Source organism: Streptococcus sp. 29892 (genome assembly GCF_032594935.1).
Classification (GTDB): Bacteria; Bacillota; Bacilli; order Lactobacillales; family Streptococcaceae; genus Streptococcus; species Streptococcus hyiners.
The window spans coordinates 1-87500 of the sequence record NZ_CP118734.1; the positions used below are offsets into that span (position 1 = coordinate 1).

The following is an 87500-nucleotide window of genomic DNA, read 5'->3' on the forward strand; positions in this document are numbered from 1 at the left end:
ATGAATAAAGAACAACAATTCTGGCAACGATTTATTGAACTAGTCCAAGCAAGTTTCAAAGCTTCCATTTATGATTTTTACGTTGCAGATGCAAGATTACTAAACCTAGAACAGCAAGTAGCCACCATCTTCTTAAATCGCCCATTTAAAAAAGATTTCTGGGAAACAAACTTTGAGGAGCTAATGATTGCGGCTAGTTTTGAAATTTTCGGTGAACCGCTCACTACTCGCTACCAATTTACAGAAGAAGTGACTGAAGTAGTTTCTACTACTAGAACAACATACAGCCCTTCCACCCCGTCTTCTATAACTGATATAGCAGAGGGAGTACTACAACCTGTTCATTCTGATATAAAATCCCAATATACCTTTTCAAACTTTGTTCAAGGAGATAACAATCATTGGGCAAAAGCGGCTGCACTAGCTGTTTCTGATAACTTAGGAGAGCTCTATAATCCACTATTTATCTTTGGTGGACCAGGTTTAGGGAAAACTCATATTCTAAATGCAATCGGTAATAAGGTCCTAGCTGACAATCCTCATGCAAAAATAAAGTATGTTTCATCAGAAACTTTTATCAATGAGTTATTGGAACACATGCGATTAAATAAAATGAAACAGTTCAAAGAAATCTATCGTAATCTTGACCTGCTCCTCATTGATGATATCCAATCCATTCAGAAAAAAGAAACCACGCAAGAAGAATTTTTCCATACTTTCAATGCACTCCATCAAAAAAATAAACAAATAGTCCTGACAAGTGATAGAAACCCTGACTATCTAGACAATCTTGAAGAACGATTAGTCACTCGTTTTAAGTGGGGCTTAACGAGTGAAATCACACCTCCTGACTTTGAAACACGCATTGCTATTTTACGCAATAAATGCGAGGCCTTCCCTTATGATTTCACTAATGATACCCTGTCCTACTTAGCAGGTCAATTTGATTCCAACGTCCGTGATCTTGAGGGAGCATTGAAAGACATTAACCTACTTGCTACCATGCGAAATCTGTCTGAGATAACAGTAGAAGTAGCTGCTGAAGCCATTCGTTCTAGGAAGCAAACAAACCCTCAAAACATGGTCATTCCGATTGAAAAAATCCAAACAGAAGTTGGAAATTTCTATGGAGTTAGCCTCAAAGAAATAAAGGGCTCTAAACGTGTCCAACACATTGTTCACGCGCGCCAGGTTGCTATGTTCTTAGCCCGCGAAATGACAGACAACTCTTTGCCAAAAATTGGTAGAGAATTTGGTAATCGTGACCATACAACAGTCATGCACGCCTATAATAAGATTAAAAGTTTGCTAATGGATGATGATAATTTAGAAATCGAAATAACCAGTATCAAAAATAAAATTCGATGACCTGTGTATAAGTTTTAAAAAATCCATCTACTTTTCCACAAGTTGTGAACAAGCTATTTTTCTTGAAATTTATGGCTTTGACCTACTTTTCCACAGAATACACAGGACCTACTACTACTACTAACCTTATAAATAATAAATAAAGGAGTTTCCATGATTCAATTTTCAATTAACAAAAATGTATTTCTCCAAGCACTAAATACAACTAAACGAGCAATCAGCACAAAAAATGCTATTCCCATTCTTTCAACTGTTAAAATCACGGTTACTAGTGATGGAATTACTTTAACAGGTTCTAATGGACAGATTTCTATCGAACATTTTATTTCTATCCAGGATGAAAATGCAGGTCTGTTGATAAGCTCTCCTGGCGCTATTCTTTTAGAAGCAGGCTTCTTTATCAATATTGTATCTAGCCTACCTGATGTTGTAGTTGATTTTAATGAAATTGAGCAAAAGCAAGTTGTACTAACAAGTGGTAAGTCTGAAATTACTTTGAAAGGTAAAGATGCGGAACAGTATCCTCGTCTGCAAGAAGTGCCAACTTCAAAACCTTTGGTCCTAGAAACAAAAGTACTAAAACAAACTATCAATGAAACAGCCTTTGCAGCTTCATTACAAGAAAGTCGCCCAATACTAACAGGTGTTCACTTTGTCTTGACAGATAATAAAAATCTAAAAACAGTTGCGACAGATTCACACCGTATGAGCCAACGAAAATTAGTTCTTGAAAAAGCAGGGGACGATTTTAATGTGGTGATTCCAAGTCGTTCTCTTCGCGAATTTACAGTCGTTTTTACGGATGATATCGAAACTGTAGAAGTATTCTTCTCCAACAATCAAATCCTTTTCAGAAGTGAGCATATTAGTTTCTATACACGCTTGCTTGAAGGAACCTATCCAGATACGGATCGCCTGATTCCAACGGAATTCAAAACAGTTGCTGTCTTTGACACAGCTAATCTCCGTCATTCAATGGAACGTGCCCGTCTTCTTTCAAATGCAACTCAGAATGGTACAGTGAAACTTGAGATTGCTAACAATATTGTCACAGCTCATGTAAACTCACCAGAAGTTGGACGTGTAAACGAAGAATTGGATACCTTGGAAGTGACCGGTGAAGACTTGGTAATTAGTTTTAACCCGACTTACTTGATTGAAGCCTTGAAGGCTACCAATAGTGAGCAGGTCAAAATTAGCTTTATCTCATCTGTTCGTCCATTTACAGTGGTACCAAATAGCGAAGGGGATGACCTCATTCAATTGGTGACACCAGTTCGAACCAACTAATTCCAACATAAACGGCTAGTTTAGCCGTTTTTATGTTATACTGAAAGAAATAGAACTAAAGGAGTATCTATGTACCAATTAGGAACCTTTGTCGAAATGAAAAAGCCCCATGCCTGTGTCATCAAATCGACCGGCAAGAAGGCCAATAAGTGGGAGGTTATCCGACTAGGAGCAGATATTAAAATCCGCTGCAGTAATTGTGACCATGTTGTTATGATGAGCCGGCATGATTTTGAACGAAAAATGAAACAAGTTCTGCCGAGTGAAGCTTAGTTGACAGTTTGCAACTGCTGGTTGCGATTTTTTCCTAAAAATTGCTAGTCAACTCTTCCTTTCTAAGCTATAATAGACTTAGAAAAAAGAGGAGGAAATGATCATGAAGCAGTTAGCACAGCAAATTCGAGTTTTACGCACATCCAAGAACCTATCCCAAGATGAGTTGGCAGAGAAACTCTATATTTCCCGTCAGGCTGTTTCCAAGTGGGAAAATGGCGAAGCAACGCCAGATATTGATAAACTGGTTCAGCTGGCAGAAATCTTTGGTGTTAGTCTGGATTATCTGGTTTTAGGAAAAGAGCATGAGAAGGAAATTGTGGTGGAACAACGAGGAAAAATGAATGGTTGGGAATACTTGTACGAAGAATCCAAACGACCTCTTACAAGAGGAGATGTTGTCGTTCTCATTTTTTTTGCAGTTATATTTTTAGGTGGATTATTCATTAAGTATTATTTTTAACGAAGCTTGCCAAACAGCAAGCTTTTTCTCTACTTTTCTGCTATAATAGTCATGATTGAATTTTTAATTGGAGAGTAAAAAAACATGGCTTTAACAGCAGGAATCGTCGGTTTGCCAAACGTTGGTAAATCAACCCTATTTAACGCAATTACCAAGGCAGGAGCAGAGGCAGCAAACTATCCTTTCGCGACTATTGATCCAAACGTCGGCATGGTGGAAGTGCCTGATGAGCGTCTGCAGAAGTTGACAGAACTCATCACCCCTAAAAAGACTGTACCAACCACCTTTGAATTTACCGATATTGCCGGTATCGTAAAAGGTGCTTCTAAAGGTGAGGGGCTTGGAAATAAATTCTTGGCCAATATTCGTGAGGTTGATGCCATTGTCCACGTGGTGCGTGCCTTTGATGATGAAAATGTCATGCGTGAACAAGGCCGTGAAGACGCCTTTGTGGACCCTATCGCAGATATTGATACTATTAACCTAGAATTGATTTTGGCGGACCTAGAGAGCATCAACAAGCGTTATGCGCGTGTAGAAAAAATGGCACGTACGCAAAAAGACAAGGATTCTGTCGCAGAATTTGCAGTTCTTGAAAAAATCAAACCTGTCCTAGAAGACGGGAAATCTGCTCGTACAGTTGACTTCACCGATGAAGAACAAAAAATCGTCAAGCAACTTTTCCTTTTAACGACCAAGCCAGTCCTCTATGTTGCCAACGTCGATGAAGACAAGGTAGCAGATCCTGAGTCTATCAGCTATGTTCAGCAAATCCGCGACTTTGCGGCAACAGAAAATGCAGAAGTAGTAGTGATTTCTGCGCGTGCAGAAGAGGAAATCTCAGAGTTGGACGATGAAGACAAGGTTGAATTTTTAGAAGCCCTTGGTCTGACAGAATCTGGCGTGGATAAATTGACCCGTGCAGCCTACCACTTGCTTGGACTTGGTACCTACTTTACAGCAGGGGAAAAAGAAGTGCGTGCTTGGACTTTCAAACGTGGCATCAAGGCTCCACAAGCCGCTGGTATCATCCACTCAGACTTTGAAAAAGGCTTTATTCGTGCGGTGACCATGTCTTATGATGATTTAATGACCTACGGCTCTGAGAAGGCTGTTAAGGAAGCAGGACGCCTCCGTGAAGAAGGAAAAGAGTACGTGGTTCAAGATGGGGACATCATGGAGTTCCGCTTTAACGTATAATAGAAAATCAGGTTGGAAAGTATTTTCCAGCCTTTTGGTATTAAGGAGAAAAAATGACAAGATTGATCATCGGCCTAGGAAATCCTGGGGACCGTTATTTTGAAACAAAACATAACGTTGGTTTTATGTTGCTGGATAAGATTGCCAAACGTGAAAATGTGACCTTTAGTCACGATAAGATTTTCCAAGCAGACATTGCCACAACCTTTATTGATGGTGAAAAAATTTACCTGGTCAAACCAACGACTTTCATGAATGAATCAGGTAAGGCTGTTCATGCCTTGATGGCCTATTATGGATTGGATGAGACTGATATTCTGGTGGCTTATGATGATTTGGACATGGCAGTAGGGAAAATCCGTTTCCGACAAAAAGGTTCGGCAGGTGGCCACAACGGGATTAAGTCCATTGTTAAGCATATTGGCACACAGGAATTTGACCGTATCAAGATTGGTATTGGACGACCAAAAGGAAAAATGAGTGTTGTCAACCATGTCCTATCAGGATTTGACACAGAAGACCGTATTGAAATCGACTTAGCACTAGATAAACTTGACAAGGCTGTCAACTTCTATTTGGAAGAAGATGATTTTGATACCATTATGAGAAAGTTTAATGGCTAATGAATATACTAGATATACTTCACAAGAACAAACAGATCAATCAATGGCAGTCTGGTTTGAACAAATCAACACGCCAGTTACTATTAGGATTGTCTGGAACCAGTAAGTCATTAGTCATGGCGACTGCCTACGATAGTTTAGCTGAGAAAATAATGATTGTAACGGCTAGTCAGAATGAAGCGGAGAGGTTGGTTACAGATTTATCAGCCATTATAGGCAGTGAGAATGTTTACAACTTCTTTACAGATGATAGTCCGATTGCAGAGTTTGTTTTCGCTTCTAAGGAACGAACGCAGTCAAGAATTGATAGCTTGAATTTTCTGACTGATCCAACTCAGTCAGGAGTTCTAGTTGTCAGCATGGCTGCTTGTAGGATTCTGTTACCGAATCCAGAAATATTTAGAGAGTCAAAAATTCAAATCGAAGTTGGTCAAGAAATAGAAGTTGACAATCTTGTAAAGAAACTTGTCAACACAGGCTACAAAAAGGTGTCCAGAGTTTTAACTCAGGGAGAATTTAGCCAACGAGGGGACATCCTAGATGTTTTTGATATGCAAGCCGATGCCCCTTATCGTTTAGAATTTTTTGGAGATGAGATTGATGGCATTCGTATCTTTGATGTTGACAGTCAGAAGTCTTTAGAAAATTTGGATAGCATCAGCATTGCTCCAGCATCGGATATTCTTTTGACAGCTACTGACTATGAACGGGCCTGCAGTAGCATTGAAACAGCTATTGAACAATCGCATATAGAAGAGCAGCAGTCTTATTTACGGGAAGTTTTGGCGGATCTGCAAACAGAATATCGTCATCCCGATTTACGAAAATTTCTCTCATTTTTATATGAACAATCTTGGACATTGTTGGATTATTTGCCAAAGGGCTCTCCCTTATTTTTAGATGATTTTCATAAAATCGCTGACAAGCAGGCTCAATTCGAAAAAGAAACAGCAGAGTTGTTGACAGATGATTTACAAAAGGGTAAATCAGTGTCAAGTTTAAACTATTTTGCATCTACCTATTCGGAATTAAGAAAATATAAACCTGCTACCTTCTTTTCAAGTTTTCAAAAGGGGTTAGGAAATGTAAAATTTGATGCCCTCTATCAATTTACTCAACATCCTATGCAGGAATTCTTCCATCAAATTCCCCTCTTGAAAGAAGAACTAACTCGGTATACAAAGTCGAAGAATACAGTCATTATTCAAGCAAGTTCTGAAGTAAGTTTACAGACTTTACAAAAATCTTTACAGGAGTATGGTATCCAGCTACCTACCTATCCATCGGATAAATTAGTAGAAGGTCAACAACAAGTGACCATTGGTCAGTTAGCTTCTGGATTTCATTTGATGGATGAGAAGTTCGTTCTCATTACTGAAAAAGAGATTTTTAATAAAAAGATTAAGCGTAAGGTCCGTAGAACTAATATTTCTAATGCTGAGCGCATTAAGGACTATAGTGAGCTAGCTGTTGGTGACTATGTCGTTCACCATGTTCACGGGATCGGTCAGTATTTAGGGATAGAAACCATTGAAATATCAGGCATCCACCGTGACTATGTGACAGTTCAATATCAAAATGCTGATCGTATTTCCATTCCTGTAGAGCAGATTGATCTCCTTTCCAAATACTTAGCCTCCGATGGAAAAGCTCCCAAGGTCAATAAACTGAACGATGGTCGTTTCCAACGAACCAAGCAAAAAGTTCAGAAGCAGGTAGAGGATATTGCGGATGATTTGATTAAGCTTTACGCTGAACGTAGCCAATTGAAAGGCTTTGCCTTTTCACCTGATGATGAAAATCAAGTTGAATTTGACAACTACTTTACACACGTGGAAACAGATGATCAACTCCGTTCCATTGATGAAATCAAAAAAGATATGGAAAAAGACTCTCCAATGGATCGCCTGTTAGTAGGAGATGTTGGATTTGGTAAGACAGAAGTAGCCATGCGGGCTGCCTTTAAAGCTGTTAATGATGGCAAGCAAGTAGCTATTCTTGTTCCAACGACTGTTTTAGCCCAGCAACATTATGCTAATTTCCAAGAACGATTTGCTGAATTTCCTGTCAATGTGGATGTTATGAGTCGTTTTAAAACAAAGGCAGAGCAGGAAAAAACACTAGAGAAGCTGAAAAAAGGTCAAGTTGACATCTTGATTGGTACCCATCGCCTTCTATCAAAAGATGTTATTTTTGCCGATTTAGGTTTACTGGTCATTGACGAAGAGCAACGGTTTGGTGTCAAGCATAAGGAACGCTTGAAGGAATTAAAAAAGAAGATTGATGTTTTGACATTGACTGCAACCCCAATTCCTCGTACCTTACAAATGTCTATGTTGGGAATTCGCGACTTATCAGTAATTGAGACGCCACCGACCAATCGCTATCCTGTCCAAACCTATGTTATGGAAACGAATGCGTCTGTCATTAGGGATGCAATTTTACGTGAAATTGATCGTGGAGGACAGGTTTACTATCTTTACAACAAAGTTGACACCATTGAGCAAAAAGTTTCGGAATTAAAAGAATTAGTTCCAGAAGCAACCATCGGATACGTCCATGGTCAAATGTCAGAAATTCAGCTAGAAAATACCCTTTATGCCTTTGTTGAGGGCGAATATGATATCTTAGTGACCACAACAATCATTGAAACGGGTGTTGATATTCCAAATGCGAATACCTTATTTATTGAAAATGCCGATCACATGGGACTGTCAACTCTCTATCAACTTCGAGGTCGTGTCGGTCGTTCCAATCGGATTGCCTACGCCTATCTTATGTATCGTCCTGATAAATCCTTGACAGAAGTGGCTGAAAAACGTTTGGAAGCTATTAAGGGCTTTACAGAACTAGGTTCTGGTTTCAAGATTGCCATGCAAGATTTGTCCATTCGCGGTGCGGGAAATATCCTGGGAGCTGCCCAATCTGGCTTTATTGATTCAGTTGGTTACGAACTCTATTCTCAACTCTTAGAACAAGCTATCTTAGAAAAACAAGGTAAGGCAGCTCAACGTCAGAAAAGCAATTCAGAGGTCAATCTACAGATCGATGCCTACCTACCAAGTGACTATATTGCTGACCAACGTCAAAAAATTGAAATTTACAAGCGTATAAAGAATGTTGACAGTCGTGTAAACTATCAAGAATTACAGGAAGAATTGATTGACCGTTTTGGAGAGTATCCTGATGTAGTAGCCTACTTGCTTGAAATCGGTCTATTGAAGTCATTTTTAGATCAAGTTTTCTGTCATACAGTTCTTAGACGACAACATCAAGTGACAGTGACATTCGAACCTATGGCTGGTCAAATTTTCCTAACGCAAGATTACTTTGAAGCACTATCTGCTACGAATTTGAAAGCTCAGATAACGGAAAATAAAGGAAAGCTAGCTGTTGTGTTTAACATTCAACAGAAAAAAGACTTTGAAATTATTGAAGAATTGATTTCTTTTGCGGAGAAGTTACAAGAAATCAAGACCAGAAAGACAGAATAAATTTCTCAATTAGATGAAAAAATGGTAGAATATATAGTTGAGGTAAGTTTATGAGACTAGATAAATATTTAAAAGTTTCTCGCATTATCAAGCGTCGGACAGTTGCAAAGGAAGTAGCTGATAAGGGAAGGATTAAAGTTAATGGTATTTTGGCTAAGTCTTCAACAGATTTGAAAGTGAATGATCAGGTTGAAATCCAATTTGGCAATAAGTTGCTAACTGTAAAAGTCCTTGAAATGAAAGATTCTACAAAAAAAGAAGATGCACTGAAAATGTATGAAATTGTCAGTGAAAAAAGGATAGAAGCAGATGAGAAAATCTAAAATCCTGCAGTTGAATAATGCCTTTATTCAATCGGAACGTGCAAAATCTCAGAATAAATTGGCAGAGCGTCAGCAGAAAAATCGTTTCATGGCTGCTATTTTGGTTTTGGTTATCTTTTTATTTATGTTGCCAGCCTATAATCTGGTGGTGACCTATACAACTATTCAGCAACAGGAAAAGAAGTTAGCTGAATTAGAAAAAAACTATGATGAATTGACCAAAGAGCAAAAACAAGTAGCCGAAATGGTTACGAAATTAAAGAATGAAGATTACGCTGCCAAATATGTTCGTGCCAAATACCAATACTCTAAAGAAGGGGAATTTGTCTACAATATTCCAGGGTTACCAAAATGACAGATTCTATTTTTAAAATTGTAGAGCAATTTCTACAGCATTCGGAAGAGAAGTTGGCAGAGTTGTCTCAAAAAAATCAGGAATTGAAGTTAGAGGAAAAGGATTTATAGAAGGGAGGGAGTATGCAGAAGAAACTGCTCGTATGGTTATTGCCAGTTTTATTTGGATGGCAGGTGGTTGATAGTACAGAAATACCGTTTAAACTCACAGCACAAGAAGAATATGAATTGACTCAGACAGTATATGACCAGTATTTTCAGACTATCCCTCAAAATCCAAATGTGTTTCAAGTTGAAAATCTTTATTCTGACCTAGAATTAACACAAGTAGTAGGTCAGTTGAAACCAAATCAGGCTTTTTCCATCACAGACGTGATTGTGAATTCCAAAAAAGAGTTGGTTTTTCAGATTGACAATGCTTCCTATATTGTGGCAGATACCAATAAATTATTTGATGACGTCGTTTTAACAGAAACTCTTGTTGAGCAGACCTACTGGACAAATAAAAATCTTACTGTTCTATCTTCTCCGATAGCAAATCAAGCCAAGGAAGTCAAAACAGATATACAGGCTTATCAAGCTGTTACCATTTCTAAAATTTCTACTACGCCAATAGGTGACTTTGCTTATGTCGCAGACAAGGGCTGGATTGCTATGGACGATTTGTCTACAGTTGACAATAGAATGGAAGCCGTTCAAGCCTTGCTCACACAAAAATATTCTAAAAACAACATTGGAATATATGTTAAGCAACTTTCAACTGGTCAGTCAGCGGGTCTTAATCAAGATAAGGTGTTTTATTCTGCCAGTATTGCTAAATTACCAATCCTTTACTATGTTCAGGAGCAAATCAATGCTGGTCAGATTGATTTGACAACGAAAGTCAAATATACAGCAGAATCCATGGTATTTCCTGGTGCTTATGTCGTTGGTGGTAGCGGTTCTTTATCAAAAACACCAGATAATAAAGAATATTCACTGGAAGAATTGATTAACAAGACTGCTAAAGAGTCAGATAATGTAGCCAGTAATTTACTTTCTTATTATGTGACACATAGATTTGATAAGGATTTTGAACAAATTATCACAGATGTTACAGACAGTAAGTGGGACATGGTTACACGTGAAACAACGGCAGAAGTTGCGGGAACAATGATGGAAGCCTTGTATGAACAAGAAGGCTACGTTTTAGAAAGCCTTCTGTCAACACAATTCGATAATCAGCGCATTTCAAAAGATATTGCCGTTCCAGTGGCCCATAAAATTGGTGATGCGGATGATGTCAAACATGACGTGGCCATTGTCTATGCAGAATCTCCGTTTGTTTTATCCATCTTTACAGATAAATCAAGCTATGATGAGATTACGCAAATTGCAAATGATATTTACGGGATTTTAAAGTAAATGAAAAATAGATTTTTAAAAGTGACACAGGAAGGTCACTTTTTTGATAAGCATGAGAAAGTTCTTGTAGCAGTTTCAGGTGGTTTGGATTCTATGAATTTATTTAATCTTTTATACCAATGCCGACAAGAATTGGGAATTTCTCTGGGACTTGCCCATGTTAATCATGGACAAAGAGAAGAATCTATTAGTGAAGAAAGCTACCTTAAGCAGTTAGCAGAGGATTGTACGGTTCCATTCTATCTATCACATTTTGAAGGAATGTTTTCAGAAGAAGCAGCGAGGAAATGGCGTTACGCATTCTTTGCGAAAATCATGGAGCAGGAAGGCTACACTGCACTGGTAACAGCCCACCATGCTGATGACCAAGCAGAGACAGTTTTGATGCGTTTGATTCGAGGAAGTCGCTTGCGACATCTGTCTGCTATTCAGCCTATCCAACCCTTTGCAAGCGGAGAACTCATTCGGCCACTCTTGTCTTTTAAAAAGTCTGACTTTGATACTGTGTTTCATTTTGAAGATGCTAGCAATCTTAGCTCAACCTATTTCAGAAATAGAGTTCGGCATGCTTATTTACCGCAATTTAAACAGGAAAATCCTAAAATTGAAAAAGCTCTATGTCACCTTGCAGATGATACCAGTAATTTATTACAGGCTTTGCGAGATTTAACCAACCATTTATCTGTAACAGATTTGACAAGTTTTCGACAGCAGACCCAGGCTGTACAGACTTATCTGCTAGAGGAGTATGTAGAGAAATTCCCTGATTTGCAACTATCACGTTCGCAATTTAATGAGCTCCTTCATATTTTGCAATCAAAAGCCAACTATAGACATCTACTAAAAAATAATTATATTCTAGAAAAAGAGTATGATAGTTTCAAAATTTATAAAATAGGACCTCAGACGGATGAGCAAAAAGAGCCAGTCATGGTAGAATCAGAAGGTATTTTTTCTTATGGTTCTTACATTTTTTCTCTCAATCAACCCCTTGAAAATACTGAGCAGATTTTATATTTTCCAAGTGAGGTTCCAATTCGATTGCGGGGCAGGCAGGCAGGAGATACTATCCTGATAAATGGTGTGAATAAAAAAGTTCGCCGCTGGTTTATTGACAATAAAATACCTCAACAAGTACGACAAGAGGCTGTTATTATTGAACAAGCAGGAGAAATTTATGGAATTGCCAATCTTGCTAGCAGTGATTTGAGTAAATCAATAAAAAATGATATAATCAAAGCTACCTTATATATTAAAATGAAAGAGTAGAACAACTATGTTGGACAAAGATATTAAGAAAATTCTTGTTTCAGAAGAAGAAATTGTTGCAAAATGTAAAGAACTTGGGCAAATTCTAGCAAACGATTACGCAGATAAGAACCCTATTCTTGTTGGAATTTTAAAAGGTTCTATTCCATTTATGGCAGAATTGATGAAGCATATTGATGCGCATATCGAAACGGATTATATGGTTGTTTCAAGCTATCATGGTGGTACGGAGAGTAGCGGAACTGTTAAAATCATCAAGGATTTAGATAACAGTGTTGCTGGTCGTCATATTATCTTTGTTGAGGATATTATTGATACTGGTCGTACCTTGAAGGAATTGAAAGAGCTTTTTGCATTCCGTCAAGCAGCTTCAATCAAGATTGCTACATTACTTGATAAACCAGAAGGTCGTGTAGTTGAAATTGAGCCAGACTATACTTGCTTCACTATTCCAAATGAATTTGTAGTTGGCTTTGGATTAGACTACGATGAAAACTACCGTAACCTTCCTTACGTTGGTGTACTAAAAGAGGAAGTTTATACAAAATAGAAAAAGGTTTCCTACTATATTATGAACAATCAACCAAATAAAGGATTTATAAGAAATCCTTTTCTCATTATTCTTGTCATCGCGACCATTCTTACAGCATTCCAATTTTTTAATGCAGGTCAACAGGTTGCGACTCAAGAAATCAGCTATTCACAAGTTATTACCGAGCTTAAGAATAATAACGTTTCAGAATTGACCTATCAACCAGATTCAAGTGTTATTGAAATTACTGGTAAGTACAAGACAGAACAGACTGCAACTGATGAACTAGCTTCTTCTATTAAGCTATTCCAAGTGTCAAATACTGTTACCTATAAAAACTTTAAATCGCTTATTCTACCGTCTGAAACAAATTTATCAGAATTACAAACCCTAGCAAATGAAAATGGTGTTAAGGTAACCATTAAACCAGAAAGTTCTAATGGACTATGGTTAAATATCATCTTTAATTTGTTACCGCTTGTTATCGTTGGTGTATTTTTCATGATGATGATGAACCAGGGTGGTGGCGGAGCTCGAGGAGCAATGAACTTTGGACGAAACAAAGCAAAAGCTCTTGAGCAAAGCAATATCAAAGTTCGTTTCTCAGATGTCGCAGGTGCAGAAGAAGAAAAACAAGAATTGGTAGAAGTGGTAGAGTTTTTGAAAGATCCTAAACGCTTTACCAAGCTTGGTGCCCGTATTCCAGCAGGTGTCTTATTAGAGGGACCTCCAGGAACAGGTAAAACTCTTTTGGCAAAAGCTGTAGCAGGTGAAGCAGGTGTTCCATTCTTCTCGATTTCTGGTTCTGATTTCGTTGAAATGTTTGTCGGTGTCGGTGCCAGCCGTGTTCGTTCATTATTTGAAGATGCAAAAAAAGCAGCACCAGCTATCATTTTCATCGATGAAATCGATGCTGTCGGTCGCCAACGTGGTGTCGGCATGGGTGGTGGTAATGACGAACGGGAACAAACCCTCAACCAACTCTTGATTGAAATGGATGGATTTGAAGGCAACGAAGGGATTATCGTCATTGCCGCAACCAACCGTAGTGATGTTTTAGACCCGGCCCTTCTTCGTCCAGGACGTTTTGACCGTAAGGTATTGGTTGGTCGTCCAGATGTCAAGGGTCGCGAAGCAATCCTTAAAGTTCATGCGAAGAATAAACCATTAGCAGCAGATGTAGACTTGAAATTGGTTGCTCAGCAAACTCCAGGTTTTGTTGGTGCTGATTTAGAGAACGTTCTTAACGAAGCAGCCCTTGTAGCCGCACGTCGAAACAAAACTGTCATTGATGCTTCAGATATTGATGAAGCAGAAGACCGTGTTATTGCAGGACCTTCTAAGAAAGACCGCCAAATTTCAGCTAAAGAACGTGAGATCGTTGCCTACCATGAAGCTGGTCATACGATTGTTGGACTTGTCTTATCAAATGCACGTGAAGTTCATAAAGTTACTATTGTACCACGTGGCCGTGCTGGTGGTTACATGATTGCCCTTCCAAAAGAAGACCAAATGCTCCTATCTAAAGAAGATATGAAAGAGCAATTAGCTGGTCTTATGGGTGGACGTGTCGCAGAAGAAATTATTTTCAATACCCAAACAACAGGTGCCTCAAATGATTTTGAACAAGCGACACAGATGGCGCGTGCTATGGTTGCAGAATATGGTATGAGTGAAAAAATGGGTCCAATGCAATACGAAGGTAGTCATGCTATGTTTGGTGGACAAACAACTCACAAACACATATCAGAACAAACTGCCTATGAATTAGACAACGAAGTCCGTGATTTGCTGAATGAAGCTCGCAATAAAGCGGCTGAAATTATTCATTCTAATCGCGAAACTCATAAATTAATCGCAGAAGCCTTGCTTAAATACGAAACTCTTGATAGTGTTCAAATTAAATCTCTTTATGAAACAGGCAAAATGCCAGAGAATATTGAACACGAGGACGAGGATGTTCATCCCCTTTCTTACGAAGAAGTAAAAGAGAAGATTAATACGAAGGAATAAATTTAACAGCTGATAATCATTTGAGGTTATCAGCTGTTCTTAATAAAAGGTAAAGATCAAAAAAGTTTTCAAAAAAATAGTTGACAAGTAGATAAGAAGATGATAAAATGAATGGGTTGTCAAATCTTCGTCTCTGTTAACACTAAAGAAATTAAAAAAAGTTTCAAAAAATAGTTGACAAGCCGTTGAAGAAATGATAAACTAAGATAGTTGTCGCAAGAGAGTGATGACGAACAAGACCTTTGAAAATTAAAGAAGACGAACCAAACGTGCAGGGTGATTTATCTGATGATAAATCGTCAATAACGAAAAAAACAATAAAACGGAAAGCTAGTGATAGCTTGAGTTTGAATCAAAACTTTTAATGAGAGTTTGATCCTGGCTCAGGACGAACGCTGGCGGCGTGCCTAATACATGCAAGTGGAACGCACTTATTTCACCGGAGCTTGCTCCACCGAGATAAGTGAGTCGCGAACGGGTGAGTAACGCGTAGGTAACCTGCCTCATAGCGGGGGATAACTATTGGAAACGATAGCTAATACCGCATAACAGTATTTATCGCATGGTAGATACTTGAAAGGAGCAACTGCTTCACTATGAGATGGACCTGCGTTGTATTAGCTAGTTGGTGGGGTAACGGCTCACCAAGGCCTCGATACATAGCCGACCTGAGAGGGTGATCGGCCACACTGGGACTGAGACACGGCCCAGACTCCTACGGGAGGCAGCAGTAGGGAATCTTCGGCAATGGGGGCAACCCTGACCGAGCAACGCCGCGTGAGTGAAGAAGGTTTTCGGATCGTAAAGCTCTGTTGTAAGAGAAGAACTGTGAGAAGAGTGGAAAGTTTCTCACTTGACGGTATCTTACCAGAAAGGGACGGCTAACTACGTGCCAGCAGCCGCGGTAATACGTAGGTCCCGAGCGTTGTCCGGATTTATTGGGCGTAAAGCGAGCGCAGGCGGTTTGATAAGTCTGAAGTAAAAGGCTGTGGCTTAACCATAGTACGCTTTGGAAACTGTCAAACTTGAGTGCAGAAGGGGAGAGTGGAATTCCATGTGTAGCGGTGAAATGCGTAGATATATGGAGGAACACCGGTGGCGAAAGCGGCTCTCTGGTCTGTAACTGACGCTGAGGCTCGAAAGCGTGGGGAGCGAACAGGATTAGATACCCTGGTAGTCCACGCCGTAAACGATGAGTGCTAGGTGTTGGGTCCTTTCCGGGACTCAGTGCCGCAGCTAACGCATTAAGCACTCCGCCTGGGGAGTACGACCGCAAGGTTGAAACTCAAAGGAATTGACGGGGGCCCGCACAAGCGGTGGAGCATGTGGTTTAATTCGAAGCAACGCGAAGAACCTTACCAGGTCTTGACATCCCAGTGACCGCCCTAGAGATAGGGTTTCTCTTCGGAGCACTGGTGACAGGTGGTGCATGGTTGTCGTCAGCTCGTGTCGTGAGATGTTGGGTTAAGTCCCGCAACGAGCGCAACCCCTATTGTTAGTTGCCATCATTCAGTTGGGCACTCTAGCGAGACTGCCGGTAATAAACCGGAGGAAGGTGGGGATGACGTCAAATCATCATGCCCCTTATGACCTGGGCTACACACGTGCTACAATGGCTGGTACAACGAGTCGCAAGTCGGTGACGACAAGCTAATCTCTTAAAGCCAGTCTCAGTTCGGATTGTAGGCTGCAACTCGCCTACATGAAGTCGGAATCGCTAGTAATCGCGGATCAGCACGCCGCGGTGAATACGTTCCCGGGCCTTGTACACACCGCCCGTCACACCACGAGAGTTTGTAACACCCGAAGTCGGTGAGGTAACCTTTTAGGAGCCAGCCGCCTAAGGTGGGATAGATGATTGGGGTGAAGTCGTAACAAGGTAGCCGTATCGGAAGGTGCGGCTGGATCACCTCCTTTCTAAGGAAACGGAACCTGTACGTTAATCTTCTTTAATTTTGAGAGGTCTTGTGGGGCCTTAGCTCAGCTGGGAGAGCGCCTGCTTTGCACGCAGGAGGTCAGCGGTTCGATCCCGCTAGGCTCCATTAACAACGGAAGTTGTTAAGGAATTGTCCATTGAAAATTGAATATCTATCAAACATTCCTGATGTATCTGCAAGGATACATTAAGAAATAGTAACAAGAAAATAAACCGAAAACGCTGTGAATATTTAATGAGTTTTCTAATTTTTGAAAAAATTAGGTTAATAAGGTTAAGTTAATAAGGGCGCACGGTGGATGCCTTGGCACTAGAAGCCGATGAAGGACGTGACTAACGACGAAATGCCTTGGGGAGCTGTAAGTAAGCAATGATCCAGGGGTGTCCGAATGGGGGAACCCGGCAGGTAATGCCTGTCACTCACTACTGTTAAGGTAGTGTAGAGGAAGACGCAGTGAACTGAAACATCTAAGTAGCTGCAGGAAGAGAAAGCAAAAGCGATTGCCTTAGTAGCGGCGAGCGAAACGGCAGGAGGGCAAACCGAAGAGTTTACTCTTCGGGGTTGTAGGACTGCAATGTGGACTTAAAGAGTATAGAAGAACTACCTGGGAAGGTAGGCCAAAGAGAGTAATAGCCTCGTATTTGAAATAGTCTTTATACCTAGCAGTATCCTGAGTACGGCGAGACACGCGAAATCTCGTCGGAATCCGGGAGGACCATCTCCCAACCCTAAATACTCTCTAGTGACCGATAGTGAACCAGTACCGTGAGGGAAAGGTGAAAAGTACCCCGGAAGGGGAGTGAAATAGAACCTGAAACCGTGTGCCTACAACAAGTTCGAGCCCGTTAATGGGTGAGAGCGTGCCTTTTGTAGAATGAACCGGCGAGTTACGTTATGATGCGAGGTTAAGTTGAAGAGACGGAGCCGTAGGGAAACCGAGTCTGAATAGGGCGCATTAGTATCATGACGTAGACCCGAAACCATGTGACCTACCCATGAGCAGGTTGAAGGTGCGGTAAGACGCACTGGAGGACCGAACCAGGGCACGTTGAAAAGTGCTTGGATGACTTGTGGGTAGCGGAGAAATTCCAAACGAACTTGGAGATAGCTGGTTCTCTCCGAAATAGCTTTAGGGCTAGCGTCGACATTAAGAATCTTGGAGGTAGAGCACTGTTTGGATGAGGGGGCCATCTCGGTTTACTGATTTCAGATAAACTCCGAATGCCAAAGATTTATGGTCGGCAGTCAGACTGCGAGTGCTAAGATCCGTAGTCGAAAGGGAAACAGCCCAGACCACCAGCTAAGGTCCCAAAATAATTGTTAAGTGGAAAAGGATGTGGGGTTGCACAGACAACTAGGATGTTAGCTTAGAAGCAGCTATTCATTCAAAGAGTGCGTAATAGCTCACTAGTCGAGTGACCCTGCGCCGAAAATGTACCGGGGCTAAAACAATTTACCGAAGCTGTGGATAACACTTAGGTGTTATGGTAGGAGAGCGTTCTATGTGTGAAGAAGGTATACCGTGAGGAGTGCTGGAACGCATAGAAGTGAGAATGCCGGTATGAGTAGCGAAAGATGGGTGAGAATCCCATCCACCGTAAGACTAAGGTTTCCAGGGGAAGGCTCGTCCGCCCTGGGTTAGTCGGGACCTAAGGAGAGACCGAAAGGTGTATCCGATGGACAACAGGTTGATATTCCTGTACTAGAGTATGAAGTGATGGAGGGACGCAGTAGGCTAACTAAAGCGGGCGATTGGAAGTGCCCGTCTAAGCAGTGAGGTGTGATATGAGTCAAATGCTTGTATCTGTAACATTGAGCTGTGATGGGGAGCGAAGTTTAGTAGCGAAGTTAGTGACGTCACACTGCCGAGAAAATCTTCTAGCGATGTATCATACTCTACCCGTACCGCAAACCGACACAGGTAGTCGAGGCGAGTAGCCTCAGGTGAGCGAGAGAACTCTCGTTAAGGAACTCGGCAAAATGACCCCGTAACTTCGGGAGAAGGGGTGCTGACTTTAAGTCAGCCGCAGTGAATAGGCCCAAGCAACTGTTTATCAAAAACACAGCTCTCTGCTAAATCGTAAGATGATGTATAGGGGGTGACGCCTGCCCGGTGCTGGAAGGTTAAGAGGAGGGTTTAGCGCAAGCGAAGATCTGAATTGAAGCCCCAGTAAACGGCGGCCGTAACTATAACGGTCCTAAGGTAGCGAAATTCCTTGTCGGGTAAGTTCCGACCCGCACGAAAGGCGTAATGATTTGGGCACTGTCTCAACGAGAGACTCGGTGAAATTTTAGTACCTGTGAAGATGCAGGTTACCCGCGACAGGACGGAAAGACCCCATGGAGCTTTACTGCAGTTTGATATTGAGTATCTGTACCACATGTACAGGATAGGTAGGAGCCTAAGAAGTCGGGACGCCAGTTTCGACAGAGGCGCTGTTGGGATACTACCCTTGTGTTATGGCTACTCTAACCCGGTAGGTTTATCATCTACGGAGACAGTGTCTGACGGGCAGTTTGACTGGGGCGGTCGCCTCCTAAAAGGTAACGGAGGCGCCCAAAGGTTCCCTCAGAATGGTTGGAAATCATTCGCAGAGTGTAAAGGTATAAGGGAGCTTGACTGCGAGAGCTACAACTCGAGCAGGGACGAAAGTCGGGCTTAGTGATCCGGTGGTTCCGTATGGAAGGGCCATCGCTCAACGGATAAAAGCTACCCTGGGGATAACAGGCTTATCTCCCCCAAGAGTTCACATCGACGGGGAGGTTTGGCACCTCGATGTCGGCTCGTCGCATCCTGGGGCTGTAGTCGGTCCCAAGGGTTGGGCTGTTCGCCCATTAAAGCGGCACGCGAGCTGGGTTCAGAACGTCGTGAGACAGTTCGGTCCCTATCCGTCGCGGGCGTAGGAAATTTGAGAGGATCTGCTCCTAGTACGAGAGGACCAGAGTGGACTTACCGCTGGTGTACCAGTTGTCTTGCCAAAGGCATCGCTGGGTAGCTATGTAGGGACGGGATAAACGCTGAAAGCATCTAAGTGTGAAACCCACCTCAAGATGAGATTTCCCATAACTTTATGTTAGTAAGAGCCCTGAGAGATGATCAGGTAGATAGGTTGGAAGTGGAAGTGTGGTGACACATGTAGCGGACCAATACTAATCGCTCGAGGACTTATCCTAGATAAGCAAAATTCAACGAAGTCAATATTGACAAGCGTCCGGTTTCTTGTTAGAATATAGATATTCAATTTTGAGTTGACAAGACTCAGTAGTTAAGTGACGATAGCCTAGGAGATACACCTGTTCCCATGCCGAACACAGCAGTTAAGCCCTAGAACGCCTGAAGTAGTTGGGGGTTGCCCCCTGTGAGATACGGTAGTCGCTTAGCAAATAGGGAGTTTAGCTCAGCTGGGAGAGCATCTGCCTTACAAGCAGAGGGTCAGCGGTTCGATCCCGTTAACTCCCATAGGTCCCGTAGTGTAGCGGTTATCACGTCGCCCTGTCACGGCGAAGATCGCGGGTTCGATTCCCGTCGGGACCGTTCAAATAGTCTGGGAGACTATTTGAAGTTGGAAATAGAGCAAACAGAGTTTGCGTCATATTTACGACTCGTTAGCTCAGTTGGTAGAGCAATTGACTTTTAATCAATGGGTCGCTGGTTCGAGCCCAGCACGAGTCATATGCGGGTTTGGCGGAATTGGCAGACGCACCAGATTTAGGATCTGGCGCTTTCGGGCGTGGGGGTTCAAGTCCCTTAACCCGCATAAGGAAATACTAATAAGCCGGCTTAGCTCAGTTGGTAGAGCATCTGATTTGTAATCAGAGGGTCGCGTGTTCAAGTCATGTAGCCGGCATTTGAAGAGATTGCGAACGTAGTTCAGTGGTAGAACACCACCTTGCCAAGGTGGGGGTCGCGGGTTCGAATCCCGTCGTTCGCTTTGAGAGGCCGGGGTGGCGGAACTGGCAGACGCACAGGACTTAAAATCCTGCGATGGCAACATCGTACCGGTTCGATTCCGGTCCTCGGCATGGACTTTATAGAAGCACCCTTAGCTCAACTGGATAGAGTACCTGACTACGAATCAGGCGGTTAGAGGTTCGAATCCTCTAGGGTGCATGACTCGCTTAATGATGTCATTAGGGGAGCTTTATTTTTAATAACAGCGGGAAGTAGCTCAGCTTGGTAGAGTACTTGGTTTGGGACCAAGGTGTCGCAGGTTCGAATCCTGTCTTCCCGATTTATATTTGGCGGTGTAGCTCAGCTGGCTAGAGCGTCCGGTTCATACCCGGGAGGTCGGGGGTTCGATCCCCTTCGCCGCTATTTACTCTTGTTTGCTGGACCTTTAGCTCAGCTGGTTAGAGCTCTCGGCTCATAACCGAGCGGTCGTAGGTTCAAGTCCTACAAGGTCCATAATTGGAGGATTACCCAAGTCCGGCTGAAGGGAACGGTCTTGAAAACCGTCAGGCGTGTAAAAGCGTGCGTGGGTTCGAATCCCACATCCTCCTTTCACTACCGTGGGATGGAGTTTCTTTGACTTGTGGTCGTAGGTTCCAATTCAGGTCCACAATAATCTTATGGCTCGGTAGCTCAGTTGGTAGAGCAATGGATTGAAGCTCCATGTGTCGGCGGTTCGATTCCGTCTCGCGCCATTATTTACTTGTCCAAGTATATGTTCTTGGGCGCGTAGCTCAGATGGTTAGAGCGCACGCCTGATAAGCGTGAGGTCGGTGGTTCGATTCCACTCGTGCCCATTATATTGTATAAATGGAGAATTACTCAAGAGGCTGAAGAGGACGGTTTGCTAAATCGTTAGGTCGGGTAACTGGCGCAAGGGTTCGAATCCCTTATTCTCCGTAATGAACGAGATTATCATTTGATATTCTCGTTTTATTGTATCTTATTGGAGGAGCCATGAATAAATTTTCTAAATTGTTGATTGCAATTTCAGTTTTTCTGTTGTTGTCATTTTCATTATTGTTTTTAACTTTTTCAAAGGGAGCAGAGTTACCCTTTGTCAATTCTTCTATAAATTTACTCGTTAGACCAATTCAATCTTTTTTATCAGTTCCTACTAGGTTTTTCTCTGACCAACAGTCCTCTCTTTCGCATTTGTTTGCTACCTACGAAGAAAATAAGGAATTAAAGAAGTCTTTGCTCTCAGTACAAGATTTCGCAAATGAGAATGCTAGTTTAAAAGCTGAAAATGAGACATTGCGAAAGAGTTTAGAAATGGCTTCGTCTTTCCCAGAGAAAGGGTATATTGCAGGTTCAGTTTTGGTTAGAACACCTGCTTCATGGTCGGAGCAGGTGACCATAGATGTTGGTCAGAATATGGGGATTTCTGAAAATGCTCTGGTAGTTGCAAATGGTGGTTTAGTTGGTGTAGTTAGCTCCATTGAGGAGAACTCATCAGTGGTAAAATTGTTTACTAATGCTGATGATTTTACCAAACTTCCAGTAAAAATAAGCACCAATTCCAAGGATATATACGGGATTTTAGCTGGTTTTGATTTGGATTCAAATAGTTTTATTATCAATCAGTTAAATGCTACGGATGATATTGCGGTTGGTAGTAACGTTGTGACGAGTGATTTGGCTGGTGCGACACCTGCTAACGTTCAAATTGGAAAAGTTCGTTCGGTTAAGGCTAGCAGCAATAACTTAAATCGTGAACTATATGTAGAGCCTTCAGCTAGTTTTTCATCAATATATTCAGTATTAGTAGTGGGTCAATCAGATGCGCAATAGAGTTTTAGAATTTTTCATGTTTCCTGTTCTGTTTTTAGTTTTGTTGATTGATGGGCAGGTATCGACTCTTTTATCCAATATGTCAGCTGGCTTATTTGCTATATCTTGCCATATCTTATTTATGCTTGCTATTTTTTATGCAAACTATGTTTCTCTCTCTATTTCTCTTGTTGTTTTTACTTTATTAGGATTGATTTATGATATATCTTATCTTTCCTTAGTAGGAATTGCAACGACCACTTTTCCTCTTGTTATTTTTTGTATTTATTTCTATTTTAAAGGTGTTGGAAATAAGAGTTCAATCAATCTATTGATTTTGCTAGTTTCTATTTTTCAATTTGAATTTATTAGTTATTTATTTGCTAGAGTATTTCAGATGACAAATTTGTCTGTTTTCATCTTTGTTTTTAATAAATTACTACCGAGTTTATTATTTAATCTTATTTTGTTTTTACTTATCCAACCTGTCTTAGAACGGATTTTTGGAATTACGAATAAGACATAGAAATGTAATAATTGCGTAATATACTTACGCAATTTTTTTGTTAAAATGGTATAGTCAGAAAGTATAGAGGAGTTAGTATTAGTTTATGAAGAAAAAAATCTTAGCTACATTATTGTTAAGCACAGTCGTTCTTACAAGTTTGAATGATGTGGCTGTGATTGTTGCAAATGATATTGATAGTCAGATTGCAGCTAAAAACCAACAAATCAATGAACTTGCGGCTCAACAAGTAGATGCTCAACAACAGGTCGATGTTATCCAAGGACAAGTTGATGAAATTGTTGCTGAACAAGTAAAATTGACAGAAGAAAATACCCGTTTGGAAGCTGAATCACAGGCTTTGGCAGCAGATATTGAGCGTTTATCAGCTGATATCGTATCACGTGATGGTGCTTTGAAAGAACAAGCTCGTAGTGCGCAAACTGATGCTTCTGCTTCTAGTTATATCAATACAATTTTGGATTCAAAATCAATTGTTGATGCTGTATCACGTGTTAATGCAATGCGTGAGATTGTTGCGGCCAACAATCGTATGTTAGAACAACAAAAAACGGATAAAGAAGTTATTGTAGAAAAACAGAAAGCTAACCAAGAAGCTATCAATACTTTAGCAGCTAACCGTCAGAAATTGGAAGACGATGCACAGGTATTACAGGTTCGTCAGGCAGAATTACAAGTTGCTCAATTAAATCTTGCTGCTCAAAAAGCAACTGCTGAAGATGAGAAAAACTCTTTGCTTGAACAAAAGGCAGCTGCTGAAGAGGCAGCACGTCAGGCAGCGGCACGTCAGGCAGAATATGAAGCGCAACAACGTGCCTTAGCAGCACAACAGGCTGCATCGGTTGCAGCACCAGTCGCTGCAACAGCACCAGTAGAAGCGGCAGTAGCTGAATCTACTGCAACTGTAGCAGTTAGTGAACCTGTTGTTACACAAACTGTTTCTACTCCAGCTGTGTCATCTTCAACTGGTTCTGGTAATTCAGCAGCAGCGCGTAATGCGACTTTTGATGCTTCATCTTATCCAGTTGGTGAATGTACTTGGGGTGTTAAATCACAACTTTCATGGGTTGGTCCGTACTGGGGTGATGCGAAACATTGGTTGGCTTCAGCAGCAGCAGAAGGTTTCCGTACGGGTTCAACTCCACAGGTTGGAGCAATTGCAGTATGGACTGGTGGATACTATGGTCACGTTGCGGTTGTTACTGCAGTGGAATCTTCTACAAGTATCCAAGTTGTAGAATCTAACTATATGGGTCGTCGTTATATTGGCAACCACCGTGGTGGCTACTTCAATCCAACAACAACTTCAGAGGGTGCTGTTTATTATATTTATCCTCCATATTAAGAATTTTAATAGAGCGTAGTAGAACTACGTTCTATTTTTGTTTGAAAAATGAAAGAAAAAGCGTTAGAATAGTAAAGGTAGAAATAAAGAGGAGGCTGTCATGGCGTTTACTGACTTAAAATTGTTCGCTCTTTCGTCAAATCAGAAGTTAGCTGAACAGGTGTCGAAAAAAATAGGAATTCCTTTGGGGAAATCAAGTGTTCGTCAGTTTTCAGATGGTGAAATTCAAGTGAATATTGAAGAATCAATTCGTGGGACTCATGTCTTCATTCTTCAATCAACAAGTTCACCTGTTAATGATAATTTAATGGAAATTTTGATTATGGTAGATGCCTTGAAACGTGCATCTGCTGAATCAGTAAACGTAGTAATGCCTTATTATGGCTATGCACGTCAGGATCGGAAAGCTCGTGCTCGTGAGCCAATCACATCTAAATTAGTGGCAAATATGTTGCAGACTGCTGGTGTGAATCGTTTATTAACTATTGATCTTCATGCTGCTCAAATTCAAGGATTCTTTGATATTCCAGTGGATCATTTGATGGGGGCTCCGCTGATTGCTGATTATTTTGAACGTCGTGGTATGGTTGGTGAGGGATATGTGGTTGTTTCACCAGACCACGGTGGTGTAACTCGTGCACGTAAATTGGCCCAATTTCTGAAAACACCGATTGCGATTATTGATAAGCGTCGTAGTGTTGATAAGATGAATACATCTGAGGTTATGAATATTATCGGTGATATTAAGGGTAAGACTTGTATCTTGATTGATGATATGATTGATACTGCGGGGACTATTTGCCATGCGGCAGATGCTTTGGCTGAGGCTGGTGCGACAGCTGTCTATGCGTCTTGCACCCACCCTGTTTTATCTGGGCCAGCCATGGATAACATTAGCAAGTCTGCGATTGAGAAATTGGTTGTTTTGGACACTATCGAAATTCCTCAGGAGCGTTTGATTGATAAGATTGAGCACATTTCAACTGCGGATTTGTTAGCAGATGCTATCATTCGTATCCATGAAAAACGCCCACTTTCGCCTTTATTTGAAACAAAGATTGTTAAATAGCTGTTTGGGGAACCGAAAGGTTCTCCTTTTTTGGTATAATGTTCTTATATAATGATTAGGAGGTCTGTTATGGATTTACGTCACCGTTTTAATAAGAATTTGAACCGAATTGAGGTTTCTATGATTCGTCAGTTTGATCAGTCAATTTCAGATGTACCTGGAATTTTAAAATTAACCCTGGGAGAGCCTGACTTTACAACGCCAGACCATGTCAAAGAGGCAGCTAAGGCTGCTATCGATGCTAACTATAGCTATTATACTGGTATGGCAGGTCTTTTGGAGTTACGCCAAGCAGCGGCAGAATTTGTGGCTGAAAAATACAACTTGCACTACAATCCAGAAAATGAAATTCTCTCTACGATTGGTGCGACAGAGGCTTTATCAGCAAGTCTAGTTGCTATTTTGGAGCCTGGGGATACAGTTCTTTTACCTGCCCCTGCCTATCCTGGCTATGAGCCAATTGTCAATATGGTGGGAGCGGATGTAGTAGAAATTGATACAACAGCCAATGATTTCGTATTGACACCTGAGATGTTGGAAGAGGCCATTATTGCCCAGGGTGATAAGTTAAAAGCTGTCATTCTTAACTATCCTGCCAACCCAACGGGTGTGACCTATTCACGCGAGCAAATCCAGGCTTTTGCTGATATTATTCGTAAGTACCCTATTTTTGTCCTGTCGGATGAGGTCTATGCGGAGTTGACGTACACTGGTCAACCTCATACTTCGATTGCGGAGTTTTTACCAGAGCAGACTATTTTAATTCAGGGCTTGTCTAAGTCCCATGCCATGACAGGCTGGCGGATTGGCTTGATTATGAGTCAGGCTCCTATTGTCGCTCAAATCATCAAGAGCCATCAGTATCTGGTAACAGCAGCGTCTACAGCTATGCAGTATGGTGCGGTTGAAGCCTTGAAAAACGGTAAGGATGATGCTCTTCCGATGCGGGAGGAGTACGTCAAGCGTAGGGATTACATCATCGATAAGATGACAGACTTGGGCTTTGAGATTATTAAGCCAGACGGAGCCTTTTACATTTTTGCAAAAATCCCTGCGGGCTATAATCAAGATTCCTTTAGTTTCTTGCAGGACTTTGCGAGGAAGAAAGCGGTGGCCTTTATTCCAGGTGCGGCCTTTGGTCAATACGGGGAAGGCTATGTGCGGATTTCCTATGCAGCAAGTATGGAGAAAATTCAGACAGCTATGGCTCGTTTGAAGGACTATCTAGAAGAAAATGGAACGAATTGAAACTAGAGGCTTAGTCCTTTACAATCGCAACTTTCGGGAAGATGATAAGCTGGTCAAGATTTTTACGGAGAAGGCTGGCAAGCGGATGTTTTTCGTGAAACATGCTTCTAAGTCTAAGCTGGTTGCTGCTATCCAACCCTTGACCTATGCCGATTTTATCGTTAAAATCAATGATGATGGTCTGTCTTATATCGAAGATTTTCATCAGGTCCAGCCTTTTAAAGCCATCAACGGCGATATTTTTAAGCTCAGTTATGCGACCTATATTTTGGCTTTGGCAGATGCGTCCCTGCAGGACAAGGTCTATGACCCAGCTCTCTTTGCTTTTTTGGTCAAGACCTTGGACTTGATGGAAACGGGCTTGGACTATGAAATTTTGACAAATATTTTTGAAATTCAGATCTTGGGTCGATTTGGGATCAGTCTGAATTTTCACGAGTGTGCTTTTTGTCATCGGGTAGGTCAGCCTTTTGACTATTCCTACAAGTACAGCGGGGTCTTATGTCCGCAACACTATCAACAAGATGAGCGACGGGCTTATCTGGATCCCAATGTTCCTTATCTACTTGATCAATTTCAAGCCATTTCCTTTGATGAACTAGAAACCATTTCCATCAAGCCTGAGATGAAGCGAAAATTACGGCTTTTTATTGACCAGCTGTACGAGGAATATGTGGGGATTCACTTGAAATCCAAGAAATTTATAGATGATTTGTCTTCTTGGGGGCAGATTATGAAACCAAGAACAGAAAATGAGGAAACAGAATGAAACGTATTGCAGTAGATGCTATGGGTGGGGACCACGCCCCTCAGGCAGTGGTAGAAGGTGTCAATCAGGCCTTATCTACCTTTCCAGACATTGAAATTCAGCTTTATGGTGATGAGGCTAAAATCAAGCAGTATTTGACAGCGACAGAGCGTGTCAGAATCGTCCATACGACGGAGAAAATCAATTCAGATGATGAGCCTGTCAAGGCGATTCGTCGGAAGAAAGAGGCTTCTATGGTTTTAGCGACCAAGGCTGTCAAGGATGGTCAGGCAGATGCGGTCTTATCAGCTGGAAATACAGGGGCTCTTTTGGCGGCAGGCGTCTTTGTGGTTGGACGGATCAAACACATTGACCGTCCAGGTCTTATGTCAACTCTTCCTACTATGGATGGTAAGGGATTTGATATGATGGACCTGGGGGCAAATGCTGAAAATACAGCCCATCACCTCTATCAGTATGGTATCCTTGGCTCATTTTACGCGGAGCACGTGCGTGGTGTCAAACAACCTCGTGTGGGACTTTTGAACAACGGTACGGAAGATACCAAGGGCACGCCAGTTCACCAAGAAGCCTATAAACTCTTGGCGGAAGACAAGTCGATTAACTTTATCGGAAATGTGGAGGCGCGTGAGTTGCTCAACAGTGTGGCGGATGTGGTTGTGACGGATGGTTTCACGGGAAACGCTGTGCTGAAAACCATTGAGGGAACGGCAAAATCTATCGTCGGTCAGTTGACAGGCTCTATCAAAAATGGTGGTCTGCGTGCCAAATTGGGTGGTCTTTTGGTCAAGCCAACCTTGAAAAAAGCACTTGGGGCTATGGACTACAAGAAGGCTGGCGGTGCTGTCTTGCTTGGTTTGAAAGCTCCAGTTATCAAGGCTCACGGGTCCAGCGATGCCCAGTCGATTTTCTATACCATCAAGCAGACGCGTTCGATTTTGGAGGCTGGTATTGTTGAAAAATCAGTGGCGAAATTTTCAGTAGTGGAGGATAGTAATGACTAGAGAGCAGGTCTATCAGCGGGTTGTTGCCATTATCCAAGAGGAGAAGGGTGATGATTTTCAAGTACAAGCAGAATCTTCTTTAGCAGAGAATATAGCTGCGGATTCAGTGGAAATTATGGAATTCGTATTGACCTTGGAAGACGAGTTTGGTGTCGATGTTCCTGATGCGGCCATTGAGCGCTTTGAAACATTAGCAGATATTGTGGATTTTGTTTATGAAGAATTACAGAAACGTTCGTAGTTTACGGGCGTTTTTCTTTGTTTTTAGTTGAAAGACCGTAAAATTCTTGTATAGGCGAATGTTGTGTGTTAGAATAAACGAAAAGACTAGAATATTTTATGAAAGGCGAACATTTTAATGAAAACAGACCTTCTCTATTCAGGAAAAGCCAAAGATATCTACGCTACAGTTGATAGTGACCAGATTGTTGCAGTTTACAAGGACCAGGCAACGGCTTTTAATGGTGGCAAGAAAGAACAGATTGTGGGCAAGGGCCGACTGAATAATCTAATTTCTTCGCTTATTTTTGAAAAGTTGAATGCTGCAGGTGTTAAGACACATTTTATCAAGCGTTTGTCGGATACAGAGCAGTTGAATAGGAAAGTAGAAATTATTCCGCTGGAGGTTGTTTTGCGAAATGTGACCGCTGGTTCTTTCTCAAAACGTTTTGGAGTAGAAGAAGGAATTGCATTAGTTACTCCAATCGTGGAATTTTACTATAAAAAAGATGAGTTGGACGATCCTTTTATCAACGACGAACATATTGCTTTTCTTAATCTAGCTAGTTCAGAAGAAATTGCCTATATCAAGGAAGAAACAAGACGAATCAATGGGTTCTTGAAGGACTTGTTTGCTCAGCTTGGGTTGACTTTGGTGGATTTCAAGCTAGAATTTGGGATTGACTCGTCTGGTCAGATATTATTGGCGGATGAGTTTTCTCCGGATAATTGTCGTCTATGGGATGCGGATGGCAACCATCTGGACAAGGATGTTTTCCGTCGGGGGCTCGGGGAGTTGACCGATGTTTACGAGGTCGTATTGGCAAAGTTACAAGAAGTGAAGTAAGGATTGGAAAAAATGGCGAAGCGAATTTTTGTTGAGAAGAAGGCGGATTTTCAGATTAAGGCGGAGGCTCTTCGTAAGGAGTTGACCCATAATTTGCAGTTGACAAGCCTGTCAAGTTTGCGGTTAGTGCAGGTTTACGATGTTTTCAATCTTGAGGAGGACTTGTTAGAGCAGGCCATCAAGCACATCTTTACTGAGCAGGTGACGGACAAGGTCTTGTCGGAAGCGGAACTGGGCTTGGAAGACGCGGTTTATTTTGCTATTGAGGCTTTGCCTGGTCAGTTTGACCAGCGGGCTGCAAGCAGTCAGGAGGCCCTTCTCTTGTTGGGCAGTCGCCAGGAGGTGCGTGTCAATACAGGGCAACTTTACATCTTGAACGGTGATGTGCAGGAAGAAGAGTTGGCTGCTATCAAGAATTATTTGCTCAATCCTGTGGATTCGCGTTTCAAGGATTTGAATGCTCCTTTGGTGGCTCAGGAGTTTTCGGTGTCGGATGCTACTATTCCGACCCTAGACTTTTTTGCTAGCTACGGAGCGGATGATTTTGCAGCTTACAAGCGTGAGGCTGGCTTGGCTATGGAAGTGGAAGACTTGCTCTTCATTCAGGACTATTTCAAGTCAATCGGTCGTGTGCCAACTGAGACAGAACTCAAGGTCTTGGATACTTACTGGAGTGACCACTGCCGTCATACGACATTTGAAACGGAACTCAAGTCTATTGACTTTTCAGCTTCAAAATTCCACAAGCAATTGCAGGCGACTTATGACAAGTACCTGGCTATGCGAACTGAGTTGGGTCGGACAGACAAGCCACAGACATTGATGGATATGGCAACCATTTTTGGTCGCTATGAGAGAGCAAATGGTCGTCTGGATGACATGGAAGTGTCAGATGAAATCAATGCCTGCTCGGTGGAAATTGAAGTGGATGTGGATGGCGTAAAAGAGCCATGGCTCCTTATGTTCAAGAATGAAACCCATAACCACCCAACAGAAATCGAGCCTTTTGGTGGTGCCGCAACCTGTATTGGTGGTGCCATTCGCGATCCCTTGTCAGGTCGTTCTTATGTTTATCAGGCTTTGCGGATTTCAGGTGCGGGCGATATTACCCAGCCACTGACTGCTACTCGCCCAGGGAAATTGCCACAGCAAATCATTTCAAAAACAGCGGCACATGGCTATTCTTCTTATGGAAATCAAATCGGTCTTGCGACCACCTATGTGCGTGAGTATTTCCACCCAGGCTTTATCGCTAAACGGATGGAACTTGGTGCCGTGGTCGGTGCCGCTCCAAAGGAAAATGTGGTCCGTGAAAAACCAGTCGCAGGCGATGTAGTCATTCTACTCGGTGGCAAAACAGGCCGTGACGGTATCGGTGGAGCAACAGGCTCGTCCAAGGTGCAGACGGTTAAGTCTGTGGAAACGGCTGGTGCGGAAGTCCAAAAAGGAAATGCCATTGAAGAACGTAAAATCCAACGTTTGTTCCGAAATGGTGACGTTACACGCCTTATCAAAAAATCCAATGACTTCGGTGCAGGCGGTGTCTGCGTAGCTATTGGAGAACTGGCAGACGGTTTGGAAATTGACTTGGACAAGGTACCGCTCAAGTATGCAGGTCTGAATGGAACGGAAATTGCCATTTCTGAATCACAGGAGCGGATGAGTGTCGTTGTCCGTCCAGAAGACGTAGACGCCTTTATCGCAGCCTGCCGTCAGGAAAATATCCATGCGGTTGTTGTAGCCAAAGTCACTGAAAAACCAAATCTCGTTATGACTTGGAATGGTCAAACCATAGTCGATTTGGAACGTTCCTTCCTTGATACCAACGGTGTGCGCGTGGTAGTGGATGCTAAAGTGATTGACAGCACTGTCAATTTACCAGAAATGCGTAAAACATCTGCTGAAAGCCTACAAGAAGACTTGAAAGAACTTTTGTCAGACCTCAACCATACTAGCCAAAAAGGTTTGCAGACGATTTTTGACTCATCAGTTGGTCGCTCAACTGTCAACCACCCACTCGGAGGTCGTCACCAGCTGACACCGACCGAAAGTTCGGTGCAAAAGTTGCCTGTCCAGCACGGTGTGACGACGACGGCTTCTGTTATGGCCCAGGGCTACCATCCTTACCTAGCAGACTGGTCACCTTACCACGGAGCAGCCTATGCGGTCATTGAAGCGACTGCTCGCTTGGTGGCAACAGGTGCTAACTGGTCCAAGGCTCGCTTCTCTTATCAGGAGTATTTCCAGCGCATGGACAAGCAAGCAGAGCGTTTTGGTCAGCCAGTAGCAGCCTTGCTTGGCTCTATCGAGGCTCAGATCCAGCTTGGATTGCCGTCTATTGGTGGCAAGGATTCCATGTCTGGTACCTTTGAGGACTTGACTGTTCCGCCGACCCTGGTTGCCTTTGGCGTGACAACGGCAGACAGCCGTAAGGTCCTCTCGCCTGAGTTCAAGGCAGCTGGCGAGCACATTTATTACTTACCAGGTCAGATTTTGTCAGAAGACATTGATTTTGCCTTGATGAAGTCTAATTTTGAGACTTTTGAAAAATGGCAGAGCGATTATGTGTTTACGGCTGCTAGCGCAGTCAAGTATGGTGGTGTTCTAGAAAGTCTAGCCCTCATGTCCTTTGGTAACCAAATCGGTGCAGAAGTTGAGTTAGCGGAGCTTGAAATTAGTCTAACAGGTCAGCTAGGTGGCTTTGTCTTCACATCGAAAGAAGTCATTCCAGATGCGGTGAAAATCGGTCAAACGACAACGGACTTTACACTGGTTGTCAATGGTGGCAACCTTGCTGGACAGGACTTGCAAGCTGCCTTTGAAGGCAAACTAGAAGAAGTTTACCCAACAGAATTTGAACAGGCGACAGAGTTGCAGGATGTTCCAGCAGTCACAGGTTCAGCGGTTATTCAAGCCAAGGAAAGAGTTGAAGTACCTGTAGTTTACATTCCAGTCTTCCCAGGTACCAACTCAGAATACGACTCAGCCAAGGCCTTCGAACAGGCTGGTGCCAAGGTTAATCTGGTGCCATTTGTGACCTTAGATGCAGAGAGCATTGAAAACTCGGTTGACACCATGGTTGCCAACATTGCCAAGGCTAATATTCTATTCTTTGCAGGTGGATTCTCCGCTGCGGATGAGCCAGACGGGTCTGCTAAGTTTATCGTGACTATCTTACGAAACGCCAAGGTCCGCTCTGCTATTGACAAATTTATCGAAAAAGGTGGCCTCATCATCGGTATCTGTAATGGTTTCCAGGCCCTTGTCAAATCAGGCTTGCTGCCGTATGGTAACTTTGAGGAGGCTGGTGAAAACAGTCCGACACTTTTCTACAACGATGCCAACCAGCACGTTGCAAAAATGGTGGAAACGCGGATTGCCAATGTCAACTCACCGTGGTTGGCAGGTGTTCAGGTCGGTGATATTCATGCTATCCCAGTTTCTCACGGGGAAGGAAAATTTGTAGTGACGGACGAAGAATTCGCTGTCTTGCGGGATAATGGGCAGATTTTCAGCCAATACGTTGATTTTGCAGGTCAGCCAAGCATGGATTCTAAGTACAATCCAAATGGATCCAGCCATGCTATTGAAGGAATCACTAGCCGAAATGGTCAGATTATCGGGAAAATGGGACACTCGGAGCGTTACGAGGACGGTCTTTTCCAAAACATTCCAGGTAAGAAAGACCAAGGGCTCTTTGTTTCAGCGGTTCGCTATTTTACAGGAAAATAAATATGACATACGAAGTTAAATCACTCAATGAAGAATGCGGTGTTTTCGGCATTTGGGGACATCCGCAGGCTGCTCAGGTGACCTATTTTGGTCTGCATAGCTTGCAGCACCGAGGACAAGAAGGAGCAGGGATTTTGGCCAATGATGGTGGGCATTTACGTCGCCATCGCGGAACAGGCCTGATTGCAGAAGTCTTTAAAAATCCAGCAGATTTAGAAGCCTTGACAGGAACGGCTGCCATTGGTCATGTCCGCTATGCGACTTCTGGCTCTGCTTCAATCAATAATATCCAGCCCTTCCTCTTTGACTTTGCAGATATGCAGATGGGTTTGGCTCATAATGGGAACTTAACCAACGCGGTCAGCTTGAAGGCTGAGTTGGAAAAGAACGGTTCAATCTTTTCTAGTTCCTCAGACACAGAGATTTTGATGCACTTGATTCGCCGCAGTCACAATCCAGACTTTATGGGCAAAATCAAGGAAGCCCTCAATACTGTTAAAGGTGGCTTTGCTTACCTGATTATGTTGGAAGACAAATTGGTTGCTGCCTTGGACCCTAACGGTTTCCGTCCACTTTCAATTGGAAAGATGAAAAATGGTGCCTGGGTTGTTGCTAGTGAAACCTGTGCCTTTGAAGTAGTAGGTGCTGAGTGGGTGCGAGATGTCTTACCTGGAGAGCTAGTCATTATTGATGATAATGGCGTTCACTATGACCGTTATACGACCGACACTCAGCTAGCAGTTTGTTCTATGGAGTATGTCTATTTTGCCCGACCGGACTCGGTTATTCACGGGGTCAATGTCCACACGGCTCGTAAAAATATGGGTCGTCGTTTGGCCCGGGAATTTCAACATGAAGCGGATATCGTGGTTGGTGTGCCAAACTCCTCCCTATCTGCGGCTATGGGATTTGCAGAAGAATCTGGTTTGCCAAATGAAATGGGTCTAATCAAAAACCAATATACCCAACGGACTTTTATTCAACCGACCCAGGAATTACGGGAGCAGGGTGTGCGCATGAAGTTGTCAGCTGTTTCAAGCGTTGTCAAAGGCAAGCGCGTGGTCATGATTGATGACTCCATTGTTCGTGGTACAACTAGCCGTCGCATTGTCCAGCTTCTCCGTGATGCTGGGGCAAAAGAAGTTCATGTGGCTATCGGCAGCCCAGAACTCAAGTACCCATGTTTCTATGGTATCGATATCCAGACCCGTCGGGAGCTGATTTCAGCCAACCACACCGTTGATGAAGTCTGTGAGATTATTGGGGCAGACAGTCTGACCTACCTTTCTCTTGAAGGGATGATTGAGGCCATTGGCATCAACACAGATGCACCTAAAGGTGGGCTTTGTGTGGCCTATTTTGATGGAGAATTTCCAACGCCTCTCTATGACTATGAGGAAGAATACCTCCGTAGCCTAGAAGAGAAAACGAGTTTCTACATTGAAAATGTCAAGTAAATTATGTAACATTTCACGAAGAAAGGACCCAAGATGACAAATAAAAATGCATATGCCCAATCGGGTGTTGACGTCGAAGCTGGCTACGAAGTGGTTGAGCGGATTAAGAAACACGTTGCTCGGACAGAACGTTTGGGTGTTATGGGAGCTCTCGGTGGCTTTGGTGGTATGTTTGACCTGACCAAGCTGGATGTCAAAGAGCCAGTCTTGGTATCTGGGACAGACGGTGTCGGCACCAAGCTCATGCTAGCTATCCAGTACGACAAACATGATACCATTGGTCAGGATTGTGTGGCCATGTGTGTCAACGACATCATCGCTGCAGGAGCGGAGCCACTTTACTTCCTCGACTACATAGCGACTGGAAAAAATGAGCCAGCCAAGCTGGAGCAGGTGGTTGCAGGTGTTGCGGAAGGCTGTGTCCAAGCTGGTTGCGGTCTGATTGGTGGTGAAACGGCTGAAATGCCTGGAATGTACGGCGAGGATGACTATGACCTGGCTGGCTTTGCAGTCGGTATTGCGGAGAAGTCTCAGATTATTGACGGCAGTAAGGTCCAGGAGGGCGATATTCTCCTCGGCTTGGCCTCAAGCGGCATCCACTCCAACGGCTATTCCCTAGTCCGTCGTGTTTTTGCGGATGTTTCTGGCGACGCTCTGTTGCCAGAGCTCAATGGCAGAGCTCTTAAGGAAGTCCTTCTAGAGCCTACCCGTATCTATGTCCAGCAGGTGTTGCCTTTGGTAAAAGCAGGGCTGGTCAACGGCATTGCCCATATCACAGGCGGTGGCTTTATCGAAAATATTCCCCGTATGTTTGCTGATAATCTTGCAGCTGAGATTGAAGAAGATAAGATTCCAGTCCTTCCAATCTTCACAGCCCTTGAAAAATATGGCAACATCAAACATGAAGAAATGTTTGAAATCTTCAATATGGGTATCGGTCTGGTACTAGCTGTCAGTCCAGAGCAGGTGGAGAAAGTCCGTGAATTGGTAGGCGAAGAAGTCTATGAAATCGGCCGCATTATCACTAAGGAAGACAAGAGCGTGGTCATCAAATGAAACGAATAGCTGTTTTTGCCAGTGGGTCTGGTTCTAATTTTCAAGTCATCGCAGAGCAGTTTGAAGTAGCCTTCCTCTTTTCAGACCACAGAAATGCCTATGTCCTGGAACGGGCTGAAAAACTTGGTGTGCCAGTCTTTACTTTTGAATTAAAAGAGTTCGCCGATAAGCAGGCTTACGAAGAAACCCTCATCCAACTCTTAGACCAGCACCAGATTGACTTGGTGGTCTTGGCAGGCTATATGAAGATTGTTGGTCCGACCTTGCTGGCTCAGTACGAAGGTCGTATCATCAATATTCACCCGGCTTATCTGCCTGAATTTCCAGGGGCTCACGGGATTGAAGACGCTTGGAATGCAGGTGTGGCAGAAAGTGGTGTGACAGTTCACTGGGTTGACAGCGGCATTGACACAGGACAAATTATCAAACAAGTCCGAGTACCCCGATTGGCCGATGACACATTGGAAGCCTTTGAAGCAAGAATACATGAAGCGGAGTACCAACTCTATCCAGCAGTTTTGGAGGAGTTAGGGGCAGTGAAAAAATAAGGAGAAATCATGACAAAACGCGCACTAATTAGCGTATCAGATAAAAATGGTATTGTAGAATTTGCCCAAGAATTGACCAAGCTTGGTTGGGAAATCATTTCGACAGGAGGCACAAAGGTTGCCTTGGATCAGGCAGGCGTAACGACTATCGCCATTGACGATGTGACTGGTTTTCCTGAGATGATGGACGGCCGTGTTAAGACGCTTCATCCCAAAATCCATGGTGGTTTGCTGGCTCGTCGGGATGTGGACAGCCACTTGCAAGCAGCCAAGGACCATGAGATTAGCTTGATTGATTTGGTAGTGGTTAACCTCTATCCTTTTAAGGAAACGATTCTACGACCAGACGTGACTTACGACTTGGCGGTGGAGAACATCGACATCGGCGGTCCGTCCATGCTTCGTTCGGCAGCCAAAAACCACGCCAGCGTAACGGTTGTGGTGGATCCGGCAGATTATCCGACGGTTTTAGGGGAGATAGCAGAGCAGGGGCAGACGACCTACTCAACGCGTCAGCGATTAGCAGCTAAGGTCTTTCGTCATACCGCGGCTTACGACGCTTTAATAGCTGATTATTTCACCAAGCAAGTCGGTGAAGACAAGCCTGAAAAACTCACCATTACTTACGATCTCAATCAGCCCATGCGTTACGGAGAAAATCCTCAACAACATGCGGATTTCTACCAAAATGCCCTTCCGACAGATTATTCGATTGCCTCTGCCAAACAGTTAAATGGCAAGGAACTGTCTTTCAACAACATTCGTGATGCGGATGCAGCTATCCGGATTATCCGTGATTTCAAGGACCGTCCAACTGTTGTGGCTCTCAAACACATGAACCCTTGTGGTATCGGTCAGGCTGAAACCATTGAACAGGCTTGGGATTACGCTTATGAGGCTGACCCAGTATCAATTTTCGGAGGCATCGTCGTGCTGAACAGGGAAGTGGATGCTGCGACGGCTGAAAAGATGCACCCGATTTTCTTAGAAATCATCATCGCACCGAGCTACTCGGCAGAAGCGCTAGCTATTTTGACCAATAAAAAGAAAAATCTTCGGATTTTGGAATTGGCCTTTGACGCACAGGATGCAAGCGAAGTGGAAAAAGAGTTCACAGGCGTTGTCGGCGGGCTTTTGGTGCAGGATCAGGACGTGGTGGTGGAAAGCCCAGCGGACTGGCAGGTGGTGACCGAGCGTCAACCGTCCGAGCAAGAGTGGGCAGCCATGGAGTTCGCCTGGAAGTCCTCTAAGTATGTCAAGTCCAACGGCATCATCATCACTAATGACAAGATGACCTTGGGCGTGGGGCCGGGGCAAACAAACCGTGTGGCTTCCGTCCGCATCGCTATCGAGCAAGCCAAGGAGCGTTTGGATGGAGCCGTATTGGCATCGGATGCCTTTTTCCCATTTGCTGATAATGTGGAAGAAATCGCAGCGGCAGGCATCAAGGCTATTATCCAGCCAGGTGGCTCTGTTCGCGACCAAGACTCCATTGACATGGCTAACAAGTACGGCTTGACCATGGTCTTTACAGGAGTAAGACATTTTAGACATTGAGAAATTTGATGCAAGAAAGACACCCCAGCTGGAGAAGTTGGGGTGGTTTTTGGTATAATAGTTCTATGATTTTAAAACCTTTTACGAAATGGACAGGTGGGAAGCGGAAGTTATTAACGCAGCTACATGAACACTTGCCATTAGAATACAATAGATATTTTGAACCGTTTGTTGGGGGAGGAGCACTATTCTTTGATTTAGCTCCCGAAAATGCCGTAATAAACGATTTTAATGAGGAATTGATAAATACTTATTTACAGATACGGGATAATCCAGAAGCATTGCTTGATTTATTACATATCCATCAAGAGAACAATTCCAAGGAATATTATTTGAATGTTCGTTCGGTTGACAGAGATGGTAGAATAGAAACTATGTCCGATGTAGAGCGAGCAGCACGCATACTGTATATGCTACGAGTAGATTTTAATGGTCTATATAGGGTGAACTCTAAAAATCAGTTTAATGTTCCTTACGGTAGGTACAAAAATCCAAAGATAGTAGACTCGGAACTTATTCTTAGTGTATCAAGATACTTAAATGATAACAATATTTTAATTATGCAAGGTGATTTTGTTACGGCAGTTGAAGAAGCTGTTGCAGGAGATTTTGTATATTTTGATCCTCCATATGTTCCTATAACGGCTACTAGCTCTTTTACTTCCTATACGCATGAAGGTTTTTCGGATGAGGATCAGCGTCGATTAAGAGATACTTTCATAGATTTAGACCGAAGAGGAGTTAATGTAATGCTTTCTAATTCTTCAAGCCCAGTAGTTGAAGAATTGTACGCTGGTTTTAATATTTCCCGAGTAGATGTATCGAGAACGAATGGAGCAAGTAATTCCAGTCGTGGAAAAATTCAAGAAATTATTGTAAGAAATTATGGCGAATAACGAATATAAGTATGGAGGGGTCTTAATGAACAAACCATACTATCATAAAAATAAAGCTATTTTGGTACACGCAGATACATTTGAATTTTTGAATAAAATGAAACCAGAGAGCATGGATATGATTTTTGCAGATCCTCCATATTTTTTAAGTAATGGGGGAATTTCTAACTCTGGAGGTCAAGTTGTTTCCGTAGATAAGGGGGATTGGGATAAGGTTAATTCTTTAGAAGAAAAACATGAATTTAATAGGAAATGGATTCGCTTAGCCAAAAATGTGTTGAAACCAAATGGGACCATTTGGATTTCAGGGAGCTTTCACAATATTTATTCAGTGGGGATGGCCTTAGAACAAGAAGGTTTTAAAATACTAAATAATATTACTTGGCAGAAGACAAATCCTGCACCAAATCTTTCCTGTCGTTACTTTACTCATTCAACGGAAACTATTTTATGGGCTCGAAAAGATGATAAAAAAGCTCGTCATTATTATAATTACGAACTTATGAAAGAACTCAATGATGGCAAACAAATGAAAGATGTTTGGGTTGGAGGACTAACAAAAAAATCTGAAAAATGGGCAGGCAAGCATCCGACTCAAAAACCAGAATATCTTTTAGAACGTATTATTTTAGCTTCAACTCAAGAAGGAGATTACATACTTGATCCATTTGTAGGAAGCGGGACGACAGGAGTGGTTGCTAAACGTTTAGGAAGAAAATTTATTGGGATTGATGCTGAACGGGATTATTTAAAAATCGCGAGAACTAGATTGGATAAGGAAGATGGCAAGAAGAACTTTTCATAGTTGGTTTGAAACTTTTACAGATACGGTTGCTGATTGGAAATACTATGTTGACTTTACAAAGGTTTTTAATAATATGAACGACCTGTATTTGAGAACTAATTTGAATATCTTGAATACGTTGGTAGGGAGTAAACAAATTCGAGAAGATTTTATCGCAATATGTGAAAAGTATCCAGATGTGTTAACTATCATACCAATTCTTTTGGCTATACGTTTGGAATCTAAAGGCCGAGGAAAAAATCGTAAACCAATTGCTTTACCTATTCGCGAGTATGGGGACGATGCTATAATAAGCTACGATTTTGATTTTTATTCTCCTAACTATACCATAGAGAATTATGCAGATTTGCTAGAGAATACAGGTGTTTTTGAACTACTGCAATCACATCTAGTTAAAAACTTACAGGACTATGTTTACGGTGTAGAAGTCGGGTTAGATTCAAATGGTCGTAAAAATAGAATGGGTAAGATAATGGAAGCTTTGGTTGAAAGAGAACTTTGGAATGCAGGACTAAAAGAAAAAACGGACTACTATAAACAAATAAGTACTAAGCAAATTGAATCACTATTTCATATTGATTTAAGTGCCATAACGAATAATGGTAAAAATCATAAGAAATTCGATTTTGCAATTCACGCAAATGGTCAATTGTATTTAACGGAAGTAAATTTCTATTCTAAATCAGGGTCAAAACCAAATGAAACCACACGTTCATATGAAAATTTAGCAGAAAAACTTACTGAAATTTCGAATGTTCATTTTGTTTGGATAACAGATGGTGAAGGTTGGCAAAGGTCTAAATCTAATTTAGAGGAGGCATTTGAAAGAATACCAAGATTGTACAATCTCCATGATATTCGGAATAAAAATATTAAAGAGTTATTAGAAATGGAGATGGACTAATGAATTTGCAAGCTTATATAAATTTATCTTCTGAAGAACGCTTAAAAATATTTTTAAGTACTTTATCAGTTACTAATCGAACGCCAGATTACTATGTCAATTGGTCTAAGGTTGCACGAGAAACAAAAAAATATGAGTTAGAATTAAATACTTTGAATTATTTAATTGGTAAAGATGATATATACAACGAAGCGTTGCAACTTTTTAATAAACAACCAAATTTATTAAAAGCTATACCAAGTTTGATTGCAAGTCGTGATAAAACACTGGATATTTTATCAATTGATGCCGATGATAATATGAGTTTTGATAACTTAGATTTTGCAAAAATTGATGAGGATAGAATTGTAGATTATACTAACTTTGTAGAAGCAACAGGATTATTAGATTTTTTGCAAAAGAAAGCCAATCGCTCTCTAGTGGACTACGTTTATGGAGTAGAGGCGGGACTTGACAGTAATGCTCGTAAGAATAGAAGCGGAACTACCATGGAGGGGATTTTAGAGCGAACAGTAGCACATGTCTGTAAAGAATATGGATTGGAGTTTAAGGCACAAGCAACAGCTCCATTTATAAAGGATAATTGGGGGATTGAGGTCCCTGTTGATAAGTCGGAACGCCGATTTGATGTTGCTGTATTTTCAAAAGATAAACATAAAGTATGGTTAATTGAAACGAATTATTATGGTGGAGGCGGTAGTAAGTTAAAGGCTGTAGCTGGAGAATTTACAGAATTAAGCCAATTTGTAACAAAATCGGTAGATGATGTGAATTTTGTTTGGGTAACGGATGGTCAGGGATGGAAGACTGCCCATCTTCCTTTAGCAGAAGCATTTGGTCATATAACCCATGTCTTCAATCTCGACATGCTAAAACAAGGTTACTTATATGATTTGTTTAGATAATCAAATTTGCTCACCTTGTGTGAGCTTTTTCCATTCCCGAACGTTTCCTTGTTCTTTCTATCAAAAACCGTCTATTTTTGCTATACTGTTTATAGAAAATCCGTTTTTGAGGTGTGAAAAATGAAACTTTTGGTCGTTGGGTCTGGTGGTCGTGAACATGCTATTGCAAAGAAATTGTTAGAGTCTGATCAGGTAGAGCAGGTCTTTGTTGCTCCTGGTAATGACGGAATGACCTTGGACGGTATCGAGTTGGTCAACATCGGAATTTCCGAACATTCCGCTCTCATCAACTTTGCCAAGGAAAATGATATTGCTTGGACTTTTGTTGGTCCAGATGATGCTTTGGCAGCAGGTATCGTTGATGATTTTGAACAGGCTGGGCTAAAAGCTTTTGGCCCGAGTCGTCTCGCCGCGGAGCTGGAGTGGTCAAAAGACTTTGCCAAACAAATCATGGTCAAATACGGCATTCCAACAGCAGCCTTTGGCACATTTTCCAACTTCGAAGAAGCCAAAGCCTACATCGAAGAGCAGGGGGCTCCAATCGTGGTCAAGGCGGACGGCTTGGCACTGGGCAAGGGCGTAGTCGTGGCAGAAACCGTCGAGCAGGCGATCGATGCGGCACGGGAGATGCTCTTGGACAACAAGTTCGGCGACTCGGGTGCCCGCGTGGTCATCGAGGAGTTCTTGGCGGGCGAGGAGTTTTCCCTCTTTGCTCTAGTCAACGGCGACCAGTTCTATATCCTGCCGACAGCCCAGGACCACAAGCGTGCCTTTGACGGCGACCAAGGTCCCAACACAGGCGGTATGGGGGCTTACGCTCCTGTTCCCCACCTGCCTCAAAGCGTGGTAGATACAGCGGTTGACACCATTGTCAAGCCTATTCTGGACGGCATGATTGCGGAGGGGCGGTCTTATATGGGCGTGCTCTATGCTGGTTTGATTCTGACCGACCAAGGTCCCAAGGTTATCGAGTTCAACGCTCGATTTGGTGACCCAGAAACCCAGATTATCCTGCCTCGCCTGACCTCTGACTTTGCTCAGAATATCGACGATATCCTCCACATACGCCCGACCCAGCTGACTTGGCTGGATAGTGGCGTAACCCTCGGTGTGGTCGTGGCTTCAAACGGCTACCCACTGGACTACGAAAAAGGCGTAGAGTTGCCAGCGAAGACTGAAGGAGACATCACAACCTACTATGCTGGGGCTCGTTTTGCGGAAAATAGCAGAGCACTGCTCTCAAACGGCGGTCGGGTCTATATGTTGGTCACCACAGCAGACACCGTCCAAGAAGCCCAGGAAAAAATTTACTCGGAGCTGAAAAATCAAGATACGTCAGGCTTCTTTTATCGGACGGATATTGGAGGAAAAGCAATTGGAAAATAAGCAAACCTGTGTCTTAGTCAGTGCCTGCTTGCTTGGAGAAAATTGCAAGTACAACGGCGGAAATAATTACAATCAAGCAGTTGTTGATGCTGTATCGGATAAGCAAGTTCTATCGGTTTGTCCAGAGGTTGCAGGCGGCCTTCCCACTCCAAGAGAGCCAGTCGAAATTGTGGACGGAAGTGTACGAGATGTGAGCGGAACATCTTATGACAAAGCATTTCAACAAGGCATTGCTAGAACGCTTGAAAGACTAGAAGGACAAGAGATAGAAATGGCCATTCTACAATCTAGAAGTCCGTCCTGTGGTGTCAAGCAGGTTTACGACGGTACCTTTTCAGGACAAAAAGTTGCAGGTAGCGGTTTATTTGCCCAAGCCTTGAAAGAAAGAGGCTATCAGGTAGTAGATGCAGAAGATATAAACGAGGTAACATCATGAAACCAATCATTTCCATCATCATGGGCTCTAGTTCCGACTGGAAAACCATGAAAAAAGCAGCCGATGTGCTGGACAAATTTGGCGTAGCCTATGAAAAGAAAGTGGTCTCTGCCCACCGCACACCAGACCTCATGTTCCGTCACGCCGAGGAAGCGCGTGGCCGTGGCATCAAGGTCATCATCGCAGGAGCGGGCGGTGCGGCTCATTTGCCAGGTATGGTAGCAGCTAAGACCACCCTGCCTGTCATCGGTGTCCCTGTCCAATCTCGTGCCCTCAGCGGTGTGGATTCCCTCTATTCTATCGTGCAAATGCCGGGTGGTGTGCCTGTTGCGACTATGGCGATTGGTGAAGCAGGTGCAACCAACGCAGCCCTGACAGCTCTCCGCATTCTCTCCATTGAAGACCAAACCATTGCAGCTCAGCTGGCAGAATTTGCCAAGGAACAGGAAAAAATTGCGGAGGCGATGACAGATGACCTCATCTAAGACAATCGGAATCATCGGCGGCGGTCAGCTGGGTCAGATGATGGCTATTTCGGCTATTTACATGGGGAACAAGGTAATCACGCTGGATCCTGCGGCGGACTGCCCAGCCTCCAAGGTGAGCGAGGTTATCGTCGCTCCCTATCACGATGTGGCGGCCCTCAAACAGCTGGCGGAGCGGTGCCATGTCCTGACCTACGAGTTTGAAAATGTCGATGCCGACGGACTGGACGCGGTCATCAAGGACGGTCAGCTCCCTCAGGGGACAGATCTCCTCCGCATTTCCCAGAACCGCATTTTTGAGAAGGATTTTTTGGCAAAAAAAGCTGGCGTGCAAGTCGCCCCCTATAAAGTCATCACTTCTAGCCTAGACCTAGAAGGACTGGACCTCAGCAAAAACTACGTCTTAAAGACAGCCACTGGGGGTTATGATGGACATGGTCAGAAGGTTATTCGAGAAGAGGCGGACTTGGTAGAGGCTAGTCAGTTAGCTAACTCTGCCGAGTGTGTTTTGGAAGAGTTTGTGAATTTTGACCTGGAAATCTCCGTCCTTGTGTCTGGCAATGGCTCCGACTACACCGCCTTTCCTGTGCAGGAAAATATCCACCGCAATAATATTCTTTACAAAACCATCGTGCCTGCACGTATTTCAGATCAACTTGCTGAAAAAGCCAAAACCATGGCCCTGCAAATTGCAGACAGACTCCATTTGGCAGGCACCCTTTGCGTTGAAATGTTTGTGGCAGGTCAGGATATTCTGGTCAATGAAATCGCTCCTCGCCCGCACAACTCAGGACATTACTCTATCGAAGCCTGTGATTTTTCACAGTTTGACACCCATATCCGAGGCATTCTAGGGGAGCCTCTCCCCCCTATCCGCCTGCTCTCTCCAGCTGTCATGATTAACGTCCTCGGACAAGATATGGAAGCAGTCCAAATCTTTCTTCAAGAAAACCCTACCGCCCATCCCCACTTTTATGGTAAACTAGAAGCAAAGCACAATCGCAAAATGGGACACGTGACGGTGTTGGGGGAGGGTTGTGATAGTGTGTAAGATGGTGAAAATTCACTTAAAATTATTAAATATTATGGTGGTGTAAATATGAGTCGACGCATATCTGAACTTTTAACTAAGGATAAAATAAAAAATATTTTGAATTCACCGGTCACTGAAAAAGTTGATTTTCGAATTGTTACAGAGCAAGCAAGGTATCCGCTAAATAATGTAAAAGAAATTTTTCAAAGCTACGATTTAGATCCTTATTATCAAAGGAACATAGTTTGGCAAAACTCAAAAAAATCGAAGCTGATTGAGAGTTTTATAATTAATATTCCAATTCCCCCAATTTTTTTATTCGAATATGATTATGGTAAGTATGAAATTATGGACGGAAAACAAAGGATTTCAACAATTATTTCATTTTTAGACGATGAATTTGCATTGGAATCTTTAGAATTTTTTCCTGAGTATGAAGGGATGAACTTTTCAAATCTACCAGCAAAGATTCAAGATATGATAACAAGAAGATATATTTCTGCAACAATATTATTAAGTGAATCAACAAAAAATGAATTTGAAAAAGAAAATATGAGGAGGTTGGTGTTTGAAAGATTAAATACTGGTGGGTTGGCATTAAATAAGCAAGAAGTCAGAAATGCATTGTATACTGGTAAATTTAATGACTTAATAAATCGTTTAGCTGAAAATAATATTTTTAAAGAACTTTGGTCGCCTGCTAAAAAAGATGAGTATAATAATAGGTTAGAATATTCAGAGAAAGTAGTGCGTTTCTTTGCATATTATAGCGCTATAAATGGGGATATTACTCCTATTTCAACATCAAAACTTTTAGATTTGTATATGGAAGCGTCAAAAGATTGGACAGAGAGTGATATTGCTGAATTGGAGGGATTTTTTATTGCAGTGATAACAACTGTAAAAAGATTATTTGGTAAAAAAGCTTTTAGGTCAAGCCTAAGTAAAAGCAAAGCAGAGAATATGGTTTATGATAGTACAATGCTTTTTGTTGCAAATGAACTGGATCGACTAGAAAGTTTAACTGATTTAATGTTTGAAGAAAGTAAATTTTCTATCATTAAAGAAAATAAAAGTGACTTTAATGGAAAGTATACTGCAATTTCAAATGTAAAATCTAGAGTAGATATTTTTAAAAGGAAACTATTGGAAAATGAATAGTTTTATTCTGAGTGATAATTTTTATAAAAATATCAACAAATTCAAGGATATTATTGATGTAGTTGAACAGAAGAATTTTATGAAGGAAACATTACAGAAAAATTTTATTATTACTCTATATACCATTTGGGAAAATGAATCAAAAGGTATTCTTTTTGATCATCTAGAAGAAAAGAATGAGATAATTTTTGATAATAATTTTACAGCTGTATTTTATAAGACGATTCTTAATTCAACACAATATGTCAAGGAAGAGTATATTAAATCTATTGCAAATTGGGAATTATCTATAAAAAAAGATTATTATTTTGCAAGTAATAATCTGTGGTTTAATAATTTAATTGATTTGATAAAAAGATTATATCCGGAAGCGTCAAGTGAGGAACTTCTTAAGATGAGTAACTCATTTCCCAGAATGCAACGATGCATCGAAAATTTGGAGACAGGTTCTATATCAAAATATTCAAAAAAAGGAGAGAATCCAAATGGTTTTGAAGGATATATAGATAGTTTAGTAGATAAGAGAAATAGTTTAGCACACTCAGGAGAATGTGATGAGTATGTAAATATAGATAATATGGGCGAATTTTTTCATTTTATTGATTGTGCGTTAATACTAGTTTATCAGTATCTCAATAATTTATACGTTAAAAGACTTATAAATGGTAAAATACTTGTTAAACTTAAAAATATTTATGAGATAGCTTTTCCAGAAGCAACTGCTAGAGTTGATTTTAATTCAGAACAAGTTGATTTCATGAACGAATATAAGATTCTAAAATCCAAATGGTTCATCAATAATAATGGTGAATACCCCATAGAGATACTTGAAATAAGAGATGAAGTAAGACAAACGATTTCAGAGTTGCCTTCAAATGGTCATGTTATTTTGAGAATAAAAAGCGAGAGCATTCAGTTTGAAGAAGAAAAGGAATACAATCTTTACAATTTAAGTGGACATACTGATATTTCCAATGTATTTTTGGAGTCTGATTTTGAGAAAGATGGAATTATTGAGGTAAATTTCGACTTAAATCAGGTTAATCTTTGGAATAATAATACAAATGATGATTTTGCAAAGCATTGGTACATTGAACATGATGAGTTAATTTACCCAATAGAAATACTTGAAATAAGAAATGAAGAAAGCCAAACGATTTCAGAGTTACCTCCAAATGGTCATGTTACTTTGAAAATAAAAAGTGAGTATATAGATGTCAAAAGGAATAAGAAGTATAAGATTTTTAATTTATACTATTTTGATAGATTAGAAAATATTCACACAGAAAAATCACTATTGTTTAAAATTTAGAGCTGATAAATTATTTCAAAAATAAAAAATTATATTTATATGGAGTAGGAGTACATATGTTATCACGTTATTCCCGCCCTGAGATGGCGGCTATTTGGAGTGAAGAGAACAAGTACAAGGCTTGGTTGGAGGTGGAAATCCTCGCAGATGAGGCTTGGGCTGAGTTGGGTGAGATTCCCAAAGAAGATGTGGCCTTGATTCGTGAGAAGGCGACTTTTGACATCGACCGCATTTTAGAGATTGAAGAGGAAACCCGTCACGATGTGGTGGCTTTCACGCGTGCGGTTTCGGAAAGTCTTGGTGAGGAACGCAAGTGGGTTCACTATGGTTTGACTTCGACCGATGTGGTGGATACGGCTTACGGCTACCTCTACAAGCAGGCCAACGATATCATCCGTCGTGACCTTGAAAACTTCACCGATATCATCGCCGACAAGGCGCGTGAGCACAAATATACCATCATGATGGGTCGGACCCACGGTGTTCATGCGGAGCCAACGACCTTCGGTCTTAAATTGGCGACTTGGTATAGCGAAATGAAACGCAACATGGAGCGTTTTGATGTGGCAGCCAAGGGTGTTGAGGCTGGTAAAATTTCAGGTGCGGTTGGTAACTTTGCCAACATCCCTCCATTTGTGGAAGAGTATGTTTGTGGCAAATTGGGCATTCGTCCGCAGGAAATTTCGACCCAGGTCCTTCCTCGTGACCTCCACGCAGAATATTTCTCAGCCCTAGCCCTGATTGCAACGTCTATCGAGCGTATGGCGACAGAGATCCGTGGGCTACAAAAATCTGAACAACGCGAAGTCGAAGAGTATTTCGCCAAAGGCCAAAAAGGCAGCTCTGCTATGCCCCATAAACGCAACCCTATCGGCTCTGAAAACATGACCGGTCTGGCTCGTGTGGTGCGTGGTCACTTGGTGACGGCTTTTGAGAATGTGGCTCTCTGGCACGAACGCGATATTTCCCACTCGTCAGCAGAGCGGATTATCACGCCGGATACGACCATTCTCATCAACTATATGCTCAATCGTTTTGGCAATATTGTTAAGAATTTGACGGTCTTCCCTGAGAATATGAAACGCAATATGGAGTCGACTTTTGGCTTGATTTACAGTCAGCGTGTTATGCTCAAATTGATTGAAAAAGGTATGACCCGTGAGGAAGCCTATGATTTGGTGCAACCAAAAACTGCGCAGTCATGGGATAATCAAGTGGACTTCAAGCCCCTTCTCGAAGCAGATGAGCGCGTGACAGCTAAACTCAGCCAGGAAGAAATCGATGAACTCTTCAACCCAGACTACTATGCGAAGCGGGTTGATGACATTTTTGAACGACTTGGGTTATAAAAAAATCAAAATTCTTTGGATTTTCCAGAGAATTTTTTAGTTTTCCTTAAGTTTGACGAGTTATACTTTATCCAAGCTAGAAATAGCGGATTTCCTTTTCACCTAAAGGTGTCCCTAGCTCTAAGTCGCAAGCGACAAGAGCTAGGTATCATATAATCTCCAGAAAACAGTCAGCAAGAATTAGCTGACTGTTTTTGTATAAAAAATCAAAAAATCCTTGACTCATCCCTAGGGGAATAGTGTATGCTAGGACTATCAAAACAGATGGAGGTTGTTTATGCAGGTCAAAGATGTGGAGAAGTTGACAGGCTTGTCAACTAAGGCGATACGGCTGTATGAAGAAAAGGGCTTGATTGAAGTGGCGAGAAATCCGCTCAACGATTACCGTAATTATTCAGAGGAAAATGTACGTCAGCTTCGCTTGATTAAGTTGCTCCGCTATTTTGAGTTTTCCCTAGCAGAGATTACGGACCTCCTATCCTTGCCAGAGGAGGACTTGCAGTCAGCCTTGCGTGAGAAAAAGCGGGGAATCAACCAGCAAGCAGAAGAATTGAGAGACAAGGTTGATTTATTGGACCAGCTGGTCAGGGATTTGGGCAAGGAAGAGGATTGGTTGGAAGAAGCACAGGAATCCATTGCTTTTGTGGAAAGTGGTGAGTTCCAAGACTTCAAACAAGATTTAGAAGATGCCTTGTTGCCAAGTATTTGGATGACTCTCTTGCAGACCTTGTCGTTATCAGGTCCAATCCTCTGGCTGTTTATCCGAATCCAAGAGGGTCGTCAGGAAAATCTTTTCCTATTAGCAGTGGTGTCCCTATTGGCAACCGCTTGGATAACGCTTCTCTGGCGAGACTACCTCGTAACCTGGTGGAAACATCGGGACAAGGTCCGCCAGAAGAATCGCAGTCAGGCCTGGTGGATTCCGATTGGTCTCATCTCCCTCGTAGGTGGGATTGCCTACTTTGTCCTTGTCGGCTGGTTGACTGAAAGATTTTTCCTACCAAGCGATTGGCTCTTCTATGAGTATTCGACTGGTCTGGGCAAGATTGCTATATTGTTTATCATGGCTTTTCTTGCTTTTCTTTTGGGCAAACTGGCGAGGCTGGTGAAATTATCTTGGAAATATGGCTTGGGTCTGGCAGGTTCTTGTATCCTATTGACCGCTCTGCTCATTTCTACCACAACAGCCGTGACCAAAGACCAGATTATCGACATCAATCTGCTGGCTCCGTCCAAGGAATATCTTTACAGCGATGTCAAGTCTGTCTGGACAGGCTTTGGGACCAAGCTAGTGACAGTGAACAGGTCTGAAAGGCAAGGGGAATTCAGCTATCAAATTCAACTGGATGGAAAAAAGATTGTGTTTATGCAACCAGCTGTTAATCAGAACTTGGTACCTGACGATACCTATATTGAGTTGGAGGAGTTTGATCGGCAGTTGATGAATCTGAAAATTCCCAAAGAAAGTTCAACAGAAGGTAGTCAGTACAATGAGTTAGATTCGCACTATCTAAAACGATTTTTACGGATTATTGAAAAGAAATAAGCATAAATCCTGTTTTAGTTTCCCTTAAGTTTGACGAGTTATACTTTATCCAAGCTAGAAATAGCGGATTTCCTTTTCACCTAAAGGTGTCCCTAGCTCTAAGTCGCAAGCGACAAGAGCTAGGTATCATATAATCTCCTGGAAATACTGGACTCACTGAGTCTGGTATTTTCATTTTGTGCTATAATGGTTTCATGACTAGAATTTTAGATATGGAACAAATGCAGGATGAGGAGTACGTAGAACGTACCCTGCGTCCCCAGAAATTAAATGAATACATCGGTCAGGACAAGGTCAAGGACCAGCTCAAAATCTTTATCGAGGCAGCCAAGCTCCGTGATGAAGCCTTGGACCATACCCTTCTGTTTGGCCCTCCGGGTCTGGGGAAGACCACTATGGCCTTTGTCATCGCCAATGAACTGGGCGTTAATATCAAGCAGACCAGTGGTCCTGTTATTGAAAAAGCAGGTGACTTGGTGGCCCTTCTCAATGACTTGGAGCCTGGCGACGTCCTCTTTATTGATGAAATCCACCGTATGCCTATGGCGGTTGAGGAGATTCTCTATTCTGCAATGGAAGACTTCTACATCGACATCATGATTGGGTCTGGGGAGGCCAGTCGCTCTGTGCATTTGGAGTTACCACCTTTTACCCTGATTGGAGCGACCACTCGTGCGGGTATGTTGTCCAATCCTCTGCGGGCCCGTTTTGGTATCACCGGTCATATGGAGTATTATGAACTGGCTGATTTGACGGAGATTGTTGAGCGGACGGCGGATATCTTTGATATGGAGATTACCCATGAAGCCGCTATCGAGCTAGCTCGTCGTTCTCGTGGAACCCCACGTATCGCCAACCGTCTGCTCAAGCGGGTGCGGGATTTCGCACAGATTATGGGCGACGGGCTGATTGATGACACCATTACGGACAGGGCCTTGACTATGCTGGATGTGGACCGCGAGGGGCTGGACTACGTGGACCAGAAGATTCTCCGCACCATGATTGAGATGTACGGCGGCGGTCCTGTCGGCCTCAACACTCTGTCGGTCAATATTGCCGAGGAGCGTGAGACGGTGGAGGACATGTACGAACCTTACCTGATTCAGCAGGGCTTCCTCATGCGGACACGGACAGGGCGGGTTGCGACAGCTAAGGCCTACGAGCACTTGGGCTATCCCTATACGGAAAAATAATGGCAGAGCAGATGAGAAAGCTACGATTGCATTTCGAGTTTGGTCTAGACTACAAATGGAGATAAGATGAAACCGACATTTATTTGGGATTTGGATGGAACGCTCTTGGATTCTTATGAGGCGATATTGGCTGGAATTCAAGAAACCTATGAACAATACAAACTACCTTTTGACCGTGAGGAAGTCAAACAATTTATACTGCGCTATTCTGTTAAAGATTTATTGGTGCGTGATGCGGACAAGTACGGTCTAGATAGCGATGAACTTAATCGTGTGCGTGCGACTTCCTTGAAGGAGAAAAATACGCAGATTCCCTTGATGGCTGGTGCGCGTGAAATTCTGGACTGGACAGCAGAGAAAGGAATTCAAAATTTCGTTTATACACACAAGAGTGACAATGCTTTTCAGGTTTTGGAGGATCTGGGTATCCGCCACCATTTCACAGAAATCTTGACCAGCGATTCTGGTTTTGCCCGCAAACCAAGTCCAGAAGCTCTGCTATTTCTCATCGAAAAATACGGACTGGACAAAGAAAATACCTACTATATCGGGGATCGTATGCTCGATGTAGAAACGGCTGTCAACGCAGGGATACATAGTATCAACCTGCAAATTGATGGTTTGGATAAAAATTGGAAGATTGAACATTTGGTGGATATTAAGAAAAAGTTTGAAGTATAGATATAGTTTAAAACTATTGCAAGTCATGAAAATATTCAATTAGTCATCTATAGCTAATTTTGATACACTAGGGATGTGAAATAAAAATAGCGAGGTGAGTTATGAACGATAAAGGATTTGGGCAGCGCGTGCGTCAGTTGCGAGAAACTGCTAGTCTGACACGTGAACAGTTTTGCGATGACGAACTTGAGCTCTCCGTACGCCAATTAACCCGTATCGAAGCAGGCACTTCCAAGCCAACTTTGTCAAAGATTCAATATATTGCAAATCGCTTAGGTATGAGTCTTTATGAACTTATGCCTGACTATGTGAAACTCCCAAATAGGTATTTGAAGCTTAAGTTTGAAGTTCTTCGCACACCGACTTATGAAAATGAAGAATTGATGGATAAGCGCAATCAATTGATGGAAGAAATTTATGATAATTATTACGATGACTTGCCAGAGGAAGAACAAGTGGCTATTGATGCATTTCAGTCTTTTGTTGATATTTATGAAACAAAATCAGTTCATTTTGGCAAAGAGATCTTAGATGATTATTTTGAACAGGTTCATCGTAAGGATAAGTTCACAGTCAATGATTTATTGATTATTCGGTTGTACTTAGAACACTTGCAGGATGAGGATGTACACTCGCAAAGTTTTCAACACTTTTTAGATATTACCCGACATTTTCCAACACAGATGGAGGTTATCGATTCAAATGAACTTTTTATTTTGCGAGATGTAATGCTGGCCGCAATCGGGGTCCTTGGAAGCAAGCAGAGTTTTGACTACATTCCCCCTATTTTTGCTACTTTGGACCAGTTAATGGTTCAAACTCATGACTTTCAGAAGAAACCTATTTTGAATCTGCTAAAGTGGAAGTATGAGCTATATGTTAATGATGACAAACAAGCCGCTCAACAGTTGTATCAAGAAGCTGTTATGTTTGCGAAACTTATTGGGGATAATCATTTGGTGGCGAAGTTGGAGAAGGCTTGGGTAGAAGAATACAATGGAATAGCTAAAAAATAATGTGACATTTTTGTCCTGTTGAAATTATTCTCCTTTCTGTATTATAGATGTATAAAGTGAAAGGAGATTCTAAATTATGAATTTTATTAAGGTATTGACTATTTTTGGGGCAGACTGGGGCTGGTGGTGGAAAGGTTAATATTATTTTCAGTAAAAACCAACGTAATTGTTGGTTTTTTGTTATACTTAATGCATGAAAAATTTCCATAAACTGGAAACCTGGCTAAACTGTAAGCAGGGCCAAGAGTTTCGTTACAAACTAGAGAAAATAACCCACGCCCTTGATTTATTGGGCAAGCCACACCGAGAACTTTCACTCATTCATGTGGCTGGAACCAACGGTAAGGGGTCGACCATTGCTTTTTTGCGTCAGCTATTTCAGGCCCATGGCTTGCGTGTCGGTAGTTTTGTATCTCCCCACATGGTGAGTGTACACGACAGGATTTGTATTGACAGCCAACCCATTTCAGACCATGATTTTCAGCGCTATTTACAGAAAGTCTACGACTTGGAGCAGGAAGTTGCCGCACGCTATGAGCCTTTCCGCTATTTTGAGGTCATGGTACTCATTATGTTCCTCTATTTCAAGGACCAACAGCCTGATTTGGCGCTAGTAGAGGTAGGTATCGGCGGACTTTTGGATACGACCAATGTCGTGGCACCAGCCCTAAGCGTGATTACCTCTATCGGCATGGACCATCAGGATTTACTAGGCTCGACTTTAAGGGAAATAGCAGAGCAGAAAGCAGGGATTATCAAGCAAAACGTGCCTGTCGTCCTAGGACCGCTTTGTCCAGAAACCACAGTTATCTGTCGCCAAATTGCCCTTTACAATCAAGCCTCTGTCTACCAATTTGGTCAGGAATTCACCTATAAAGCAGGACAGTTCAGCAATGCGGACTTGGAACTGTCAGAATTGGTTCTAGGCTTGGCTGGTCAGCACCAAGAAGAAAATGCGGCCGTTGCCTTGCAAACTTTTTTGCTTTATATGGCAAGAATTCAACAAGCGATTTTTCCTCAGGTCATCAAAAATGCCCTTGCTCAAACCAGCTGGGCTGGTCGTTTGGAATTGGTCGTTCAAAAGCCAAAAATCTATTTGGACGGTGCTCATAATGTTCCTGCTATCGAACGCTTGATTGACTTTATTCAGGAGCAAGACGAACCTGTCACTATTCTCTTTTCTGCCCTTCGACGCAAGGATTTTCAAGAAATGCTTGGATTATTGGAAGAAAAGTTACCGCATACTCCCCTTGTATTAACCAGCTTTGCCTATGATGGTGCCTTGTCGGAGGAAAATCGTCAAGGTCGAGAATATGTTGAAAATTACCAGCAATTTATAGAAGACTGGCAGTCGGATGGCCAGGGGATGTTGATTATTACAGGTTCCCTTTACTTTATCTCAGAAGTACGTCAGATTTTTAAAAAATGAGTAGCATTTTCGAATAAATAGGTATGACACATGCAGAAAAAGTAGCATTTTTAAAAGAATTCCAAGAGAACAAACGCCATACCTTTCGACAATTAGAGCAATTTGCGAAAATTTCCAGAACTCCCGATAGGAAATGACATTGGGAGTGCTTTTTGATATAATAAAAAAAGTACATTCAAGGAGGAGAACATGACAGAATTAGATGCAGTTGCTCGTGAAGTATCTCATCAACCTCGGCGCCGTCGAAGAGCAAGGCGTTCACAGGGTTATCAGCTGAGTGAAGATTTTAAGGCCAGGATGCCCAAAACAAAGATTTGGCCGGCTCTCGTTTGGAGTTTAGTACTGAGCCTTGTGAGCGTAGCCAATCCTTTTCTAACCTTTTTAGCTACAAATGAGCAGACCCAGCATTTGTATGCCGGAATGGCTATGATGGCTGGTCAGAATCCCTACGGAGATTTCTTCGCAACAAACGGTGTTTTTTATTACTTACTAGCCTGGTTAGGTCATATTGATGGAGGATTTATTGTATTTGGTTTTCTCCAAATGATTGCGCTGTTTATCGCAGGAGTTTATTTCTATAAAATCATGGTCTATTTTAGTCAGTCGGAACGGTTGGCGACCAGTTCAAGTCATTGGTTTTATATTTTTATTGCTTCTTTAGGATTTGGTGGCTTATATGCAGAAATCTTTGCGCTTCCCTTTGTTTTGGCAGGTATTTGGTTCCTAGTCCGCTATTTTGCAAATGCTGTGGGCGATGAGGCCTTTATCCTGTATGGAATTGAGGCAGCCTTGGCCTTTCTGATTTATCCAAAGAGCCTCTTATTATGGTTGCTAGCTGGTTTCATATTGTTTGTTTTTAACACGCAACAACGGCAAATGGCTCGAGGGTTCTATCAATTATTGGCAAGTATATTTGGTCTTCTTTTGGTCTTGTATCTAGTTGGCTACTATGCCTTTGAAGCACAGATTCTAGGAACAGCTATCCAGCAGACTTTTCTTTACAATTTAGGCTTGGATTTCCAATATGCTGGTTTGTATGTGACACTGGCAGTTGTAGCTGGATTCTTATTGCTATCTGGTTTTTTCAAGGGATTTATCCAGACCGTATCTTCCTTCGGTCAAGGTCTGCATACTCATATCAAGGTTCTAATCCTGCTCGTTTTTATAGCTCAGCTGGTGTTTATTATTGGAACCCAAAATGGTCATTATAGCCAACTGCTTAGTCTATTGCCTTATGGTTTTGTACTGACTGTTCTTCATTTGGGAGCTGGCTCAGAAGTGGAGGAAAGAGGCTATCTCAGTCGTCACTTTTTCCTGCCTCTTGTCATGGCTTTTGGAATGGTCGCACAACCAGCCTATACTTATTTTGTAGAGGGGGATTTGGTCACGGATCGTGCAAGCATTGCTAGTTATGTTGGGCAAGAAACGACTAAGACGGATAAGATTTACGTTTGGGATAATAGCGCTAGTATCTATCTGGATAGCCAGCGTCTGTCATCCGCCACCATTATCTCAGCGGAGCCTTATCTGACTACGACTGGTAATCAAAATAGCTTGCTATATGACCTCAATAAAAATGAGGCAAGTCTGGTGATTGTTAATAAGAACATCCCACTCTTAGATGATGTAAAAGCAAATTTAGAGCTGCAGTATAAACCTGTCAAAACGACCGATTACTTTACTGTCTATCAAAAGAATGAATGATTGCCCAGGCAGTCATTTTTTCATGGACTTAGAAACGAAGGGATGTGTGGTATAATGGAGGAATAAGTAAACGGGAAAAGAATGTCTAAAGGAATGTAGGGAATATCATGTCACAAATTATCGAATTACCAGAAATTTTAGCCAACCAGATTGCAGCAGGTGAGGTGATTGAGCGACCTGCCAGTGTGGTTAAGGAGTTGGTGGAGAACTCGATTGATGCGGGGGCCAGCCAGATAGAAATTCGTATCGAGGAAGCTGGCCTAAAATCCATTCAAATTACAGATAACGGCGAAGGTATTGCCCCTGACCAAGTAGCCTTGGCTTTGCGTCGTCATGCCACCAGTAAGATCAAAAATCAGGCGGACCTGTTCCGCATTCGGACCTTGGGTTTCCGTGGTGAAGCCCTGCCCTCCATCGCCTCTGTCAGTCAAATGGTGATTGAAACGGCTACAGCCAACCATGCCCACGGCTTGCGTCTGGTTTCTAAGGGTGGAGTGATTGAGTCAGAGGAGCCAATCAGTCGCCCAGTCGGCACCCAGATAACCGTTTCGGATTTGTTTTACAATACCCCTGCCCGTCTTAAGTATGTTCGCAGTCAGCAGGCTGAACTATCGCATATTGCTGACATCATCAACAGGCTGAGCCTGGCCCATCCTGAAATCGCCTTTACCCTGGTCAATGAAGGGCGGGAATTGATGCGGACAGCAGGAACGGGCAAGCTCCGTCAAGCCATTTCGGGTATTTACGGCATTGCTTCTGCTAAAAAAATGGTCGAGATTGAGGCTGAGGACTTGGATTTTCAGGTTTCTGGCTATGTTTCCCTGCCAGAATTGACCCGTGCCAATCGCAACTACATTTCCATTTTCATCAATGGTCGCTACATCAAGAATTTCTTGCTCAACCGTGCCATTTTGGAAGGTTACGGTAGTAAGCTCATGGTGGGGCGTTTTCCATTGGCGGTGATTTCTATCGAGATTGATCCCTATCTTGCTGATGTCAATGTTCACCCGACCAAGCAAGAAGTCCGCATTTCCAAGGAAAAGGAACTGATGAGCCTGATCCGTGAAGCTATTATCAAGGCCCTCAAGGAGCAGGATTTAATTCCTGACGCCCTTGAAAATCTGGCCCAGTCTAGTACGCGTACCAAGGTCAAAGCAGAGCAGGTCACCTTGCCACTCAAGGAAAGCAAGCTCTACTATGATACTGTCAAACAAGATTTCTTCCTCAAGCCAGAAGTGGTGTCCGAAGACATCAAGCCTTTGGAGGAAGACAAGAACCTGATAGAGATGACAAGTCAAGTTGACAAGTCTGTCACTATCAAATTTGCCCAACGGCAGACAGAAATTACTGATGACCTTGACCACCCAAATCTAACTAGTAAGGAACTTGCTAAGGTGGCAGATAAGCTAGACCAGGAAGAAACCTCCACCTTCCCAGAATTGGAATATTTTGGTCAAATGCATGGCACCTATCTCTTTGCACAAGGAAAAACAGGACTGTATATCATCGACCAACATGCTGCACAGGAGCGGGTCAAATACGAATACTACCGTGAGAAAATTGGTCAGGTAGATAACTCTGCCCAGCAGTTGCTGGTGCCTTATATTTTTGAATTCCCTCAAAATGATGCCCTCAATCTTGCGTATAAAATGGATGCCCTCTGTCAAGTTGGTGTCAACTTAGAAGAGTATGGTGTCAACCAATTCATCTTACGTGAGCACCCTATCTGGATGAAGGAAGAGGAGATTGAGGCTGGTATTTACGAGATGTGCGATATGTTACTTCTAACAGACCAGGTGTCCATCAAGCAGTATCGGGCAGAGTTGGCTATTATGATGTCCTGCAAGCGTTCGATTAAGGCCAATCATGCCTTAGATGATTACTCGGCGCGTGATTTGTTGCGACAATTATCCCATTGTCAAAATCCTTATAACTGCCCGCACGGCCGACCAGTCTTGGTGCATTTTAGCAAATCGGATATGGAAAAAATGTTCAGACGCATTCAGGAAAATCACACGAGTTTACGTGAGTTGGGGAAGTATTAAGGATTTTAACACCCCTGTAAAAGCATTTGGACTAGCTATTTTTACCGCCAGATTGTAAAGTAAAGGAGGAAACATGACTCATCTTGGACAGCTTATTCACATGGAGCGAACAAAACGACAGGAATCGCAAGAAACCTTGGCAAAAGCAATCGGAGTGTCACGGCAAACAGTCTTAAACTGGGAAAAAGGTCGCACTTTACCTGATAGTGCCAGTCTAGTCAGCATTGCCCAACGTTATCACCTCTCTTTTGACCAGCTGATTGGCTTACAAGTCAAGGCTAAGAAAAGGCGGGTCTGGATAAATTACCTGATTCTCCTAATCCTATTCGGTCTAGGTATCTTTGTCGGTGGTAATGCCACTCTCTTCCTTCCTTTCCTCATCGTTTTTCTCCTCATCGGTTTCCTTATCCAAGAATTCATGTTGACCAAATCTTTATAAAGTGAGGTCATCGTATGGTCCGAAAGGATAGACTATTTATTGCATTTATTGTTCTTGGTGTGCTTAATTTGCTACTCAAGCTTCACCGTTATTTAGAGTTGCCCCCAACCTATAGTCTTTATTACCAGCTTGCTAGTTTTGTCTTGCTATTTGCACTTGGCGTATACCACTATAGAAAGCTCCTTTGGACTGATTTTGGAAAAATGTGGAGCTGGAAACTGCTTTACCAATTCCCTTTGTTTTATCTTACAGACTTTTTGGTCATGTATGGAGGAAGTTTTCTCCAATATTTGCTAATGAAATCATTCCATATCTCAGAAGGTATAAACAATGTCACAGCAGTTAATAAGATAAGCCAAATCGTCCCACTTCCAATCTTTTTGCTGATAGTGGGAATCATCGGTCCAATTGTTGAAGAACTTTTTTATCGGAAATGTTTACAGGATAGTCTGAAAAATGTTTTAAATCCATGGTTTGCTATTGTCTTGCAAGGTCTCATTTTTGGCTTAGGGCATGCTAAATCTCTGGATAGTTCAGAAATTATCAACACGATTCCCCAGATTTGTTCGGGTATTTACTTGGGTTATCTCTATCACAGAACAGGCAATCTTTGTTATCCGATGCTCGTTCATTGTGTAGGCAACCTATCCGTCGGATATTGAAACCTAGCTTCGCTATCAATAGCGAGGCTTTTTATGGTACAATGGAAAGACATAAATTATCATCGATAAAGGAAGTATATGTACGACTATATCAAAGGAATGTTAACAAAAATCACTGCAAAGTATATTGTAGTAGAAACGCATGGGGTAGGTTACCTCTTGCAGGTGGCTAACCCATATGCTTACTCTGGACAGGTCCAGCAAGAAGTAACGGTCTATACCCATCAAGTTATTCGTGAAGATGCTCACTTGCTATACGGTTTTAAGACAGAAGCTGAGAAGTCTGTTTTCCTCAGTCTGATTTCTGTTTCAGGAATTGGTCCGACAACGGCTCTAGCCATTATTGCTGTTGATGACAATGACGGTCTGGTACGCGCTATTGAGCAGAAAAATATTACTTATCTGACCAAGTTTCCAAAGATTGGCAAGAAAACAGCGCAACAGATGATTTTGGACCTGGAAGGCAAGTTTGTCATGAGTGAGGAGGCAGGACCTGTCCAACAAGAAGTACCTACTAGTGAAAATGTTGCACTTGATGAAGCCATGGAAGCTATGGAAGCACTCGGTTACCGACCAGCCGAACTCAAGAAAATCAAGAAATTCTTTGACGGCACGACCGATACCGCTGAGAACTATATCAAATCAGCCCTTAAAATGCTGATGAAGTGAGGATAGTGATGAGTTTAAATTTGATACATGCTGGGACTAGCCATAGACCAAATTATCCTTTGTCAGGGAAAGAATTTTCTATTGATTATCACTATATGCCTCATGAAGAGGTTGTCATCATAGGACGCATAGACCCCAATTACCACTTTTTTGAAGCTCGAGCATCTTTGAAAGACACGGAAAAAATATCGACCATCTATAAGGCCTTGATGGCGGATCAACAGGACTATGTTCGCCTTGGGACACTCCATCATCTCGGCGATACCTATTCTGGTCGTCTAACTGCTTCTCTAATACCGAATTATGTCGGTTATTGGGATACATACACGGGTCGGCAAATTAAGCAGAAAGATGAACATTCTGGCGGACATTTTGCTTATTTTTTACAAAGACACTATCGTGAACAAGTGAGAAAGGCGGAGCTACGCGATAGGAGTGGTTCTTATGTATCAATCCTGGAAAATTATCAAGCCTATCTAAAAACAGTTGATTATATGGCTTATGAGGGTAAGGTAGAACCTCTGAGGCAGATATTGGAGCAAGAGGCTTATGTGCTTCTGTCTCAAAATGAAGAGCTCGTTCAAGCTTATAAAGCTTGTCTAGATTTGATAGGATCGCTCTATAATGCTTATCAGACTGCCATTCGTTAATGCTAGAAAGGAAAAATATGAACCGTTGTTCTTGGGTCAATCTCAACAATCCCCTCTATATAGCCTATCACGATCAAGAATGGGGGCGCCCTTTGCATGAGGAGCGGGCTCTCTTTGAATTGCTCTGTTTGGAGACCTATCAAGCAGGTCTGTCTTGGGAAATTGTGCTCAACAAGCGACAGGCTTTCAAGGCTGTCTTTCATGATTATGACTATCATGCGGTTGCTAGCATGACTGACCAGCAGCTGGATGCCCTGCTCGACAATCCAGCTATTATTCGGCACAAAGCTAAGCTCTACGCGACCCGTGCCAATGCCCAAGCCTTTCTCAAGTTACAGGAAGAATGCGGCAGTTTTGACCATTATATCTGGTCTTGGCTAGCAGGTCGCCCACAGGTCAATTCGGTTGGTGACTACCGTCAAGTTCCTGCTAAAACCTCCCTTTCCGAGGCTATTTCCAAGGACTTGAAAAAACGAGGTTTTAAATTTGTCGGTCCTGTCTGTGTCTATTCTTTCCTACAAGCAGCCGGGCTCATTAACGACCATGAAAATACGTGTGACTGGAAAAATATCTAAAACCACCACCCAATTACGAACTAATAGATAGGCAGGTAACTGCATGCTATCAAAAGTAGAAGGAGGATTATGAAAGCAGAACTCATCGCCGTAGGCACTGAAATTTTGACCGGTCAGATTGTCAATACCAACGCGCAATTTCTATCTGAAAAATGTGCTGAATTGGGTATTGACGTCTATTTTCATACAGCAGTAGGCGATAATGAAAAGCGTCTTTTGTCTGTACTGGAGGTAGCCAGCAAGCGTAGTGAGCTAGTTATTCTCTGTGGAGGACTGGGGCCAACAGAAGATGACTTGACTAAGCAGACCTTGGCAGCCTTCTTAGGTAGAAAATTGGTCTTTGATGAAAAAGCCATGGCAAAATTAGACCGCTTCTTTGCCAGCCGACCAGGTCGTGTCCGCACGCCCAACAATGAGCGCCAAGCACAAATCGTTGAGGGAAGTCAGGCTTTGCAAAATCCAGCTGGTTTGGCAGTAGGAGGCTTGATCGAGCAAGCTGGAGTGACCTATGTTGTCTTACCTGGTCCTCCAAGTGAACTTAGAGCCATGTTTACAGAAAGTTTACAACCTTTGCTTAACCAGTCAAGTCAGCAACTCTATTCTCGTGTTCTACGCTTTTTTGGTATTGGCGAAAGTCAGTTGGTGACGATTTTAGCTGATTTGATTGACAAACAAACTGACCCAACTCTTGCCCCCTATGCCAAGGTTGGTGAAGTGACCTTGCGCTTGTCCACCAAGGCAAACAGTCAAGAAGAAGCCGATTTCCGTCTGAAACAGTTGGAAGAAGACATCTTACAACGTGATAAACTGAGAGAATATTTCTATGCTTACGGTGAGGAAAATAGTCTAGTACAGACAGTAGCAGAGCGATTGGTGGAAAAGAATAAAAGCATAGCCATCGTCGAACAGGGAACAGGCGGACTTTTACAGTCAGAAGTCAGTTTGGCTTTGACTGGGCAACCTTATTTTAGCGGTGGTCAAGTCATCGGTCAGTTAGGTACAGAATCGGGTAGGTGCTCAGAAGAAGCTGATGGCATTCGTGAGGAGCTACAGGCTGATTTGGGACTGGCTGTGTCGGTACTTATCAAGTCTGAGTCGACAGAGGATAACGTTCTTGCAAAGGTATATATAGCCTTGGCTAGCACCTCTGGCATTTCCCAAAAAGAGGTTGACTTGGGTGGCTACTCCTGGCAACACATCCGCCAATTAGCTTGCTTGCAAGCCTTAGATTTTGTACGAAACACTTTGTGAAAGAAAAGAATTTTGCTATAATAGTTTGATTAAGAAAAGAGGAGAACAGCATTGGCTAAAAAACCTGCTAAAAAATTAGAAGAAATTACAAAGAAATTTGGAGATGAGCGTAAAAAGGCGCTCGACGATGCCCTTAAAGCTATTGAAAAAGATTTTGGTAAGGGTGCGGTGATGCGCTTGGGAGAGCGTGCTGAACAGAAAGTTCAGGTTATGAGCTCAGGTAGTCTGTCTATCGATATCGCCTTAGGTGCAGGCGGCTATCCTAAAGGGCGTATTGTGGAAATTTATGGTCCTGAAAGTTCAGGTAAGACAACCGTTGCTTTGCACGCAGTGGCTCAAGCTCAGAAAGATGGCGGTATTGCTGCCTTTATCGATGCGGAACACGCCTTGGATCCAGCTTATGCGGCGGCACTGGGTGTTAATATTGATGAGTTGCTCCTGTCACAGCCGGACTCAGGGGAACAAGGTCTTGAAATTGCTGGTAAGTTGATTGACTCAGGTGCGGTTGACTTGGTTGTTGTGGACTCTGTTGCAGCTCTTGTACCTCGTGCAGAAATCGACGGAGATATCGGCGATAGCCACGTTGGTTTGCAGGCTCGCATGATGAGTCAGGCCATGCGCAAACTCGGTGCATCCATCAACAAAACCAAGACAGTAGCCATTTTCATTAACCAATTGCGTGAAAAAGTAGGGGTTATGTTTGGTAACCCTGAAACAACGCCTGGTGGACGTGCGCTCAAATTCTATGCTTCTGTTCGTATGGATGTCCGTGGAAATACGCAAATCAAGGGTACTGGTGACCAAAAAGATCAAAACGTTGGTAAGGAAACCAAGGTGAAAATCGTGAAGAACAAGGTGGCTCCACCATTTAAAGAAGCTGTTGTTGAAATCATGTACGGTGAAGGAATTTCTCGTACAGGTGAATTGATTGAGATTGGAACCAATCTTGGTTTTATCAAAAAAGCTGGTGCATGGTATTCATATAATGGCGAAAAAATCGGACAAGGATCTGAGAATGCTAAGAAGTATCTTGTTGAACATCCAGAAGTCTTTGACGAAATTGACCGCAAAATCCGTATTCACTACGGCTTGATTGAAGGTGAGGAAGCACCAGAAGTCGTTACAGAAGAGGCTCCTGTTGCAATCGAAGAGGTTCAAGATGTTATTTTGGACTTGGATGGCGGTATTGAATTAGAAGAATAAAAGCGAAAAAGTTTGGGTTATCCAGACTTTTTTCTGATTAAAAAACGAATATTCGCCCCAAAATTTAAAGTTTTTTAAAAATAGGTCTACAGACGGATGGAATTTGTGGTATAATAGTCTATAATGTGCTTACTAAGATGTAGCAAAGGAGTGACTACATGATTAAAATTTATACAGTATCTAGTTGTACTTCTTGTAAGAAAGCAAAGAACTGGTTGAATGCCCATCAATTGTCCTATAACGAACATAACCTAGCTAAAGAGGCAATCACCAAGGAAGAAATTTTAAATATCTTGACCAAGACGGAAAACGGCATTGCAAGTATTGTATCGTCAAAAAATCGCTATGCTAAGAGTTTGGATTTTGATATCGAAGATTTGAGTGTCAATGAAGTGATTGACTTGATTACTTCTAATCCACGTATTTTGAAAAGTCCAATTCTGATTGATGAGAAGCGATTGCAGGTTGGATATAAAGAAGATGACATTCGCGCCTTCTTACCACGAGCGGTTCGCAATGTAGAGAACGCTCAAGCTCGTATGCGAGCAGCCTTATAAGAGTGAGGAAGAACTCTGTTTCAGGGTTCTTTTTACACTTTCTTTGTGCTTGCTCTGGAAATATGATATAATGAAAATGAATAAAAATTGAAAGAAGGTGTAAGTATGGGATTCACAGAAGAAACAGTTCGCTTTCGTCTGGATGACACAGATAAGCAAGAAATTAGTCAAACCTTGACCAGTGTTTATCGTTCATTGGAGGAAAAAGGCTATAATCCAATCAACCAAATCATTGGCTATGTATTAAGTGGGGACCCTGCTTATATTCCTCGCTACAATGATGCCCGCAATCAAATTCGTAAACATGAACGCGATGAAATCATCGAAGAATTGGTGCGCTACTACCTGAAAGGAAATGGGATTGACCTCTAATGAGAATAATGGGATTAGATGTCGGTTCAAAGACTGTTGGCGTAGCCATTTCAGACCCTTTAGGTTTCACAGCTCAAGGCTTGGAAATTATTCCGATTGACGAAGAAAAGGGTGAATTTGGTTTTCAACGTTTAACTGAGTTGGTTGAACAATATAAGGTTGATAAGTTTGTTGTAGGCCTACCTAAGAACATGAATAATACTAGCGGACCTCGTGTCGAAGCGAGTCAAGCCTATGGAAATTTATTGCTTGAACAATACAAACTTCCAGTTGATTATCAGGATGAACGTTTAACAACTGTTGCAGCAGAGCGCATGCTAATTGAGCAAGCGGATATCAGCCGAGGAAAACGCAAGAAAGTTATCGATAAATTAGCAGCTCAGCTGATTTTACAAAATTATTTAGATAGAACATTTTAAAGGAGATACGAATGGCACATCATCATGACCATGAACACGACCACAATCACGACGAACGTGAATTGATTACTTTGGTAGACGACCAAGGAAACGAAACACTTTTTGAAATTTTATTGACAATTGACGGTCAAGAAGAATTCGGTAAAAACTACGTCCTCTTAATCCCTGCAAGCGCAGAAGAAGATGAGAACGGAGAAGTTGAAATTCAAGCCTACTCATACATTGAAAATGAGAACGGCACAGAAGGCGACCTCCAACCAATCCCAGAAGACGCAACAGCAGAATGGGATATGATTGAAGAAGTCTTCAACAGCTTTATGGAGGAATAAAAAGGTCCGGGTGGACCTTTTTATCATGAGTTTGAAAATAAAAGAGCGAATTAAGGTCCAGTGGACCTTTTTATCTTTTGCTTGAAAACAGGAGGGCAAAACTAGGTCCAGTGGACCTTTTTATCTTTTGCTTGAAAACAGGAGAGCAAAACTAGGTCCGGGGGACCTTTTTATCTTTTGCTTGAAAACAGGAGAGCAAAACTAGGTCCGGGTGGACCTTTTTATCATGAGTTTGAAAACCAAAGAACGAATTAAGGTCTGGTGAATATTTTGATCTGCTCTCCGTCGTTAGAATGATATTTCTAACGATTTTTTCTTATGGAAGCTCATAAAAATAACACTAAAATCAAAGAAGAATTGGATTTAATAATGGCCAACTTACAATAAAATACAATTGATAAATCATATTTACTAAGTTAGTAGACAAAAATGTCCTGTAGAAAGTTAGCTCTTTTCGATAAACTTAAACCATCAAACAAAGGAGATAGGATGATGGAATTTGAAAAGATGTATGATAGCGTAAAAGGAATTGTTAACAAAGCTCGTAAAGAGTTTTATATCAAACTGTGGGACAGAGATGACTGGGAGCAGGAAGGCATGATAACCTTGTTTGAATTATTGGAGGATCAACCATGGTTGATTGGGGAAAGAGCCCAGTTGTATTGTTATTTCAAGGTTAAATTCAGAAATCGGATTAAGGACTATGTTCGCAGACAGGAAAGTAAAAAGCGCAAGTTTGACCGAATGCCTCATGAAGACATACATGAACTATCACAAGTAATACAATCGCCAGGTTTAGTCAATGACGAGCTATTGTTGTTGAGAGGTGCCTTGAGAGATTATCGGAAAAATTTGTCCATGGACCAATTGGAAAATTATGAAAAACTAATTAGTGGTCAGAGTTTCAATGGTCGTAAGAATATGCTTAGAGATTTACAAGAACATTTAAAGGACTTTCGATGATTGTTTTCTACTAATGCTATAAGAATAATGGCGATAAAATATACGAACCGCCTCCCAAAACAGAAGTTTTGGGATTTTTAAATTTTTAAGTAAAAACTCTTGCAATGCACAATATAATTTGATAGAATGTTCTAGTGCCGTAAAAATTACGGCTGTAGCTTTGATGCAAGAGGTTGCGACACGCTCGGTTGCATTGCCACGCAACACGTGTTGGTTTTCTTGTGGAGCTAGCCTATTATCTTAAATAGACGAAAAGGAGAAAAAGATGGCAAACAAAAAAATCCGCATCCGCTTGAAAGCGTACGAACACCGTACACTTGATACAGCAGCTGCAAAAATCGTTGAAACTGCAACTCGTACAGGTGCTCAAGTAGCAGGTCCAGTTCCGCTTCCAACTGAACGTAGCCTCTACACAATCATCCGTGCGACTCACAAGTACAAAGATTCTCGTGAGCAGTTCGAAATGCGTACACACAAACGTTTGATCGACATCATCAACCCAACTCAAAAAACAGTTGATGCTTTGATGAAATTGGATCTTCCAAGTGGTGTAAACGTAGAAATCAAATTGTAATCAAGTAACAAGGTAGGCTAAAAGCAAGTGTTCATAATTGAACACGGGCTAAACTCCGTGTGAAAAAGATAAACTTTCCTAGAAACAGAAGTTTCTTCGTCAAGTTTCCTATTTTCACTTTGAGTTTGACGCCCTTTGTATCTTGGTTTGAGCATGAAAAACGCTCGTTAAAAACTTTTTAATACAAAATAAGAAAAGGAATATTTTTCTCATGACAAAAGGAATCTTAGGGAAAAAAGTGGGAATGACTCAAATCTTCACTGAATCTGGTGAATTTATCCCTGTTACTGTCATCGAAGCAACTCCAAACGTTGTTCTTCAAGTGAAAACAGTTGAAACTGATGGTTATGCAGCAGTTCAAGTTGGTTTTGATGACAAACGCGAAGTATTGAGCAACAAACCTGCCAAAGGCCATGTAGCTAAAGCTAACACAGCTCCTAAGCGCTTCATTCGTGAATTCAAAAACATTGAAGGCTTGGAAGTTGGACAAGAAATTACAGTTGAAACTTTCGCAGCTGGTGATGTTGTTGATGTAACTGGTACATCTAAAGGTAAAGGTTTCCAAGGTGTTATCAAACGCCATGGTCAATCACGTGGTCCTATGGCTCACGGTTCTCGTTACCACCGTCGTCCAGGTTCTATGGGTCCTGTTGCACCTAACCGTGTATTCAAAGGTAAAAACCTTGCAGGTCGCATGGGCGGCAACCGTGTAACAATTCAAAACCTTGAAGTTGTACAAGTTGTTCCAGAAAAGAACGTTATCCTTATCAAAGGTAACGTACCAGGTGCTAAGAAATCTCTTATCACTATCAAGTCAGCAGTTAAAGCTGGTAAATAATAAGGAAAGGGGAAATCAGTCGAAATGGCAAACGTAACATTATTTGACCAAACTGGTAAACAAGCTGGTGAAGTAGTTCTTAACGATGCGATTTTTGGTATCGAGCCAAACCAAGCAGTTGTATTTGATGTGATCATCAGCCAACGTGCTAGCCTTCGTCAAGGTACTCACGCAGTTAAAAACCGTTCAGCAGTCTCAGGTGGCGGACGCAAACCATGGCGTCAAAAAGGAACTGGACGTGCTCGTCAAGGTTCTATCCGTTCACCACAATGGCGTGGCGGTGGCGTCGTCTTCGGACCAACTCCACGTTCATACGCGTACAAACTTCCACAAAAAGTTCGTCGCTTGGCACTTAAATCTGTTTACTCAGAAAAAGTTGCTGAAAACAAATTTGTAGCTGTTAACTCACTTGAATTCACAGCTCCAAAAACTGCTGAATTTGCAAAAGTACTTGCAGCATTGAGCATTGATTCTAAAGTCCTTGTTATTCTTGAAGAAGGCAACGAATTCGCAGCTCTTTCTGCTCGTAACATCCCAGGAGTTAAAGTTGCAACTGCAACAACTGCAAGCGTACTTGACATCGCAAATGCAGACAAACTTCTTGTAACTCAAGCAGCTATCTCTAAAATTGAGGAGGTTCTTGCATAATGAATTTGTATGATGTTATCAAAAAACCTGTCATCACAGAAAGCTCAATGGGCCAACTCGAAGCAGGCAAGTATGTATTTGAAGTTGACACTCGTGCACACAAACTCTTGATCAAGCAAGCTGTTGAAGCTGCATTCGAGGGTGTTAAAGTTGCAAATGTTAACACAATCAACGTGAAACCTAAAACAAAACGAGTAGGTCGTTATGTAGGTCGCACAAACAAAGTGAAAAAAGCAATCATCACATTGGCTGCTGATTCAAAAGCGATCGAATTGTTCGCTACAGCTGACGCTGAATAATCAAAGGAGGAATTAACGTGGGTATTAAAGTTTATAAACCAACGACAAATGGCCGTCGTAACATGACTTCTTTGGACTTCGCTGAAATCACAACAAGCACTCCAGAAAAAAGCTTGCTTGTTGCTTTGAAGAGCAAAGCTGGTCGTAACAACAACGGTCGCATCACTGTTCGTCACCAAGGTGGCGGTCACAAACGTTTCTACCGTTTGGTAGACTTCAAACGTAACAAAGATGGCGTTGAAGCAATCGTTAAAACTATCGAGTACGATCCAAACCGTTCAGCAAACATCGCTCTTGTACACTACACAGACGGTGTTAAAGCTTACATCATTGCACCTAAAGGTCTTGAAGTTGGTCAACGCATCGTTTCAGGTCCAGAAGCAGATATCAAAGTTGGTAACGCACTTCCACTTGCAAACATCCCAGTCGGTACTGTTGTTCACAACATCGAGTTGAAACCAGGTCGCGGTGGTGAGTTGGTTCGTGCTGCTGGTGCATCTGCACAGGTTCTTGGTCAAGAAGGTAAATACGTTCTTGTTCGCCTTCAATCAGGTGAAGTTCGGATGATCCTTGGTACTTGCCGTGCTACTGTTGGTACTGTAGGTAACGAACAACATGGCCTTGTTAACCTTGGTAAAGCAGGTCGTAGCCGTTGGAAAGGTATCCGTCCAACAGTTCGCGGTTCTGTAATGAACCCTAACGATCACCCACACGGTGGTGGTGAAGGTAAAGCACCAGTTGGTCGTAAAGCACCATCTACACCATGGGGTAAACCAGCTCTTGGTTTGAAAACTCGTAACAAGAAAGCTAAATCTGACAAACTTATCGTTCGTCGTCGCAACCAAAAATAATCTATTCTTAGTTGCATAGCATTCTATATCATCCGCCAACTCGGTAGCCCGCAAAGCGGGCAAGCCGCTGTGGTACATATTTTAAAGGAGAAAACACTAAAATGGGACGTAGTCTTAAAAAAGGACCTTTCGTCGATGAGCATTTGATGAAAAAAGTTGAAGCTCAAGCAAACGACGAAAAGAAAAAAGTAATTAAAACTTGGTCACGTCGTTCAACGATCTTCCCAAGTTTCATCGGTTATACAATCGCAGTTTACGATGGACGTAAACACGTACCTGTATACATTCAAGAAGACATGGTAGGTCACAAACTTGGTGAATTTGCACCAACTCGTACTTACAAAGGTCATGCTGCTGACGACAAGAAAACTCGTCGTAAATAATTTAGGAGGAAAACACAATGGCAGAAATTACTTCAGCTAAAGCAACTGCTCGCACAGTACGTGTTTCACCTCGTAAATCACGTCTTGTCTTGGATAACATCCGTGGCAAAAGCGTAGCAGACGCAATCGCAATCTTGAAATTCACACCAAACAAAGCTGCAGGCATTATCGAGGGAGTTTTGAACTCAGCAATCGCTAACGCTGAAAACAACTTTGGTTTGGAAAAAGCTAACTTGGTAGTCAGCGAAGCATTCGCAAACGAAGGACCAACGTTGAAACGTTTCCGTCCACGTGCGAAAGGTTCTGCTTCACCAATCAACAAACGCACAGCTCACATCACTGTAGTTGTGGCAGAGAAATAAGGAGGTAAAAACGTGGGTCAAAAAGTACATCCAATTGGTATGCGTGTTGGCATCATCCGTGATTGGGATGCTAAATGGTATGCTGAAAAAGAATACGCGGATTACCTTCATGAAGATCTTGCAATCCGCAACTTTATCAAAAAAGAATTGGCTGATGCGTCAACATCAACAATCGAAATCGAACGTGCTGTAAACAAAGTTATCGTTTCTATCCACACTGCTAAACCAGGTATGGTTATCGGTAAAGCTGGTAGCAACGTTGATGCACTTCGTGCTCAATTGAACAAATTGACTGGTAAGCAAGTACACATCAACATCATCGAAATCAAACAACCTGATTTGGATGCACACCTTGTTGGTGAGTCAATCGCTCGTCAATTGGAGCAACGTGTGGCATTCCGCCGTGCTCAAAAACAAGCTATCCAACGTGCAATGCGCGCTGGTGCAAAAGGTATCAAAACACAAGTTTCTGGTCGTTTGAACGGTGCTGATATTGCCCGTGCAGAAGGCTACTCAGAAGGAACTGTTCCTCTTCATACACTTCGTGCGGATATCGACTACGCTTGGGAAGAAGCTTTGACAACTTACGGTAAACTTGGTATTAAAGTATGGATCTACCGTGGTGAAGTTCTTCCAGCTCGTAAAAACACTAAAGGAGGTAAATAACAAATGTTAGTACCTAAACGTGTAAAACACCGTCGTGAATTCCGTGGAAAAATGCGCGGTGAAGCTAAAGGTGGAAAACAAGTAGACTTTGGTCAATACGGTCTTCAAGCAACTACTAGCTCATGGATTACAAACCGCCAAATCGAAGCTGCCCGTATCGCTATGACGCGTTACATGAAACGTGGTGGTAAAGTTTGGATTAAGATCTTCCCACACAAATCATACACTGCTAAAGCTATCGGTGTACGTATGGGTTCTGGTAAAGGTGCTCCTGAAGGTTGGGTAGCTCCAGTTAAACGCGGTAAGGTTATGTTTGAAGTAGCTGGCGTTTCTGAAGAAATCGCACGTGAAGCATTCCGCCTTGCTGGTCACAAATTGCCAGTTAAAGTTAAATTCGTAAAACGTGAAGCAGAATAAGGAGAAGACATGAAACTTCAAGAAATTAAAGATTTTGTAAAAGAACTTCGTGGCCTTTCTCAAGAAGAACTTGCTAAGAAAGAAAACGAATTGAAGAAAGAACTCTTCGAACTTCGTTTCCAAGCTGCTGCTGGTCAACTTGAGCAAACTGCTCGTTTGAACGAAGTGAAGAAACAAATTGCACGTATCAAAACTGTGCAATCTGAAACTAAATAATAGATTGGGAAAGGAGAATTTCAATGGAACGCAATAATCGTAAAGTTCTTGTTGGACGCGTAGTATCTGACAAAATGGACAAAACAATCACAGTTGTAGTTGAAACAAAACGTAACCACCCAGTCTATGGTAAACGTATTAACTACTCTAAAAAGTACAAAGCTCATGATGAAAACAATGTTGCTAAAGAAGGCGATATCGTTCGTATCATGGAAACTCGCCCACTTTCAGCTACAAAACGTTTCCGTCTTGTAGAAGTTGTGGAAGAGGCAGTTATCATTTAATCAACCTGAAAGGAGAAAATTGACATGATTCAAACAGAAACTCGTTTGAAAGTTGCTGACAACAGTGGCGCACGTGAAATCTTGACAATCAAAGTTCTTGGTGGTTCAGGACGTAAATTCGCGAACATCGGCGACATCATCGTTGCTTCAGTAAAACAAGCTACTCCTGGTGGTGCGGTTAAAAAAGGTGACGTTGTTAAAGCCGTTATCGTTCGTACTAAGACAGGTGCTCGTCGTGCTGATGGTTCATACATCAAATTCGATGAGAATGCTGCAGTTATCATCCGTGAAGATAAAAACCCTCGCGGAACTCGTATCTTTGGCCCAGTGGCACGCGAATTGCGTGATGGCGGTTTCATGAAAATCGTTTCATTGGCACCAGAAGTACTTTAATCAGATAGTTTTAGGAAATTTGTCACAGACTAGGCAGTTTGTTGCAGATAGTACTTGGGTACATCAAAACAAACTAACGAAGTCTGTGACGGATTTAGTAAACTAGAAAACAAACTAAGTCCCCTGGTTAAATTACTAACCAGGGTGCCCATTAGGGCGTAAGAAATCATAGGAGAAATCAAATGTTTGTAAAAAAAGGCGATAAAGTTCGCGTAATCGCTGGTAAAGACAAAGGCGTTGAAGCTCTTGTCGTAACAGCACTTCCAAAAGTAAACAAAGTTATTGTTGAAGGTGTTAACATCGTTAAGAAACACCAAAAACCAAACAGCGAAAACCCTCAAGGTGCTATCGTTGAAAAAGAAGCTCCAATCCATGTGTCAAACGTTCAAGTTCTTGACAAAAATGGTGTTGCAGGACGCGTTGGTTACAAGTTTGTAGATGGCAAAAAAGTTCGCTACAACAAAAAATCAGGCGAAGTGCTTGATTAATCACGAAGGAAAGGAGAAGTATAATGGCAAATCGTTTAAAAGAAAAATATCTTAATGAAGTAGTTCCTGCTTTGACTGAACAATTTAACTATTCTTCAGTTATGGCTGTGCCAAAAGTTGATAAGATCGTTTTGAACATGGGTGTTGGTGACGCTGTTTCTAACGCTAAAAACCTTGAGAAAGCTGCTCAAGAATTGGCTTTGATCTCAGGTCAAAAACCACTTATCACTAAAGCTAAGAAATCAATCGCCGGCTTCCGTCTTCGTGAGGGTGTTGCGATCGGTGCGAAAGTAACTCTTCGTGGCGAACGTATGTATGAGTTCTTGGACAAATTGGTTACAGTTTCACTTCCACGTGTACGTGACTTCCACGGTGTACCAACTAAGTCATTCGACGGACGTGGTAACTACACACTTGGTGTGAAAGAGCAATTGATCTTCCCAGAAATCAACTTCGACGATGTTGATAAAACTCGCGGTATGGATATCGTTATCGTTACAACTGCTAACACTGACGAAGAATCACGTGCATTGCTTACTGGCCTTGGTATGCCGTTTGCAAAATAAGAGGGAGAGAATAAATGGCTAAAAAATCAATGATCGCTAAGAACAAACGCCCAGCTAAGTTCTCTACACAAGCTTACACACGCTGTGAAAAATGTGGACGTCCACACTCAGTTTACCGCAAATTCAAATTGTGCCGTGTATGCTTCCGCGACTTGGCTTACCTTGGACAAATTCCTGGCGTAACAAAAGCTTCTTGGTAAGAATAACTTGCTATTCCGTTGCAATTCGTCGTCAGCACTTCTTGCCGTACGCTAGTGCTGCCTGCAAAGTGTTTCCTAGACTTGTATAGGACTAGCAACTTATTCTATATACACATATCACTTGTCCGTAAGGACATCATTAACTAGCAAGTGATTTAATCAAACTGCTAGTAAGAGGAGAAACAACAAATGGTTATGACTGACCCAATTGCAGATTTTTTGACACGTATTCGTAACGCTAACCAAGCAAAACACGAAGTGCTTGAAGTTCCTGCATCAAACATCAAAAAAGGTATTGCTACAATCCTTAAAAACGAAGGTTTTGTAAAAAACGTAGAATTCATCGAAGATGACAAACAAGGCATCATCCGCGTATTCTTGAAATACGGACCAAACGGTGAAAAAGTTATCACTAACTTGAAACGCGTTTCAAAACCAGGTCTTCGTGTTTACTCAAAACGTGAAGATATTCCAAAAGTTCTTAACGGACTTGGTATCGCAATCATCTCAACATCAGAAGGTCTTTTGACTGACAAACAAGCTCGTCAAAAGAACGTTGGTGGTGAGGTTATCGCATACGTTTGGTAATCTTTTAGCTTCCAATTTCGTCATGTGCCTGTGTTAGAGCGTCTTGACATACTCAAGTATGGTTTGCGTCGCTCTGCCTTGCCACATTTAGAAATTGAAACCTAAAAGCATGATATAAACGTGAGAGGACCAGTTCTTCGTGCGTGTTCAAATCAGACTTACTGATTATTTAGTATCATGTAACCTGCTCAATCGAACACGGGCTATTGTCCGTGTTTAAATGAGCCCCCGTGAAAACTGGTCGCTTGACGGCCTGATAATTTAACAGGAGAATTAAAAATATGTCACGTATTGGTAATAAAGTAATTACATTGCCTGCTGGTGTTGAGCTTGCTCAAAACAACGGCTTGGTAACTGTAAAAGGACCTAAAGGGGAATTGACTCGTGAATTCCCAACTGCTATTGAAATCCGTGTGGAAGGTACAGAAGTTACTCTTCACCGTCCAAACGATTCAAAAGAAATGAAGACTATTCACGGTACTAGCCGTGCTAACCTCAACAACATGGTTGTTGGTGTTTCTGAAGGCTTCAAAAAAGAACTTGAAATGCGTGGTGTCGGTTACCGTGCTCAATTGGCTGGTAACAAATTGACACTTGCTGTTGGTAAATCACACCCAGATGAAGTGGTTGCACCAGAAGGTATCACATTTGAAGTTCCAACACCAACACAAATCATCGTGTCTGGTATCAACAAAGAAGTTGTTGGTCAAACAGCAGCTTACATCCGTAGCCTTCGCGCTCCTGAGCCGTACAAAGGTAAAGGTATCCGCTACGTTGGTGAATTCGTTCGCCGTAAAGAAGGTAAAACAGGTAAATAATAGCTTGCTGAGGTGGCTGAGCCACCTGGCTGACTATTTCTCAAATTGTTTCGCAAGAAACAGAATCATACATTAAGAGGTGAATATTGTGATTTCAAAACCAGATAAAAACAAAATCCGCCAAAAACGCCACCGTCGCGTTCGCGGTAAAATCTCTGGAACTGCTGCTCGCCCACGTTTGAACATTTTCCGTTCTAATACAGGCATCTACGCTCAAGTGATTGATGACGTAGCGGGTGTAACGCTCGCAAGCGCTTCTACTCTTGATAAAGAAGTTTCAAAAGGTACTAAGACAGAACAAGCTGTTGTTGTAGGTAAACTCGTTGCTGAACGCGCGGTAGCTAAAGGTATTTCTGAAGTGGTCTTTGACCGCGGTGGATATCTCTATCACGGACGTGTGAAAGCTTTGGCTGAATCAGCTCGTGAAAACGGATTGAAATTCTAATAGGGAGGACACTAAGAAATGGCATTCAAAGATAACGCAGTTGAAATTGAAGAACGCGTAGTAGCCATCAACCGTGTTACAAAAGTTGTTAAAGGTGGACGTCGTCTTCGTTTCGCAGCTCTTGTGGTTGTTGGTGACCGTAACGGTCGCGTAGGTTTCGGTACTGGTAAAGCTCAAGAAGTACCAGAAGCTATCCGTAAAGCAGTTGAATCTGCTAAGAAAAACATGATTGAAGTACCAATGGTTGGTACAACAATTCCTCACGAAGTTCGTTCAGAATTTGGAGGAGCTCGTGTATTGTTGAAACCTGCTTCAGAAGGTTCTGGGGTTGCTGCCGGTGGTGCAACTCGTGCCGTAATCGAATTGGCAGGTATCGCAGATGTGACTTCTAAGTCACTTGGTTCAAACACACCAATCAACATCGTTCGCGCAACAGTTGAAGGTTTGAAACAATTGAAACGTGCTGAAGAAGTCGCTGCACTTCGTGGCATCTCAGTTTCTGATTTAGCATAAGAAAGGAGATACTCATGGCTCAAATTAAAATCACTTTGACTAAGTCTCCAATCGGTCGCAAACCAGAACAACGTAAAACAGTTGTTGCACTTGGACTTGGTAAATTGAACTCTTCAGTTGTTAAAGAAGATAACCCAGCTATCCTTGGTATGGTTAACGCTATCTCTCACTTGGTAACTGTAGAAGAAGTTAAGTAAAATAACAAATGGCTAAGTCGCATAGAAAATTCTTTGCGACTTCTAGTCAATTTAATAAAATAAGCGAGTTTGTGGATAAAGACTCTTGTATTCCACAGGCGCTAGCATATAAAAGAGGAGAAAATAAGTAATGAAACTTCATGAATTGCAACCTGCTACAGGTTCTCGTAAAGTCCGCAACCGTGTAGGTCGTGGTACATCATCAGGTAACGGTAAAACTTCTGGCCGTGGTCAAAAAGGTCAAAAAGCTCGTAGCGGTGGCGGTGTTCGTCCAGGTTTTGAGGGTGGACAAACTCCATTGTTCCGTCGTCTTCCAAAACGTGGATTTACAAACATCAACGCTAAAGAATACGCAATCGTTAACCTTGATCAATTGAACGCTTTTGAAGATGGTGCTGAAGTAACACCAGTTGTACTTATCGAAGCTGGTATTGTTAAAGCTGAAAAATCAGGTATCAAAATCCTTGGTAACGGCGAATTGACGAAGAAATTGACAGTTAAGGCTGCTAAATTCTCTAAATCAGCTGAAGAAGCAATCACTTCTAAAGGTGGCTCAGTAGAAGTCATCTAAGAGGTGACAGCCTATGTTTTTTAAACTTTTAAAGGATGCCTTGAAAATAAAATTGGTGCGTAGTAAAATTCTATTTACCATTTTTATCCTTTTGGTTTTCCGAATCGGTACTCATATTACAGTGCCAGGAGTAAATGCAAAAAGTCTTGAAGCCTTGTCAAATGTGCCATTTTTGAACATGTTGAGTCTGGTTTCTGGTAATGCAATGCGAAATTTTTCGGTCTTTGCGCTAGGGGTTAGCCCATATATTACAGCTTCTATCATTGTTCAACTCTTACAAATGGATATCTTACCCAAATTTGTAGAATGGGGAAAACAGGGTGAAGTTGGTCGACGGAAGTTAAATCAAGCGACTCGATACATCTCTTTGGTGTTGGCGTTTGTTCAGTCTATCGGTATCACAGCAGGTTTCAATGCTCTATCAGGTGCAAAATTAACAAATATGCCACTTAACTGGCAAACTTATTTGTTAATTGGTTCCATTTTAACAACTGGTTCAGTTATTGTTACTTGGTTAGGAGAACAAATTTCTGAAAAAGGCTACGGTAATGGGACATCAATGATTATCTTTGCAGGTATCATTTCATCCTTGCCAGGAACTTTTTATGAGATTTACATCGACCGTTTTGTTAATATTGAATCGAGTCGTCTGGGACAATCTGCGATTTTTGTTGCAGCATTGATTGTCTTGATACTTTTTGTGATTTACTTTACGACATTTGTACAACAAGCTGAGTATAAACTACCAATTCAATACACAAAACGTGCTCAAGGTGCGCCTTCTAGTTCTTACTTGCCCCTAAAATTGAATCCAGCAGGAGTTATTCCCGTTATCTTTGCAGGTTCCATTACTGCAGTTCCAACTTCTTTGATTCAATATTTTGCAAGTCAGAATAGAAGTGCAGGTTGGTTAATGGCAGTTCAAGAATACTTTGATTATTCAACTGTCAAAGGAATGATTGTTTACGCAAGTTTGATTATCTTGTTTACTTTCTTCTATACATTCGTTCAGGTTAATCCTGAAAAAACTGCAGAAAGTTTACAAAAGAGTGCTGCCTATATCCACGGCGTACGGCCTGGAAATGGGACAGAGCAATTCTTGTCTAAATTGCTGAAGCGATTAGCTGCGATTGGCGCACTATTCTTAAGCTTTATCGCCTTGCTACCAATTCTTGCACAAAATCTCTTTGGGCTTTCTTCGAATATTGCTTTCTTGGGTACAAGTTTGATCATCTTGATTTCAACAAGTATCGAAGGTATTAAGCAGTTGGAAGGCTACCTTCTAAAGAGAAAATATGTAGGTTTCTTGGAAATTACAGAATAGAATATAGGTTGACCTCGTCAACCTTCTATTTTGTTTTTAGATAAGTTTGTCAATGTTGGCAAATTTATGTGAAAACAAAATAAGGAGTTTGTCATGAATCTTTTAATTATGGGTTTACCAGGTGCTGGTAAGGGGACACAGGCAGCTAAGATTGTAGAGAAATTTAATGTTGCTCATATTTCTACTGGCGATATGTTCCGCGCAGCGATGGCGAATCAGACTGAGATGGGGGTTTTGGCTAAGTCTTATATTGACAAGGGCGATTTAGTACCAGATGAAGTTACTAATGGCATTGTCAAAGAGCGCTTGGTTCAAGATGATATTAAAGAAAAAGGTTTCTTGTTGGACGGTTACCCACGTACTATCGAACAAGCCCATGCACTAGATGCAAACTTGGCGGATTTGGGTATTGAATTGCAAGGAGTAATCAACATTGATATTGATCCATCAAAATTGATTGAGCGTCTAAGTGGCCGCATCATTCATAAGGAAACAGGTGAAACCTTCCACAAGGTATTCAATCCACCAGTTGGGGATTACAAAGAGGAAGATTTCTACCAACGTGAAGATGATAAGCCAGAATCTGTTAAACGCCGTTTAGAAGTAAACATTGCACAAGGTCAACCGATTATCGAACACTATCGTGCCAAAGGATTGGTGCATGATATTGAAGGTGACCAAGACATCGAACTTGTTTTCCAAGCAATTGATACTGTGCTATCAAAATTGCAATAAACTTAATAGATTTGGCTTGCATTTTTCCACCAAAAGTGATAAAATAGCCTAGTCTGACTTATAATTGTTACCTCTGTGTTCAGAGGGCATCAAATCGATATTTAGAGAGGGGTTACTTTTGCATGGCAAAAGAAGATGTGATTGAAATTGAAGGCAAAGTAGTTGATACAATGCCGAATGCTATGTTTACTGTTGAGTTGGAAAATGGACACCAAGTCCTTGCAACTGTTTCTGGTAAAATCCGTAAGAACTACATTCGTATTTTGGTCGGTGACCGCGTAACTGTTGAGCTTAGTCCATACGACTTGACACGTGGACGTATCACATACCGCTTTAAATAGTCGAAATACTTGGAGGGATTAGACATGAAAGTAAGACCATCGGTCAAACCAATTTGCGAATACTGCAAAGTCATTCGTCGTAATGGTCGTGTTATGGTGATTTGCCCAGCAAACCCTAAACACAAGCAACGTCAAGGTTAAGAAATAGAAAGGAGAAAACATGGCTCGTATTGCTGGAGTTGACATTCCAAATGACAAACGTGTAGTTATTTCATTGACTTATGTTTATGGTATCGGTCTCGCAACTTCTAAGAAAATTCTTGCAGCAGCAGGTATTTCAGAAGATGTTCGCGTAAAAGATTTGACACCGGATCAAGAAGACGCTATTCGTCGCGAAGTTGATGCAATCAAAGTTGAAGGTGACCTTCGTCGTGAAGTTAACTTGAACATCAAACGTTTGATGGAAATCGGTTCATACCGTGGTATCCGTCACCGTCGTGGACTTCCTGTCCGTGGACAAAACACTAAAAACAATGCCCGCACTCGTAAAGGTAAAGCTGTTGCGATCGCAGGTAAGAAAAAATAAAATAGGAGGTAGAAAAATTGGCTAAACCAACACGTAAACGTCGTGTGAAAAAGAATATCGAATCTGGTATTGCACATATTCACGCAACATTTAATAACACTATTGTTATGATTACTGATGTGCATGGTAACGCTATTGCTTGGTCATCAGCTGGTGCTCTTGGTTTCAAAGGTTCTCGTAAATCTACACCATTCGCGGCTCAAATGGCTTCAGAAGCTGCTGCTAAATCTGCACAAGAACACGGTCTTAAAACAGTTGAAGTTACCGTTAAAGGCCCAGGTTCAGGTCGTGAGTCTGCTATCCGCGCTCTTGCTGCCGCTGGTCTTGAAGTAACAGCAATTCGTGATGTGACTCCTGTACCACACAATGGTGCTCGTCCTCCAAAACGTCGCCGTGTATAATCATACATACCATACACAGCTTTTCGTTTAAGAGGGAGTAAGAAATGATTGAGTTTGAAAAACCAACAATAACAAAAATTGATGAAAAAAAAGATTACGGCAGATTTGTCATCGAACCGCTAGAACGTGGTTATGGAACAACTCTTGGTAACTCTCTTCGTCGTGTACTTCTTGCTTCACTTCCAGGTGCTGCAGTAACATCAATTAAAATTGATGGCGTACTCCACGAATTCGACACAGTTCCAGGTGTCCGTGAAGATGTTATGCAAATTATTCTTAGCATCAAAGGCATTGCTGTAAAATCTTATGTCGAAGACGAAAAGACGATTGAACTTGATGTAGTAGGTCCAGCTGAAGTAACAGCAGGGGATATTCTTACTGACAGTGACATTGAAATTATTAACCCAGATCATTATCTTTTCACTATTGCTGAAGGCGCAAGCTTCAGAGCTACCTTGACTGTTAATTCGGGTCGTGGTTATGTGCCAGCTGAAGGTAATAAAAAAGATGATGCACCAGTGGGAACACTTGCGGTGGATTCAATCTATACGCCGGTGACAAAAGTCAACTATCAGGTTGAACCAGCTCGCGTTGGTAGCAATGATGGATTTGACAAATTAACACTTGAAATCAATACAAATGGTACAATTATTCCAGAAGATGCTTTAGGTCTTTCAGCTCGTATTTTGATGGAGCACCTTGGTCTATTTACAGATTTGACTGAAGTTGCTAAATCTGCAGAAGTAATGAAGGAAACTGAAGTAACGTCTGACGACCGTATGCTTGATCGTACGATTGAGGAATTGGACCTATCGGTTCGCTCATACAACTGTTTAAAACGTGCAGGCATCAATACTGTATTTGATTTGACAGAAAAAACTGAGCCAGAAATGATGAAAGTGCGCAATCTTGGTCGTAAGAGTCTTGAAGAAGTCAAGGTTAAATTGGCTGACTTAGGTCTAGGATTGAAGAAAGATAAATAATATAGGAGGAAATCATGGCATACCGTAAACTAGGACGCACTAGCTCACAACGTAAAGCAATGTTGCGCGATTTGACAACTGACCTTTTGATCAACGAATCAATCGTTACAACTGAAGCTCGTGCTAAAGAAATCCGTAAAACAGTTGAAAAAATGATCACACTTGGTAAACGTGGTGACTTGCACGCACGTCGTCAAGCTGCTGCATTTGTTCGTAACGAAATCGCATCTGAAAACTATGATGAAGCAACTGATAAGTACACAGCTACTACAGCTCTTCAAAAATTGTTCTCTGAGATTGCACCTCGTTATGCAGAACGCAATGGTGGATATACTCGTATCCTCAAAACTGAACCACGTCGTGGTGATGCTGCCCCAATGGCAATTATCGAACTTGTATAAGATCATCAATTTTGTTGAGTGTTATGATGATGGGATTTGTTTCAAATCCTTAGTCTAGCTCTGGTCTACCGCTGGGTTCATCCCAGCGGTAACACTCATCATATTGATTGGACGCTTGTTTACGAAATTACTCTAATGTAGAATAATTTCGTAAGCAGGCGTTTTATTTTTGCATAAAATTTGATATACTTTAAAGGGCTCTTTGTCAACTGTAGTGGGTAGATGAAAAGCTAACACCTAGAGAGGACGAAATTCGTTCTCTCTTTCTTTATGTTCAAAGCAATCAAAATGCGTTTTCTAAAGTTTTCAAAGTTCCTAAAACCAAAGGCATTTCTCTTAATGACTTTGATGAGATTGTTGGTAGCTTCCAGTTTGGCATTGGAATAAGGCAATTCCATGGCGTTTAAAACCTTGTCTTTATCCTTTAGAAATGTCTTAAATACCGTCTGGAAAATAGGATTAACAGAGGCTATTTCCTGTTCGATGAGACTGAAGAAATGATCTGAATTTTTCTCTTGGAAATGGAACAAGAGAAATTGATAGAGTTCATAGTGCTGTCGGAGCTCATCTGAGTAGGATAGGAGTTTTTCTAGAATTTCCTTGTTGGTTAAATGCATCCGAAACATAGGGCGATAAAATCGTTTATCGCTGAGTTTACGACTATCCTGTTGTATCAATTTCCAGTAGCGTTTCAAGGCTCGGTATTCCTGCGATTTTCTATCAAGTTGGTTCATAATTTGAATACGGACACGGTTCATAGCACGACTAAGGTGTTGCACGATATGAAAGCGGTCGAGTACAATCTTGGCGTTTGGAAATAGTTGTCTAGCCAATTTGTAGTAGGGACTAAACATATCCATGGTAATGACTTTGACCCGATTTCTAACCTTTCTAGGATAGCGCAGAAAGTGGTTTCGAATGGTTGCTTGAGTTCTTCCGTCCAGAATGGTTATGACATTCAGGGAGTTGAAATCTTGTGCGATAAAGCTCATCTTCCCCTTCTTGAAGGCATACTCGTCCCAGGACATGACTTCTGGAAGCTTGTTCCAATCCGTTTCAAACTTGAACTCATTTAGTTTTCGAATAACTGATGATGTTGAGATGGATAGCCTGTGTGCGATATGTGTCATTGCTTGATTTTCGATGAGTAATTGAGCGATCTTCTGGTTAACTGCGACAGCGATTTGGTGGTTCTTCTTGACAAGAGGAGTTTCAGCGACCGCTATTTTCCCACATTCCTTGCACTTGAAACGACGCTTTCTAAGGCGGATAAGTAAGGGATAGCCAGCAGTTTCTAGGTAGGGAATTTTGGAGGCCTTCTGGAAGTCGTATTTTGCCATTTGTCCCTTGCATTTTGGGCATTTAGGGGCTGTGTAATCCAAGTGACCGTGGAGTTCTAAGTGAGTTCCCAGGTCATATTCATTAGAGATAGTAATATTTTTGTCTTTAATTCTGAGAAAATTTGTGATAAGATTTAGTTGTTCCATATGAACCCTTTCTAATGAGTTGTTTAGTCGCTTTTCATTATAGGTCATATGGGACTTTTTTCTACACTCCAAAAGGCTCCACAATCTCCATGGTGGTTTTACCCACTACAGAAATTATAGAGCCCTTTAAAGAACGAATGGAGGATACATGGCTGAAATTACTAACTTCTTTAAAGAACACTATCTTTCCAAAATGAAGGATGATCCAGAATTATTTATTGGCATTGAACTTGAATATCCAATTGTCAATAAAAATGGAGAACAGACATCAATAAAAGTTGCTAAAGATTTAATGGTCTATCTTTCGGAAAAAAAGAGTTTAATGTAGAGAAGCTTGATGAGGATGGGTGCCCGATAGAAATCGTTGGTATGGAAGGTGATTTGATTCTCTTTGAAGTAACTTATAATACACTTGAGTTTGCATTTGCAAAGGCAAGATACATTCAGGATGTAGAAAAGCGTTTCGGAGTATATTTTGACCAAATTCAGCGTTTTTTAGGCTTGTACCATCATGAATTGCAGGGAGTGGGAATCAATCCAAATTGGAAACTAAATGACCACAGACCAGTAGCTACAGATCGTTATAAGATGCTTATGGCTTATTTAAGATTGGCTGAAAATCACCCTCATATGCATCCCTATGTGGATTATGCGGGTTTTATTTGTGGCAACCAGGTTCAATTTGATGTATCACGTGAAAACTATCTACGGGTTATAAATGGATTTAATAAGATTGAAGCTGTCAAGGCCTTCCTTTTTGCGAATTCTGAATTTGCCGAGCGTGAAGATTGGACAATAAGTCGAGATTATTTTTGGGAATCCTCTATGCATGGTTTGATAGAGGATAATGTCGGGGTATATCCAGAGGATTTCAATACAGAAACAGATTACCTTGAGTTTCAGAAAAAAACGGCCATCTTCTATATTGAACGTGATGCAAAATGTTATTACTTCCCCCCTATCACTGTAGAAGACTTTCTAAGAATGAAAAAAATAACTGCTATGACTACCTCTGGTCAGTCACACGAAATTGTTCCAACTACTAGCGATTTGAAAACACATCGTTCGTATCATTACCAGGAATTGACCAAAAGAGGCACAATTGAATTCAGAAGTATCTGTACACAACCATTTGATAAGACATTTGCACCGATTGCCTTTCAATTAGGGTTGCTTGTAAATTTAGAAAAATTTGAAAAAATACTAGAAGAAACAGACTTCTTTGACCGTTTTGGAAGAGATTACAAGCATCTTCGTAAACAATTCTCAGTAAAACACCTTACGAAAATAGAACGAGAAATCGTAGGGCAATTATCCAGAGAATTAGTGACATGTGCGACAGAAGGTCTGAAAGTCAGAGCTATGGGGGAAGAAAAATACTTATTATCTTTACAGGATAACAACTGATAATCTTTTTAGGTTATCAGTTTTCATTATTTCATCAAAAAATCTACAAAAAGAGTTGACAACAGGAAATGAAGATGATAGAATGATTGAGTTGTCTTTTAGAGAACCTGTTAACCGTTTGAAAAAAGTTTCAAAAAGTAGTTGACAAGGTCAAATGAAGATGATAGAATAATTGAGTTGTCAAATCTGAGCCGCAACACTGAAAAAAAGAAATAAAAAAAGTTTCAAAAAAGTGTTGACAAGCAGTTGAAGAAATGATAAACTAAGATAGTTGTCGCGCAAGAGCGATAAGAACAAGACCTTTGAAAATTAAAGAAGACGAACCAAACGTGCAGGGTGATTTATCTAAGGATAGATCGTCAATGAACAAAAACAATAAAACGGAAAGCTAGTGATAGCTTGAGTTTGAATCAAAACTTTTAATGAGAGTTTGATCCTGGCTCAGGACGAACGCTGGCGGCGTGCCTAATACATGCAAGTGGAACGCACTTATTTCACCGGAGCTTGCTCCACCGAGATAAGTGAGTCGCGAACGGGTGAGTAACGCGTAGGTAACCTGCCTCATAGCGGGGGATAACTATTGGAAACGATAGCTAATACCGCATAACAGTATTTATCGCATGGTAGATACTTGAAAGGAGCAACTGCTTCACTATGAGATGGACCTGCGTTGTATTAGCTAGTTGGTGGGGTAACGGCTCACCAAGGCCTCGATACATAGCCGACCTGAGAGGGTGATCGGCCACACTGGGACTGAGACACGGCCCAGACTCCTACGGGAGGCAGCAGTAGGGAATCTTCGGCAATGGGGGCAACCCTGACCGAGCAACGCCGCGTGAGTGAAGAAGGTTTTCGGATCGTAAAGCTCTGTTGTAAGAGAAGAACTGTGAGAAGAGTGGAAAGTTTCTCACTTGACGGTATCTTACCAGAAAGGGACGGCTAACTACGTGCCAGCAGCCGCGGTAATACGTAGGTCCCGAGCGTTGTCCGGATTTATTGGGCGTAAAGCGAGCGCAGGCGGTTTGATAAGTCTGAAGTAAAAGGCTGTGGCTTAACCATAGTACGCTTTGGAAACTGTCAAACTTGAGTGCAGAAGGGGAGAGTGGAATTCCATGTGTAGCGGTGAAATGCGTAGATATATGGAGGAACACCGGTGGCGAAAGCGGCTCTCTGGTCTGTAACTGACGCTGAGGCTCGAAAGCGTGGGGAGCGAACAGGATTAGATACCCTGGTAGTCCACGCCGTAAACGATGAGTGCTAGGTGTTGGGTCCTTTCCGGGACTCAGTGCCGCAGCTAACGCATTAAGCACTCCGCCTGGGGAGTACGACCGCAAGGTTGAAACTCAAAGGAATTGACGGGGGCCCGCACAAGCGGTGGAGCATGTGGTTTAATTCGAAGCAACGCGAAGAACCTTACCAGGTCTTGACATCCCAGTGACCGCCCTAGAGATAGGGTTTCTCTTCGGAGCACTGGTGACAGGTGGTGCATGGTTGTCGTCAGCTCGTGTCGTGAGATGTTGGGTTAAGTCCCGCAACGAGCGCAACCCCTATTGTTAGTTGCCATCATTCAGTTGGGCACTCTAGCGAGACTGCCGGTAATAAACCGGAGGAAGGTGGGGATGACGTCAAATCATCATGCCCCTTATGACCTGGGCTACACACGTGCTACAATGGCTGGTACAACGAGTCGCAAGTCGGTGACGACAAGCTAATCTCTTAAAGCCAGTCTCAGTTCGGATTGTAGGCTGCAACTCGCCTACATGAAGTCGGAATCGCTAGTAATCGCGGATCAGCACGCCGCGGTGAATACGTTCCCGGGCCTTGTACACACCGCCCGTCACACCACGAGAGTTTGTAACACCCGAAGTCGGTGAGGTAACCTTTTAGGAGCCAGCCGCCTAAGGTGGGATAGATGATTGGGGTGAAGTCGTAACAAGGTAGCCGTATCGGAAGGTGCGGCTGGATCACCTCCTTTCTAAGGAAACGGAACCTGTACGTTAATCTTCTTTAATTTTGAGAGGTCTTGTGGGGCCTTAGCTCAGCTGGGAGAGCGCCTGCTTTGCACGCAGGAGGTCAGCGGTTCGATCCCGCTAGGCTCCATTAACAACGGAAGTTGTTAAGGAATTGTCCATTGAAAATTGAATATCTATCAAACATTCCTGATGTATCTGCAAGGATACATTAAGAAATAGTAACAAGAAAATAAACCGAAAACGCTGTGAATATTTAATGAGTTTTCTAATTTTTGAAAAAATTAGGTTAATAAGGTTAAGTTAATAAGGGCGCACGGTGGATGCCTTGGCACTAGAAGCCGATGAAGGACGTGACTAACGACGAAATGCCTTGGGGAGCTGTAAGTAAGCAATGATCCAGGGGTGTCCGAATGGGGGAACCCGGCAGGTAATGCCTGTCACTCACTACTGTTAAGGTAGTGTAGAGGAAGACGCAGTGAACTGAAACATCTAAGTAGCTGCAGGAAGAGAAAGCAAAAGCGATTGCCTTAGTAGCGGCGAGCGAAACGGCAGGAGGGCAAACCGAAGAGTTTACTCTTCGGGGTTGTAGGACTGCAATGTGGACTTAAAGAGTATAGAAGAACTACCTGGGAAGGTAGGCCAAAGAGAGTAATAGCCTCGTATTTGAAATAGTCTTTATACCTAGCAGTATCCTGAGTACGGCGAGACACGCGAAATCTCGTCGGAATCCGGGAGGACCATCTCCCAACCCTAAATACTCTCTAGTGACCGATAGTGAACCAGTACCGTGAGGGAAAGGTGAAAAGTACCCCGGAAGGGGAGTGAAATAGAACCTGAAACCGTGTGCCTACAACAAGTTCGAGCCCGTTAATGGGTGAGAGCGTGCCTTTTGTAGAATGAACCGGCGAGTTACGTTATGATGCGAGGTTAAGTTGAAGAGACGGAGCCGTAGGGAAACCGAGTCTGAATAGGGCGCATTAGTATCATGACGTAGACCCGAAACCATGTGACCTACCCATGAGCAGGTTGAAGGTGCGGTAAGACGCACTGGAGGACCGAACCAGGGCACGTTGAAAAGTGCTTGGATGACTTGTGGGTAGCGGAGAAATTCCAAACGAACTTGGAGATAGCTGGTTCTCTCCGAAATAGCTTTAGGGCTAGCGTCGACATTAAGAATCTTGGAGGTAGAGCACTGTTTGGATGAGGGGGCCATCTCGGTTTACTGATTTCAGATAAACTCCGAATGCCAAAGATTTATGGTCGGCAGTCAGACTGCGAGTGCTAAGATCCGTAGTCGAAAGGGAAACAGCCCAGACCACCAGCTAAGGTCCCAAAATAATTGTTAAGTGGAAAAGGATGTGGGGTTGCACAGACAACTAGGATGTTAGCTTAGAAGCAGCTATTCATTCAAAGAGTGCGTAATAGCTCACTAGTCGAGTGACCCTGCGCCGAAAATGTACCGGGGCTAAAACAATTTACCGAAGCTGTGGATAACACTTAGGTGTTATGGTAGGAGAGCGTTCTATGTGTGAAGAAGGTATACCGTGAGGAGTGCTGGAACGCATAGAAGTGAGAATGCCGGTATGAG

88 protein-coding genes, 17 tRNA genes, 5 rRNA genes and 1 pseudogene (1 of these 111 running past the window's edge) are annotated in these 87500 nt (G+C 42.2%); 110 read left to right on the top strand and 1 reads right to left on the bottom strand.

The features are described from left to right. From dnaA to rplQ, 106 genes are all read left to right on the top strand, one after another. Entirely contained in the window at positions 1-1368 is a 1368-nt protein-coding gene (gene dnaA / locus PW220_RS00005; protein ID WP_172090573.1) for a chromosomal replication initiator protein DnaA, read from the top strand. Positions 1369-1521: 153 nt separating this feature from the next. After that, on the top strand, positions 1522-2658 hold the full coding sequence (dnaN, locus tag PW220_RS00010) for a DNA polymerase III subunit beta (RefSeq protein WP_172090574.1): 1137 nt from the start codon (positions 1522-1524) through the stop codon (positions 2656-2658). 69 nt (positions 2659-2727) lie between these two features. After that, positions 2728-2931: a DUF951 domain-containing protein gene (locus PW220_RS00015; RefSeq protein WP_024387288.1), complete on the top strand. Its 204-nt coding sequence runs from the start codon at positions 2728-2730 to the stop codon at positions 2929-2931. Between the two features lie 103 nt (positions 2932-3034). Further along, on the top strand, positions 3035-3394 hold the full coding sequence (locus tag PW220_RS00020) for a helix-turn-helix domain-containing protein (protein ID WP_248055863.1): 360 nt from the start codon (positions 3035-3037) through the stop codon (positions 3392-3394). A gap of 84 nt (positions 3395-3478) precedes the next feature. After that, positions 3479-4594 carry a redox-regulated ATPase YchF gene (gene ychF / locus PW220_RS00025; RefSeq protein ID WP_248055864.1) on the top strand — a complete coding sequence of 372 codons (1116 nt, stop codon included), beginning with the start codon at positions 3479-3481 and terminating at the stop codon, positions 4592-4594. 53 nt (positions 4595-4647) lie between these two features. After that, positions 4648-5217, top strand: coding sequence for an aminoacyl-tRNA hydrolase (gene pth, locus PW220_RS00030; RefSeq protein ID WP_024398528.1), 570 nt, complete (start codon positions 4648-4650; stop codon positions 5215-5217). Further along, positions 5217-8711: a transcription-repair coupling factor gene (gene mfd / locus PW220_RS00035; protein ID WP_248055865.1), complete on the top strand. Its 3495-nt coding sequence runs from the start codon at positions 5217-5219 to the stop codon at positions 8709-8711. Before pth ends, mfd begins: the two co-directional genes overlap by 1 nt. Before the next feature lie 50 nt (positions 8712-8761). Next, positions 8762-9034, top strand: a complete 273-nt coding sequence (locus PW220_RS00040; RefSeq protein WP_248055867.1) for an RNA-binding S4 domain-containing protein — start codon at positions 8762-8764, stop codon at positions 9032-9034. Beyond that, positions 9021-9389, top strand: coding sequence for an FtsB family cell division protein (locus PW220_RS00045; RefSeq protein ID WP_044678578.1), 369 nt, complete (start codon positions 9021-9023; stop codon positions 9387-9389). The genes PW220_RS00040 and PW220_RS00045 overlap by 14 nt, the downstream gene beginning before the upstream one ends. After that, on the top strand, positions 9386-9499 hold the full coding sequence (locus PW220_RS00050; protein WP_316716436.1) for an SP_0009 family protein: 114 nt from the start codon (positions 9386-9388) through the stop codon (positions 9497-9499). Before PW220_RS00045 ends, PW220_RS00050 begins: the two co-directional genes overlap by 4 nt. A gap of 12 nt (positions 9500-9511) precedes the next feature. Continuing rightward, positions 9512-10792 (top strand): serine hydrolase, encoded by a 1281-nt coding sequence (locus tag PW220_RS00055; RefSeq protein WP_248055869.1) that lies wholly within the window; start codon positions 9512-9514, stop codon positions 10790-10792. After that, a complete protein-coding gene (gene tilS, locus PW220_RS00060; protein WP_248055871.1) occupies positions 10793-12061 on the top strand; it encodes a tRNA lysidine(34) synthetase TilS in 1269 nt (422 codons plus the stop codon). Positions 12062-12068: 7 nt separating this feature from the next. Beyond that, positions 12069-12611 carry a hypoxanthine phosphoribosyltransferase gene (gene hpt, locus PW220_RS00065; protein WP_105114116.1) on the top strand — a complete coding sequence of 181 codons (543 nt, stop codon included), beginning with the start codon at positions 12069-12071 and terminating at the stop codon, positions 12609-12611. A 21-nt stretch (positions 12612-12632) separates the two neighbouring features. Further along, a complete protein-coding gene (gene ftsH / locus PW220_RS00070) occupies positions 12633-14606 on the top strand; it encodes an ATP-dependent zinc metalloprotease FtsH (protein ID WP_248055872.1) in 1974 nt (657 codons plus the stop codon). A gap of 360 nt (positions 14607-14966) precedes the next feature. Then, positions 14967-16523: ribosomal RNA gene (locus tag PW220_RS00075) — 16S ribosomal RNA — on the top strand. 52 nt (positions 16524-16575) lie between these two features. Further along, a tRNA-Ala gene (locus tag PW220_RS00080) sits at positions 16576-16648 on the top strand. A gap of 166 nt (positions 16649-16814) precedes the next feature. Beyond that, positions 16815-19717 (top strand): 23S ribosomal RNA (locus tag PW220_RS00085). A gap of 92 nt (positions 19718-19809) precedes the next feature. Further along, positions 19810-19925 (top strand): 5S ribosomal RNA (rrf, locus tag PW220_RS00090). The 16S, 23S and 5S rRNA genes sit together here with 16 tRNA genes alongside, the layout of an rRNA operon. A 5-nt stretch (positions 19926-19930) precedes the next feature. After that, positions 19931-20003: transfer RNA gene (locus PW220_RS00095), tRNA-Val, on the top strand. 2 nt (positions 20004-20005) lie between these two features. After that, a tRNA-Asp gene (locus PW220_RS00100) sits at positions 20006-20078 on the top strand. 65 nt (positions 20079-20143) lie between these two features. Continuing rightward, positions 20144-20216: transfer RNA gene (locus PW220_RS00105), tRNA-Lys, on the top strand. Positions 20217-20219: 3 nt separating this feature from the next. Continuing rightward, positions 20220-20301, top strand: a tRNA-Leu gene (locus tag PW220_RS00110). 17 nt (positions 20302-20318) lie between these two features. Continuing rightward, positions 20319-20391, top strand: a tRNA-Thr gene (locus PW220_RS00115). A gap of 12 nt (positions 20392-20403) precedes the next feature. Beyond that, positions 20404-20475: transfer RNA gene (locus tag PW220_RS00120), tRNA-Gly, on the top strand. A 7-nt stretch (positions 20476-20482) separates the two neighbouring features. Then, a tRNA-Leu gene (locus PW220_RS00125) sits at positions 20483-20566 on the top strand. Positions 20567-20580: 14 nt separating this feature from the next. After that, positions 20581-20654, top strand: a tRNA-Arg gene (locus PW220_RS00130). A gap of 47 nt (positions 20655-20701) precedes the next feature. Continuing rightward, positions 20702-20775 (top strand) — tRNA-Pro (locus PW220_RS00135). Positions 20776-20784: 9 nt separating this feature from the next. Beyond that, a tRNA-Met gene (locus tag PW220_RS00140) sits at positions 20785-20858 on the top strand. 16 nt (positions 20859-20874) lie between these two features. Continuing rightward, a tRNA-Ile gene (locus PW220_RS00145) sits at positions 20875-20948 on the top strand. A gap of 5 nt (positions 20949-20953) precedes the next feature. Continuing rightward, positions 20954-21043, top strand: a tRNA-Ser gene (locus PW220_RS00150). A 71-nt stretch (positions 21044-21114) separates the two neighbouring features. Further along, positions 21115-21187, top strand: a tRNA-Phe gene (locus PW220_RS00155). A gap of 28 nt (positions 21188-21215) precedes the next feature. After that, a tRNA-Ile gene (locus tag PW220_RS00160) sits at positions 21216-21289 on the top strand. Between the two features lie 15 nt (positions 21290-21304). Next, positions 21305-21392: transfer RNA gene (locus PW220_RS00165), tRNA-Ser, on the top strand. A gap of 57 nt (positions 21393-21449) precedes the next feature. After that, positions 21450-22286, top strand: coding sequence for a rod shape-determining protein MreC (gene mreC, locus PW220_RS00170; RefSeq protein WP_105125544.1), 837 nt, complete (start codon positions 21450-21452; stop codon positions 22284-22286). After that, entirely contained in the window at positions 22276-22791 is a 516-nt protein-coding gene (gene mreD / locus PW220_RS00175) for a rod shape-determining protein MreD (RefSeq protein WP_316716437.1), read from the top strand. The genes mreC and mreD overlap by 11 nt, the downstream gene beginning before the upstream one ends. An 85-nt stretch (positions 22792-22876) precedes the next feature. Further along, positions 22877-24136, top strand: a complete 1260-nt coding sequence (pcsB, locus tag PW220_RS00180; RefSeq protein ID WP_248054829.1) for a peptidoglycan hydrolase PcsB — start codon at positions 22877-22879, stop codon at positions 24134-24136. 100 nt (positions 24137-24236) lie between these two features. Further along, complete coding sequence (locus PW220_RS00185) at positions 24237-25205, top strand: ribose-phosphate diphosphokinase (RefSeq protein WP_105125541.1); 969 nt, start codon at positions 24237-24239, stop codon at positions 25203-25205. 69 nt (positions 25206-25274) lie between these two features. Then, complete coding sequence (locus PW220_RS00190) at positions 25275-26453, top strand: pyridoxal phosphate-dependent aminotransferase (RefSeq protein ID WP_248054831.1); 1179 nt, start codon at positions 25275-25277, stop codon at positions 26451-26453. Next, positions 26440-27222: a DNA repair protein RecO gene (gene recO / locus PW220_RS00195; protein ID WP_248054833.1), complete on the top strand. Its 783-nt coding sequence runs from the start codon at positions 26440-26442 to the stop codon at positions 27220-27222. Before PW220_RS00190 ends, recO begins: the two co-directional genes overlap by 14 nt. Beyond that, positions 27219-28226 carry a phosphate acyltransferase PlsX gene (plsX, locus tag PW220_RS00200; protein ID WP_248054840.1) on the top strand — a complete coding sequence of 336 codons (1008 nt, stop codon included), beginning with the start codon at positions 27219-27221 and terminating at the stop codon, positions 28224-28226. The genes recO and plsX overlap by 4 nt, the downstream gene beginning before the upstream one ends. Beyond that, positions 28219-28467 (top strand): phosphopantetheine-binding protein, encoded by a 249-nt coding sequence (locus PW220_RS00205; protein ID WP_105144868.1) that lies wholly within the window; start codon positions 28219-28221, stop codon positions 28465-28467. Before plsX ends, PW220_RS00205 begins: the two co-directional genes overlap by 8 nt. A gap of 117 nt (positions 28468-28584) precedes the next feature. After that, a complete protein-coding gene (purC, locus tag PW220_RS00210; RefSeq protein ID WP_248054841.1) occupies positions 28585-29292 on the top strand; it encodes a phosphoribosylaminoimidazolesuccinocarboxamide synthase in 708 nt (235 codons plus the stop codon). Positions 29293-29304: 12 nt separating this feature from the next. Further along, complete coding sequence (locus tag PW220_RS00215) at positions 29305-33024, top strand: phosphoribosylformylglycinamidine synthase (protein WP_248054851.1); 3720 nt, start codon at positions 29305-29307, stop codon at positions 33022-33024. 2 nt (positions 33025-33026) lie between these two features. Then, complete coding sequence (gene purF, locus PW220_RS00220; RefSeq protein ID WP_248054854.1) at positions 33027-34481, top strand: amidophosphoribosyltransferase; 1455 nt, start codon at positions 33027-33029, stop codon at positions 34479-34481. 33 nt (positions 34482-34514) lie between these two features. Beyond that, positions 34515-35537: a phosphoribosylformylglycinamidine cyclo-ligase gene (purM, locus tag PW220_RS00225; RefSeq protein ID WP_248054856.1), complete on the top strand. Its 1023-nt coding sequence runs from the start codon at positions 34515-34517 to the stop codon at positions 35535-35537. Then, entirely contained in the window at positions 35534-36085 is a 552-nt protein-coding gene (gene purN / locus PW220_RS00230) for a phosphoribosylglycinamide formyltransferase (protein WP_248054858.1), read from the top strand. Before purM ends, purN begins: the two co-directional genes overlap by 4 nt. A gap of 9 nt (positions 36086-36094) precedes the next feature. Then, positions 36095-37642: a bifunctional phosphoribosylaminoimidazolecarboxamide formyltransferase/IMP cyclohydrolase gene (gene purH, locus PW220_RS00235; protein WP_248054860.1), complete on the top strand. Its 1548-nt coding sequence runs from the start codon at positions 36095-36097 to the stop codon at positions 37640-37642. Between the two features lie 65 nt (positions 37643-37707). Further along, positions 37708-38538, top strand: coding sequence for a DNA adenine methylase (locus PW220_RS00240; RefSeq protein WP_248054863.1), 831 nt, complete (start codon positions 37708-37710; stop codon positions 38536-38538). Continuing rightward, positions 38528-39343 carry a DNA-methyltransferase gene (locus tag PW220_RS00245; RefSeq protein ID WP_105107510.1) on the top strand — a complete coding sequence of 272 codons (816 nt, stop codon included), beginning with the start codon at positions 38528-38530 and terminating at the stop codon, positions 39341-39343. Before PW220_RS00240 ends, PW220_RS00245 begins: the two co-directional genes overlap by 11 nt. Next, the gene (locus tag PW220_RS00250) at positions 39321-40247 is read left to right on the top strand and encodes a type II restriction endonuclease (protein WP_248054865.1); all 927 of its coding nucleotides are present in this window, start codon (positions 39321-39323) and stop codon (positions 40245-40247) included. The genes PW220_RS00245 and PW220_RS00250 overlap by 23 nt, the downstream gene beginning before the upstream one ends. After that, the gene (locus PW220_RS00255) at positions 40247-41152 is read left to right on the top strand and encodes a type II restriction endonuclease (RefSeq protein WP_248054867.1); all 906 of its coding nucleotides are present in this window, start codon (positions 40247-40249) and stop codon (positions 41150-41152) included. The genes PW220_RS00250 and PW220_RS00255 overlap by 1 nt, the downstream gene beginning before the upstream one ends. A 120-nt stretch (positions 41153-41272) precedes the next feature. Beyond that, on the top strand, positions 41273-42538 hold the full coding sequence (gene purD, locus PW220_RS00260; RefSeq protein WP_248054870.1) for a phosphoribosylamine--glycine ligase: 1266 nt from the start codon (positions 41273-41275) through the stop codon (positions 42536-42538). After that, positions 42528-42974, top strand: a complete 447-nt coding sequence (locus PW220_RS00265) for a 2-thiouracil desulfurase family protein (protein WP_024379957.1) — start codon at positions 42528-42530, stop codon at positions 42972-42974. Before purD ends, PW220_RS00265 begins: the two co-directional genes overlap by 11 nt. Further along, entirely contained in the window at positions 42971-43459 is a 489-nt protein-coding gene (gene purE / locus PW220_RS00270) for a 5-(carboxyamino)imidazole ribonucleotide mutase (protein ID WP_248054871.1), read from the top strand. The genes PW220_RS00265 and purE overlap by 4 nt, the downstream gene beginning before the upstream one ends. Continuing rightward, the gene (gene purK, locus PW220_RS00275; protein ID WP_248054873.1) at positions 43446-44510 is read left to right on the top strand and encodes a 5-(carboxyamino)imidazole ribonucleotide synthase; all 1065 of its coding nucleotides are present in this window, start codon (positions 43446-43448) and stop codon (positions 44508-44510) included. Before purE ends, purK begins: the two co-directional genes overlap by 14 nt. A 48-nt stretch (positions 44511-44558) precedes the next feature. Then, a complete protein-coding gene (locus PW220_RS00280; RefSeq protein WP_248054876.1) occupies positions 44559-45653 on the top strand; it encodes a GmrSD restriction endonuclease domain-containing protein in 1095 nt (364 codons plus the stop codon). Then, the gene (locus PW220_RS00285) at positions 45646-46965 is read left to right on the top strand and encodes a hypothetical protein (protein ID WP_248054879.1); all 1320 of its coding nucleotides are present in this window, start codon (positions 45646-45648) and stop codon (positions 46963-46965) included. Before PW220_RS00280 ends, PW220_RS00285 begins: the two co-directional genes overlap by 8 nt. 56 nt (positions 46966-47021) lie before the next feature. Continuing rightward, positions 47022-48314 carry an adenylosuccinate lyase gene (purB, locus tag PW220_RS00290; protein ID WP_248054881.1) on the top strand — a complete coding sequence of 431 codons (1293 nt, stop codon included), beginning with the start codon at positions 47022-47024 and terminating at the stop codon, positions 48312-48314. A 277-nt stretch (positions 48315-48591) separates the two neighbouring features. Further along, entirely contained in the window at positions 48592-49860 is a 1269-nt protein-coding gene (locus PW220_RS00295) for a MerR family transcriptional regulator (protein ID WP_248054882.1), read from the top strand. A gap of 194 nt (positions 49861-50054) precedes the next feature. Next, positions 50055-51053 carry a Holliday junction branch migration DNA helicase RuvB gene (gene ruvB, locus PW220_RS00300; protein ID WP_248054884.1) on the top strand — a complete coding sequence of 333 codons (999 nt, stop codon included), beginning with the start codon at positions 50055-50057 and terminating at the stop codon, positions 51051-51053. Positions 51054-51119: 66 nt separating this feature from the next. After that, positions 51120-51734 carry an HAD-IA family hydrolase gene (locus PW220_RS00305; protein WP_248054885.1) on the top strand — a complete coding sequence of 205 codons (615 nt, stop codon included), beginning with the start codon at positions 51120-51122 and terminating at the stop codon, positions 51732-51734. 101 nt (positions 51735-51835) lie between these two features. Beyond that, complete coding sequence (locus PW220_RS00310) at positions 51836-52750, top strand: helix-turn-helix domain-containing protein (protein ID WP_248054888.1); 915 nt, start codon at positions 51836-51838, stop codon at positions 52748-52750. Positions 52751-52943: 193 nt separating this feature from the next. Continuing rightward, positions 52944-54179 carry a bifunctional folylpolyglutamate synthase/dihydrofolate synthase gene (locus tag PW220_RS00315; protein ID WP_248054889.1) on the top strand — a complete coding sequence of 412 codons (1236 nt, stop codon included), beginning with the start codon at positions 52944-52946 and terminating at the stop codon, positions 54177-54179. A 189-nt stretch (positions 54180-54368) separates the two neighbouring features. After that, complete coding sequence (locus PW220_RS00320; RefSeq protein WP_248054892.1) at positions 54369-55883, top strand: quinol oxidase; 1515 nt, start codon at positions 54369-54371, stop codon at positions 55881-55883. A gap of 107 nt (positions 55884-55990) precedes the next feature. Further along, entirely contained in the window at positions 55991-57928 is a 1938-nt protein-coding gene (mutL, locus tag PW220_RS00325; protein WP_248054893.1) for a DNA mismatch repair endonuclease MutL, read from the top strand. A gap of 73 nt (positions 57929-58001) precedes the next feature. Further along, entirely contained in the window at positions 58002-58367 is a 366-nt protein-coding gene (locus tag PW220_RS00330; RefSeq protein ID WP_248054896.1) for a helix-turn-helix domain-containing protein, read from the top strand. Between the two features lie 14 nt (positions 58368-58381). Then, positions 58382-59029, top strand: a complete 648-nt coding sequence (locus PW220_RS00335) for a CPBP family intramembrane glutamic endopeptidase (protein ID WP_248054898.1) — start codon at positions 58382-58384, stop codon at positions 59027-59029. A 78-nt stretch (positions 59030-59107) separates the two neighbouring features. Next, the gene (ruvA, locus tag PW220_RS00340) at positions 59108-59698 is read left to right on the top strand and encodes a Holliday junction branch migration protein RuvA (RefSeq protein WP_248054899.1); all 591 of its coding nucleotides are present in this window, start codon (positions 59108-59110) and stop codon (positions 59696-59698) included. 8 nt (positions 59699-59706) lie between these two features. Further along, positions 59707-60348 carry a hypothetical protein gene (locus tag PW220_RS00345; protein WP_248054901.1) on the top strand — a complete coding sequence of 214 codons (642 nt, stop codon included), beginning with the start codon at positions 59707-59709 and terminating at the stop codon, positions 60346-60348. Positions 60349-60365: 17 nt separating this feature from the next. After that, positions 60366-60923 carry a DNA-3-methyladenine glycosylase I gene (locus PW220_RS00350; protein WP_248054903.1) on the top strand — a complete coding sequence of 186 codons (558 nt, stop codon included), beginning with the start codon at positions 60366-60368 and terminating at the stop codon, positions 60921-60923. A gap of 69 nt (positions 60924-60992) precedes the next feature. Next, the gene (locus PW220_RS00355; RefSeq protein ID WP_248054905.1) at positions 60993-62174 is read left to right on the top strand and encodes a competence/damage-inducible protein A; all 1182 of its coding nucleotides are present in this window, start codon (positions 60993-60995) and stop codon (positions 62172-62174) included. Positions 62175-62225: 51 nt separating this feature from the next. After that, positions 62226-63377 carry a recombinase RecA gene (recA, locus tag PW220_RS00360; RefSeq protein ID WP_248054908.1) on the top strand — a complete coding sequence of 384 codons (1152 nt, stop codon included), beginning with the start codon at positions 62226-62228 and terminating at the stop codon, positions 63375-63377. Positions 63378-63535: 158 nt separating this feature from the next. Beyond that, on the top strand, positions 63536-63934 hold the full coding sequence (gene spx, locus PW220_RS00365; protein WP_029177692.1) for a transcriptional regulator Spx: 399 nt from the start codon (positions 63536-63538) through the stop codon (positions 63932-63934). 105 nt (positions 63935-64039) lie between these two features. Next, positions 64040-64306: an IreB family regulatory phosphoprotein gene (locus PW220_RS00370; RefSeq protein ID WP_029177693.1), complete on the top strand. Its 267-nt coding sequence runs from the start codon at positions 64040-64042 to the stop codon at positions 64304-64306. Next, entirely contained in the window at positions 64306-64725 is a 420-nt protein-coding gene (gene ruvX, locus PW220_RS00375; protein ID WP_248054910.1) for a Holliday junction resolvase RuvX, read from the top strand. Before PW220_RS00370 ends, ruvX begins: the two co-directional genes overlap by 1 nt. An 11-nt stretch (positions 64726-64736) precedes the next feature. Continuing rightward, on the top strand, positions 64737-65054 hold the full coding sequence (locus PW220_RS00380; protein ID WP_004195480.1) for a DUF1292 domain-containing protein: 318 nt from the start codon (positions 64737-64739) through the stop codon (positions 65052-65054). 489 nt (positions 65055-65543) lie between these two features. After that, on the top strand, positions 65544-66017 hold the full coding sequence (locus tag PW220_RS00385) for a sigma-70 RNA polymerase sigma factor region 4 domain-containing protein (RefSeq protein WP_238139119.1): 474 nt from the start codon (positions 65544-65546) through the stop codon (positions 66015-66017). 265 nt (positions 66018-66282) lie between these two features. Next, complete coding sequence (gene rpsJ, locus PW220_RS00390; RefSeq protein ID WP_002939332.1) at positions 66283-66591, top strand: 30S ribosomal protein S10; 309 nt, start codon at positions 66283-66285, stop codon at positions 66589-66591. Between the two features lie 211 nt (positions 66592-66802). After that, entirely contained in the window at positions 66803-67429 is a 627-nt protein-coding gene (gene rplC, locus PW220_RS00395; protein WP_011921686.1) for a 50S ribosomal protein L3, read from the top strand. A 24-nt stretch (positions 67430-67453) separates the two neighbouring features. Then, on the top strand, positions 67454-68077 hold the full coding sequence (gene rplD / locus PW220_RS00400) for a 50S ribosomal protein L4 (RefSeq protein WP_004195490.1): 624 nt from the start codon (positions 67454-67456) through the stop codon (positions 68075-68077). Then, complete coding sequence (locus PW220_RS00405) at positions 68077-68376, top strand: 50S ribosomal protein L23 (protein WP_004195491.1); 300 nt, start codon at positions 68077-68079, stop codon at positions 68374-68376. The genes rplD and PW220_RS00405 overlap by 1 nt, the downstream gene beginning before the upstream one ends. A gap of 17 nt (positions 68377-68393) precedes the next feature. Continuing rightward, complete coding sequence (gene rplB / locus PW220_RS00410) at positions 68394-69227, top strand: 50S ribosomal protein L2 (protein ID WP_002936663.1); 834 nt, start codon at positions 68394-68396, stop codon at positions 69225-69227. Between the two features lie 101 nt (positions 69228-69328). Further along, a complete protein-coding gene (gene rpsS, locus PW220_RS00415) occupies positions 69329-69610 on the top strand; it encodes a 30S ribosomal protein S19 (protein WP_000533766.1) in 282 nt (93 codons plus the stop codon). Between the two features lie 17 nt (positions 69611-69627). After that, positions 69628-69972 (top strand): 50S ribosomal protein L22, encoded by a 345-nt coding sequence (gene rplV, locus PW220_RS00420; protein ID WP_002936662.1) that lies wholly within the window; start codon positions 69628-69630, stop codon positions 69970-69972. A gap of 12 nt (positions 69973-69984) precedes the next feature. After that, entirely contained in the window at positions 69985-70638 is a 654-nt protein-coding gene (gene rpsC / locus PW220_RS00425; protein ID WP_044689746.1) for a 30S ribosomal protein S3, read from the top strand. A 3-nt stretch (positions 70639-70641) separates the two neighbouring features. Further along, positions 70642-71055, top strand: coding sequence for a 50S ribosomal protein L16 (rplP, locus tag PW220_RS00430; RefSeq protein WP_002936660.1), 414 nt, complete (start codon positions 70642-70644; stop codon positions 71053-71055). Between the two features lie 9 nt (positions 71056-71064). Next, a complete protein-coding gene (rpmC, locus tag PW220_RS00435) occupies positions 71065-71271 on the top strand; it encodes a 50S ribosomal protein L29 (RefSeq protein WP_002936659.1) in 207 nt (68 codons plus the stop codon). A 23-nt stretch (positions 71272-71294) separates the two neighbouring features. Next, on the top strand, positions 71295-71555 hold the full coding sequence (rpsQ, locus tag PW220_RS00440; RefSeq protein WP_000440801.1) for a 30S ribosomal protein S17: 261 nt from the start codon (positions 71295-71297) through the stop codon (positions 71553-71555). Between the two features lie 24 nt (positions 71556-71579). Beyond that, the gene (gene rplN / locus PW220_RS00445; RefSeq protein WP_002936658.1) at positions 71580-71948 is read left to right on the top strand and encodes a 50S ribosomal protein L14; all 369 of its coding nucleotides are present in this window, start codon (positions 71580-71582) and stop codon (positions 71946-71948) included. A 182-nt stretch (positions 71949-72130) separates the two neighbouring features. After that, complete coding sequence (gene rplX / locus PW220_RS00450) at positions 72131-72436, top strand: 50S ribosomal protein L24 (protein ID WP_014637292.1); 306 nt, start codon at positions 72131-72133, stop codon at positions 72434-72436. A 23-nt stretch (positions 72437-72459) separates the two neighbouring features. After that, on the top strand, positions 72460-73002 hold the full coding sequence (gene rplE / locus PW220_RS00455; RefSeq protein WP_002936653.1) for a 50S ribosomal protein L5: 543 nt from the start codon (positions 72460-72462) through the stop codon (positions 73000-73002). A 14-nt stretch (positions 73003-73016) separates the two neighbouring features. Then, entirely contained in the window at positions 73017-73202 is a 186-nt protein-coding gene (locus PW220_RS00460) for a type Z 30S ribosomal protein S14 (RefSeq protein ID WP_002936651.1), read from the top strand. Positions 73203-73391: 189 nt separating this feature from the next. Then, on the top strand, positions 73392-73790 hold the full coding sequence (rpsH, locus tag PW220_RS00465; protein ID WP_002936647.1) for a 30S ribosomal protein S8: 399 nt from the start codon (positions 73392-73394) through the stop codon (positions 73788-73790). Positions 73791-74071: 281 nt separating this feature from the next. Then, the gene (gene rplF, locus PW220_RS00470) at positions 74072-74608 is read left to right on the top strand and encodes a 50S ribosomal protein L6 (RefSeq protein WP_172091334.1); all 537 of its coding nucleotides are present in this window, start codon (positions 74072-74074) and stop codon (positions 74606-74608) included. Between the two features lie 88 nt (positions 74609-74696). Then, entirely contained in the window at positions 74697-75053 is a 357-nt protein-coding gene (rplR, locus tag PW220_RS00475; protein WP_002936641.1) for a 50S ribosomal protein L18, read from the top strand. An 18-nt stretch (positions 75054-75071) separates the two neighbouring features. Then, positions 75072-75566 carry a 30S ribosomal protein S5 gene (rpsE, locus tag PW220_RS00480; protein ID WP_002936639.1) on the top strand — a complete coding sequence of 165 codons (495 nt, stop codon included), beginning with the start codon at positions 75072-75074 and terminating at the stop codon, positions 75564-75566. Between the two features lie 14 nt (positions 75567-75580). Then, positions 75581-75763 carry a 50S ribosomal protein L30 gene (gene rpmD / locus PW220_RS00485; RefSeq protein WP_002936638.1) on the top strand — a complete coding sequence of 61 codons (183 nt, stop codon included), beginning with the start codon at positions 75581-75583 and terminating at the stop codon, positions 75761-75763. A 130-nt stretch (positions 75764-75893) separates the two neighbouring features. Then, entirely contained in the window at positions 75894-76334 is a 441-nt protein-coding gene (gene rplO, locus PW220_RS00490) for a 50S ribosomal protein L15 (protein ID WP_002936637.1), read from the top strand. A 13-nt stretch (positions 76335-76347) separates the two neighbouring features. Further along, entirely contained in the window at positions 76348-77658 is a 1311-nt protein-coding gene (gene secY / locus PW220_RS00495) for a preprotein translocase subunit SecY (protein ID WP_172050312.1), read from the top strand. 93 nt (positions 77659-77751) lie between these two features. Further along, positions 77752-78393 (top strand): adenylate kinase, encoded by a 642-nt coding sequence (locus PW220_RS00500; protein WP_105125508.1) that lies wholly within the window; start codon positions 77752-77754, stop codon positions 78391-78393. A 122-nt stretch (positions 78394-78515) separates the two neighbouring features. Continuing rightward, positions 78516-78734, top strand: coding sequence for a translation initiation factor IF-1 (gene infA, locus PW220_RS00505; RefSeq protein ID WP_002936627.1), 219 nt, complete (start codon positions 78516-78518; stop codon positions 78732-78734). Between the two features lie 24 nt (positions 78735-78758). Continuing rightward, positions 78759-78875, top strand: a complete 117-nt coding sequence (rpmJ, locus tag PW220_RS00510) for a 50S ribosomal protein L36 (protein ID WP_001808836.1) — start codon at positions 78759-78761, stop codon at positions 78873-78875. A gap of 19 nt (positions 78876-78894) precedes the next feature. After that, the gene (rpsM, locus tag PW220_RS00515; protein WP_099832346.1) at positions 78895-79260 is read left to right on the top strand and encodes a 30S ribosomal protein S13; all 366 of its coding nucleotides are present in this window, start codon (positions 78895-78897) and stop codon (positions 79258-79260) included. Positions 79261-79277: 17 nt separating this feature from the next. Beyond that, positions 79278-79661, top strand: a complete 384-nt coding sequence (gene rpsK, locus PW220_RS00520) for a 30S ribosomal protein S11 (protein WP_004195509.1) — start codon at positions 79278-79280, stop codon at positions 79659-79661. A gap of 44 nt (positions 79662-79705) precedes the next feature. Further along, positions 79706-80644 (top strand): DNA-directed RNA polymerase subunit alpha, encoded by a 939-nt coding sequence (locus PW220_RS00525; RefSeq protein WP_105118192.1) that lies wholly within the window; start codon positions 79706-79708, stop codon positions 80642-80644. Between the two features lie 14 nt (positions 80645-80658). Then, entirely contained in the window at positions 80659-81045 is a 387-nt protein-coding gene (gene rplQ, locus PW220_RS00530) for a 50S ribosomal protein L17 (RefSeq protein WP_024532345.1), read from the top strand. A gap of 230 nt (positions 81046-81275) precedes the next feature. On the opposite strand, the gene PW220_RS00535 is transcribed toward rplQ, so the two are convergent. Beyond that, positions 81276-82532: an ISL3 family transposase gene (locus PW220_RS00535; protein ID WP_192873108.1), complete on the bottom strand. Its 1257-nt coding sequence runs from the start codon at positions 82530-82532 to the stop codon at positions 81276-81278. Positions 82533-82680: 148 nt separating this feature from the next. Between PW220_RS00535 and PW220_RS00540 the strand changes: the two are divergent. The 4 genes and pseudogenes from PW220_RS00540 to PW220_RS00555 all read left to right on the top strand — a co-directional run. Further along, positions 82681-83939, top strand: a pseudogene (locus PW220_RS00540) (glutamate--cysteine ligase family protein). Positions 83940-84357: 418 nt separating this feature from the next. Then, positions 84358-85914 (top strand): 16S ribosomal RNA (locus PW220_RS00545). 52 nt (positions 85915-85966) lie between these two features. After that, a tRNA-Ala gene (locus tag PW220_RS00550) sits at positions 85967-86039 on the top strand. A 166-nt stretch (positions 86040-86205) separates the two neighbouring features. Continuing rightward, positions 86206-87500 (top strand): 23S ribosomal RNA (locus PW220_RS00555) (it continues 1608 nt past the right edge of the window).

Coding starts and splice junctions, on each gene's coding strand:
- rpsS (WP_000533766.1), top strand. CDS start 69,329: ATGGGACGTAGTCTTAAAAAAGGACCTTTCGTCGATGAGCATTTGATG.
- pcsB (WP_248054829.1), top strand. CDS start 22,877: ATGAAGAAAAAAATCTTAGCTACATTATTGTTAAGCACAGTCGTTCTT.
- ruvX (WP_248054910.1), top strand. CDS start 64,306: ATGAGAATAATGGGATTAGATGTCGGTTCAAAGACTGTTGGCGTAGCC.
- purD (WP_248054870.1), top strand. CDS start 41,273: ATGAAACTTTTGGTCGTTGGGTCTGGTGGTCGTGAACATGCTATTGCA.
- rpmJ (WP_001808836.1), top strand. CDS start 78,759: ATGAAAGTAAGACCATCGGTCAAACCAATTTGCGAATACTGCAAAGTC.
- tilS (WP_248055871.1), top strand. CDS start 10,793: ATGAAAAATAGATTTTTAAAAGTGACACAGGAAGGTCACTTTTTTGAT.
- rplD (WP_004195490.1), top strand. CDS start 67,454: ATGGCAAACGTAACATTATTTGACCAAACTGGTAAACAAGCTGGTGAA.
- PW220_RS00020 (WP_248055863.1), top strand. CDS start 3,035: ATGAAGCAGTTAGCACAGCAAATTCGAGTTTTACGCACATCCAAGAAC.
- rpsH (WP_002936647.1), top strand. CDS start 73,392: ATGGTTATGACTGACCCAATTGCAGATTTTTTGACACGTATTCGTAAC.
- rpsJ (WP_002939332.1), top strand. CDS start 66,283: ATGGCAAACAAAAAAATCCGCATCCGCTTGAAAGCGTACGAACACCGT.
- PW220_RS00535 (WP_192873108.1), bottom strand. CDS start 82,532: ATGGAACAACTAAATCTTATCACAAATTTTCTCAGAATTAAAGACAAA.
- PW220_RS00355 (WP_248054905.1), top strand. CDS start 60,993: ATGAAAGCAGAACTCATCGCCGTAGGCACTGAAATTTTGACCGGTCAG.
- PW220_RS00280 (WP_248054876.1), top strand. CDS start 44,559: ATGAGTCGACGCATATCTGAACTTTTAACTAAGGATAAAATAAAAAAT.
- ftsH (WP_248055872.1), top strand. CDS start 12,633: ATGAACAATCAACCAAATAAAGGATTTATAAGAAATCCTTTTCTCATT.
- dnaA (WP_172090573.1), top strand. CDS start 1: ATGAATAAAGAACAACAATTCTGGCAACGATTTATTGAACTAGTCCAA.
- PW220_RS00500 (WP_105125508.1), top strand. CDS start 77,752: ATGAATCTTTTAATTATGGGTTTACCAGGTGCTGGTAAGGGGACACAG.
- purH (WP_248054860.1), top strand. CDS start 36,095: ATGACAAAACGCGCACTAATTAGCGTATCAGATAAAAATGGTATTGTA.
- purC (WP_248054841.1), top strand. CDS start 28,585: ATGAAAACAGACCTTCTCTATTCAGGAAAAGCCAAAGATATCTACGCT.
- pth (WP_024398528.1), top strand. CDS start 4,648: ATGACAAGATTGATCATCGGCCTAGGAAATCCTGGGGACCGTTATTTT.
- PW220_RS00320 (WP_248054892.1), top strand. CDS start 54,369: ATGACAGAATTAGATGCAGTTGCTCGTGAAGTATCTCATCAACCTCGG.
- purK (WP_248054873.1), top strand. CDS start 43,446: ATGACCTCATCTAAGACAATCGGAATCATCGGCGGCGGTCAGCTGGGT.
- purB (WP_248054881.1), top strand. CDS start 47,022: ATGTTATCACGTTATTCCCGCCCTGAGATGGCGGCTATTTGGAGTGAA.
- purE (WP_248054871.1), top strand. CDS start 42,971: ATGAAACCAATCATTTCCATCATCATGGGCTCTAGTTCCGACTGGAAA.
- rplE (WP_002936653.1), top strand. CDS start 72,460: ATGGCAAATCGTTTAAAAGAAAAATATCTTAATGAAGTAGTTCCTGCT.
- PW220_RS00050 (WP_316716436.1), top strand. CDS start 9,386: ATGACAGATTCTATTTTTAAAATTGTAGAGCAATTTCTACAGCATTCG.
- PW220_RS00315 (WP_248054889.1), top strand. CDS start 52,944: ATGAAAAATTTCCATAAACTGGAAACCTGGCTAAACTGTAAGCAGGGC.
- recO (WP_248054833.1), top strand. CDS start 26,440: ATGGAACGAATTGAAACTAGAGGCTTAGTCCTTTACAATCGCAACTTT.
- PW220_RS00185 (WP_105125541.1), top strand. CDS start 24,237: ATGGCGTTTACTGACTTAAAATTGTTCGCTCTTTCGTCAAATCAGAAG.
- spx (WP_029177692.1), top strand. CDS start 63,536: ATGATTAAAATTTATACAGTATCTAGTTGTACTTCTTGTAAGAAAGCA.
- PW220_RS00305 (WP_248054885.1), top strand. CDS start 51,120: ATGAAACCGACATTTATTTGGGATTTGGATGGAACGCTCTTGGATTCT.
- rplP (WP_002936660.1), top strand. CDS start 70,642: ATGTTAGTACCTAAACGTGTAAAACACCGTCGTGAATTCCGTGGAAAA.
- PW220_RS00040 (WP_248055867.1), top strand. CDS start 8,762: ATGAGACTAGATAAATATTTAAAAGTTTCTCGCATTATCAAGCGTCGG.
- PW220_RS00460 (WP_002936651.1), top strand. CDS start 73,017: ATGGCTAAAAAATCAATGATCGCTAAGAACAAACGCCCAGCTAAGTTC.
- rplX (WP_014637292.1), top strand. CDS start 72,131: ATGTTTGTAAAAAAAGGCGATAAAGTTCGCGTAATCGCTGGTAAAGAC.
- secY (WP_172050312.1), top strand. CDS start 76,348: ATGTTTTTTAAACTTTTAAAGGATGCCTTGAAAATAAAATTGGTGCGT.
- PW220_RS00525 (WP_105118192.1), top strand. CDS start 79,706: ATGATTGAGTTTGAAAAACCAACAATAACAAAAATTGATGAAAAAAAA.
- PW220_RS00310 (WP_248054888.1), top strand. CDS start 51,836: ATGAACGATAAAGGATTTGGGCAGCGCGTGCGTCAGTTGCGAGAAACT.
- PW220_RS00255 (WP_248054867.1), top strand. CDS start 40,247: ATGAATTTGCAAGCTTATATAAATTTATCTTCTGAAGAACGCTTAAAA.
- mfd (WP_248055865.1), top strand. CDS start 5,217: ATGAATATACTAGATATACTTCACAAGAACAAACAGATCAATCAATGG.
- mreC (WP_105125544.1), top strand. CDS start 21,450: ATGAATAAATTTTCTAAATTGTTGATTGCAATTTCAGTTTTTCTGTTG.
- PW220_RS00205 (WP_105144868.1), top strand. CDS start 28,219: ATGACTAGAGAGCAGGTCTATCAGCGGGTTGTTGCCATTATCCAAGAG.
- mutL (WP_248054893.1), top strand. CDS start 55,991: ATGTCACAAATTATCGAATTACCAGAAATTTTAGCCAACCAGATTGCA.
- PW220_RS00330 (WP_248054896.1), top strand. CDS start 58,002: ATGACTCATCTTGGACAGCTTATTCACATGGAGCGAACAAAACGACAG.
- purM (WP_248054856.1), top strand. CDS start 34,515: ATGACAAATAAAAATGCATATGCCCAATCGGGTGTTGACGTCGAAGCT.
- ychF (WP_248055864.1), top strand. CDS start 3,479: ATGGCTTTAACAGCAGGAATCGTCGGTTTGCCAAACGTTGGTAAATCA.
- PW220_RS00350 (WP_248054903.1), top strand. CDS start 60,366: ATGAACCGTTGTTCTTGGGTCAATCTCAACAATCCCCTCTATATAGCC.
- PW220_RS00285 (WP_248054879.1), top strand. CDS start 45,646: ATGAATAGTTTTATTCTGAGTGATAATTTTTATAAAAATATCAACAAA.
- PW220_RS00385 (WP_238139119.1), top strand. CDS start 65,544: ATGATGGAATTTGAAAAGATGTATGATAGCGTAAAAGGAATTGTTAAC.
- PW220_RS00240 (WP_248054863.1), top strand. CDS start 37,708: ATGATTTTAAAACCTTTTACGAAATGGACAGGTGGGAAGCGGAAGTTA.
- purN (WP_248054858.1), top strand. CDS start 35,534: ATGAAACGAATAGCTGTTTTTGCCAGTGGGTCTGGTTCTAATTTTCAA.
- PW220_RS00250 (WP_248054865.1), top strand. CDS start 39,321: ATGGCAAGAAGAACTTTTCATAGTTGGTTTGAAACTTTTACAGATACG.
- PW220_RS00335 (WP_248054898.1), top strand. CDS start 58,382: ATGGTCCGAAAGGATAGACTATTTATTGCATTTATTGTTCTTGGTGTG.
- rplF (WP_172091334.1), top strand. CDS start 74,072: ATGTCACGTATTGGTAATAAAGTAATTACATTGCCTGCTGGTGTTGAG.
- PW220_RS00055 (WP_248055869.1), top strand. CDS start 9,512: ATGCAGAAGAAACTGCTCGTATGGTTATTGCCAGTTTTATTTGGATGG.
- rplQ (WP_024532345.1), top strand. CDS start 80,659: ATGGCATACCGTAAACTAGGACGCACTAGCTCACAACGTAAAGCAATG.
- PW220_RS00045 (WP_044678578.1), top strand. CDS start 9,021: ATGAGAAAATCTAAAATCCTGCAGTTGAATAATGCCTTTATTCAATCG.
- mreD (WP_316716437.1), top strand. CDS start 22,276: ATGCGCAATAGAGTTTTAGAATTTTTCATGTTTCCTGTTCTGTTTTTA.
- ruvA (WP_248054899.1), top strand. CDS start 59,108: ATGTACGACTATATCAAAGGAATGTTAACAAAAATCACTGCAAAGTAT.
- rplO (WP_002936637.1), top strand. CDS start 75,894: ATGAAACTTCATGAATTGCAACCTGCTACAGGTTCTCGTAAAGTCCGC.
- PW220_RS00380 (WP_004195480.1), top strand. CDS start 64,737: ATGGCACATCATCATGACCATGAACACGACCACAATCACGACGAACGT.
- PW220_RS00015 (WP_024387288.1), top strand. CDS start 2,728: ATGTACCAATTAGGAACCTTTGTCGAAATGAAAAAGCCCCATGCCTGT.
- infA (WP_002936627.1), top strand. CDS start 78,516: ATGGCAAAAGAAGATGTGATTGAAATTGAAGGCAAAGTAGTTGATACA.
- rplC (WP_011921686.1), top strand. CDS start 66,803: ATGACAAAAGGAATCTTAGGGAAAAAAGTGGGAATGACTCAAATCTTC.
- PW220_RS00245 (WP_105107510.1), top strand. CDS start 38,528: ATGGCGAATAACGAATATAAGTATGGAGGGGTCTTAATGAACAAACCA.
- rpmC (WP_002936659.1), top strand. CDS start 71,065: ATGAAACTTCAAGAAATTAAAGATTTTGTAAAAGAACTTCGTGGCCTT.
- plsX (WP_248054840.1), top strand. CDS start 27,219: ATGAAACGTATTGCAGTAGATGCTATGGGTGGGGACCACGCCCCTCAG.
- rpsE (WP_002936639.1), top strand. CDS start 75,072: ATGGCATTCAAAGATAACGCAGTTGAAATTGAAGAACGCGTAGTAGCC.
- rplV (WP_002936662.1), top strand. CDS start 69,628: ATGGCAGAAATTACTTCAGCTAAAGCAACTGCTCGCACAGTACGTGTT.
- PW220_RS00190 (WP_248054831.1), top strand. CDS start 25,275: ATGGATTTACGTCACCGTTTTAATAAGAATTTGAACCGAATTGAGGTT.
- ruvB (WP_248054884.1), top strand. CDS start 50,055: ATGACTAGAATTTTAGATATGGAACAAATGCAGGATGAGGAGTACGTA.
- rpsQ (WP_000440801.1), top strand. CDS start 71,295: ATGGAACGCAATAATCGTAAAGTTCTTGTTGGACGCGTAGTATCTGAC.
- hpt (WP_105114116.1), top strand. CDS start 12,069: ATGTTGGACAAAGATATTAAGAAAATTCTTGTTTCAGAAGAAGAAATT.
- rpsM (WP_099832346.1), top strand. CDS start 78,895: ATGGCTCGTATTGCTGGAGTTGACATTCCAAATGACAAACGTGTAGTT.
- rpmD (WP_002936638.1), top strand. CDS start 75,581: ATGGCTCAAATTAAAATCACTTTGACTAAGTCTCCAATCGGTCGCAAA.
- PW220_RS00405 (WP_004195491.1), top strand. CDS start 68,077: ATGAATTTGTATGATGTTATCAAAAAACCTGTCATCACAGAAAGCTCA.
- PW220_RS00295 (WP_248054882.1), top strand. CDS start 48,592: ATGCAGGTCAAAGATGTGGAGAAGTTGACAGGCTTGTCAACTAAGGCG.
- PW220_RS00345 (WP_248054901.1), top strand. CDS start 59,707: ATGAGTTTAAATTTGATACATGCTGGGACTAGCCATAGACCAAATTAT.
- PW220_RS00215 (WP_248054851.1), top strand. CDS start 29,305: ATGGCGAAGCGAATTTTTGTTGAGAAGAAGGCGGATTTTCAGATTAAG.
- purF (WP_248054854.1), top strand. CDS start 33,027: ATGACATACGAAGTTAAATCACTCAATGAAGAATGCGGTGTTTTCGGC.
- rplN (WP_002936658.1), top strand. CDS start 71,580: ATGATTCAAACAGAAACTCGTTTGAAAGTTGCTGACAACAGTGGCGCA.
- dnaN (WP_172090574.1), top strand. CDS start 1,522: ATGATTCAATTTTCAATTAACAAAAATGTATTTCTCCAAGCACTAAAT.
- PW220_RS00370 (WP_029177693.1), top strand. CDS start 64,040: ATGGGATTCACAGAAGAAACAGTTCGCTTTCGTCTGGATGACACAGAT.